The sequence below is a fragment of the Ruegeria sp. BB6 genome (genome assembly GCF_056539385.1).
On sequence record NZ_JBQFUW010000002.1, the window covers coordinates 1 to 115,343 of the forward strand.

The window sequence follows — 115,343 nt, forward strand, 5'->3', positions numbered from 1 at the left end:
CAGTCATCCCCAAATGATCACGCAAAAAACCAGACAATAACGTCCGACCCTCAACCTCACCGCTCACAGCAACGCCGTTCACAGTCATCGAGACCTGTGTCATGAAATCCTCCCATTTCGTGTTTTCCCTTAGCCAGAGTTAAACACGGGGATTTTCATTTGAGAACAAAAAACTGCGATTGTTCCACCGCTTGGCGAATTGCTGGAAAGTTCCTTATCGTTTTCGCGAGGATCTAGGTTGTGGCCGCGTCGGAATTTCCTTGAGCAAGCCGCCCACGCCCATCCCGGCGATATCAATACCCGTTGTCTCGACCCCACAGGCCACGCGTGACAGAACCCAGTCGGCCCCGTTCAAAGCAGGAGAGCGCGCACATCCCGGCAACCCGATCACTGGCCGGGAGTGCAACGACCCCAAAAACAACAGGTTTCCGGGATCAACAGGCATGCCAAAACGATCAACCTGCCCTCCGGCTGCGCGAACTGCTTGGGGGGCCACATCATAAGCGTCAGATGTTGCAGAGCCGGTCAGAATCATCACCAAATCACCGGACATTGCCGCAATCGCTTTGGCCAAAGGCTCGGGCCTATGCGGGACAATGCGTACGTCGGTCATCTCCATACCCAAGGCTTCGACCCGGTTGCGGATCGCCGCTATGCCCTTTTCGTTGGACGGTCCGCCAGGAATATCGGTCACCACAAGCCCCGCGGTTTTCAGCGTCGGCGGGACCAACTGAATTGAAGCAGTGGCAAGACGGGAGGCGTGCAGCACATCGTCCCCCGGAACGGCATAGGAGATGACCTTAATCGTCGCGACCATCCCGCCTTCGGTCATCTGCTGATACTGCGGAACAGTCGCCACGGTGATCATCGGATTGACCCGATTGAATTCCTCAAGCGCGTCGACATCAAGAACGACGACGCCCGGCCCATCGGCAAGCAGGTTCACTCGGCCGGTGAAGGGCGGCGTCACGCGCAGCCCGGCGGCCTTGGGGTCCGGTGCAAGCGCGTCCGCCAGCATCCGCGCGGCGTCGTCTTCATGGCAGTCGCCGGGTTCCAACCGCGCAACCGTTACCGAAGTGTGACCCGAGGCCGCCAACTGATCGAGATGTTCAGGCGCAAGCACAATCCCCTTGCGCAGCTTGCTTTCACCCACCTTGACCGAGTGGGCCAGAATCGCACCGTTTGCATCGGCTACGGGAACGGATCCGAACTTCACGCTTTGCCTCTTAGAACAGCGGTCATCTGAGCCAGAATTGCCACGGCAATCTCTGACGGGTCCGCCGCGCCGATGTCCAGACCGATCGGGCCGTGAATTCGGCCGATCTGGGTTTCAGAAAAGCCTGTCTCGATCAGTCGGGCGACACGTTTGGCGTGTGTCCGGGTGGACCCCAAAGCACCAATGTAGAACACCCCGGCCCTAAGCGCCGACTCAAGCGCAGGATCGTCCAACTTGGGGTCATGGGTCAGCAAAACGACGGCGGTGCGCGAATCCAATCCGAGTTTGGCAACGGCTTCATCCGGCCAGTCGGTTAGAATGGTTTCTCCGGGGAAGCGCGCATTTGAGGCGAAAGCGTCCCGTGGGTCGATGATTGCCGGATCATATCCCGCGATCCGAGCCATCGGCACCAGCGCCTGAGCGATATGCACCGCCCCAACAATGATTAGCCGCAGCGGGGGATTGTGAACCGCTACAAATGTCTTTCCGTCTTCTTCAAAGCCTGATCGATCCATACGCAGGCGCTGAGGATAGGCGTCGCGACGCAAGGCCCGGTGCCCGGTTTCCACGTTGACCTCGTAGACCAACGGCTCGCGGGCAGCGCGAGATTCTACCAACTCCTGCAACATGGAATCTGAAAGCACGCTGCCGATTGGTTCAACCAGAACCCGGATCGTACCCCCACAGGCGAGTCCCACAGCAAATGCGTCTTCGTCACTGACACCAAATTCCAGAAGTCGCGCCTCTTTTTCTTCAATGGCTTCTAATGCTTCGACAATTACCGCGCCTTCGACACACCCGCCCGAGACTGATCCTTCGATCTGACCGTCACTGCCTATCACAAGTTGCGCTCCAACCCGGCGCGGAGCACTGCCCCAGGTTTCGACGACAGTGGCAAGAGCAGCGGACTTACCTTCCTTGTACCAGCGCAATGCCGTCTCTGGGCTGTTGTCGAATCTGTCCATTGCACCCTCCCGGCGAGTTCACAATCAACATAGGCAGGTTTGGCGCAATGAAAAGTAAGCCTAAAGGCCAATATCTTCACAGCCCCGCCGCACCTTCCGAACAGAAATGAACTTCGGCACAAAAAGGCTCAGTTCAAGGCAACTCATTCAAATCGTTGATTGTCACGGGATCACGTTCTAGCGTGTGCCTACCGTTGGATTGCTCTGACGGGCACCGAACCATTTTTTCACAACGGAGACAAAGAGTTGAAACGCATTTTTACACTGGGAATTGCCGTTGGTCTTCTCACTTCAACCATAGCGTCTGCGGACACGTTCCTGCGTTATGGCGAGGTCGAGGGATGGAAAGTATTCATCGACCAAGACAAAAAGACCTGCCTGATCGAAGCCGTTGATGATGCCGAAAACGTCGTACAGATGGGACTGACCGAAGATCGCGCCGTTGGGTACGTGGGTGTCTTCACCAAGGAGGAAACGGACATCAAGCGCGGCGATACTGAGGCCGTTGCGATTCTGCTGGGTGAGAACCTCTATGTTGGCGAAGCGACTGGCATGAAGGGTAACATTACCAAGGGCTATTCGGGTGGATATGTCCTTTCTGACGATCCTCAATTTGCTGATGACATTGCCAAGCAAAAGGTCATGGTCGTCTTTCCTGAGAAAGAGTTTGCGTTCACCGTTGATCTGACGGGCACCTACAAGGCAATGGAAATGGCGCGTAAGTGCAACGAAGAACAGCTAAGCTGATTTTCAATCCGAAAGCGCGGTCAACAACCGCGCTTTCTCACCCACGTCATCGGGTTTTGAGATGACAGAGGCCAAGTCCTCTAGCGATGCAATCGAATGGCCTGCCCTAAAGCTGTCAACATGCGGCAACATCGCAGCAACACCCTGCGCTTTCGGCGCGAATCCATCCCAGCGCAGCAATGGGTTGAGCCAGATCAGGCGCCTGGCCGAAAGGTGCAGACGTTCCATTTCCTTCGCCAGTGCTTCGGGTTCTCCACGATCCAACCCGTCGGAAATCAAAAGCACGACCGCGCCCTGCCCCATAACTCGGCGAGACCAATCGCGGTTGAAGGCGTGAAGGCAATCGCCGATGCGCGTTCCCCCTTCCCAATCCTGTGCTTCGGCCCCGGCGGCGGCCAGAGCCGCATCCACATCGCGTTGTTGCAAGTGTCGTGTGATGTTGGTCAGTCGAGTTCCAAAGGTAAACGCGTGAACCTTGGCCCAACCTGCCCCTTTTGCGTTTGAAACCGTATGAAGGAAATGCAGAATAATCCTGCTGTATTGGCTCATAGACCCCGAAATATCGCAAAGCACAACAAGATTGGGCCAGCGCGGTTTCGGTTTGAGATGCGCAATATCCCGCAACTCACCGCCTTGCCGCATTGCTGCGCGCAATGTTCGTGCGCGGTCGATGCGTTGCCCCAGATGGTTTGACTGACCCCGGCGCGATTCAATGGGCTTCACCGGAAGCGTCAGGCGCGACAGAATCCGTTTGGCCTGAGCGATCTCGGCTGTGCTCATCTGCTCAAAGTCCAGACTGCGCAACCGCTCTTCGGAAGACGCGGTTTGCGAGGCATCAATTTCAAGTTCCGTTTCTTCTTCTGAATCCGACGCCTCGGGCAGGTCGCGCTCAACTCCATCCAGCAACGCTTCGGCCGCACGTTTTTCACCCGCGTCGGCTTTACGTTCTTCTTGAACGCCGCGCACAGCAGGAAGCATCATGGCCATCATGTGCTCCATGTAACGCGGATCGCGCCAGTACATGCGAAAGACCTGAGCGAAGACGGTGCGGTGTTCTGGGCGGTTCACGAAACAGGCGTGCAGGGTCCAGTAGAAATCCTGTTTCTCGGAAAATCCGGCGGCCTGAACAGCCCGGATCGCATCAACAACGCGTCCTGTGCCGATGGGCAAGCCCGCCTTTCGCAACGCCCGCGCAAAATGCGTAATGTTCTGCGCCAGCTTGGGGTTTTCAGGGATATCAAGCGGGAGTTGCTCGACCATCAGACGTCATGGGGGCTCTGCCCCCATACCCCCGAAGTATTTTTGAACAGAAGAAGCATCAGGCCGGTTCAAGCGTGGCTTTGGCTTCGTCCAGAATACGTTTTGCTTCGGAGCCTTGCAACTTCTGGATGTCGTCCTGGTATTTCAGGATCGCGCCCAATGTGTCGCCGATCACTTCGGGGCTGAGGTTGATCACGTCAAGCGCCAGCAGGCATTTGGCCCAGTCGATTGTCTCGGCTACGCCGGGCTTCTTGAACAGGTCTTCGGTGCGCAAGTGCTGGACGAAGGCTACGACCTCGCGGCTAAGCGCTTCGGCTGCTTCGGGCGCACGGGCGTGGAGGATTTCGATTTCGCGGTCGAAGTCAGGGTAGTCGACCCAATGGTAGAGGCAGCGGCGTTTCAGTGCGTCGTGCACTTCGCGCGTTCGGTTGGATGTGACGATAACGATGGGCGGTTCGGACGCTTTGACGGTGCCAAGTTCGGGAATCGTGACCTGAAAATCGCTGAGAGCTTCGAGCAGGAAGGCCTCGAACGGCTCATCCGTGCGATCGAGTTCGTCTATCAACAGGACCGGTGCACCGTGTTCATCCGGGCGCATGGCCTGCAATAAAGGTCGTTCAATCAGGTAGTCGTCCGAGAAAAGCTCGGTCTGCAGCGCGCCTCGGTCTGCGCCGCCCGACGCCTCGGCCGTTCGGATCGCTACCATCTGCGCGGGGAAGTTCCACTCGTAAACGGCAGAAGACGCATCCAGCCCTTCGTAGCATTGCAAGCGGATCAGGCGGCGGTTCAGACCTGCGGCCAGTGCCTTGGCAATCTCGGTTTTGCCGACACCGGCCTCGCCCTCCAGAAACAGAGGCCGCCCCAGTTTCAGTGACAGGAAGACGACCGTGGCCAAGGCCCGTCCGCAGACGTAACCCTGTTCGCCCAGCATGGTCTGAACGGCGTCGATGGTATTTGGCTGCGTCATGACATTCTCCCCTTCGGCACAAGAGGTCACGACGGCGCGTGCGCGTCAAGACCGAGAGGTTTCCGGCGGCTTACGACGTTCCGACAAGTTGACACGGTGCCGCGCGCCATTCGGGGCTTTTCACCTTGGTGCGCGCTGTGATAGCCGGGGGCCATGACCGATACCCTGACGATCCGCCGCCCCGACGACTGGCATCTGCACCTGCGCGATGGCGCAATGCTGGAGGCCGTCCTGCCCGAAACTGCGCGCCACTTTGCGCGTGCGATTATCATGCCGAACCTTGTGCCGCCCGTCGTTCGTGGCGAGCAGGCAGCCGCTTATCGCGACCGTATTCTGGCCGCCCTGCCCGATGGGATGACGTTCGAGCCGTTGATGACCCTGTATCTGACCGAAGATACAGACCCCAAGGATGTCGCCGCAGCACATGCCAGCGGGCTGATCAAGGCGGTCAAGCTTTACCCAGCGGGGGCCACGACCAATTCGGCCTCGGGCGTGCGGGATTTCGACAAGGTGCGCCCGGTGCTGGAGAAGATGGCCGAGATTGGCCTGCCCATGTGTGTGCATGGCGAGGTCACGGATGCGGATATCGACATTTTCGACCGCGAGGCGGTGTTCATCGAACGCGTACTGGACCCGATCCGCAAGGCAACCCCCGGCTTGCGCGTGGTGATGGAGCATATCACTACCGCGAATGGTGTGGACTATGTCAAAGCCAATGACACTGATCTGGGCGCGACGATCACTGCGCACCATCTGATCATCAACCGCAACCATATTCTGGTCGGCGGGATCAAACCGCATTACTACTGCCTGCCCGTCGCCAAGCGCGAGGAACACCGGCTTGCGCTGCTGGCCGCTGCGACCTCGGGCGATGCGCGGTTCTTCCTTGGAACTGACAGCGCGCCGCATACGGATGCGAACAAGGAAATGGCCTGTGGCTGCGCAGGGTGTTTCACCGCGACGAACACCATGTCTCTGGTGGCCGAGATGTTCGACCGTGAAGGCGCGCTGGACAAGCTGGAAGGGTTTACCTCGCTCAACGGTCCGGGCTTTTATGGCCTGCCGGTGAATGAGGGGACGATCACTCTGACCAAGGGCGAACCGGTCGTGTATCCCGACAAGATTGAATCCGGTGACGGCCCCGTCACGGTGTTCGATCCCGGATTCCCCCTGCACTGGCGCGTGGCCTAACCAGCCAGCAGAGCAGCCAAATCGCGGGCGCGGCCTCCGGTGCGCAGCATCGACCAGATCGCGTCCGCCTCATCGCCTCCGATCAACTTGGCGGCCTTGCCGCGCACCCGGTCCTCACGCTCGGCCAAGGGCAGCAGGGCCAAAAGGTCATGGCTTGCCTCTTTGCTTATCCCGTCGCGGCGCAGCAGGGTCAGGTGGGCTTGAGTCTCAGATAGCGTCTCATCTGCCTCTACCGTCACGCGGTCACGCAACGAAAGCAAACGCGGATCGGAGCATGTTTTTTCGGAATAGCTGGCAGGCAACGCAGTGTCGTATCCCAGCGCCTGCATCGCAATCACGGTCCGATAGGAAAACTTAACCCCCAACCCCGTCGTAGGCGACATCTGATTGCACACACTCATCCAGCGGGGATGAGTCCTGATCTTGATCTCGGCCACTTCTGGTTCCGCTATGTCCAGTTCCAAGGCGGCCTCAAGCGCCGCATGTAGGCCGTGGCAACAGGCATGAAACTTGTGGCTGACCGTATCGAACAGCCATTCCTCGCCCAATCCCCCCAAGGCCGCGCCGACGTCGGACTGACCTTTGTGCGTTGCGCCAAAGCCAAACGGCCCTTCCAGAGCATCTAAACTGGGTTCAAACCCCTTGGCGACCAGCAACGCGGCCTCGACGCCTGCCGAGGCCGCAAGCCCGGCATTGTAGGGTTTGCCCATCGTTCCAAACTGGGCTTTCAGACCTGCTGCCCGGGTGGATGTCAGACCCAGAACTTTGCGCATCTGTTCAACGTCGAAGCCAAGCACCCGGCCCGCTGCAACCGCCGCCCCGAACGCGCCGGAGGTTGCGGTTTGGTGGAACCCGGCTTGATAATGGTCCCGCCCCAGCCAAAGCCCCATCCGAATGGACAGCTCCATCCCGACCAAAGCGGATTCGAGAAAGTCTACAAGAATCCGGTCATCCCATTCGCACAGTGCCAACGCCGCAGGCAGCACCGCGACCGACGGATGCCCGATATGAGCGAAATGAGTGTCGTCGTAGTCCAGAGCATGGGAAACGGTCCCGTTGACCAGGGCCGCCCCTCGCAGGGGTGCGTGGCCACCACCAAACAGATGCGCCTGCCCCGTGCCGCCTTCGTCCAGAACCAGATCGCGTAGTGTTATGGACACGGGTTCGCTGGCACCCGCACGACCGACGGCCATCCAATCAAGTACCGAAAGGGACGTCACGATGCGCGTCTGAGACGAAGTCGAAATAGGGCCGGATGCAAACTCGGCCAGAGCTGAGGTGAAATCGGTCATGAGGCGCAGTCTAGCGTGCGCCCATCGCGGGTAAAGACTTAGGCGTATAAATCGGCGGCCCGGCTCTCGAACGCCTGAACGATCCTGTGCATCGCCTCGTTGAAGACAACACCAATGATGCCCTGAAGAATGGCGTTCTTGAACTCAAAATCGACGTGGAACGAAATATCGCACCCACCGTCGGGTGCCTCCTGAAAATGCCAGTCGGACTTCATGTATTTGAACGGTCCGTCCAGATATTCGGTGTCGATTTTTCGCTGTTCCGCATGCAGCGTCACACGGCTGCCAAAGCGTTCGCGGAAGACCTTGAATGAGATCACAAGATCGGCCTCAAGCACCTGCGCCTCACCCGCAGCATAGGTACGACGGATTCGGGCCGCAGCGCACCACGGCAGGAACTGAGGATACTTGGCCACATCCGCGACAAGGTCATACATCTGCTGAGCCGTATATGGCAGGTGACGTGTCTCGGAATGTGTAGGCATGGCGTTCCGGTATTTACAGGTGACAATGGCGCGTCATGTCGTATGTTGCGCGCCAAAGATCAAGGGGGCAACGATGACCGACCGCGCATATGTGATAGATGAGATGATCTCGGCAAAGGCGATCGCTGCTCGGATCGAAGAACTTTGCCGCGAAATCACGCAGGAATTTGACAAGACCGACAAACTCGTCGTGGTTGGACTGCTTCGCGGTAGCTTCGTTTTCATTGCCGATCTTGTTCGGGAACTGGATCTTCCGATCGAAGTGGATTTCCTCGAGGCGTCATCCTACGGCGATTCGATGGAAAGCAGTCGCGAAGTGCGTATTCTCAAGGACTTGCGGGGCGCTATTGAGGGGCGCGATGTGCTGGTCGTCGAAGACATCGTTGATACCGGCCACACGTTGAACCATGTCACCAAACTCTTGAGCAGCCGCAAACCCAGCCGGTTGAAATCCATCGCATTGCTGGACAAACCCAGTCGGCGTGAAGTCGATTTTCGTTCAGACTGGATCGGGTTTGAAATTCCCGACGAATTCGTCGTGGGCTATGGCATCGACTACGCTCAGCGCAACCGCAACCTGCCCTTCATCGGCAAGGTGCGGTTCGTCGAAGATGGATAACGCACCATGAACCCTCGGCATCTGCTGCGCATGTCTCAATGGGCGCGAAACCCGCCGTCCGAGCGGCGGGTCAAATTGGTGTTTGGCGCAATCCTCATAGCTCTGGCAATCGGCGGAATTGAATACATGGGGTGGCGGCCAGAATGGGGACGACTGGAACCCGCACGGGCCCCAGTGCGCTAGCGCACCAAATTCAGCAAATGGAATATCAATAGACAAACGATATTCGATCAGACTACCTTCCAATGAATTGGGAGGAGTTCGTTCATGAAGTTTTTTTCAACCAGCGTTCTAATTGCATTTGCTGTTGCGGCCTCGGCAGGAATAGCAGACGCAAAAGACAACAAGGCCAAAGGCAAAGGTGCTGACAAGGTCAAGGTGGAAAAGCCGCTAAAATCGAATAAGGGCGTTGGTGTCCCGCCAGGTCAGGTCAAGCGCTATACACGCGGAAATAAACTGCCCGATGATCTTGATTTTGACTACCTGGACGATCTCGATGGCTGGAACCTCAAGCCTCTGCCACCCGGTCAACGCTATGTCCGGATAGACGATGAGATCGTTTCGATTTCAGACGACACTCGCACGGTTATCGAAGCCGTGGGTATTGTCGGGGATCTGGTGAAGTAGGACTTTACCCTAGCAACGTACGGATTGAATCTACGAAGATGCCCGTTCCAACGGGAATAATGGCATCCGGGAAGTCGTAATCCGGGTTGTGTAGTTGCGGGTGATCCTGACCTGCACCCAGCCAGAACATTGCAGTTTTCGCACCTTTTGAAAACTGCCCGAAGTCTTCGGAAAACTTCTGCGGGTTTTCCGTCATTTCATGCTCGACGCGACCTGCATTACACGCAGAGGCCAAAATTTCGACTGCGTCCGCGTGGTTCACGCAGGAATCGAACACATCATCATAGAGAATCTGGCATTGAAGCCCGTCCGCCTCGGCGTGCTGCGCGGCCAGTGCCTCGGCTTCGGCCATCAACTGCTGCATCCTGATGTCAGTCACCGTGCGCAAGGTAACCCAAAGCTCGGCCTTGCCCGGAGAGACCCCGAACGTAGGCTCGCCCAAACTGGCATGGGTCACAGTGGTCAGCGCGAAGGCATCGTCTAACGCGCCTCCTGCCCCTAACTCGGCCATCTTCGGCATCAAAGCAGACAGCGCACCAGCCGGAGAAACGCCATCCAAGGGCGCCGCCGCATGAGACGTTTTCCCTGTCAGGGCAATCTTCATTCCGCGCGACGCACAGTTGGCCGCACCCGTACAAATCTGGACCTTGCCGAGGCCCAAGCCGGGCAAATTATGAAGCGAAAACACATAGTCCGGTGCAATTTTGGCAAACTGGCGATCCGCGCGAAAGGCCAACGCACCTTTTCCAGTTTCTTCAGCCGGTTGAAAAATCAAAACCACGCGGCCCTTCTTAGGGCGCGCGCGGCCGATTTCTTGGGCAACCCCAAGCACCATAACCATGTGGCCATCATGTCCGCACAGATGTCCCCGGTCAGGGACACGGGACACATAGTCCACGTCACTTTGTTCCTGAATTGGCAACCCGTCCAATTCACAGCGAACCGCAACCGTCGGTCCAGCGATCCCGCTGTCGAAAATCGCAGCGACCCCGTGCCCACCTATCCCGGTAACAACGCGGTCCGCTCCAAGCTCAGCTAGTTCCTTGGCGACCCGAGCGGCAGTTTTTTGCTCTTCCCCGGACAGTTCGGGATACTGATGAAGTTCACGACGCAGACGGACCAGCCGCGATATCGTATCTGGGGTCACCACCGCTCCAACATTTTTTGCCGAGCGTCCCGCAAGCGCGCAAAATCGTCACCAGCGTGGTATGACGACCGGGTCAACGGGGTTGCGGAAACCATCAGGAACCCCTTGCCATACGCCGCTTTTTCATAAGAGGCGAACTCCTCGGGTGTGACGAACCGATCCACACCATGGTGTTTGGTCGTCGGCTGGAGGTATTGGCCGATAGTCAGAAAGTCGATGTCTGCGGCGCGCATGTCGTCCATGACCTGACGAACCTGCTGTTCATCCTCGCCCAGCCCGACCATGATGCCGGACTTGGTAAAGACCGACGGATCAAGCTCTTTCACACGCTGCAACAAGCGCAAAGAGTGGAAGTATCGCGCGCCGGGGCGAACCTCGGGGTAAAGGCCCGGCACAGTTTCAAGATTGTGATTGAACACATCCGGCTTGGCCTCGACCACGGTTTCAAGAACCGACGGATCGCATTTCAGAAAGTCGGGTGTCAGAATTTCGATCGTGGTCTTGGGCGAACGATGTCGAACTGCCCGGATTGTCTGCGCAAAGTGGTCCGCGCCGCCATCTTCAAGGTCATCCCGATCAACAGAAGTTATGACCACATGATTTAGGCCCAGCTTCTCAACCGCGTGGGCAACACGTCCGGGCTCAAACACGTCCAAAGCGTCGGGGCGTCCTGTGGCGATGTTGCAGAATGTGCAACCTCGGGTACAGATTTCGCCCATGATCATCATGGTCGCGTGACCTTGGCTCCAGCATTCGCCCACATTCGGACAGCCGGCTTCTTCGCACACGGTAACAAGGTTGTTGTCACGCATGATCTTGCGCGTGTCCGCATAGCCCTTGCCACCCGGCGCCTTGACGCGAATCCAGCTTGGCTTTTTGGGCTGCGCATTGTCCGGCTTATGCGCCTTTTCAGGGTGACGTTGTTCGGGGATCTTGAGATCACGCACGGCTGGCTTTCCTGACTTTGGGTCAATTTGCTGTGCTCTAACATAGTACGTCTGCATGTACTATGCCACAGGGACATATCAGCCATGCAGCGCCCATATTGCGATGCAGCATTTGCTGCTTCCTTTCGCTTTTGCGCCCGGTATATGAGCATTATTTCAGTGACCTACCGTCATTTGCCGTCGCAGCAATTCGAGCGTTGAAGCCAGTTTAGAACTGTTTTAAACAGCGCTAAAACCCACCTTGAACCACAGGAGCTTGTTTATGAAAACCGGCGCGACACTACCTGCTGTCACCTTTCACACCCGCGTGCGCGATGAGGCCATCGAAGGCCCAAACCCGTTCCGCTGGGAAGACAAAACCACCGCCGACTACTTTGCGGGTAAGCGGGTTATCCTATTTTCACTGCCGGGCGCATTTACGCCGACATGCTCTACCTATCAATTGCCGGGCTTTGAGAACGGTCACGCGGATTTCGCCGCAAAGGGTATCGACGAGATTTACTGCATGTCGGTCAACGACAGCTTTGTCATGAACAAATGGGCTCAGGATCAGGGTCTGACGAATGTCAAAGTTATCCCCGATGGTTCCGGTGAATTCACCCGGAAAATGGGTATGCTGGTTGACAAGGACAACCTTGGATTCGGAATGCGGTCCTGGCGCTACGCTGCCATCGTAAATGACGGCGTCGTCGAAGCGTGGTTTGAAGAACCCGGTCTGATGGACAACTGCCCCGAAGACCCCTACGGCGTTTCGTCGCCGGAGAACCTGATGAAGCATCTGGACGAAGCCAAAGAGCCTGAGCTGGCTTAAACTGCTCTGGATGAGTGACACTAAGACCCGCCCCTGGCGGGTCTTTTCATGTTCTGGTCGCGGTGACGATATCCTCACCCACAAGTCGAATGACTTCGGCCAAGCTGTCAAACCAAGCCTCCTGCCCCGTCGATTCGCGGCGTACCAACCCAATCGTGCGGTAAGGTTGCGGAGAGCCGAAACGCTGCAGCTTCAAACCCGGCACAGCTTCGGCTTCTGCACGAGCTGCAAGTTCCGGCATCAATGTCAGGCCGAACCCTTCGGCCACCAAACGGGACAAGGTTGCCAGTGAAGACGCGCCCATGTTGATAAGCCCACTGCTTCTATCCTGACCGCACACCTCCAACGCTTGATCCGTCAGGCAGTGACCGTCATCTAGCAGCATGAGCTGTGTGGCCCTTAGGTCTATGGGGCGCAGCGCTTCTGGATCGCTCGGCATCGTCTGCAACCGTCCTGCGCTGCCTGCCAGCAGAAAACGATCCTTGAACAAGGCCACCTCGTGAAGCTCGCTGCCGCCAGACGGCAACGCCACAACGCCTGCGTCAATCTCGCCAGCTCGCAGCATAGATAGCAAACGCTCTGTCCGGGCCTCGCGGATTTGCACCTTTAGCGACACATCCGCCGTCCGCAGACCGGCCAGAACCCCTGGCAAAATGTAAGGTGCGATAGTCGGAATAATTCCAATGGACAAAGAGCGATGACCGCCTGACTGATCTCTGGCGAACTGATCCAAGCGATCCGCGGCGCCAAGAACCTGCCGTGCGTGATCCAGAACGTCGCGCCCCAGCGGGGTCAGCAGGATGTCGCGCGCCTGACGCTCGAACAAGGAACCGCCCAGCGTTTCCTCCAGCGCTTTGATCTGAACCGAAAGCGCAGGCTGAGACACATGGCAAACCTGCGCCGCCCGGCCAAAATTACGCTGCTCGGCTACGGCACAAAAATACTGCAGTTGTCTAAGGGTAAAATTCATAACCCATGACTATCACCGCGACGCGGATCTGCAACCTTTGCTTATTGAGTGACCCTCAACCGATCAGCCTGTTTTTCTCGGTCTGCTTCTCATAGTGCCTTTTGAGTCGCTGCAATGCGATCCGCAGAACTATCTTGCCCGAGCGCGCAGACCATCCCATGCGCTTTTCGGCCATCTCTAGCCCCTCCAAATAGCAACAGCACCGCAGCGCGACGTCACTTAAACCGGGTCCGAGGTCTGAAAGCGCGCGCTCGACCCGGTCGCGGGCGTCAGACGATCCCCGATCAGCAGACGCGTTTTGCCCAAAGCTCCCTCTCCCACCGGCTGTTAGAAAGTGGTCCCAGTTCTGAGCAACTTGCGGTCCGATTTGCGCCAGTTCAAAGTCTTCTCTCAAACGCTCTCCGGCACCGACCAACGTTTCATCCAAAAAGGGTTTGCCGTCCTTGTCCCGCCTGCGAGCCAGCCCAATCAGTGGACTTTCCGCAGCACTGTACCGGATACGTCTTTGTCGGTTCGTACCTGAGCTGCCCTTATTTATACCCCCCTCTGGCTGAAACGGAGTCTGCGCCTCGGCCATTCCAAATTCGCTTCTCGCCCGTGCCCGATTTTCTGCTTCGGCAACAAGCTGGCTAAACGCCGTTCGCCCTGAAGTCGAAATTCTATATCTGGAAATCCGCCCGGGATTGTCGCAGGAAATCCAGTCTTTCAAAGCCAGAGCCTGCGCGATCTCGCAATCCACAACAGCAGTTCGGGTTGCAGCTTGTTCACCCGTATCCCGCACGACCACTGCCTTGTCCATATCCTCGGCAACGGCCAGTACGGACCCTGTTTCACAAAGACGCCGCAATACCCGCAGGGCTTCACGGTTGAACTCGTCCTCGGCGGCGGTCTCGTCCTCCTGTGCCCCCGGAAAAAGACCGTCCTGATCCAGCGGATCGGAGAAATGCCTATCCGCCAACGACTGAAGCGCCGCATCCACCAGGGGATCATCCCGACGTGACTCGATGCGCCGAATTTGTCTGAGAATGGTTGAAGCATGGCACCCTGCTGACCGCGCGATGTCGCGGATCGACTGACCGGTTTCGGTATGCGCCAGATATCTCTGCGCCCCTTCGGGTACCCAAGCCGGAATGGTGAAAGCCATGTTGTTTTCCATAGTTACTTGCCCTCGTCGACAAAAAATCTGTTCCCAATCGCCCCCAATGAAATGGTTAACCAAATCTAACTAGAGTCGCTTTCGTTACTCGTTCGTTAACGGATGGAGACAAGAACTAGATTTGTTTCAAAATCATAAACACTCATGAAGTCAGAGTTCGGCGAGAGGGTGATTGAAGCAACACCCGCTTAGGTTGTGTGACAAACAAAGGGACTGCCACACAGACTAGGAATTTCTGAATGCAAGACCTGATGACCATGATCGCAACCCTCCGCCGCCCACGCCTATTGGCCCGCGCGGCAAAACATGGCGCACAGGACTATGATCGTGAACGTCACCTACAACGCATACTAGGGTATGGATCACTGCCCGGGACAGGTGCGGCGCTGATGCGGCTGATAGAAATGGAAAAGGAGGTGAACGCGCAACGGACTGCCGAAGATGCCGCTTATTCTCTGGTTCGGCACCTGGATATTCTGATTGCGTTGCTGGGCGAGGCGCAACTGTTCAAAGCCAGCCGCGCCTCACAATATCAATGACTTAGCTGAAGGCGTCCGGCATGGATGCCTTTTTCTTTTCAATGTACTCATTCAGAGCAGCATTGATCGCAGGGTCGAGTTGGGGCTGTTGGTAATTGGCCAGCAAATGCTCGACCCGCGACGTCGCCAGTTGACGCGTGTCGCGGCCGCCTTCGTCTTCCCATGTCTCGAACGGCTTATAGTCCAGAACTTCGCTTTTCCAGAAGGCTTCCTTGAAGTTGGCCTGCGTGTGAGCGCATCCCAGATAGTGACCACCCGGACCAACCTCGCGGATCGCGTCCATCGCCTGTGCGTTTTCGTCATAGGCTACGCCCTTGGCCAGACCGTGCAGTACGCCAAGCTGATCGGCATCCATGACGAACTTTTCAAAGTCAGCCACCAGACCGCCTTCCAGCCAGCCGCAGGAATGCAGCATGAAGTTCACACCGGCCATCAGACCCATGTTCAGCGAGTTCGCGGTTTCATACGCGGCCTGCGCATCAGGTAGTTTCGAGCCGCAGAACGACCCCGCCGAACGGAACGGCAAGTTCAGACGGCGCGCCAACTGGCCCGCGCCATAGGTGACCATCGACGCCTCGGGCGTCCCGAAGGTCGGCGCGCCAGAGTTCATGTCGATCGACGACACAAACGCACCAAAGATCGCAGGTGCACCCGGACGGATGATCTGGCTATAGGCAACACCAGCCAGAACTTCGGCCAGAACCTGCGTCAGTGTCCCCGCAACAGAAACCGGAGCCATCGCGCCACCCACGATAAACGGCGAGATGATGCAGGCTTGGTTGTTGGCCGCATAGACCTCGAGCGAGCCCATCATTACGTCGTCGAAGGTCATCGGCGAGTTGATGTTGGTCAGCGAGGTCATGACCGTATTTTCCTGCACGAACTCTTTGCCGAACAGAATCTCACACATCTCAACGGAATCCTGCGCACGGCTGGGATCGGTGACCGAGCCCATGAACGGTTTGTCCGACAGGGTCATGTGCGCCATCAGCATGTCCAGGTGACGCTTGTTCACTGGAATGTCCGTCGGTTCGCACACCGTACCGCCCGAATGGTGCAGCCATTTGGACATATAGGCCAGTTTCACGAACTTGTTGAAATCGTCCATTGTGGCATAGCGTCGGCCACCCTGCGCATCGCGAACGAACGGAGGTCCATAGACCGGGGCCAAAACCAGATTACGGCCACCGATGACCACCGATTTCTCGGGGTTGCGGGCGTGCTGAGTAAACTCGCTGGGGGCGGTCTTGATCAGCTCACGCGCCAGACCACGAGGGATGCGAACACGTTCGCCATCCACATCGGCACCAGCGTCTTTCCAACGCTCCAGCGCAGCGGGGTTATCGACAAAGTTGACTCCGACCTCGGCCAGAATGGTTTCAGCGTTGGCTTCGATGATCTGCAACGCTTCTTCGTTGAGAACCTCGAAGTTCGGAATATTACGTTCGATATACTTTGCAGTTTCGATACGAACCGCGGTGCGTTCGGCTCGGCGGGCGGCGCCACCGCCACCTCTCGCCCTGCGCCGGGTATTTGCCTCTGCCATGAGAAGATCCCGTCTATTGGTTGGTTTGATGGATTTGTTACAGGAGGCAATGGGTGCAAAGCATATGGTTTACGGCGCTATAGGGGTAAAAGCGACATTTGGGCCGACGCTTTGAACAGGCCCGGCGCATCCGTTACCGAACCGGCTTTTCCATGACCAAGCTGTTTCCTTTGGAGCTTGCGATGCCCCACCCCAAATATTGATACATGGCAACCGTTGTTTGCATCAAACGATGGGTCCGCAACCTAAGTCGTTCCACTCCCTGCGTGCGCGCTGTGTCTTCTACATGTTCCAGCAGCCTTTTTGCGACTCCCTTCCCCTGTGCGGCCGGCGAAACGGCAAGATTGAAAACCATCATCGCGTCTTCAACAACGTCATAGACAACATACCCAATAATTCCTGTGCCATCTTCGGCCACGACCGCCTCATGAGTGGCTATGTCCTTAGCAACGCCACCAGTTACGTCTGGCAGATCCGGTATTTCGCGCAACGCAGGCGCATAGGCCGCCGAAATGCACACGGTTGCCTCATCAACATCGGCAAGGGTAGCGCGCCGCAGCTTAATCTTTGACATGACATCCCCTTTCCTCACTAACCTGAGGCACAATTGCACAAATGATGTCATTGCGCTTGCACATGCAAGGCTTGCGACCTAATAGCCAACCATGACCCAGGACACTCATGACCGCCTTCTGATCATCGACTTCGGCAGCCAGGTAACGCAGCTTATCGCGCGACGCCTGCGTGAGCTGAACGTCTATTGCGAAATCCACCCCTATCAGAAAGTCACGATGGAATTTGTGCGCGAGATGGCGCCAAAGGCCGTGATCTTCTCGGGCGGGCCGGACAGTGTGACGCGCGAAGGTTCACCGCGCGCTCCGCAAGAGATTTTCGATTATGGCGTCCCGATCCTTGGGATATGTTATGGCCAGCAGGTGATGATGCACCAGTTGGGCGGCAAAGTCGAAAGCGGCCACGGCACCGCCGAGTTCGGCCGCGCCTTTGTCACGCCCAAGGGTCAGTTGGATATCCTTGACGGTTGGTTCGCCGATGGCGACGAACAGGTCTGGATGAGCCACGGTGACCACGTCAGTGAAATCGCACCTGGGTTCGAGGTGTTCGGCACCTCGCCCAACGCGCCTTTTGCAGTTACCGCCGATGCCAGCCGTCACTTCTATGCGGTTCAGTTCCACCCCGAGGTACACCACACTCCCAAGGGCGCGAAACTGTACGAGAATTTCGTAAAACTGGCCGGGTTCAAGGGCGACTGGACCATGGGCGCCTATCGCGACGAGATGATCCGCAAAATCCGCGAACAGGTGGGCGACAAAAAGGTCATCTGTGGTCTGTCCGGCGGCGTCGACAGCTCGGTCGCAGCGATCCTGATCCACGAGGCGATCGGCGATCAGCTCACCTGTGTCTTTGTTGATCACGGCCTGCTGCGCAAGAACGAGGCCGAAGAAGTCGTCGGCATGTTCCGCGACAACTACAACATTCAACTGATCCACGCGGATGAAAGCGACCTGTTCCTTGGTGAGTTGGAAGGCCAGTCCGACCCCGAGACCAAGCGCAAGATCATCGGCAAGCTGTTCATCGACGTATTCCAGAAACACGCCGACACCATCGACGGGGCCGAGTTCCTGGCGCAGGGCACTTTGTACCCCGATGTCATTGAATCGGTGTCCTTTTCCGGCGGCCCCTCGGTCACGATCAAATCGCACCACAATGTTGGCGGTCTGCCCGAAAAGATGGGCCTGAAGCTGGTCGAACCCCTGCGCGAGTTGTTCAAGGACGAGGTCCGCGCGTTGGGCCGCGAACTTGGACTGCCGCAGAGCTTTATCGGCCGCCACCCCTTCCCCGGTCCCGGTCTGGCGATTCGCTGTCCGGGTGAGATTACGCGTGAGAAACTGGAAATCTTGCGCGAAGCCGATGCTGTCTACATCGATCAAATCCGCAAACACGGCCTTTACGATGAAATTTGGCAGGCTTTTGTCGCCATTCTGCCTGTCCGCACCGTCGGCGTCATGGGAGATGGTCGCACCTATGACTACGCCTGCGCCTTGCGGGCCGTGACGTCAGTTGATGGAATGACGGCCGACTATTATCCGTTTAGCCACGAATTCCTGGGTGAGACCGCGACACGGATTATTAATGAGGTCAAAGGGATCAACCGATGCACCTATGACATCACATCAAAACCACCGGGAACGATCGAGTGGGAATAACAAAAAGCCGGGGACTTCCCCGGCTTTATTATTTCGGATCAGGCAAACTTCTGTTTTCCTTAAATCCTCACCTTGGGCCTCAACAGATTTCTTATGGAAGCCAGCAGACCTCAGATCGGCAAAGCCGCACTTTGGATGACCGGGGCCATCGCCTCGTTTTCGTCGATGGCAGTCGCGGGCCGAGAACTCAGCGTATCTCATGACACGTTTGAGATCATGTTCTACCGAAGTCTTGTCGGCATACTCATCGTTTCACTTGCCCTGACAGTCACTGGCAAGTGGCACCATGTGACGACCAATCGTATCGGCCTGCACGGAGTCCGAAACGTTCTACACTTCACCGGCCAGAACCTTTGGTTCTATGCGGTATCGGTTGTTCCTTTGGCGCAGGTCTTCGCGCTTGAATTCACTCAGCCTTTTTGGGTCATTCTTCTTTCCCCGCTCTTGTTGGGTGAAAGATTGACCACAATACGCGTCTTGTCCGCTTTGATCGGGTTTGTCGGCATTCTCATTGTCGCCCGCCCCGGCGCGGTGCCACTGACCGGAGGCGTCATAGCCGCCGCCCTGTCTGCGGTTTTCTTCGCTCTGACGACGATTTCGACGAAAAAACTGACCCAACATGCCAGCATCGGCTGCATCATGTTCTGGCTGACGGTTATTCAAGCGATTCTGGGATTGGCGGCATCTGGAATTGACGGACAGATTGCGCTGCCCTCAGCCAAAACCGCTCCTTTTCTGTTGTTGATCGGACTGGCCGGGCTTCTTGCACACTTTTGCATCACCAACGCCTTGGCTATTGCCCCGGCAACAGTGGTGGTGCCTTTCGACTTTGCCAGGCTGCCGACAATCGCGATCGTCGGCATGATTCTTTACCAAGAACCGTTGGACCAATGGACGCTTCTTGGGGCTGCCGTGATCTTCTCAGGTATCTTTTTGAATGTTAGCGCCGAGAATCGTAACACAAACGCAACAGTCTCCCGACACGCTCCAAACAAGTAACGCACCGTCACCAGTTGACGATAAAGTAAACCTTAACAGAATAACGAGCACCACACACCGGGTCAGCAGCCCCTTACGGAGACGGGCACCGACCTTACAGGAGATATTTAGGGAGGGACTAAATGAGGAAAGCGCTTCTACAGGCGTGCGCTATGTGCGTTGGCGCGACGGGTGCCTATGCAGGCGGCCTTGATCGCAGTGGCCAAGGCGTGAACATTCTGTTCGAGGAAGGATCGGCCGTTCAGTTGCGTCTGGGGTATGCTTCCCCAAGCGTCAGCGGAGAGCAGTTCGGCGTCGACTCGGGCAACGTGACCAACAGCTTTTTTTCGCCGGGACTTGCATACAAGCATGCGTTCAATGACAGGCTGGATTTCGCGCTGATTTATGATCAGCCGTTTGGCGCGGACGTAGAGTACGCGGCCGACTACCCGCTTTCGTTGAACCCGGTGACGCCGTTCGGCGGCCGGACCGATGTCCTGCGCGCCAAGGCTGACACGGACGCAATCTCGGCCGTGCTGCGTTACAAATTCGACGGCGGCTTTAGCGCTATTGCAGGTGTCCGGGGACAGCGTGCAAGTCTGGATGTTGCCGTGCCCGCAGCCCTTGGCTACCGAACCACATCGGATGATGAAATCGACTTTGGCTACCTTGTCGGTGTCGCTTGGGAACGTCCCGAGATCGCCGCGCGCGTTTCGCTGGTCTACAACTCCAAGATCACTCACAATTTTGGACTGGTAGAATCCTTCAACACTCAGCCGCCGCCGGTACCGGTACCTGTCGTTTCCCTGAACACAGAAGATGAGGTTATCACGCCCCAGTCGGTTAACCTTGACTTCCAGACCGGTGTCGCACCGAAAACTCTTGTGTTTGGTTCGATCCGCTGGGTTGACTGGCCTCAGGCAGTACTTGCACCACCAGCCTATGTCGGAATTACCGGTAACAACCTGGTCGACTATGACGACGACACCTTCACCTATACTTTGGGCGTCGGCTATCAGTTCTCCGAGGAGTTCTCGGGTGCTGTATCCGCTGGCTATGAAGCCTCGTCCGGCACACCGGTTTCCAACCTCGGCCCAACCGACGGTTTCTGGAGCATCGGCGTAGGTGGCACCTACTCGTTTGAGCAGGCTCAGCTTTCGGGCGCGATCCGCTACACCGATATCGGCGATGCCACCACCACCACGGGTGGCGAGTTCACTGGAAACTCGGCCTGGAGTGTTGGTCTGCAGCTCACATACGCACTGAACTAAGAAGTTTTCAGGTAGTTTGAACAGAGGCCTCGCCATTTGGCGGGGCCTTTTCGCATGTTTCGGGTCGCGTTTGCCGCGTTTGAGTGAAAGACATTGGCATGGCTACTCAAAAACAACTTTCCACACAGGCATGGGCCGAGCTTTTGTTGCTGGGCCTGATCTGGGGCGCATCATTCGTTTCCATCAGGATCGCGCTGGACACTGTACCTGTCATGACCTCGGTCCTGCATCGCGTCTTCTGGGCGATGCTGGCGCTTTGGGTTGTGGTTTGGGTTAAGGGGTTAAAGGTACCTTCTACCCCACGCATTTGGATTGCATTTGTTGTAATGGGAGTACTGAACAACGCCATTCCGTTTTCTCTTATGGCATGGGGACAGTTGTATATCGAAACGGGGCTCACCTCGATCCTGAACGCAACAACGGCAATTTTTGGCGTTCTGGTCGCGGCGATATTTTTCAAAGACGAACAATTGACCCGTTCTCGCGCCCTTGGCGTCAGTCTGGGGTTCGTCGGAGTTGCGATCGCCATCGGAGTTCAGAGTTTCGCCAGTTTTGACCTGCAAAGCGCGGCGCAACTGGCCATCATCGCAGGCGCGATCTCATACGCCCTGGCCGGAGCTTGGGCGCGTGTCGCGTTGTCCGGCCTGCACCCGGCAGTTGCCGCAGCCGGGATGCTGACAGGATCAACGCTGTTCATCTTACCGATAACTCTGGTCGTTGACGGTGTTCCAACGTTCGACCTGCCAGCCATTACTTGGGCAGCCATCGCCTACTATGCGCTGATTGCAACCGCCGGAGCATACCTTTTGTACTACCGTGTTTTGGCAATGGCGGGCGCGGGCAATCTTTTGCTTGTAACGCTGGTTATCCCACCTGTGGCAATTGTTCTTGGCGCAATCCTGCGCGACGAAGCGCTACAACCACAGGCATTTCTAGGCTTTGCTGTGCTCGCCGTGGGGCTATTGATCCTAAACCGAAACCGCGCACCTGATTGACGCCGCCCGCCGCCCCAATTAGCAAGGTGCTAAAAGGGGATAGCAGACGATGATCTACAGCTCGGCAAAAGATTGGCGCGAGGCAGCGCGAAAGAAAGTGCTGTTTTTCGGCATGTCGGGCCTTGGGAAAACGTATGTGTCCAACATCTTGCGGGACTCGGGTGACTGGTTTCACTACTCGATCGACTACCGCATCGGTACACGCTACATGGGCGAGTACATCACCGACAATGCCAAGGCAGAGGCGATGAAAGTCCACTTTCTGCGGGATCTTCTTCTGTCAGACTCGATCTATATCGGCTCTAACATCTCATTTGAGAATCTCACGCCGGTCGCGGCCTATCTGGGCAAGCCGGGCAACCCGGCGCTAGGAGGGCTTGAGCTAACCGAATACCGCCGCAGACAGGAACAGTTCAGACTGGCAGAAATTCATGCTCTGCTGGACACAGAGTATTTCATCGACCGCGCCCAACGCCTGTATCAATACCCCAACTTCATCTGTGACACCGGCGGGTCAATCTGCGAATGGGTCGACCCCGACGACCCGCGCGATCAAGTCCTGTCCGAGCTTTCGCGGCAAACTTTGATGATATGGCTAAAGGGCGACGACGAGCACACCGCAGAGCTGGTCCGGCGCTTTGACAAGGCTCCCAAGCCGATGTCTTATCAGCCACAATTCCTGACTCAGGTTTGGGAGGAATATCTGGCCGAGCACGGTTGCTCGGGCTCTCAGGTGGACCCCGACGCATTTGTACGCTGGACTTACGCCCGCGCTCTTGCTCATCGTCAGCCCCGCTATCAGGCGATGGCCGACAATTGGGGAATAGCGGTCACAGCGGATGACATGCACAACGTCCGTGACGCCTCAGATTTCGACGAGTTGATCGAACGCACCCTTGAGGCCCGCCCAAACCACGCTTAATTACGGCTCTTACACTTAGTTTCCGAAGGCTTGCACCTGATGCCAATCAAGATCCCCTCCGACCTGCCTGCATTTGACGTTCTCACCAACGAGGGCGTCATGGTCATGGATGAGGATCAGGCGATGCGTCAGGACATTCGCCCCTTGCGGATTGGGTTGCTGAACCTGATGCCCAAGAAGATTCAGACGGAAAACCAGTTCGCCCGTCTGATCGGTGCGACCCCGCTGCAGATCGACCTGTCGCTGATCCGCATGACCGAGCATCGGACCAAAAACACCGCAGCCGAACACATGGCCGAGTTTTACCGTCCGTTTCAGGAGATCAAGGATCAAAAGTTCGACGGCCTGATCATCACTGGCGCACCCATCGAACACCTTGAGTTTGAAGACGTGACCTATTGGGACGAGATCAGCGAGGTCTTTGACTGGACCCAGACGAACGTGCATTCGACCTTTGGCGTTTGCTGGGGCGGAATGGCAATGATCAACCACTTTCACGGCGTTCAGAAACACATACTGGATGCCAAGGCTTTTGGATGTTTCAGGCATCGCAATCTTGCGCCCGCATCGCCATTCCTGCGGGGGTTTTCGGATGATTGCGTGATCCCTGTCAGCCGCTGGACTGAGATGAAACAGGATGAGATCGACAGCGCTCCGGGTCTGACAACACTGTTGGGCAGCGAAGACGTCGGCCCCTGCCTTATCGAAGACCCTTCGCATCGCGCGATTTATATCTTCAATCACTTTGAATATGACAGCGACACGCTCAAGCAAGAGTACGACCGCGACATCGCGAACGGCACGCCGATCAACGTGCCCATGAATTACTATCCTGACGACGATCCGAGCCGAGATCCGCAAAACCGCTGGCGCAGTCATGCTCATTTGCTCTACGGGAACTGGATCAACGAGATTTATCAATCGACCCCGTTCGATCTGGACGAAATTGGTCGTTAAATCTGTCATAACCCTCGGCCTGTTTCTCTCTGGCCTGACCTTGCTGACCGCATGGCGCGTGTCGCAAAACGAGGCGAGCGCCGAGGCATCCTTCCCACCCGAAGGCGAAATCATTGATGTTGACGGCGTTCCGATCCATGCGGTGGTGATGGGCGAAGGCCCAGACGTGGTTCTGATCCATGGTTCAAGCGGCAACACGCGCGACATGACGTTCGCTCTTGCACCAATCTTGGCAAAGAACTTCCGCGTGATCGTCTTTGACCGACCGGGCCTTGGCTATAGCGGCAGCTTTAACCCCGACGGTGAAAGCATTGAAGAACAAGCCATAATTCTACAGAAGGCCGCTGCCATACTTGGCGCAGACAAGCCCATTGTCGCCGGGCAAAGCTATGGCGGATCCGTATCGCTTGCTTGGGCCGTCGCCCGACCCGAGAACATCTCTGGACTGGTTCTGATCGCCCCGGCTGCCATCCCTTGGGAAACACCGCTGGATGGCTTCAACAGGCTTGCGTCTACATCGGCGGGTAACGCTCTGGCTTTGCCTTTGATCAGCGCGTTTGTGCCGGAATGGTATGTAGAAAAGACGCTTGATCAGGTGTTTGCTCCGCAATCCGCGCCCGAAGGGTATGCCCGTCACTTTGGCCCCGGCCTGACTATCCGTCGCTCGTCCATGCACGCAAATGCCAAACAACGGGCCAATCTTCTGGAAGAAATCCGTGCCCTTCAACCGCAGTACAAAGACATCTCGGTGCCAACTGAAATCGTACACGGAACAGCGGACGAAACTGTTGGTCTGGACTGGCATTCCCAGCGCCTGATTGAGCAGATACCGGATGCGGAATTGATTGAATTGGCAGGGATCGGACATATGCCGCAGGTCGTTGCCGCACCCGAAGTGGCCACCGCCATTGAGAGGGCGGCACAAAGGGCAGGTTTGCGTTAATCACTCGGCTAATCCATAGTAGAAATTGGATTTTATCGAGAGGTGACTTATGGCCCGATCCGCAAAAGGCTCCATCGAAAAGTATTTCCGAAAAGAAGCCCCGAAAGAGGTCAGATCCTCAATCGAAAAGGCAAACAAGGATGACATCCTGAACCCCAGCTTTCCTTACGACGAACGAATGAAGCGTAAGGATTATGAAAAGCAGATGGAGGCGTTGCAGATCGAGCTGGTCAAGATGCAATCGTGGGTGAAAGAGACCGGTGGAAGGGTCGCAATCATCTTTGAAGGCCGGGATGCTGCTGGAAAAGGCGGTACAATCAAGCGCTTTCGCGAAAATCTTAACCCACGCGGAGCCCGCAACGTCGCACTTGGCAAGCCATCGGATCAAGAGCGCAGCCAGTGGTATTTTCAAAGGTACATCCCTCACCTACCCGCCGCTGGCGAAATCGTGTTCTTTGACCGAAGCTGGTACAACCGCGGCGTTGTTGAGAATGTATTTGGTTTTTGCACGTCAGATGAACGCGAAAGGTTCTTTCGTCAGGTCTTGCCGCTGGAAACTGGTTTCGTCAGCGACGGCATCAGGCTTTTCAAGTTTTGGCTGAACGTTGGGCGCGCCGAGCAGCTCAACCGGTTCTTGGCCCGTGAGACCGATCCGTTGAAGCAATGGAAACTCAGCCCGATAGATATTCAAGGACTCAGTAAATGGGATGAGTACTCGACCTCTATCGCTGAAACCCTGACACGCAGCCATTCGGCGCATTGCCCGTGGACAATTGTGCGCTCGGACGACAAGAAACGAGCGCGGCTTGCGGCCATTCAAACCGTCCTGCATGCCCTGGACTATGACGAGAAAAATCATGAAGCCATTGGCGAAATCGATACGAAAATCTGCGGCGGGCCCGAAATCTGGGAGTCCTGATGAATTTCACTCGTTTTCCGCGCCATAGATGTTGGACGAAACGCGCCGCTCGGATTATGTCAGAAGTCCAAGTATATGAACAACAAGGGCACGTGATACAGGGATGACAAAACGCGGGTATCACCACGGCAACCTGAAGCAAGCCTTGATCGAGGCCGCGCTGTCCCTGATTGAAGAAAAAGGTCCGACCGGCTTTACCCTGTCCGAAGCGGCCAAGACAGCCGGCGTAACGCCAGCGGCCGTTTACCGGCATTTTCAGGGTCGCGAAGACCTGATCGCCGAGGCCGCGCGCCAAGGGTTCGAGATGTTCGCGGACTTGATGCAATACGCCTACGACAAGGGTCAGCCATCCGCTCTGGCCGCGTTCGAGGCAACAGGGCGCGCCTATCTTGCCTTTGCGCGCAAGCACCCTGGCCACTACATCGCAATGTTTGAAAGTGGTGTTTCCATCAACCGCACGCCGGAACTTTCATTGGCGGCCAACCGAGCGAAAAGTGTACTCGAGAAGGCCGCTGCGGATCTGTCCCAGCACATTCCCCCTGAGAAACGTCCGCCCGCGTCGATGTTCAGCGCGCATATCTGGGCCATGAGCCACGGCGTGGTCGAACTGTACGCCAGAAACACCGGCGCAACTTCGCCCTTTCCTCCCGAAGACCTTTTGGAATCCGGTATCGGAATCTATCTCAGGGGTCTTGGCCTGGTGCCGCAGGACGACTAGTCAGAATACGGTTCTGGGTTTTGGCATGCTAAGGCCCGAAGTCACGTTGATGAGGTCCATTTCACCCATTCCCTTGATATCGACGCGGCCCAGATCGGAAACCTGAAACTCGTCGATCAGAGCGAATTTCATCTCCTCGGGCGCAACGATATTCATTGGATTTGCAAAGACTTGCAGCCGTGAGGCAATGTTAACAGCAGGTCCGAAAACGTCGTAAACGTATTTCTGAATTCCCACGACCGAGCCAACTGCCGGGCCCATTCCCAGCCCAATGCGGGCCTCCCATTTATGCGGGTGGCTCTCATTTCGCCGCTCAAGATAACGAAGGAACCTAACCGCGCAATGAGCGACAGCCGTCGCATGATCCGGGGTCGCATCGGGCATCCCGGAGACTGCCAGGTATGCGTCCCCAATTGTCTTGATCCGTTCGCATCCAAACTGTTCGACGATCCGGTCAAAGGCGGTGAAAATGTCGTTCAACTCGCTAAGAGTAACAGTCGGGTCCGTCTTTGCCGCGAAATCCGTGAAACCGACAAAGTCTAGCATGACCACCGAGACCTGATCGTAAAGCTGCGGCGTCACAACGCCGAATGTCTTGAATTCCTCATATACCGCGCGTGGCATCAGGTTCAGCAGCAACCTTTCAACACGCTCTTTCTCGCGTTCCAGTTCGCGCGTGTTGCGCTCGACCATTGTCGAGTAGCTGTCGATCATGCTCTCAAGTTCGCGAATGCGGGTAATGTTTTGACACTCAACGACCAATAGCTGCTCGTCCATGCCATTTGCCAAGGAAACCGCAGTCGCAAAAATCAATGTTCTACGCTTTGGCTTGATCTGCATTTCGACGGAATAGCGAAGGCCAGATTGCTTTACATCCTCCAGCTCGCGCTGATCCAGACCGGGAAACACATCCAGCAGAGATTGCCCTTCGGACGGAGCGCCAAACCATTCGGCAAACGGGCCATTGTAGAACACAAACCCAAGATCCGAAGCCCGCACAACGGCCACGCCCACTCCGATCGCGCGGAGCAGTTGCTCATTTATGGCCAGAATACTCATGCTGCGTTGCGCGTCACGATGATGGAACGCTTGGATTCAATTGCGCTGAGGGCAATCTTGATATGACCGTCCTCCATCCCGTGCATCTCCAGTGCCTGGCCGAACAGATCGGCCATCTCATCAAAGTCAGCATGAGATATGTTTAGATGCCGATGAACGGCCTCGATCCGCTCATCACTGAAGGACGCAGGCCCACCGACCAATGACGAAACAAACTTGGTTTGGTGATCAATTAGTCGAGGCATGTCGATGTCCTCGAAATGTCCTCCGATCTGGTCAGAATCCAAGGCCATCTCATAGAACGTCATTACGATCCTGCTGATCGTTTTGAAGCCACCATATCGTTCGTAGATCGTCTGACTCATACCGAAAACCCAAGCGCCAACTGGAAATAACACTCAAACGTTATATCAAATTGACAGTTTTGTTAACGGTTATAGGGCGGGAACCCGTATTCCCCTAAATTTTGTGGGAAACGGCGCACGCCTAGACGCTAAGATCATCCGCGCATGGAATAAATCCGATATAGCCGCCCTGCTCTCGCAAACGCTTTTCGCCGCCCATTCGCCAGAACAGCTTGCGCCGCGCGGCCCTCAGTTCTCGACGCACGCGAAACCACGTTGGCCCTTTGTCCAGGCCGGTGTTGGTTTTCGTGTCTTGAGATCGCTCGCTAACCTTTACATCTTCGTCAGTCTGGCCTTGCTGTTGCGACCAGATCATCTGGACGCCCACAGCCGGAAAACACTGAAACATGCGCCAATCCTCGCGCGGCAGCGAGATGAAGTCGTCCAAATGATCCGAATACGGCTCGGACCAGCTTAGCAGCCTGCGGCAAGCCGCCTGTGTGACAACATACGCAGCAGAGCTTGGGGCCATTTCAAGCATCGGCCGAACCGGCACATCTGCGATTGTGCGATGGGGTCCGAAACGCATTGATCTTGGGGAATAGTCGAGTTTCACCAGATCGTATTCCGACGCGTTCACTAACACTTTGGACACCACGTTCCCTGCATTGACCGACAGCTCTACATCATCCTCAAAAATAGCGACCGACTGGAGGTTTTGCTGCACGACGGCGCGCCATACTGCGCGATGGCTTTCAAAACAGGCAACCTCGCTTTGTTTCAAACCCCAGCGGCTGCCTGTGCCCGGTACATAGCCATTGTCGTCCAATGCGCCGGGAACCTGGCCGTCAACCGCACTGAACCGTACTGCCCCAGGCAGACCGGCATGGGCGAACTGTTCTTCCATGAATTCCCGCCGCGCTGGGACGCGGTCCAAATTTATGTAGAAGACACCTGTCTCCGGCGGCAATTCGTGATGCACCACGGCAATTCCTTTCCAGTCGCCTTGTCAAATAGACACCGCCGAAGGGGACATTCAACCATCAACTGCGCTCGGATGATCTATCCAGCCTTGGGCAACCGGTCTAAGCTGTGGGCAAACGGCAAAAAACAGGGCTTTGGAAATGTCATCACATGGGTACTCCAGCGGACGCTTAAACCTGCCTTTCGTAGGCATTTCGACCTTTGGCAAATCACCCTACATCGAAAACTGGGACCAGATCGAGGCGGATGTGGCGATCCTTGGCGCTCCGTTCGACTTTGGCACCCAGTGGCGGTCCGGCGCGCGGTTTGGGCCGCGTGCAGTGCGCGAGGCATCGACCCTGTTCAGCTTTGGCCACGCCGGAGCATATGATCACGAGGATGACGCGACCTATCTGGATAGTTCCGTGCGGATGGTCGATATCGGCGATGCGGACATCATCCACACCAAGACTGAGGAAAGCCATGCCAATATCCAGTTCGGGGTCCAGAAGATTCTGAACGCAGGTGCCCTGCCCGTCACCATTGGCGGTGATCACTCGGTCAACATCCCCTGCATCAACGCCTTTGCCGATGAGTGTGCAGAGAATGGTCCGATCCATGTGGTTCAGATCGACGCGCATCTGGATTTCGTGGACGAACGGCACGGCGTCACCGCCGGGCACGGCAACCCGATGCGGCGCGCGATTGAGAAAGACTATGTCTCGGGCATGACCCAGTTGGGTATCCGCAACGTGTCCTCGACCGCGAAGGAAGGCTATGAGGATGCCCGCGCCCGAGGGTCTGACATTTTGTCGGTGCGGCAGGTTCGCAAACTGGGGACCGAGGGCGTTTTGGCGCGCATCCCCGAGGGCGCGCGATATTACGTGACGATCGATATCGACGCCTTTTGCCCCTCGATTGCGTCAGGTACCGGCACGCCCAGCCATGGCGGTTTTCTGTACTATGATGTGCTGGAAATCCTGCAAGGGCTGGCACAGCGCGGCGACGTTGTGGGCATTGATCTGGTCGAGGTCGCGCCGAACTATGATCCGACCGAAAGCACCCAGATTCTGGCGGCACAGGTGCTGCTGAACTTTATCGGGTTCATCTTCCACGAACGTGGCAAGAGGGGCTAAGCGCCCCTCCTGCCTGTCCGGTTAGGTAATCGTGTTATGTTCCGGCCCATAGGGGAAGCCGGTGATGTTCTCGGCACCGTCCTCCTCGACGACCAGAATGTCATGTTCGCGATATCCGCCCGCGCCGGGCTGACCTTCGGGTATCCACAGCATCGGCTCGATTGAAACGACCATGCCCGGCTCTAGCACCGTGTCGATATCCTCGCGCAGCTCCAGCCCCGCCTCACGCCCGTAGTAGTGGCTGAGAATGCCGAACGAGTGGCCATATCCGAATGACCGGTATTGCAGCAGACCCTCATCCGCGAAGAAGCGGTTTATCTCAGCCGTGATGCCCGAGCAGGTCGCGCCGGGTTTGATTAGGCTCAGCCCCAGTTCGTGCGCGGCGACGTTGGCCTTCCAGATGCGCAGGCTGTCGGCGTCGGGTTCGCCCAGAAACAGGGTGCGTTCCAACGCAGTGTAATAGCCCGAGATCATCGGGAACGTGTTTAGCGACAGGATATCGCCCTTTTGCAGCGCCCTCTTGGTCACGGGGTTATGCGCTCCGTCGGTGTTCAGGCCCGACTGAAACCAAACCCAGGTGTCGCGGTATTCAGCGTCGGGATAGGCACGCGCAATCTCGGCCTCCATCGCGTCACGACCGGCCATGGCAATCTCAATCTCGGTCGCGCCCTCGCGGATCGCGGCGTGGATGGCAGCGCCGCCCACATCTGCGGTGTGTGCGCCGCCCTTGATCAGCGCGATTTCTTCTGCCGATTTCACCATCCGGGCGGCCATCGTATCGGCGGCCACATCCACCAATTCCGGCTGACCCAGCATCGCCAGCACCGTATCACGTGCCGCAAGCGTCATGTGATCGCCCTCGATCCCGATCCGTTTCGCGCCACCGATCAGGCTGGCCACCGCGCGCCAGTAGTTGTCACGCTTCCAGTCGGTGTAGATCACGTTTTCCTCGACCGAGCGTCGCCACGGTTGCCCCGCGTCGATATTCGCCGACACCGTGGTGCAAGCGTCCTGCGTCACCACGCAGCCGTAAGGACGGCCAAAGGAGCAATACAGAAAGCCCGAGTAATAGGCGATATTGTGCATCGAGGTCAGCAGCACAGCCGGAATATCCCGCGCAGCCATCATCGCACGCAATCCCGTCAAGCGACGTTCGTATTCTGCCTTGCTGAATGGCAAAGGCGCCTTTTCACCATTGTGGCTGGTGAAGAACTCGGGGCGGTTTGTCAGGTCTGTCATCATGCTCTCTCCTGCAATGCCGGACGAAGGGTGCCCGGCCACAAGTCCCGGCGTTCAGGACAAGCGGCCTCGGGAACCGAGAGCCATGCGCCCGTTTGGATGTCACGACGCCATCGTGACCGGGCTACACAAGGGTACGGCTAAATCACGCCGCGATTCACGTCAAGCGGGGCTGAGACCCCGCAGACGCTCGGACCGGCGGCGCAGCAATTCAACCGTGGTCAGCAGCGCGATTGAGATCACCACAAGGATCGTCGCCACCGCAAGAATGGTCGGGCTGATCTGCTCGCGCAGGCCAGTGAACATCTGCCACGGAAGCGTTTTCTGGCTGGCCGAGCCGACGAACAGTACCACAACCACCTCGTCAAACGAGGTGATGAAGGCGAACAACCCGCCCGAGATCACGCCCGGCAGGATTAGTGGCATCTGGATCTTGAAGAAGGTCCGCACCGGCCCTGCCCCCATATTCGCCGCAGCGCGGGTCAGCGATTGGTCAAAGCCCACCAGCGTCGCCGTCACGGTGATGATCACAAACGGAATACCCAGAACCGCGTGGGCGAGGATGACCTTCACATACCCCACAAAGTTCTTGTCCATGCCCAGCGTGCCTTCGAGGAACCGGCCAATATCGCTGTAGAAAAAGAACATGCCGGTTGCCGAGATGATCAGCGGCACGATCATGGGTGAAATCAGGATACCCATAATCGCCCGTTTTCCTGGAACGTGGCTTTGACTTAGCCCGATGGCCGCCAGCGTACCTAGTGATACCGAGATAAACGTCGCAATCGGCGCGATGATCAGCGAGTTTTTGAAGCTGCGTTGCCATTCATTGTTGGTGAAGAAATCGCGGTAATGCTTGAGCGAATAGCCCTCGGGGTCCAGCCGCAGCATCTCGGGCGTAAAGGTGAAAAAGTCCTGCGCGTTAAACGACAGCGGAAGCACCACAAGGATCGGCGTGATCAGGAACACGAAGATCGCACCGCAGATCACCCGGAAGGTGTAATGCCAAAACACCTGTTGACCGGTCATATACGGCAGCAGTTTCCGCCGATAGCGGCCCTCATAAAGCCAGAAGATGAAGAAGGCGAAGAACCATCCAGCCAGCAGCCCAACAATCAGCCCGGTCAATCCTGCGAACAGCAGGCCAAGCCCACCTAGCCCAAGGATCGTGATCCAGCGGGCGGCGCGCTCGTTGTCCAGGACATTCATGTAGACCCAGGCCAGCCCCGCCATCAGCACGGCTCCGATCAGGATACCCAGCAGGACACTGCCCTGCCCGGCCCCGACGAACATGCCAAGGAACCCTCCGGCAATGGCCACTGCGGGCAGAACGACCGACATGGGTTTGCGGGATATTGGTGTAAGTGCTGCCATCGTCTTTATCCCAGCTTCACGTTGTCGATGCCCACGATCTTGTCATAGCACCAGTAGAGTAACAGAACGACCGCCAGCAGGATCGTGCCCAAGGCCGCCGCCAGCCCCCAGTTCAACGAGGACGAGATGTGGTACGCAATCCGGTTCGAGATGAACACACCCTTGGTGCCGCCTACGATTTCCGGCGTGATGTAGTAGCCGATGGCGAGGATGAACACGAGGATCGACCCCGCGCCAATGCCCGGTATGGATTGCGGAAAGTAGATGCGCCAGAAGGTTGTCCAGTTCGTCGCGCCCATGGACTTGGCAGCGCGCGTATAGGAGTCCGGGATCGTCTGCATCACCGAATACATCGGCAGGATCATGAACGGCAGCAGGATATGTGTCATCGCGATAATCGTGCCAAATTGGTTATTGATGATCACAAGTCGCGCATCATCGGCCACCAACCCAAGCCAGACCAGCGTTTCATTGATCACACCTTGCTGTTGCAACATCACTTTCCACGCCGAGGTTCGCACCAGAAGTGACGTCCAGAAAGGTAACAAAACAAGGATCATCAACAGGTTCGACACGCGCATCGGCAGCGTCGCAAGCAGGTAGGACACCGGGTAAGCCAGCAGGATACAAGACGCCGTAATGATCAGCGACATCATCAGCGTGCGCCCAAACAGTTTGATCAGGATTTGCTTGTCTTCGGGCTGCGCCTGCGCGCCCTCAGGGGTGCGGCGCATGTCGATCGCATTCAGGAAATATCCGTTGGTGATGGGAACCGCATGCGTCTTGATCGTGCGCCAAGTCTCAACATCGCCCCAGCCATCGTGAATATCGATCAGCTTGTCTTTGAACGGGCCGTCCGTTTCCGGGTCCAGCTTTTTGATCTGACGACCAGAGCGGCGGAACATCGAGGACATACCGGTTTGTTCATAGTTCAGACGCGACCCCAGACGGGTGTGCGTTTTTTGGTCGATCGCAGTGATCATGTCCTTGGTAAACGCAGCGTAAAGCGCCTCATCCGGAAGTTCACCGCTGTCGGCATCCCAATTGCGCAGCTCGACCACAGTCAATGGCAGCGTGTCGGCCACGATGCTGTTTTCGACCGAGCGGAACAGCATCGACATAATCGGGATCACAAAGGAAAGCAGGACAAACAGCAGCAGCGGCGCAATCAAGGCCAGCGCCCTCAGCTTGCGACGGCGCAAAGACCGCGCCAGAGATTTCTTCAGCGGGGTGCCATCTGCGGCCAGCATCGGACCGGATTGAGTTGCGTCAGTCATCTGCGTCCCTTGGTCTTTTTATGGTGGGTCAGGGCCAATGGCGGCCCCAACCGTTGACTTAAAGCAGGCTTATTGCGCCAGCCACGCCTGGAACTTGGCGTCGATATCGTCGCGGTAGTCAGCCCAGAACTCGTAGTTATACAGGAACGTGTTCTTTGCGTTCTCTGGGTCGGTCGGCATGTGCGGTGCCATGTCGATGCCCAGATCGGCGTGCTGACCTACCAACGGAGCCGACGAAGCACGGGCCGGACCGTACGAGATGTACTTGGCCTGATCCGCCAGACGCTGCGTGTCGGTGGCGAACATGATGTAGTCCAGCGCGCGCTGTTGACGCTCTTCGCTCAGACCCGCGGGAATGATCCAGCCGTCCAGATCGAACACCTGTGCGTCCCACAGCATGGCGACAGGCTGTTTCTGTTCTTCGATCACGCTGAACAGACGACCGTTGTAGGTCGAGCCCATGATGACCTCGCCATCGGCCAGCAACTGCGGCGTGTCAGCACCGGCCGACCACCAGACAACGCTGTCCTTGATGGTGCCCAGCTTGGCCAGCGCCTGATCCTGACCTTCCGGTGTTGCCAGAACATCATAGACGTCTTCTTTGGCAACGCCGTCACACAGCAGCGCCCATTCCATGTTGTTGATCGGACGCTTCTCAAGCGAGCGTTTGCCCGGATAGTTTTCCAGATCGAAAACCGCGCAAATCTCGGTCGGAGGGTTATCGCCTACCAGATCGGTGCGGTAACCGAATGTGGTCGAATACACGATCTGCGGAATAAAGCAGTCGCTGACCAGAAGGTCGCCGAAGTCTTCGGACGCCGGTGTGCCGTCCGGTGCAGCGGCAAGCTGGCTGTCAAAGTCGATTTCAAGCGCCAGACCTTCGTCGCACAGACGGATCGCGTCCGCAGCAACAACGTCCACCACATCCCAAGTGATGTTGCCCGCTTCATTCATCGCGCGCAGCTTTGCGACCGCCTCGGCCGAGCTGTCATCATTCAGGATGGTGACTCCGGTCTTTTCCGAATAGGGCTCGTGATACGCTTTGAGCTGCGACTTGGAATACGCGCCGCCCCAGGAGACGATGGTCATCTCTTCGGCCATCGCGCCACCGGCAACGGCAGCAACCGCGCTTGCCATCAGAGTGGTTTTAACTTTCATGTTTAACTCCCTGTTATACCCGCTAAATTTAGGTTTCGAGACCGGATCACGGGGCAACCCGGCCAACTCTTGCCCCGCAACGGCGGGGTATTCATGCCTCAGGCGTCAAGCGCCCGGCAATCATGCGCCAACCAGCCGATCTCGACCTCTTGGCCGGGGGACAACCTGACGGCATCCGGTGCGTTCCGGGTCTTGATGATGAAATCATCATTGCCCGCCACAGACAGACGGAACCGGAACACATCACCCATGTAGATGAACTCTTTCACCGTCGCCTTCAGAGTATGGGCATCGGCGTGCAGGCGATCTTTATTGAACTCAACCCGTTCGGGCCGGATCGACACCTTTGTTCGTTCGCCCGCAGCGCTCACGTTCACTGGCTTGGCGTCGATTTCAGAGCCATCGTCCAGCGTGACCACGCACGAGTCCCCGTCTATCGATTTAACAACACCTTCCAATGTATTGTTTTCACCGATAAATTGAGCAACAAAGCTGTTCTCGGGTTCTTCGTACAGTAGATCCGGCGGCGCAAGTTGCTGAATGCGTCCGTCATCAAAAACGGCGACACGATCCGACATGGTCAGCGCCTCGGTCTGGTCGTGCGTCACGTAAACCGTCGTAATCCCCAGCTCATGGGCCAGACGCGTGATTTCAAACTGCATGTGTTCGCGCAGTTGCTTGTCCAAAGCCCCCAGCGGTTCGTCCATCAAAACCAGCTCAGGCTCGAACACCAAGGCACGCGCTAGGGCGATACGCTGCTGTTGACCACCGGACAATTGCGCAGGGCGGCGACTTCCGAACGCGCCCATCTGAACCATATCCAAGGCGCGCTTAACCTTTTCTTCGCGCTCATCCTTGCCAATCTTCCGTACCTCCAGCGGGAACGAAAGGTTCTCGGCAACGGTCATGTGCGGGAACAACGCATAGTTCTGAAAAACCATGCCAATACCACGCTTGTGAGGCGGGATGTTGTTGATCGGTCGCCCATCCAACATGATCTCGCCATGTGTCGCGGTTTCAAAACCGGCGAGCATCATCAAACACGTCGTTTTACCGGAACCCGACGGGCCCAGCATCGTGAGGAACTCCCCTTTTGGCATTGAAAGGTTTAAATCTTTTACGACGAGTATCTCGCCATCATAAGATTTCTGGACACGCTGAAATTCGACGAACGCTGCGTCATTAGTCATTACCAACTTGGCTCCCCTGTGCCGTCCTTGGTCGCCCGGTTTATCCGGATCTCAAAGACCTGTCCGGCCCATTTAAGGACATGCGGCACGCGTCGCGCAACCAAAATATGACGACCTGATAACAATGGCACAGTCACAAGCCTGATAATCAGGCGGAATTCAGGTGCCGCATGTGCCATGCAAGACTTTGATTGCTGGAGAGAACGGGCTTTTGCAACCATTTCTGAATTTCGGGTATCGCATCAAAAGTTCTTATATTCGTGCAGCTTATGAAAACAGCCTCAACTTGCGAATCAGACCCTAGCTTTAACGCGGCATCGACAATGGATTGCCGCGAAATCCGAACGACCCTGGATTCCTGCGCCTCTCCGAATGAGCCAAAAACTTCCATCGACACCCCGTTTTCAGCGAACGCACGGCGTAGGGGCTCATTCACTTCCTCGATATATGGCGACAGCAGAGCAAACTTGGAAACCCCCAATTCGGCCGCGCACGCAGAACCCGCACGAAGCGGATTCGTGACAACTGCCGCATCACAGCTTTTCTGCACCAGCCTCTCTACTTGTTTCGACCCGATCACAGAGCTCGCCGATGTGCACCCATAGCCCACTACTCGGTACGGACGGACCTTTGGCAATAGATCCGCTGCAGCGGGAAGGGCCTGCTCCATCTCTGAAAGAGTATCGGTCGTGACTTTGCTTCCGCTCGGAATCCGGGAAACATAGATGGGATAGCTGCGATCCGAGAAATACGCGCTGAACTCGGGCTCGATCGTCTCATCTGTCTGCAAGACGATCAAACCAAGCGGCGTGGATTGCGGGTCATCCGCATCAAGTTCGTATGGTAAGTAACTCATATCACATGCAACTCCGGCCCGGCGCGCGGACTGATAAATCGTGGTCCGTCCTCGTTGATCACGATATTTTCCTCGTGCACCAATATCTTGTCGCCAATTGCGATACCGGGTTCAAGCGTCAACACCATGCCGGACTCCAGCACCGTATCGTCACCAGGGATCAGGGACGGCCATTCCGTTAGGGACATTCCCACCCCATGCCCCAGTCGCCCTGCTCCGGTATCTTCACTTTTGCGTGAAAGAACCGAATTCATCGCGTGGTACAGGTCGCACGCGCGCGCGCCAGGGCGTGCGATCTCGAATGCGCTGTCAGACGCCTCGATCAATGTGGCAAAGGCTGATTTTACCTCGTTGCTGGCCGGGCCGATTGACCAGTTTCGGTCATAGTCACAAAAGTACCCGTCCCATACCAACCCGGTGTCCAGCATTAGGACGTCTCCGTCTGTCATTGCGGTATCACGCGCCGGAGAGATCACGTCAGTATACCCTCCTTTTTCAGCCCCTCCTGCCAAATAAGGAACCCAATCCGCGCCTTCCTCAAGGCAAAGCATCTGAAACCGGCGAAAAACCGTGTCCAAAGCCACGCCCGAGCCTGCAATCTCGGGTACACGCTGAAAGGCTCGTGCGGCAATCTGGCAAGCGGTTTCGATCTTTGCAATTTCGGCTGTGGATTTCACCATCCGCAGTGACCGCAGAATTCCACTGTCGCCCGCAAGACGCCGATTTTCCAATGCATTTTGCAATCGGATAAAGTCAGCTATCGGCATGCGCATATGCGTTTCATGACCATCCGGCTGACCGATATTTGCATCTGTTGGCGTAACCTCTCTCAATGTCTCGGCCAACAAGGTGATGCCATCATCCACAAGGTCCGGCGAACTCCAGGTGCGGATGTCGTCTATCCACGTCTGTCCCATCAGCGCAGCGCCAATCGAAGGAATGACGGCGATGGGTTTGCCAGATGCAGGCACGATCAGGAACCAAGGGCGCGTCGGGCTTTCCCAGAACCGGGTCAAATACCCGGTGAAGTAACGTACTTCGGGCTCGGTCGTGATTAGGAGCGCTGAAAGCCCCTGCTCGCTCATCAAGCGCTGGGCGCGTTCCGTGCGCGCCGCGAATTCCGAAACCTCAAACCCCCTCATTCTGCAATCTCGGACAAAAAGCACAAAACGCGCGCCTCGGGCCCAATAGACAGTTCATTGCACACGTCGGAATTCATGACCGCTGCGATCCCTGCCCCACCAGACGCTGTTGTCGCGATCCCTGCCTTGGCCATTGCTGGGAGATGGCGCAGAACTTCTTCATCCGAAAGCGTCAGAAACTTATCCGCGTCTCGTGCCAGACCATTCAGCGCGATCAGCGACGGCTCTTTGCAGTCAAGGCGACCCATCACGCTGTCCGGCCCATCGGCAAACACACATGCGCCCGCCTCGATACTGGCTTGCAAAGCGGGTGCGGCCTCGGGCTCGACCACAATAATCTGAGGTGCATCTTTCCAAACATCACGGACATAGGCGGCGACGGCCCCCGCCAGCCCGCCAACACCGGCCTGCAAGAAGATGTGCGTGGGTATCTGCGGGCATTGACGCACCGCCTCGGCCGCCATTTGCAGGTAGCCTTCCATCAGGATGTGAGGCAGCTCGTAATAGCCGGGCCAAGAACTGTCAGACAGCAACGTCCAGCCATTGTCCCGAGAGGCCTGCGCCGCAGCCTCCATACTGGCAGCATAGTCAGAACCCTGACGCACGACCCGAGCGTTTTGCGACCGTAGGCGATCCGCAAAACTCTCGGGCACAGTTTCGGCGATATACACGACTGCACCAGCGCCAAAAATACGGGCACCGGCTGCAACACTCATGCCGTGGTTACCCGCGCTGGCGGTCACATAGGTCCTACCGGTCAGGGTCGTGTTGTCGGGCGTCTCGGACATATCCGCAGCATGGCGCGCAATCACATAGGCCGCGCCCAATGCCTTGAACGACCCCAGATTCATCCGCTCACGCTCATCCTTCACCCAGAGATTTGCGACATCGGCAAGGCCGCCAACCTCCCTCAGCGGCGTTTCGGCGGCAGCGGGGCATTGGTCCAGCAACGCGGCAACGCGCGCGGCATCGGTAGAGGGGAACGGAGCCTCTGGGATCAGCTTCTGACCACCGCGATAAGGGTTGGATGAAATCTTCAATGGCCCGCCTTTCCTGTGTTGCCCATTGACGTGACCGAATTCGTCAAGTTCTGTCAACAAGACTTCACACGAGACAGGAGCAGCCCATGGCCCACGCTGATCCGGCATTTACTCGGGCAGAGTATGATCGCCGCCTGACCAAGACGCGCAAGGCGATGGCAAAGGCTGGCCTGGACGCTTTGTTTGTCGAAGACCCCTCGAACATGGCGTGGCTGACAGGGTACGAGGGTTGGTCGTTCTACGTGCATCAAGGTGTCGTGGTTTTTCACGACGCTGATCCGATCTGGTGGGGTCGCAGTCAGGATGCGAACGGTGCGCGCCGCACAGTCTGGATGACGAACGACCGTATTCACGGCTACGCGGACGAATATGTTCAGTCGACTGTTCGTCACCCGATGCAGGACCTTGCCGCGCTGATGGCGGATTGCGGTCTTGCAAGCGGGCGTATCGGAGTCGAACTGGACAACTACTATTATTCAGCCAAGGCCCACCTGACCCTTCAGGCAGAGCTTCCCAACGCAGACCTGATTGATGCAAACGCGCTGGTCAACTGGCAGCGCGCGGTTAAATCCGACGAAGAGATTATATTGATGCGCAAGGCCGCACGCATCTCAGAGCATATCATCGACGGCGTTCTGGAACGCGTGGAACCGGGGCTTAGGAAAAACGAGCTGGTGGCCCAGATTTACAGCGACGCCATTAAAGGTGCCGACGGGAATTGGGGTGACTATGCGGCCATCGTGCCCTTGCTTCCCTCGGGGCCAGACGCGGCGGCACCGCATCTCACGTGGGATGGCGCTCCGTTCAAGTCGGGAGAGTGCACGTTCTTTGAACTCTCGGGCTGCTATCGCCGGTATCACACACCGTTCTGCCGGTCGGTTTTCCTTGGCCAACCACCCGATCACCTGCTACGGGCCGAAGCTGCGCTGGTTGAAGGGCTCGAGGCAGGATTGAACGCAGCCCGCGCAGGCAATCAAGCCCGCGATATCGCCCTTGCGTTGGCCGCGCCGTTGGAACGCGCCGGGATCGAGCGCGGCGCGCGGTGCGGTTATCCTGTTGGTCTCAGCTATCCGCCAGATTGGGGCGAGCGCACCATTTCCCTGCGACCCGAAGATGAAACCGTTCTTGAACCCGGCATGACCTTCCATTTCATGCCCGGCCTTTGGATGGACGACTGGGGGCTTGAGATCACCGAGTCCATCCTGATCACCGATTCCGGGCCAGCAGAGTGCTTCTGCGACCGCCCCCGCAAACTGTTCGTAAAACCATGACCTTGCAAAGAACCAAAGAAATCCTGTCCGACCTGATCGCGTTTGAAACGGTTTCAGCGGACAGCAATCTTGTGATCATCCACTATTTGACCGACTTTCTTGAGGCACTGGGCGCGCGGTGTATTCAGACACAGGACGCGACCGGCGCAAAGGCCAATATCTTTGCCACGCTTGGGCCAGAGATGGATGGCGGCATTGTCTTGTCCGGTCATACGGATGTTGTTCCGGTGGCCGATCAGGACTGGACCAGCGATCCGTTCCAGATGGTCGAGCGTGACGGCAAACTGTTTGGGCGCGGCACCTGCGACATGAAGGGGTTCATCGCGGCAGCCTTGGCTTTTGCGGAAACTCTTGACGCGACACAGTTGACCCAACCGCTGCATTTCTCGTTCACCTATGACGAGGAAACCGGGTGTCTAGGCGCGCGCAATCTGGTGGATGACCTGTCTGAACGCGGCATCGTCCCGGACATCGCCATCATAGGTGAGCCAACAGAGATGCGCGTGATCGAGGGCCACAAGGGGTGCTATGAATACACCACGTCCTTTGTCGGGCTGGAAGGGCACAGTTCGGCCCCGGACGATGGGGTGAACGCGGCTGAGTATGCGGCCCGCTACATCGGGAAACTGCTGGAATTACGCCAAGTCCTGAAGTCCCGTGCACCAACCGGCAGCCCGTTTGAACCGCCTTGGACGACCGTGAATATCGGGCGGATTTCCGGTGGGGTCGCGCACAATGTGATCGCCAGCAAAGCCGAGGTTGCCTGGGAAATGCGGCCGGTTCAGTCCAGCGATGCGGATCTGGTCAAGCGCGCTCTGTCCGACTACGTGGAACACGCGTTATTGCCTGAAATGCAGGCCGTGCACAGCGCCGCCACTATTACCCAACAGGCCGTCGCCGAAGTTGCCGGCCTTGAGCCGATGGACAAAAACGCAGCCCGAGACCTTGTGGCCGAGCTGACCGGAGCGAACGGCACGGGCGTCGTCTCATTCGCGACCGAGGCGGGGCTGTTTCAACAGCTTGGGGTTCAGGCGATCGTCTGCGGGCCGGGATCAATCACTCAGGCTCATAAAGCAGACGAATATGTCGAGATTGAACAGCTTGAGCTTTGCTGCCGGATGCTCGACCGCTTGGGGCGTCGAATGACCGCCTAGCCTTCGCCATGAGAACGATCATACGCTGATCGCGCAGGTTGGACATGCGCATTGCGCGCGTCTTGCCCCGGGTCATACACCTCGATCAGCAACGGATAGCAGGCCGCGGCATCCGAGGAATGCTCGGATGAGCAGTCGCCTCCCGGACAGGCCGAAAGCCCGACGATCAGATCAATCGCGGCGTAGAATTCCAGATAGTCGCCGGGGCGCACCGGGCTGGCCTTCATGAAATACTGCCCGGTGTCCCGCGTGAATCCCGTGCACATGAACACATTCAGAACGTCGTGCACATGCATTTCCGCCTCATGAAGCGGCAGGTCGCTATGGCTGGCCAGAGCCCGCGTCAGGTTCGAGTGGCAGCAATAGTGATAGTCGTCACCAGACAAAAGGCGGCCGGTATAGGGGTCACAGCGCGTTCCGATCACGTCATGAACGGACCCTCCGAATTCGTCGAACCCGTACCAGTCCAAAGTGTCGCCCACGATGGTGGCCATCGGGCGCATGTTGGGAAAGCTGGACCACATGCGATCTCCGGTCGATAGATGCGTCCCATGCAAGGCGCGGGTTTTGCCGGAATAGAAGCGTTCGGACAGGTCGTGTTTGTTCCACATATTCAGGTCGCCGACCTGTGGACCGTCGACCGAAACAACCCGAACGAAAGCACCGGCGGGCACATCAATGCAGGCAGCATCCCGAGGGGCGGCGGTCACCTCAGCCGTCTTGGACGCCTGTTGCCTGAGCGCACTCAACGCTTCCAGATCGGGTTGCGGCAACGTGTCTGGCGAATAGCAGATGACCGGAGGGATAGATTTGCGCTGGTTCGCGTCGGATGGCGCCCTGAAATGCGGGTTCTTCAACTTCACGGGCACACTCCCTTCCCTGTATCAGCCCAGATTTAGCGCATTACAAACGGGTTCGCCATCGGCTCTTGCGCGGTGCTGATCCAGGTTGTTTTGGTCCGCGTGTAATCCAAAACTGCCTCGACCCCGGCCTCGCGCCCATAGCCGGATTGGTTGAACCCGCCAAATGGCGCGATGGGAGAGATTGCGCGATACGTATTCACCCAGCAAATCCCAGCCCTGATCCGCTTGGAAACCCTGTGCGCCCGCGCAAGGTTCTGGGTGAACACACCCGACCCAAGCCCGTAGGGGGTGGCATTGGCCAGTGCAATCGCCTCATCCTCGGTATCAAACGGCAACAGAGACATCACAGGGCCAAACATCTCGACCTTCAGGGTTTCCGTTTCGGGCGAGCTGCACTGAACCAGCGTCGGATTCATGTAGTTCCCCGGCCTGTCTGCGGTTTCCCCACCGAACCGGATCACCGCACCCTGCCCGCGTGCCTTGGCCAGCGTCTCTTGGATTTTAAGAACCTGAGCGCCTGTGCAGAGCGGGCCAACATGCGTGTCACCATGCAAAGGATCACCCACCCGAATGGCGCGGGATTTTTCCTCGATCCGCTCTATCAGCGTCTCCAATATGGGCCGGTGCACCAACCCTCGCGTTCCCGCAACGCAGCTTTGGCCGGACGCGCCGAAATTACCGGCAATCAAGCCGTTCGCCGCCCCATCCAAATCCGCATCCTCAAACACCAGAATCGGGGATTTCCCACCCAGCTCCAAAGAGGTAACCGCGAAATTCTCGGCCGAGTTTCGCACAACGTGGCGCGCGGTTTCCGGCCCACCTGTGAAAGCGATGCGATCCACATCGGGGTGGCGCGTCAGGGGAATGGCGCAATTCTCGGCATCCCCGGTAATAACCGACACAACACCCGGCGGGAAACCGGCCTCGTCGATCAGTCGAGCGAATTCCAGCATCGGGGCCGGCGCGATTTCCGAGGCTTTGAGAACAACGGCGCACCCAGCCGCAAGAGCGGGGCCAAGTTTTGTCGCTGTCAGGAACATCTGCGCGTTCCACGGCACGATCGCCGCAACCACACCTATTGGTTCACGGGTCGTAAAAACGTGCATGTCCGGTTTGTCGATTGGTAAAACAGTCCCTTCGACCTTATCCGCCAACCCAGCGAAATACCGGTAATAATCCGCGACATACCCTGTTTGGGCCGCAGTTTCTGCCAGCAACTTACCGCTGTCCGTTGTCTCAAGCTTGGCCAGACGCGATGCGTTTTCTGCGACCAGATCAGCCAGCCGATACAGCAGCTTCCCCCGAGCGGTAGCTGACAGATCGCGCCACATCGGATCGTCCAAGGCGCGTTTAGCAGCCGCGACAGCGCGATCAACATCCTCGGGCGCGGCGCAGGCAAAGGTCGCCCAACCCTGACCGGTGGCGGGATTTTCAGACGTCATGACCTGTGAAGACGCGCCTTCGGTCCGGCTGCCATCAATGAAAAGCTGAAAGTGCGGCAAGTTACCCATCGTGATCCTCACTGAAAAACAGGCATGACTTCATCAATGAACCGAGCCAACGACGCGCGTTTGCGATCGTTAGTCATTCCACTGTCGATCCAGAACGAAAACTCATCATAGCCCAAATCCTCGTACCGTTTGATCCGGTCGATGACCTGTTGCGGGGTGCCGACAGTCAGATCGGCCGCCAGCTTCTCGGTCGTGTACATCGGGTTCGCGTCCATCTCGTCCGATGAGATCGGTTTGATCAGGCCCTGAGTGATCGGGCGTTTGTTCAGGAACCAAGCACCAAAATAGTTGTAATACCGACGCAAATCCTGAACGCCACGGGCGACATCATCTTCGTCCGCGCCGACATATGTGTGATGCAGCAGCATAATCTTAGGACGTGGCCCAGAATAGCTGTTGCAGGCGTCGTTGAACCGCCCCATCAGCGTTTCGATCTCTTCCATGCCTTGCCACAAGGGGGTGACCTGAATGTTAAACCCATTGTGGACGCCGAATTCGTGGCTGTTGGGATCGCGCGCCGCGATCCAGATCGGGGGTCCATCCTCTTGCAATGGCTTCGGCGCGGACGTGGTAGCGGGAAAGGAGTAGAACTCTCCGTCATGCGCACAATCGCCCCGCCAGATTTCTTTCAACAGCGGGGTCGACTCACGCATCCTTTGACCCGCTTCCCATGCGTCCATTCCCGGCATAAGGCGCTCGTATTCAAAAGAATACGCCCCACGCGCGATCCCCAGCTCTATACGACCTTTGGTGATCTGATCCGCAGCCGCCGCCTCACCCGCCAGTTTGATCGGGTGCCAGAATGGGGCGACGACCGTCCCGGTCCCCAAATGAACATTGCGGGTGTGATGCGCCAGATCGACCAGAGACAGGAACGGATTCGGCGCGATGGTGAATTCCATCCCGTGATGTTCGCCCGTCCAGACCGCACGCATCCCGCCCTCGTCCGCCATTTTCACAAGCCCCACGAATTCATCGTACAAAACGTCATGAGGCTGATCCGGCGTCAGGCGTTCCATATGGGCAAACAGGGAAAACTCCATCAACGGGCTCCTTCATTCAAACTGTGGATGTCACCTTGTTTCGCGTCACCAAGGTAGAGAGAGAAGTTCCCCTCCTGCGCCTCGACCGCAAAGCGGGTCATCATGTCGTGGATGGCTTGGGTGGTGTAGGTGAGCTTTGGCAGGGCATCGACGGGCACCCATTTGGCGCTTTCTACGGTGGGGTTTCCGTGGCAGGAGGCCAAGAAAAACGTATAGTGCAGACCGCTTCCCGCGTCGCTGAAAGAGGAATACACCTGATCGACCCGCGCCGGCACACCTCGGTCTGCCAGCCCTTGCGCCAGCCTGTTGCGCTGGCCTCCGGGTTCGACGCCTGCGATCTGAAGCGGCCGGTACCGACCGTTGTGAACCTCAAGCAAAACATGGCCCTCTGACCGCACCAAAGCGCCGCAGATCGTCGGCTCTGTCGCGTCAATCTCGCGTTCCAGACCCAGGCTGAAATACGAACCACCGACATAGCCAAGACCATTGCCCCTGGCGTGCGAAAACTCCTCAACCCGGCCAATCAGAACCGTATGATCCCCGGCAGGGACAGCGGTATGTGTTTCACAACAAAACTGTGCCAGTGCCCCTTGGATCAATGGCAGGTCACTCAACCCTCTGGAGTGGTCGACCTTGGCGAAGCGATCGCCTTTGTAGCTGGCGAAGGTGTTGGACACCTCCCGCTGTCCCTCAGACAGGATGTTGACTGCAAAATGCGAGCATTTGGCAAAGACTTCATGGCTGGACAGAAACTTGCCCGGACAGACCAACAAGAACGGCGGGTCTAGCGATACGGACGAAAACGAGTTTGCCGTGAATCCGACCGGATTGCCTTTGTGATCAAGTGTGGTCACAACGGTCACACCGGTCATGAAACTGCCGAAAGCGTCGCGCAGCGCCCTTGGGTCGATTGATGTCATGTCAGGCACTCCTGTACGAACCCCAACAGAATAGAATTAACCTCAACCGGGTGTGTCATTGGCATCATATGGGCCGCGCCGGACACGATCTCGGCACGTCCCTGTGCCGCTAGAGCTGCCATTTTGCGGGACATTGCCGGAGTCGAATTCGGCTCGTCCGCGCCTGTCATGAACAACGCGGGACACGCGATTTTCGCGAGGTCTTGATCCGACAACCCATCGCTTTCGGCAAAGACCTTGTAGGCGGCTTTGTAGGCCGCGGGGTCAACCTCAGTCAGCCATTGCGCACAGGCTTCGCGTTCTTTGGTTTCGTGATCTCCGAACCAACGGGTTAGCGTGCCTGACGGGTCATTCGGTCCATCGGCACTCAAAGACGTAGCGCGTGCCATAACCGCCTGACGCGCCTTGGGATCGCGCCGATAGACCGCGTTCAGGGCGGCAACACCCCTGATTTGCTCATGACCAGACGCGGCCAATGACAAGGCCACCAACGCGCCCATCGAATGTCCGACCAGAACGGCTGGCTCAGACAGCAGCGCCCCAACAGGTTTGACGTAGCTGAGCAACCCATCAGGGCTACGGAACGCCGAGCGGCCATGCCCAGACATGTCCGGGCACAACACGCGAAAACCTGCCGCGACAAACGCATCAATCTGCGGATTCCACGCCTCAGCACGCAGGCCCACCCCGTGCAGCAGGATGACCAGCGGCCCCTCGCCTGCGTCTATAGCGGCGAGGTTGCCAAATTCAGACCGAGGCCGGGTTGTCCACGTCATGGCCCAGATCCTTCAAATCCTGATAGCGGTCTCCGATACGATGATGTGGCCGCCCCGAGGTCGCACCGCCCAGAACCACAACGACCTCATCGGCGCGCGGCGCATCGGGGATCGCAAATTGCAGCGTCAGGTAATGCGACCGACGGCCCGCGTCGTTCTTATCCATCATCGGCACCATGATCGGCGTGTTTGCGGGGCCGCGTGTATTGGTGAAGGACAGATAGGATTTCGCACCAACCGCCTGCCGGAAAATGTTCCCGAAATGCAGAGTGTGGATCAGGCCCGAGGCGTGCTCGACCTCTCCGTCCAGCCCGACGACGGCCGCCTTTCCATAGGCTTCGATCGCGTCGCCCCCTCCGGCCAGCGCTATCATTCGGCTGGTCAGCAGCTCACCTAAGATCGGACCATAGGCAAGAATTTCAGCGCGCAGATCGTCGACATACCGCCCGGCCCAAGGGTTCGACACAACGGCAGCGACGGCAAACATGCGCCAGGGACGGTCGGCCTTGCGAAACCCTTCGACCAGAACTTCCTCATCATAGGTTACGATTTTTCGGATGTTTGGCTTCACGATGGGCCCCTTTTTTTAGTCAGGGAAAATATCACCGCCGGAATCATCTTTTGACAAACGAAAGAACTTTGGCCTTAGGTATTACTGTCACTAATAGGTCAGTTACCGATGGCAAAAACACTGCCCCCGCTTACATGGTTCAGATCCTTTGAGGCCGCCGCGCGCAGGCTAAGTTCCACCGCCGCCGCCGACGAGATCGGCCTGACACAATCCGCCGTCAGCCAGCAAATCCGCGCGCTTGAGACGCGGCTGGGTGTGGTCCTGTTTCACCGCCACGCCCGTGGTCTTTCCCTGACGGATGAAGGCCGCAAGCTGTTGCCGCAGGTCGAAGCCGCGCTTGAGATGCTGGAGGCCGCCGCTTCGCCATACCTGACCGAGCAAAAAGCGCGGCATATTACCGTGGCGGCCTCGATCAGTATCATTGAATGGGTCATAGCGCCCGCCCTGCCCGAGTTCCGGTCGCAACATCCCGAAACATCAGTGCGATTTGTCAGCACGATCTGGCCCGACGAATACGCAGCCTCTCGCGCGGATATCGAAATCAGGTTCGGGTCAGAAAAGCAGGTCGGCAAGAACGCGGTTCCGTTGCAGCCCAACCGCCTTGTTCCAGTCAAGGCTCCTGGTTTGGATGGTGATCTGCTAGCGTTGCCCCTAATTGAATCTGTGGGAACCTCCGACAGTTGGGCTTCGTGGTCAGAGGCAACTGGTCAACAGGTCGGACACCCGACCTACTATGTGGATTCCTATGGATTGGCGTTGCAACTCGCGGCTACTGGAAACGGTGTGGCCTTGGTGAATTCGATAGTCGCGGCCCACGCCCTGAAAACCGGCGCAATTCAACCCGCCTTTGATCAGTTTGCTTCGGCTACTGAGGGGTATTTCCTGTCGGTCCAACGCGACTCTCCGGAAGTGTCCGAATTTGCGGACTGGTTCTCAGGCTTGGTGCGTTCTCAGGCCGGGGTCTGATTCAGACATGTCGATGTCGCATCTGAGGATATCCAACCGCGCCAAAATAGTGAATTCTGGCAAAAAAGGTCCGATTCATGCGATATTCCGGCTTTCGAGTCATCAAAGAGGCGCTTACCGGTCACAAAGGCTGGAAACCGGTCTGGCGCGAGCCTGAGCCCAAGCCGCATTATGACGTCATCATTATCGGTGGCGGCGGTCATGGACTGGCCACGGCGCATTACCTGTCCAAGGTCTATGGCCAACGCAACGTGGCCGTGGTCGAGAAAGGCTGGATCGGGGGCGGCAATGTGGGGCGGAACACGACGATTGTGCGCTCGAACTATTTGCTGGACGGGAATGAGCCCTTCTACGAATTCTCGCTGAAACTGTGGGAGGGGCTAGAACAAGACCTCAACTATAACGCCATGATGAGCCAGCGCGGGATCATCAACCTGTTCCATACAGACGGTCAGCGCGACGCCTATATACGGCGTGGCAATGCGATGATCCTGAACGGTGCGGATGCCGAACTGCTGGACGCCGATCAGGTCCGGGCCGAGCATCCCTATCTGAATTTCGACGACGCCCGCTTTCCTATCAAGGGCGGTCTGGTCCAGCGCCGTGCAGGGACAGCCCGCCATGACGCGGTGGCTTGGGGTTATGCGCGGTCTGCGGACCTGCACGGGGTCGACATCATCCAGAATTGCGAAGTTACGGGCCTGCGGATCGAGAATGGCACCTGCTTGGGCGTCGAAACCTCAAAAGGTTTTATCGGGGCCAGCAAAGTTGGCTGCGCGGTCGCAGGCAATTCCAGCCGCGCTATGGGCATGGCCGGGATGCGGCTGCCCATTGAAAGCCACGTCCTGCAAGCGTTTGTGTCCGAGGGGCTGAAACCGGTCCTGCCCAGCGTCATCACCTTTGGCGCGGGACATTTCTATGTCAGCCAATCCGACAAGGGCGGGCTGGTCTTTGGCGGCGATATCGACGGCTACAACACCTACGCCCAACGCGGCAACCTGCCCGTGGTCGAGGATGTTTGCGAAGGCGGAATGGCCCTGATGCCCATGATCGGTCGCGCGCGGTTGCTGCGGATGTGGGGCGGTGTGATGGATATGTCGATGGATGGTTCTCCGATCATCGACCACACCCCGGTTCAGGGGCTCTATTTCAACGGCGGCTGGTGTTACGGCGGGTTCAAGGCCACGCCTGCCTCCGGCTATTGCTTTGCGCATCTGCTGGCAAAAGATGAACCGCACCCCGTAGCCACCGCCTATCGTCTGGACCGGTTCCGCACCGGCCGGACGATCGACGAAAAAGGCGCGGGCAACCAGCCCAACCTGCATTAAGGGGGACACCAGACATGATCATAAACCACCCCCTTCTTGGGCCACGCGATGCCTCAGAGTTCACCTATCTGGGCGACGCGTCCCTAATCGACCGGCCCGACGGGATGGACGAGAGTGCCGCCGATGCGTTCTATGACTACGCCTATCTGCGCGACAACCCCGCCGGTGAGCACCGTGAGCTTTGGTATCACGAGGCCGGGGATCGCTCGTGGCTGGTCGTCACCCGCAACACGCTGACCCACGAGATTTCCAAGGTGGAACTGGCCCGCGATGTGGCCCGCGCGCGGGGACGTTCAAAATGACGCAAGCAAACCGACTGAACGGCGGGCAGATCGACCAAAATACAACTCTGAACTTCTATTTTGACGGTCGCCGCTATACCGCCCACCCCGGAGATACTCTGGCTTCGGCGCTGCTGGCCAACAATGTGCGACTGATCGGGCGGTCGTTCAAATACCATCGCCCGCGCGGGCTGCTGACTGCAGGGTCCGAGGAACCCAACGGCATGGTGGAGCTGCGCACCGGAGCCCACAAGGAACCCAACACCCGCGCCACGACGATTGAGATGTTCGACGGTCTGCTGGCAAACTCGCAAAACCGTTGGCCCAGCCTGCGGTTCGATGCGCTGGCGGTAAATGACCTATTTTCCAACTTCCTGTCGGCGGGGTTCTACTACAAAACCTTCATGTGGCCCGCCGCGTTTTGGGAGAAGTTGTACGAACCCATCATCCGCCGCGCCGCTGGCCTTGGGTCGCTTTCGATGCAGGCCGACCCGGATGAGTACGACAAAGGCTTCCGTCACTGCGATCTGCTGATCATCGGTGCCGGGCCTGCGGGTCTGATGGCGGCGCTGACCGCCGGGCGTGCGGGTGCTGATGTCATTCTGGCGGATGAAGATTTCACCCTCGGCGGACGTCTGAACAGTGAGACATACCCGGTTGGCGACCAAAGCGCCCCCGATTGGGCAGCGCAGGCGGTGGCCGAGCTGTCCGCAATGCCCAACGTCCGGTTGATGCCGCGCACTACGGTGATCGGCGCGTTCGACCACGGCATCTATGGGGCCGTCGAGCGAACCGGAGATCACCTGCCCTCGCTGCCCGCAGGCAAACCGCGCCAAATCCTGTGGCGGATCTACAGCCAAAAGGCGCTGCTGTGCGCCGGGGCAACCGAGCGGCCGATTGCGTTTGAAAACAACGACCGTCCCGGCATCATGACCGCCAGCGCGTTGCGGACCTATGCCAATCGTTTTGCGGTGACGGCCGCGCCTCGGGTTGCGATCTTTACCAACAATGATGACGGCCACCGCACCGCCGCTGATCTGCACGCCAAGGGTGTCAAGATTGCCGCTGTGGTGGATGTGCGCGAAGATGCTCCGCTCAGTTATGACTATGAGGTGCTCAAGGGCGCGCAGGTTGTGAACACTAAGGGCCGTCTGGGTCTGAGCTTTGTCGAAGTTGCCCTGCCCGACGGCTCGACCCGCACTGTGGATTGCGGCGCGTTGGGCGTGTCCGGCGGCTGGAACCCGAATGTGCACCTGACCTGCCACCAGCGCGGCCGGCCTGCATGGGACGACGCGCTGGCCGCCTTCAAACCGGGTGAAAACCTGCCGGTTGGTATGTCCGTCGCAGGCGCGGCCAACGGCGTCATGTCTACGTATGGAGCGTTGCAGTCAGGGGCCGAGGCCGCCGCAACTGCACTGGACCTGACCACACTGCCGGACATGCCCGAAGCCGAGGACGCACCCGTCGCGCAAAAGCCGTTCTGGTATGTACAGGGCTGCAAACGGGCTTGGGTCGATCAGCAAAACGACGTTACCGTCAAAGATGTGAAGCTCAGCTATCAAGAGGGCTTCCGCTCGGTCGAGCATCTGAAACGCTATACCACGCTGGGCATGGCGACCGATCAGGGAAAGACCTCGAACATCACGGGCCTTGCAATCATGGCCGAGGTCGCAGGCAAGACGATCCCCGAAACCGGCACCACCATCTTCCGCCCGCCCTACACGCCCGTGCCCATCGGTGCCTTCGCGGGCCGGATGACCGGCAAAGAGTTCCACCCGACCCGCCTTACCCCGTCGCACCATTGGGCCACGGAACGCGGCGCAGTGTTTGTCGAGGCCGGGAACTGGCTGCGCGCGCAGTGGTTCCCCCTACCGGGTGAGACGCATTGGCGCGAATCCGTCGACCGTGAGGTGCGCCAGACCCGTGCATCGGTCGGGGTGTGCGACTGTACAACGCTGGGCAAGATCGACGTGCAGGGCACGGATGCCGCCGCGTTCCTCAACCGCGTTTACGCCAACGGCTTTGCCAAGCTGGCGGTTGGTAAAACCCGCTATGGTCTGATGCTGCGCGAGGATGGGATGGTCATGGATGACGGCACCGCCGCGCGCCTGGCCGAGGATCATTTCGTCGTCACCACCACAACTGCAAACGCCGTAAGTGTCTATCGCCATATGGAATTCGTGCGCCAATGCCTGTTCCCGGACATGGATGTGCAACTGATCTCGACCACCGATGGCTGGGCACAATACGCGGTGGCAGGGCCGAATTCGCGCAAGCTGCTGCAAAAGATCGTGGACCCGGACTTCGATATCTCGAACGAGGCGTTTCCCTTCATGGCTTGCGGCAAGATCACCGTGTGCGGTGGGTTGCGGGCGCGGCTGTTCCGCATTTCCTTCTCGGGCGAGCTGGCATTCGAGATCGCGGTGCCCTCTCGATACGGCGACGCGCTGATGCGCCGGTTGATGACTGAGGGTGAGGAGTTCGACGTCACACCCTATGGCACCGAAGCGCTGAGCGTGATGCGGATCGAAAAGGGCCATCCGGTCGGCAATGAGCTGAACGGAACCACCACAGCGTTGAACCTTGGCATGGGCAAGATGGTGTCGAAGAAGAAAGACAGCATCGGCTCGGTCTTGTCCGAACGCGAGGCCTTGACCGCGCCGGATGTGTTGAAACTGGTCGGGTTAAAGCCAGTTGCCCCCGAAGACAAAGTCACCGCCGGAGGGCACTTGATGAACGCCGATGGCCCCGTCGATGCTGCGCATGATCAGGGGTATGTGACCTCGGTGGCCTATTCCCCCAGTCTGAGCAGCAATATCGGTCTGGGCCTGCTGAAACGGGGCGATGAAAGGCTGGGCGAAAAGATGCGCCTTGTCTCGCCGCTGACCGATCTGACGGTCGAGGTTGAGATCGTCTCGGCCCATTTCGTTGACCCGGAAGGAGAACGTCTGCGTGCATAATCTTGTCGCGATAACCGCCCTTGGCGGGTCTGAGCCGCGTGTGGACACGGTTGGTCCGGTGACCTGCACCGAAATCCCCGGCGTGGCCTTGGCCTCGGTCGCTGCTCGTTTAGGGAAAGAGACAACGGCGCAAAAGGCTTTGGCCAAGATGATCGGAGCACCAGCGCCCGAGGTTCAGCGATTTACCGGAGATCAAGTAATCGCCTTTTGGTCCGGGCCAGATCAGTGGATGGTCGAAGCGCCTTTTGACAGCCACGAAGACCTTGCGGATCAGGTGAAGGCGACCCTTGGCATTGCAGCCTCGGTCACGGAACAAACGGACGCCTGGGCGCGGTTCGATTTGCGTGGCGATGGGATCAATGCGGTTCTGGAACTGCTGTGCCAATTGGACCTGCGCCAGTTTCAGGCCGGCCACACTGCGCGCAGTTCAATCCACCATATCGGGTGTTTCGTCCTGTGCCGCAGCGCCGACCATGTCAGCCTTTATGGTCCCAGATCCTCGGCCGGGTCACTGCATCATGCGATCATCGCGGCTATGAGATCAGCCCACTAAGCCAGTCAGACCGAAGGCAGCGGCGCGTTGTCCTCGACCCTGAAACGGTTGATCCTGCGCCGGTCCTCGCTGGGGCTGAGGCCGAAGGCTGATCGGTAATGACTGACCAAGGGTGCAACGGACCCATAGCCTATGGCGGCCGCAATTTCCGAGATCGGATCCTTGGTGTAGACAACCATCTGGCGCGCGGCCTTCATGCGCATAGAGCGGTAGTAGTGGCTGGGGCTCTGGCCCGTCGCCTGCTTGAATGCACGTTCGATCTGCCGAGGGGTAACACCCGTGTGCTCAGCGACTTTCGCGATCGAAATCGGCTGGCTCATATGTCCCTCGAACAACTCAATACACCGCGCAACCAACGCCGGAAACCTATCGCCAGTTTCCGGCGCAGTGGCATAGGGTACTTGCTGGCGCACCCCTGCCCCACGCATCATCGGGTGCTGGAACCAGCACGCCACCTCATGCGCCGTATCCGCACCCAGTCGATCCTGGATCAGGTGAAGCGCCAAATCAAAGCCCGCAGCGGCACCAGCCGCAGTGCAGCGTGTCTGCGTTCGGACTATGACTTCGCTACGACTGTCAACCTCTGGAAACTCCGCTTCAAACGCAGCTTCATAGCACCAGTGCACCGAGACAGGCTGCCCGGCCATAGCTCCTGACCGGACCAAAGGGAAAACTCCGCCACTGATCCCACCCAAAACAGTTCCGTGACGCCCAAGATTGCGCAGCGCACCGTTTCCAAGGCGGATGTCATCGAAACGCGATGTCGGGCTGCTGAGCAAAAAGAGGATGTCGATGTCCTTGCAATCCGTCAGGGCGCGTTCGACCTCGAAGCCGACCCCGGCGCTTGACTGCACCTTTTCGCCCCGCTCGGACAGCAAAACCCAACAGAAAGCCTCTTGCCCGGCGATTTCATTGGCTGCACGCAGCGGCTCAATCACCGAGGTGAGGCACGCCATTGGGAAGCCGTCAAACAGAAGAAATCCGATCTGGGTCTTATCTTTGGTATGCATGCCGCTGACTTAACAGGAAAACGATCAGAAAGTCGAAAACGCGCCCCTATAGTCTGTCTTGGATCAGACCAGTGTGGGCGAGGTCAAACACCAAACCCCCGGCCCAAACGGTCGCGACGACGCTTAATTGACAAGCGGAAGGCCCAGTCGCTGACCAAGGCCAGCGGGAACAACACACGTTCACCCACCCCATCAATAACGACCAACTTACCGCCCCGTTCCTGCGCACGCACGACGTTTTCAAGGCCCATGTCGCCGACGATGATCCGGCCTTTTTCCAGATCGTCAAACAGCTCCATAAGTTCAGCGTGTAGATGTTTTAAACCCTCGGGATTCCCCTTCAACGCCACCTTTTCGGATTGAACGGTCGGCGCGAGGTCGCCGTTCGGACCTGTTAGTTTTTCAACCACAATCGCTGGTCCATGCGAGGTCGAAGTATAGCCCATGAACCGCGCAAGACGCTCTATCTCTGGGCAGCCGCGATGCAGCGCGGCGAGGTATTCATTGGCTTCGCGGTTCCACTGTCGCAGGTTTCCATAACGTCTCTCGGCATACCGGGGGATGATGTGGTTGCGCACTGGTATGTCAACTCTGACCTTCAGCAACGCGTCTTGATGCTTGGGGTGCTGAAATATGAGATAGTTGCGGCTTTTACGCAAAGGTTCCAATTTACTCAGATCAATCATGATGCCTGCTGCCTTTGGTCATTTGCGGAACGTCCCGCAGGTGCTTTTAATGCCCAACTGAACCTCGTTCATAAAACCATCTTTTAGTTGTTACAAATTTCTTTTTCTCGACCCAGCTTTGACCAACGCGAACACTTCACCACGGCCTTCGCTGGGGTCTACAGCGCCTTGAAAATGCGATACTAGGGTCCCATTGGCGCGGGCGGAAGCAGAATAAAGGCTTGTTTACCAATAGTTTCGACAATCGGGACGTGAGTCCACGTGCGCGGCTGGAACGGGGGATCGACATCCTCACACGACTCGGGCGTTTCCTGGCAGGCGAAAACCTCTGCGCCGGTGAGGTAAGTCAAGCGCAGGCGCAATCCCCTGAAATGTTGAATGCCGGCCCGGTAAGCACCATTCAATCCCGAGTAGTGACCATAGATATGAATGGTCTCGGTGCCCTCGGGTATCTCTGCCGCTATTCCGCGCGTGGTCTGTTGCCAAGGCGGTATCACAATATATGTCAATTTGACGAAATGGGATAGCTTCAACATCATAATACACAAAATGGCGATGCGCGCGATACTTGCCATCCTGCCTGGCGTCTTGGACAAGTTGAGTGTCGCGAGAGTGAATGTAAGCCCGAACAAAAGCCAGATCCAACCAAAGGCTCGAACCGGAACGAGAACGCCGGACATCACTGATTTGGCGAGCAAGGGCGCAAGCCCTGCCAGCACAGCGGCCAGAATGGAAACAGCGACAAACGGTTGCTGGCTAAACAGGATTCCCCACGCAATCGCGACAAGTACAAGAAGTATGCCGCCGTTACGCTCGACACCTGCGCCAAATTGTTTGACCGTGTCATGAAGGTATAGTTTCAGCTTGCCCAGATTGGCGATCAAATCCTCAATGGTTTTGACCTCAGTAGGCGTTCGCCATTCGGCAATCGGAATGCCAAAAACCCCGTGATAGAAATAATTCAGGCTATAGACGGACAATAAGGCGACCGCGAGGCTTGCAAAGAACACAGCCAGTGTAATCGCAAGGCTCTTGTAGGTTTGCGGCGCCTTGTGAGACATCACCACCAAGGTCATCAAAAGGAACGGATATGTGGTGTACGCCATAAAGGACAGCGGCACCCCTACGAACAACAGCGCAAGCGAAGCCCTGTGCGGAAGGAAAACGACCAACAGAGCGAAGATCGTAATAACCCAAACACCCAGCAAAAGCGTATTGAACCACAACATGATCTTGAACGCAGGGATCGACAACACGACAAACAAGGCAAAAAAGCCCTTGAACCAAACCGGCGCATCTCGTCCCAGCACAATAACGGATGACGAGGCGGAAAAAATCGACCACGCGAGTATGTACAACACAAAATTGACCTGAGAGGGCCAGAAAATCGGTCGGAACTGCCACCAGTAGTTCAGCCACCGCCCCTCGTCCAACGCTTTAAAATAAGCTATGCGCTTATGGCCCAAAAGTGCCGGAAAATCATCATGCCGGACCAAAGGATCGAAAAGCAACGGGGCGTAAATCACCAGCGAGACCGCGAAACAAATCACCCACAGGCGGAACACATCCTGCCACAAAGTTTTTGCGTTCATCATTGGCTCCGGTGTGAGCGCGCAATAACGGATGCGCGCGCCTGGGCGATTTTCGTGACAGTTGCCTGAGGCAGTCTTCGGACGATGAATTTGCGTATATTCCAGCCGAGCGTGCCCACTTCCTTTAATCCACCAGGTTCAACCTTGGTTTCCAGAACATCTGCGGGAAGTGTCGCGGCACCTGCTTCATTCGCATACAAAACGCTGTTGTAACGGTACCACGGTTCGATTGACGCATCACTGAACAGAATGGGGCGAATACAGTCGTATGCCGTGAAACCTTGTTCCGCAAAAAGACCCTGCCAGAAAGACAGGGGTTGTTCGTTAATGTGAAACTCGCCGCCCTGCCCCGGAACCGCCGCTGAAAACAGAACCAGATCACTGTGGGCCGTCAGGCTTTGAACCAAGCTGGCGGACGCTTCGTTTGGAAGATGCTCGCCAACTTCAAGGGATTGGGCCAATCCGAACTTCCGCCCAAGATCGACCGGGTGGCTTAGGTCTCTGCCAAAAAAGCAATCTTTTGGAATAGCCAGAGTTTCTCGGTCGACATAGTCTCCGTCCACGCCTGCCACGTCCCGGCAACCGGCTGCCGCCCATTCCGACAGCCACACACCTCGGCCGCAGCCAAAATCCACAACACTGCTAGGCTTGATCCAGGATTGCAGGCAGTCGATTAACTGAATGGCAGACCGCCTTGCGCCGCGATCAATGTAATCAAAGAACTCGTTTGAATAGATATGCGACATGGTCACTCTCTAAATTGAGGTTTCTTCGCGATAGACCCACAACCGCAGGATCACGAAGTTTATGACGGGAAGAATGACAACAACCAGACCGGCGGCGACCGGTTCGGCAAGGGCCAGTCTGGGGGCAAGGACGCCTGTTATCATTGATGAGACGACAAGGCCGATGGCGATCATGCACAGAAAGCGCCCAAACTGACCCGGCGCCACCACGGGTTTGTCAAACGTCCAAGCGGTTTGACCAACATACTGAATGAGGATAGCGGACCCGAATGCCAGCAGGTTTGCGATCCAAGGGGAACTGAACACCTGGAGCAGCCCCAGATACGCGACAAAGTAATATGCGGCGACACCGGTTCCGACCACAGCAAACCGAAATATGCGTTTGCGTTCACTCATGACGTCTTCTGAGCTTTTTCGGAAAGAGTTTCGACACCATTGCCAACTTGTTCGTCCACAAAGAAAAGAGGCCGCCCCTTTGCCTCGACGTAAAGCCGTCCAAGGTATTCTCCGATAATGCCCAGCGTCAGCAACTGAATGCCAGAAAAGAAGCTGATGACCAGAACGGTCGAAGCCCAACCAGCCACAGTACTATAAAGGATAAGGGACCAGAAGACGTAGACCGCCATCAGCGCCGCGACAAGCAGCGTCAGGAATGCCAAACGTGTGGCCATCTGCAGCGGCTTGATCGAAAAACTGGACAACGCGTCGAAAGCCAGCCGGATCATCTTTGACAAAGGGTACTTCGTCTCACCCGCAACTCGCGGATCTCTTACGTATTCTATGCCGATCTGCTTGAAACCCGCCCAAGCAAACATGCCGCGTATGAAACGCGATCGCTCGGGCATGTCCAGAACTGCATCCAAGGCACGGCGGCTGACAAGGCGGAAATCGCCGGTATCATTTGGAATCGGCACGTCGGACAAACGGTTCAACACCCTGTAGAACCCATGAGCGGTCATCTTCTTGAACCAGCTCTCGCCCTTTCGCTCGCTTCTGCGGCCGTACACCACGTCATAACCGCGGTCCATCATGGCCATCATATCCGACACCAGTTCGGGCGGATCCTGCAAGTCAGCATCCAGCATGAAAATCCGCTGACCCTGAGCCGCCATCAGACCCGCCGTCAAAGCGACCTGATGCCCTCGGTTCGTGGACAGTTTAATGCCTTTGACGCATGTGTGCTTTTCGCTCTGTTTGCAGATTTCGTCCCACGTCGCATCCGAGGAGCCGTCATCCACCAGCACTATTTCGCAGTCGGCCGACCAAGGATCAGTTGCCGAGACCAGACGCTCGACCAGCATCGGAACAGAGTCCTCTTCGTTCATGCAGGGAACGACAACAGACAATAACATTTAACCTCCGAACGCGAACTGTCCTGCTCGATTTTCTGCGATGGGATCGCTTTTTATAGAACACGTCGCTTTGGTTTTTTCTCTTTGGGTCGCTGCCCTTGATACCCTATCTACAGCACTTCGCTAATCGGCAAGTACCAGTTTTCAGCCCGTAGTCACCCTTGTGACACATCGGAAAAATCTGTCCGCACGAGACCGGCTAGCCCTGATTGGGATCAGGTATTGGCCACCCGATGTGGCAGCAATGCGCCATTCTTGCGACAAAGCTCGGATTGCATCCGGATTTATGAAAAATTTGCACGCTCGGGGCTGCCAAGTCAGAAAATTCAGCCACAAAAACAATATAGTTCCCCCCAAGGTGGGAAATTTGGAACATTCTTCCCCGCTGGGTGGTGGTCAATCCTGATCAAATCTCATATTCAATGCCGCGAGTGTAAACCAGGCAGATATGCAGACCCGTGTTCGACCTACCCGCGCAGCGTGCGCATCTTTCCGATAAATACGACCTCAGCCCTTCGCCGGAACTGGCCGCCAGCATGGAGGACATCTACGCACGCATGTCGCGTGTTGTCTCACCAGTGGACTGGGCTATCTACGCGCCCTACGTCAAGGCGATCAATGACCTGAAGGCCGAGCGTAATGCCGTCATTCTGGGCCACAACTACATGACGCCCGAAATATACCACGGTATTTCCGACTTTGGCGGCGACAGCCTGCAACTGGCGATCAAGGCCACAGAGGTCGAAGCGGATGTGATCGTGCAATGCGGCGTGCATTTCATGGCTGAGACATCCAAAATCCTCAGCCCTCAAAAGACCGTTCTCATGCCAGATATGGACGCGGGATGCTCGTTGGCTGAATCCATAACGGCAGAAGGCATTGCGGAAATGCGCCGCCGCTATCCCGGAGCCCCCGTGGTGTCATATGTGAACACAACGGCCGAGGTCAAAGCCGCTTCGGACATTTGCTGTACCTCGTCAAACGCGGCTCAGATCGTCGCTGCACTGGACAGCGACACGATCATCATGACCCCGGATCAGTACCTTGCGCAAAACGTGGCAAGGGACGTTCCGCAAAAGAACGTGGTCTGGTGGGAAGGCTCGTGCATCGTTCACGAACAATACAGCGCCAGCGACCTGCGCGACTTCCGCGAGTGGAACCCCGGCACGCGCCTGATCGCGCATCCCGAATGTCCGCCGGACGTTGTGGCCGAGGCGGATTTTTCTGGCTCGACCAGCGGTATCATCAAGTATGTGACCGACGAAAAGCCCGAAAAAGCGTTGCTGATCACCGAATGTTCGATGGCGTCGAACATTGCGGACGAGTTGCCCGAGGTCGAATTCGTCGGTCCCTGCAACATGTGCCCCTACATGAAAAAGATCACGCTGGAAAAAGTTCTGTACGCGCTGGATACCATGACTGGTCAGGTTGAGGTTGATGCGGACGTAGCAGACAAGGCCCGACTGGCGGTTCAACGGATGATTGATCTGTCGCGCAAGCTGGGTATTTGACCGGACGGATGCAACACGTCACCACCAAGCGCGTGGTTATTATCGGCGCGGGGCTGGCTGCGGTGTACGCCGCGCTCAAACTGGCTCCGCGCCCGGTTGTCTTGATCTCGCCCGAACCTCTTGGTTCCGGTGCAAGCTCGGCTTGGGCACAGGGCGGGGTCGCCGCGGCGATGGCCGCATCCGATAGCCCCGAAGCGCATGCAGAGGACACTATGCGCGCTGGTGCAGGGTCTGTAATGCGCGAGGTCGCGGATTTCGTTACACGCGCAGCCCCGGACCATATCCTTGACCTCTCTGATCTTGGAACGGGGTTCGACCGGACCGCGGACGGAGGATTCATCCAATCCCGCGAGGCGGCCCACTCCGCCGCCCGGGTCGTGCGGGTCAAAGGTGATCAGGCAGGTACGGAAATCATGCGCGCCCTGATTGCAGAGCTACGTCAGACGCCATCCATACAGGTGATCGAAGGTGTACAGGCGGTTGGTCTGGACAGCGACGGAACACAAGTTCGCGGCGTGTTTCTGACCCCGGCAGAAGAACCGAACGTGCAGCCTTTGGTGCTACGTGGGTCAGCCTATATTCTAGCAACAGGCGGGTCTGCCGGGCTTTATGCCCAGACAACCAACCCTGCTCGCATCCGGGGTCAAGGGATCGGCATGGCCGCACGCGCCGGTGCGCGTATCGCGGATGCTGAGTTCGTACAGTTCCACCCCACGGCTATCAATGTAGGCGAAGACCCGACCCCTTTGGCCACCGAAGCCTTGCGCGGGGAAGGTGCAACGTTGGTCAATTCCAACGGGCAGCGTTTCATGCAGAACCTACACCCGGACGCAGAGCTTGCCCCCCGAGACGTCGTTGCCCGCGCTGTTTATCTGCAAATGAAGTCGGGTCTTCGCCCCACTCTGGATACTCGCCAGGCCATTGGCGCGGCTATTGCCGATCAATTCCCTTCTGTGACCGAAGCATGCCTCAGAAACGGCGTCGACCCGTCCAAGTCTCCCATCCCGGTTACGGCAGCGGCCCACTATCACATGGGCGGCGTCGCGGTGGACTTGTCTGGACGCAGTTCTCTGAACGGTTTGTGGGTCTGCGGCGAGGCCGCCTCAACCGGACTGCATGGGGCAAATCGGCTGGCATCCAACGGGCTGTTAGAGGCGCTGGTGTTCGCGCGCGCCTGCTCACATGACATTGCGCGTGTTGTGCCTGTCGACTCTGCGCAGAACATCGAACTGACCTTTTCAACCGGGCCGAGCCAGACCGTAGACGCACAAGACGTTCAGACCCTGCGAAATGTCATGACGAATCTTGTTGGCGTTGTGCGCACAGAAACTGGTCTGGCTCAGGCTTTGAGCGACATCGCGGCACTTGAGGCGCGGAATTCTCATTCGCCTGCATTTTTGAATATGACGGCAACCGCGACCGTCACCACCGCCGCGGCACTGATGCGTGAAGAAAGCCGCGGCGCACACTACCGTTCTGACTTTCCGCAGGCTTCCACTGCACCCGGACAGCGATCATTTTTGACGCTAGGCCAGGCGATCGCGCTGCGAGACAAATACACAAAGGAATCCGCATGACTGTTCCCGCCCTGCCCGACCTGATTCTCGAACCGCTCATCCGCTCTGCGTTGATGGAGGATCTCGGGTCGAATGGCGATTTAACTTCGCTGACCGTAATTCCGCCCGAGACGACATATTCCGCGCGTTTGAACACGCGCGAGGACGCCGTTGTATCGGGTATGCAGGTCGCAGAACTCGCCTTTCGCTTGGTCGATCCGACGCTGCAGATCGTTAGACACGCGCAGGACGGCCAACGCTGCGCGAAAGGAGAAACCCTGATGGAGATTCGCGGCCGCGCTGCCTCGATCCTGTCAGGTGAACGTGTGGCATTGAACTTCGCAGGCCGCCTGACAGGTGTTGCGACAGCTACTGCGGATTTGGTTGCCGAAACCAAAGGCACCAATGCGCGTGTTACCTGCACACGCAAAACAACGCCCGGCCTGCGCATCGTCGAGAAACAGGCCGTACTGCATGGCGGCGGGTATAATCACAGGTTCTCATTGTCTGACGCCATTTTGATCAAGGACAACCACATCGCAGCCGCAGGCGGAGTTCGGGCCGTCCTCGAAGCGACCAAGGCACGTGCCTCGCACATGATGAAGGTTGAGATCGAAGTTGACCGTCTGGACCAACTGGCCGAAGTACTTGAAGTCGGCGGCGCGGATGTTGTCTTGCTGGACAATATGGCCCCAGACACCCTTGCCGAGGCCGTTGCAATGGTCGGGGGGCGGAAGACGACCGAAGCCTCGGGCAACGTCACGCGCAAAACCGTTGCGGCCATTGCAGCGACGGGCGTTGATTACATCTCGTCCGGGGCGCTGACGCATTCCTACCGGACAATCGACCTGGGTCTGGATTTCTGAGCAGGGTGGCGGAGAGACAGGGATTCGAACCCTGGAGACGGTTTCCCGCCTACACACTTTCCAGGCGTGCGCCTTCGACCACTCGGCCACCTCTCCGTGGGCGCGATATTTGGACTATCGCTTAGGGATTTGCAAGGCCCGATTACGGCGAAAATTCAACCTTTTCAGATAAGGGAAGAAACGGCCCTACACCTCATCCCCGTCGCCGTCGGACATGTCGGCCTCAGTCATCTCAATCGCCGTAGATGCAGGAGAATCTGAGAGGTTTGCCTCAGTCTTTTTGTCCGATTCTGCTTGGCGGGTGCCGGTTGGCGTCCGCAGCGTTTCAGGATTACGCAACCAGACGTCACGTTGGGCGAATGGAATCTCGATCCCTTCTTCGGCAAAGCGGCGGTTGATCTCGTGATTCATGTCCGATTTTACGGACAATACCCAGTTTACATCGCGCAAGATGGCTCGAATTTCAAAATCCAGCGAGTCTGCGCCAAATCCTTGGAACACGACGCTGGGCGCGGGATTGGCCAGAACCATCGGGTGTTCGTTCGCAACTTCGCCCAAAATCTTCTCGACCCGCTTTGTATCAGTCCCGTAGGCCACGCCCACGGGTACGATAACCCGACCGATGGTGTTCCCGCGCGTGTAATTCGTTACCACTCCGCTGATCAGGTCCGAGTTGGGAACGATGACGTCCGTTCTGTCAAAAGTCTCAATCCGCGTTGACCGAACCGAGATATCGCGGACGTAACCCATCATTCCGTTCACATCTATCCAGTCGCCCTTCGAGATGGGGCGTTCGATCAGCAGGATGATGCCTGAGACGAAATTGGACACGATTGTCTGCAGGCCAAAACCGATACCGACAGACAAAGCACCCGCAACGATTGCCAGCGAGGACAGGTCGAACCCTGCGACCATGATGGCCACAAGTGCTGCCAGAAAAATCCCGACATATCCCGTCCCGGATACGATCGCGTTCTGCCCACCGGGGTCAATGCTGGTTTTGGGAAGCAACGAGTTCCGCAGCCCCCCTTGCAACATCCGCGTCAGCCCATATCCAATGAGGAAAACGATAACGAAAACAAAGAAGTTGCTGGGCGAGATTGTCACGCCGCCGATATCGAACCCCATCAGCAGACGGGACCAAGCCTCGAGCAAATCTGTTTGGCGCGCGCCCCAATAGAGGGCAAGGATTGGCAAGGCCAAGATTGCCAGTACAAACCCAACCAAAACCGAGAACAGCGAGTCCCACACAGCTTCGCCCTGCCCGGTGATCCAACCGTAGACCTGCGTGATAAAGCGCTGAAAAATGACAAGCGCCGCAATAAGGACAAGCGTCTTGACCGCCGGGAAAACTACAGCCTCAGCCGCGTTCGTGAAGCCGAAGACTGCAAGTACAGGCGTTGCGATACCCAACAGGAACAGCGCGCGGCGTAAGAACTCGACCATCTGGCTAAAGCCTGCCACGCGGGTCGTTCCGGTTGGGTCTGGTTCATCCTGCTGGGCGTCAGTTGTCCGAATATGCCGAACACGAAGCAGCAGCAAAGCAGTGGCAACAATGACCGGAAAGCTGACAACGGCTCTGGTAGAGTCCGAAATGTTCTCGATCTGCTCGAACAATATTGCCAATTCATGCAGGATCAACATCACCGCCAGCAAGTCAATGTAGACGCGCAACTCTTTGATTTTGATCGCAGACAGGCGTTTGAAACCCTGAGCTTGCCCAATGAGGTAAATTTGACGCCCAATCCAGTCGTAGAAAAAGATGATTGCGGCCCAGTACGGCACTTCCTCAAGCAGTAATGACCCGCGCAGCCCCAGCACCCCTGTCAGGTTAATGGCAACAACTGCGGCCAGAACCCCCAGCCACGGCAAGAGGATCCGCAGCAGCGAAATCACAAACGTCCAAACCCCTGTACCGGACCCACCCAAGAGCCGCAGGTAATCCCCGCCTCTCTCGGACCAGTTTCTTCCGAAGACCAGAAGCACGACCGAGATTACCGACAGGACAAAAATCCCAAGCCCGCGTTCCCGTATTTGCTCGCGCGCGACGTCGGTTCGCAAATTCTCGGCTATTTCGTTGATCAGGCTACGGGCGGCTTCTTTCACGTCCACCCATGCTGGCCCCCAGTAAGCCGGGTTAATGGGTGACGGACCTCTTTCCATCAGCTCTTTGGTCTGACGGTGACGGATGATCTGGTCAATCTCACTGATGAGACCGTTGGCCCTGCTATACGCCTCCTCTGAAATGATACGAGGCACACGCAGGCCGTTTAGCTGCTCATCAAGGTGTTGACGGATAGCTGCGATGTCTTCCGGCTCGGTCTGGTCGCCTTCGGGCTTGGGGCCAAGAGCCTCAAGCTGGCTTTCCAGAGTTTGAATCCGGTCTGTATTGGCGCTGCGGGCCTTGTTGAAGTCTTCGCGGTAAACATTTATTTCCGAACGCAAATTCTCGAGCGCAGCATTCGAGGCGCGGTTCGCTTCGATAACACCCTCGGCCCGATCCGCTGTTTTAATCCAACCCTGATAGTATTCACTTTGCCGATCTGTCAGTTGGGCGGCGACAGGGCCGCCCAAAACGGCAAAACAAACCGAAATCAGGGCCAGGAACAGGCGGACCTGCCGCAGCATCATACGTCCTCGAACACGCCGGGGATGCTGCGGGGCGCTTCGGTCATCCAATCCGGGACTGGCAGCTCTTTCTCACGCAGGAATTCCGGGTTGAACAGCTTGGACTGATAGCGCGTGCCATAGTCACACAGGATGGTGACAATGGTATGCCCCGGCCCCAAATCCTTGGCCAATCGCACGGCACCGGCCATGTTGATCGCAGTCGAACCGCCCATGACCAGACCTTCTTCACGCAGCAGATTAAAGATGTAGGGCAGCGCTTCGTTGTCTGTCATCTGATAGGCATAGTCCGGCTTGAACCCCTCAAGGTTCTTGGTGATGCGCACCTGACCGATACCTTCGGCGATCGAGCTTCCCTCCATCGCGATCTCACCGGTGGTGTAGTAGGAATAAAGCCCTGCCCCCATAGGATCGACCAGACCGATCTTGACGCCCTTGGGCTGCAACGCGTCGGCAACACCGGCCAGCGTACCGCCCGATCCAACGGCGCACACAAACCCATCGACCTTACCATCGGTTTGTTCCCAAATCTCGGGGCCAGTGGTTTCCACATGCGCCTGACGGTTTGCCACATTGTCAAACTGGTTGGCCCAGATCGCACCGTTCGGTTCGGACTGCGCCAACTCCTCGGCTAGACGACGCGAGTAGTGCACGAAGTTATTGGGGTTGCGATAAGGGGCGGCCGGAACCTGCACCAGTTGCGCCCCGGCAAGCCGCAGCATGTCCTTCTTTTCTTCGGACTGGGTTTCCGGGATTACGATAACCGTCTTGAACCCCATCGAGGCCCCAACCAGCGCAAGGCCGATTCCGGTATTACCTGCGGTGCCCTCGACGATCGTTCCGCCGGGCTTCAGCTCACCGCGCGCGATGGCGTCCTTGATGATATACAGCGCCGCGCGGTCCTTGACCGATTGGCCGGGGTTCATGAACTCGGCCTTACCAAGGATTTCACACCCGGTTTCTTCGCTGATGCGTTTCAGCCGGATCAACGGCGTTTTTCCTACTGCGTCAGCAAGGTCTCGTGCAATGCGCATGGCGCCCTCATTTCATTACATAACAACGAAGATTTACAATCGACGCGCGGCAACCACAAGCCGCGATAGCTATGCGCGCAGTCGGTTCCGGTGACGGGCAAGCCAATGGGCCAGAGACAACAGCGGCAAATCCTTGAACCCGTTGCCGTCAACACGGTCCATAAACTCGACAAACGGCAGGATTTGCGTTCGGATGTCTTCACCCTCCGAGGCAACCCCGCCATTGTCTATTGTTCGGTCAAGATCGGCGAGTCCGACATAGAGATGAATGAATTCAGTCGATGACCCACTGGAAGAATATGCGCCTCCTGCGTATTCCAGAGCATTAAGTTGCGTCTGGGCCTCCTCCACGGCCTCGCGGCGGGCTGCCTGCTCGGGCGTTTCCCCAGGGTCGATCATACCGGCCACAGGTTCCCACATCCAAGGTTCCGGGTCGCCTATCAGAAAGACCGGAGCCCGGAATTGCTCGACCAGCAAAACCGTGTCTCGGACCGGGTCATACGGCAGAACGACAACCGCACTACCCTGCATCAAGCCACTACGGTTCAGGACTTTGCCCATCGAACCGTCATGTTGGCGGTGCTGCACCCTAAGCTCGTCCATCCCAAAATAGCGGAGGTAGGTCCTTTGATGCTGATGCACCACGACATCTTTGCCAACACTGCGCGGGTCACCCGTGAGGCGTTGTCGGGCGGCAAGCCGCGCCCACGCTCTGGTTCGGATCGCCGGGAAACTTTGTGCAATCGTGGCCGCGTCCACACGACCGTAGAAATCCATGACTTCTTCGGCGGCCAGCATGGTGACGTCTCCCCACGTGTCCACCCAATCCTGCAAGGACCAAATTTGACCGGGAATCCAATGTTCTGACTCAGGATAGAAGACGCTGGCTTCGGTCATCGACCCATCTTGCAGCTCTATGTTTTGAGTTCTGAGGTCATAGTCGAACCCACCCTCATAGAACCTCAGCCGATTGAGTTCCTCATCGCCAAGCCCTCGCACCAGAAGCCCGTCAGCCAAGCCATCTTTATCCTTCAAAATCATCGGGAAAGCTTGCCCTTGCACCCCGTAAACAGCGTGACCGTTCAAAGATGCTTTGCAGATGTCGAGTTGCGATGCAGTACGCCCCAACACCAGTTCCAAAAGAGGCAAGTGTCGGAGTGTGCCGTAGAAAAATAGATCAGACAAGGAATGAAGTCTCGTGTTTCAGACGAAGAATTACCGCCAGCGGCGGCTGGCCTCCTCTGTGGCGAGACCCGCCACAAGAGCACCGATCGCCAAGGTCAAAAGGATTTCGGGGGTCAGCAACAGCCGACCATACTCAATGCCAATCTGGAAAATCGCCAGCAGAGCCTCAAACGGGCCGTCGTATCTGTGACGCATGGCCAGACGGAACATTTCGTAGCATCCCTGCACGAACAGCCCCCAAAACACCAACGAAGCTATTCCAGTCAAGCCATTGTTGATTGCAGCGGTCCATCCTTTGCCAGCGCGCCGCCCCATGATCATCCATCCGCAGGCAACGCCCAAAAACATGTTTATATAGGTGAACGCGCCGTAGTCCTTACCTTCTTCCCCGTTCGTGATGATCATGCTCGACACGAGGAAAGCCACCACCAAAAGACAGACGGCGGCAATTAGACGTGAGGCGGTGGGCATTAGAGGGGTCCGTTCACTACACTGGTTTCGCTACAGTAATCTGTGTCACATCGCAATTACCGGTGTCAAAGGCTGCGCCGCAGGCAGTTAAATAATAATTCCACATGCGGCGAAAACGCTCATCAAACCCCATGTCGGCGATTACATCCCATTTGTCGTTGAACGTTTCGTACCACCGCCGCAGAGTCAGATCATAGCTTTTGCCGAACTCTTTCGACGTCACGACGTTCAACCCCGCCTGCGAAACCTGTTCCTTCAACACAGAAGGCGCCGGTAGCATTCCGCCGGGGAATATGTATTTCTGAATGAAATCAACGCCGTTTCGATAAACATCCCACCTGTGATCGGCTACGGTTATGATCTGCAGCGTTGCCTGCGCACCGGGCTTGAGGCGTTCTCGGACTGTTTCAAAATAGACAGGCCAGTATTTTTGCCCGACCGCTTCAAACATCTCAATCGAAGCGATACCATCATATTGGCCACGCTCGTCCCGATAGTCTTGCAGCTTGAACTCGACCATCTCTGATAGTCCAGCTTTTTCAATCCTCTGCCGGGCGAACTTCAACTGTTCTTCACTGATCGTAAGCCCTGTGACCCGCAAACCACGCTCCTTCGCGGCGTATTCTGCAAATCCGCCCCAACCGCATCCGATCTCAAGGATATGATCGCCGGGTTTCGCACCCATTTCATCGACCAAACTGGCATATTTCGCCGTTTGCGCGTTTTCGAGACTTTCCTGCCCCGTCTCAAATAACGCGCTGGAATACGTCATCGTATCATCCAGCCACAACGCATAGAAATCATTACCTAAATCATAATGATACGAGATGTTCTTTTTCGCCTGTTTCCGGCTGTTGCCGTGCAACCAGAACCGCAGACGCTCATATGCTTGAACAAGGAACTTACCGGTGAAATCGTCATAGACCGTTTCGGTGCCCAAATGCACAAGGTCCATGAAAGACCGCAGGTCCGGGGTGCTCCAGTCTCCTTCCAGATAGGCGTCGGAAAAGCCCAGCTCACCTTCGCGGATCAGGCGTGCGAAAACGTCGGGGTTGTGAATATCCACCCGCGCGACCGGTCCGGGCCTGGTGCCTTCTGACCGAAAGATGCGACCGTCCGGCAGAGCGATGTCCAATCGCCCGGATTCCATCTTGTTCAGCATTTTCAGAACTTGACCGAAATACCTCGGCAGGCCCTTTTGCCCTTCTGTCGTCGTATGGATCATCCGCTTTCCCCTGTGCGGTTGCTGTTTCAGGCTAGGACGAGTTTGTGTTTCTGGCAAGTTTTCAGTTCCTTACTGGCTTTTTCGGCCTTCATAAGCCGCGAACGCTTGCGCGCGGCCGACAGGCAATTCAACAATCGGGTTTGGATACAAGTCCGTCTCAGAGATGCCCCATGAGCATGGAACGGCGTCAAAATACGCAAGCGCTGTCGCGGGCGGGTTTGATTGCCCTTCGGCAATCCATTTGCGCACATAGCTCCCGTTCGGATCGAATTTTTCCTGCTGGGTCAGCGGGTTAAATATCCGAAAGAACGGAGAGGCATCCGGGCCCGAGCCTGCAACCCACTGCCAACCCATCGCGTTGCAGGCTGGATCCCAGTCGATCAGGCAGGCATCAAACCACCGCATCCCAATTTTCCAATGCGTCATCAGATGCTTGGTCAAGTAACTGGCTGTGATCATGCGCGCCCGATTGTGCATTCGGCCGATCACGTACATCTGGCGCATCGCGGCGTCCACGACCGGAATTCCGGTTCTGGCCGTTTGCCATGCGACCACCTCGGGGCGGGTAACGTCCGTATTCCACGGAAACGCTTCCCACTCTGGTTTCCAATTCTCGGTCAACAGGTGGGGCGTATGAAACATCAGGTGATATGCGAACTCTCGCCACACAAGCTGGCGCAAGAATGCATCGGTCCCTGACACTCCGGTCATCGCCGCGTTTTGAACCGTGTGCCAAACAGTGCGTGGACTGATTTCCCCCAAAGACAGGTATTCGGACAGATTTGACGTTGCATCGCGATCCAGCCGGTCCCTGTTTTCGGAGTAATACGAAATCCGATCCAAGAAACCGTGCAGCGCTTTGATCGCGGCGGTTTCGCCTGCTCGCACGTGTGGTGCCACAATTGCCGCCCCCCGGTTCATGCCCGAGGCCAGGTTCCACTCTGACAGATCGTCCGAAATCGGCCAGTTCTGCGGCCCCCTTAGCGTTGCAGGAGCAGGTTCGGGTGACGCAACATCCCGGCTCTGTACTGCCCGCCACATCGGTGTGAAAACGCGGAACGGCTGGCCGGATTTGGTTGCAACAGTCCAAGGCTCAAACAGCAGATGACCTGCGAAGGATTTTGCCTCAACACCCTGCGCAGACAACCGCGACTTTACATCGGTATCGCGCGCAATTGCGTCGGGATCATAGGCACGGGACCAGTAGACAGCCGTTGCGCCTGTCTGCGCGACGAGGTCTTCAAGAACCGCAAGAGCACGCCCGCGACGCAGAACCAAACGACTGCCCAGATTGTTCAGCGACTGCGCCAGCGCATCCACGCCCAAACCCAAACGCCATTTGGGTGCAGCCCCAAGCGCCTCGGCCTGATCATCCAGAATAAATAAGGGAATAACTGGCCGTCCTGAGGCGACCGCAGCCGCCAGCGCAGGATGGTCCGACAGACGCAAGTCCCGTCGGAACCAAACAATAATCGGTGGCTGCTCGTTTTCCATTTTCGCCCTGTTTTCTTCGGTCTACGAAACAGAGCGGAAACTGGATCACAAAACGGCGTCAAGTGCATTCAATAATTGATCAATTTCCTGCTGAGAGGTGTAGTGCGTGAAGCTGACCCGCAGCACGCCTTGGGCCAAATCGACCCCCATAGCCTGCAGCGGGCGCACGGCATAGAAGTCGCCTCCGCCAGCCATGATACCGTAGTCCACGAGATCAGCCGCGACCTGCTCGGCGTTGCGCGTGAGGGCCATCGCGACAGTCGGCGCACGTCTGCTTGCATCCGACGTTCCAATCAACCGAACGGCGTTGCGATCTTTGACCGCGTCCAGAACCGGCTGAAGCAAGGCCACTTCTTGCGCACGCATCAGGTCGTGGACAAAGGCGCCGCGTTCCGTGGCACCGCCGTCCGGTCCGTTGTGATGGTCACACAGAAGGTCAACGTAGTCCGCCATACCTGCGCTCGCCGCGATTTGAGCATGGTCGGGACCGGCGGGTGTAAAGCGTTTATACAGCACATCCGCGTTGAAATAATGCGCCTGATTTGGCAGCAGATCACCCAGAGATTTCCGGACCACCATGCAGCCCTGATGCGGCCCATAGGTCTTGTAGGCGGAAAACAGGTAGATATCCGGCCCAAGGTCCCCGACATTCGGAAACCCGTGGGGCGCATACGAAACACCGTCGACGCAGACGAAAGCGCCAGCCGCATGCGCGATGGCCGTAATTTCGGTAACCGGGTTGATCTCTCCGATCACGTTCGAGCAGTGCGGGAAACAGACCAAACGCACCTTTTCATCCAGCAGGTGTTCAAGATCATGCGGGTTCAGGGATCCGGTCTCGGGGTCGATCTGCCACTCACGGATTTCAATGCCGTCATCCGCAAGCCGACGCCACGGACCCGAGTTCGCCTCATGATCCTGATTGGTGACAACAATCGCCTCGCCGGGCTTCATCCATTGGCGGAATGCCTGCGCCATAACATAGGTGTTCTGAGTGGTTGATGGGCCAAAGCTCAGCTCATCCGTCTCAACGCCCAGAATAGCGGCCATCCGGCTGCGGGCCTCGTCCATTTCGTCACCCGCCAAACGGCTGGCCTCATAAGGACCGTAGGGCTGAACCTTGCGCTTGGTGTAGTAACGGGTCAGCCGGTCAAGAACCGGTTTGCAGGTGTAAGACCCGCCTGCATTCTCAAAAAACGCCTGCCCTTGCAGACTGGGTTCGGAAAACGCCGGAAACTGTGACCGAACAAAATTGATATCCAGAGTGCTCATGGCACGGGACTCCTTGATCATGCGCGTCAATCCATAAGGAGCACGAGCATGATTTCGGTCCCCTCGGAAATCATGGCAGGTCTTCCAGCCCAACCCGCGCCAATAAAGCACCGGCAGCCCTTGCGGTTCACAAGGACGGGGCCAAATTGCCCAGAACACCATTTGTCGTCAAGCGGGCCTGCAAACGCGACAAAAAAAGCCGGACGTTTCAGCCCGGCTTTGTTACGTGATTTGGGTAATTTACCCCTGAACCTTGGTGTAAGTCCCCTCACCCGCGAGAATACCACGGAAGCCGCCCGGCTCATCCAGGCCAAAAACGATGAGCGGCAGGTTGTTGTCCCGTGCAAGCGCAATCGCCGATGCATCCATGACCCGCAGTCGCTTGGCCAGCACGTCGTCATAGGTCACGGTATCATAGCGCACGGCGTCCGCATGTTCTTTGGGGTCTTTGTCATACACGCCATCGACACCGTTTTTGCCCATGAAGATCGCCTCGCACGCCATTTCGTTGGCGCGCAGCGTCGCGGCAGTGTCAGTGGTGAAGTAAGGGTTTCCGGTCCCGGCGGCGAAAATGCAAACCCGCTTTTTCTCAAGGTGACGAACGGCGCGGCGGCGGATGTAGGGTTCACACACCTCGTCCATCCGAATGGCCGAAATAACACGGGTAAATACGCCGATTTCTTCCAAGGCGGACTGCATCCCAAGCGCGTTCATCACTGTTGCCAGCATTCCCATATAGTCAGCGGTCGTGCGCTCCATCCCCTGTGCCGAACCGCTCAGGCCGCGGAAAATGTTGCCGCCGCCAATGACCATGCAGATTTCAACGCCCAGATCGTGAACGGATTTCACCTCTTGCGCGATACGCTGAACGGTTGGCGGGTGCAGGCCAAAGCCCTGATCCCCCATGAGCGCTTCGCCGGATATTTTCAGCATCACGCGCTTGTACGTTGTTTTCGGGGGTTCAACTGTGTCGGTTGTTGGGGAAAGGCTCATGTTGCGCTCCGGGCTGGCACGGGTTTAATTCCGGCGCAAAATGAAGCAAAACCTCGGCAGGTTCAATGCGGATGGTAAGGAATGAGGCGTGCCGGGATGACCAAGCCTGAAACACAGCAGATTCTGGATCGCCTGCCCAAGATTCCCGAGGGTGCTCCGGTGCTGATCGCCGGGCCAACGGCATCTGGAAAATCCGCCCTTGCCTTGGAGATCGCTGAACGGTTCGGGGGCGTCATCGTGAATGCGGATGCCAGTCAGGTTTACGATTGCTGGCGCGTGATATCGGCCAGGCCGTCAATCGAAGATGAGGCGCGCGCGCCGCACTTGCTCTATGGTCACATCGCGTATGATCAGGAGTACTCGACCGGTCATTGGCTGCGCGAGGTCAAGCCGCTGCTGGCTGGTGATCAGAGGCCAATTATAGTTGGCGGCACCGGACTTTATTTCTCTGCCCTTACCGAAGGTATGGCGGACATTCCTCCGACACCCGCCAAAATTCGGTCAGAGGCGGACAAGTTGGACCTGCCGTCCCTTTTGAAAGGCGTCGACGCTGGAACGCTGGCGCGCATTGACACGCAAAATCGCGCTCGCGTTCAACGCGCGTGGGAAGTGCAGCACGCTACGGGCCGAAGCCTAAGCGACTGGCAGGCAGATACACCTCCTCCGGCGCTAAATTTGCAAGACGCGGTCCCCATTGTGTTTGATGTGGACAAACAATGGCTTCTGGACAGGATCACACGCCGATTTGACATGATGTTGGACTCGGGTGCCCTGCAAGAAGTCGATGCCATGCAGGACAGGTACGATCCGTCGCTTCCTTCCTTTAAGGCGATCGGGGTTCCCGAGTTGATGGCATACCTCAAGGGACAAATGACGCTGCAAGACGCACGCGAACGAGCGACGATCTCGACGCGCCAGTTTGCCAAACGTCAACGAACATGGTTCCGGGCGCGTATGAAAAATTGGAATCGGGTAAATTTCTCAAAGTGATACCTCAGGTGACAGGCGGTCTGGTTTCGCCTAATTCACTGCCTTTCCCAAATCCCCGATTCCGCGCGACTGATCCCGTCAAAGGGTCAGTCAGGCATCCAGCCCCAAAGAGGCCATTGCCGACAAACTGAGGCCGCCGATGTCGTTTTTGTATCTTGAATGACGATTTCGAGCGTTGACCTGATCCAAATTCTGGTGCGGAATGTGGTTATGGGGATGTTCATATTCCAAAAAACAAGAACCAGAGAACCTGCTACCCGATCAAATCGGGTCTGAGCGGTTCAAGAACTCAGCAATAAAAAACTATGTCACAGGGAGAGACATAAATGAAAAATCAAACCTTGACCGGAGCACCGATGCACTGGGCGGCGGAAATGCACGCGCAGGAATATCGCAACGGTAAGCTTAGCCGGCGCGAATTCATGGCACGCGCGACTGCCCTAGGCGTCGCTGTACCTGCCGCCTATGGACTGATCGGTCTGCATTCGCCTGCAGCCGCCCAAGAACCGCAGCGTGGTGGCACAATCCGCTACCAGATGGAAGTCCGCGCCCTGAAGGATCCGCGCACCTATGACTGGACGCAGATCGCCACCTACACCGCAGGTTGGCTGGAATATCTGGTCGAATACAACAACGACGGCTCGTTCCAGCCCATGCTGCTGGAAAGCTGGGAAGCCAACGATGATGCGACGGAATACACTCTGAACGTTCGCCAGGGCGTCAAGTGGAACAACGGCGACGATTTCACCGCGGAAGACGTGGCACGCAACATCGAAGGCTGGTGCGACGCCGGGCTCGAGGGCAACTCGATGGCGTCCCGCATGGCGTCCCTGATAGATGAGGGCACCCAGAAAGCGGCAGATGGCGCCATCACCGTTGTCGACTCCCACACTGTTAAGTTGAAGTGCAACGCGCCGGACATCACCATCATTCCGGGCATGGCCGACTATCCCGCTGCCATCGTGCACAGCAGCTTTGACGCGAATAACATGCTGGCCAATCCGGTCGGAACAGGCTTCATGATCCCCGAAACCCACGAAGTCGGCGTCAAAGGCGTTCTCGTGCGTAACGAAGAATTCGACTGGTGGGGATACGAGGCCGGCAAGGGCGGCTACATCGACCGGATCGAGTTCATCGACTACGGCACTGACCCCGCAGCGTTCCTGGCGGCGTATGAAGCCGAAGAAATCGACATGAACTGGGAGTCGGTCGGCGAGTTTGTCGACATCTTTGACGGCATCGGCTTGGTTCGCTCGGAAATCCCGTCGGGCTTTACCATCGTCATCCGTCCGAACCAGTTGGCCGAAGACGAGAACGGCAACAAAATCTACGGCGACAAGCGTGTCCGTCAGGCTCTGGCCATGGCGGTCGATAACGAAGTCTGTCTTGAGCTTGGCATGTCAGGCTACGGCATTCCCGCCGACAACTGCCACGTCGGTCCGATGCACCCTGAACATGACTCGGCCGTAACCCGTATCCCGTATGATCCAGCCGCGGCGAAGGCCCTGATGGACGAGGCGGGCATGGGCGATTTCGAACATGAAGTTCAGTCCATCGACGATGATTGGCGCCGCAACACCACGGCGGCTGTCGTCGCACAGCTTAACGACGCGGGCATCAAGGCCAAGCACACGATCCTGCCCGGCTCGACCTTCTGGAACGACTGGACCAAGTACCCCTACTCGTCGACCAACTGGAACCACCGTCCGCTGGGCACTCAGGTTCTGGCGCTGGCCTACAAGTCCGGGGTGGCCTGGAACGAGTCCGGCTTTGCCAATGACGAGTTCGATGCGCTGCTGGCCGAAGCGAACTCGATCGCGGACGTCGACAAGCGCCGCGAGGTGATGGCCAAGCTGCAGGCGATCATGATCGACGAAGGCGTCGTCATCCAGCCGTATTGGAGGACCGCAATGCGCCACCACCGTGACAACATGGTGGGCGTTGAAAAGCACATCGCGGACCTGCCACAGCTGTATAAGTTCGGCATCGTCTCGTAAGCCAAAAAACATAGGGCCGCGCCTGTTGGGTGCGGCCTTTTCGTCCTGACTACGGCGACCAAAATAACAGCGACGCGTGCGGCGAAACGACTGTCACGCTAGCCTACCAACAGGGGCTACCATGGGACTTTTCATATTAAGGCGCGTCGGCATTATGCTGTTGACCGCACTGTGCCTTACCTTCCTGGTCTTCTTTCTGACCAACCTCTACCCGAACCTTGAAAAGCTTGCGAAAACGCAGGGCAATTTCAGGATGTCGGACGAGCAAGTCGAAAGCTTTCTGGAAAAAGGCGGATACCTTCAGCCAACGCCCATAAAATACGGCGAATGGCTGGGAGTGCTTCCTTCTTACAGGCACACGAATGAAGACGGCACGGTGCAAGGCAGATGTATCCTGCCCGGCAAGACCGCCGAAGAATCCCCCAACTTCTGTGGCATCCTACAGGGGTATTGGGGCTATTCGACCGTGTTCAAAGAAGAAGTCTCGACTGTTGTAGGTAACCGACTTGCCCTGACAGGCCGTTTGATGTTCTGGGTGATGCTGCTGATGGTCCCGTCGGCTTTGATCCTTGGGATTCTGGCTGGCATGAAAGAAGGGTCGGCCACCGACCGGACACTTTCGACCTTTGCGATAACCACCACAGCGACGCCCGAATACGTGTCTGGTGTTATCTTCATTGCGATTTTCACTTCGTCCGCTGTCGGGTTGAAATGGTTCAAGGGAACGGCCACGCAAGCGATGGAAAATCCGACTTTTGAGAACTTCTTCCTGCCTGTGCTGACCATTTCACTATACGGCATGGGGTATATCGCCCGCATGACCCGTGCCTCAATGACCGAGGTAATGACCGCGCAGTACATCCGAACCGCCCGACTAAAGGGCGTCTCGTTCCCGAACATCGTCATGAAACACGCGCTGCGCAATGCGCTGATCGCGCCGTTCACCGTCATCATGCTGCAGTTCCCATGGCTGCTGAATGGTGTGGTGATCGTCGAGACCCTGTTTAACTACAAGGGCTTTGGCTGGGCGCTGGTTCAGGCCGCCGGCAACAACGACATCCAACTGTTGCTGGCCATCTCGGTCGTGTCCGTCTTTGTGGTGCTGGTAACGCAGCTGATCTCGGATATCGGCTATGTCTACCTCAACCCACGCATCCGCATTTCGTAAGGAGGGATAGATCATGGAACCACTTTCCTGGACCGGCTCTATCGCCTTCCTGAACCCGTTACTGGCCATTGCTTTGGCACTGATGGTCGTTTCGATCCTGGCCTGGATACTGGCCAGCATCATCCTGCCGGAACCCCAGATGACCGTGAACCCGGATGGGACACTGACATCAGGGTCGGGCGTGCGGAACCTTATCCAAACCGTGCTGCGCTTTAGTTTTCTTGCAAGCGTCGGTCTGGGCGTTGCCTACATTGTTTTAGGCATCCTGATGGGCACAAGCGCCGGAATCATCGGGGCCATGGCCCAACAATTCCTGCCCGTCTGGTTGTCGCTGGTCCTTCTCTACGCCATGTCGATCGCGTTCAAGCGCAAGCTGGGTTTGTACGGCAAACTGTTTGACAGTCCGATTGGTATGATCGGCTTTGGCCTTGTGATGTTCTGGGTGTTTACTGGTATCTTTGGCGCGCTTGACCTGATCGTGACGCATGAACCGCTTTCGCAGGTGTCGGGTATGAAAAACAAAGTGCCCGGAACGCCATTGCCTAGCGTCGAAGAAGGAGAATACGCCTGGTATCTGCTGGGAGGCGACAATCTTGCTCGGGACGTGTTCAGCCGCATGGTCAAAGGGGCGTGGATCGTCGTTCAGATTGCGCCGCTGGCGACGATGTTTGCCTTTATGGTCGGGATCACGCTGGGCCTGCCTGCCGGCTACTACGGCGGTCGTCTGGATACGCTGCTGTCCTTCCTGGCGAACCTGATCCTGGCCTTCCCTGTCATCTTGCTGTTCTATCTGCTGGTCACGCCCGAGATCGTGGCGACAGGTGTGCCGAACTATATGGCGGCCGTTCTGTTCGTCTTTCCGATCATTTTCCTGGGTGTTTTGTTGAACTCGCGCTTTTACACGAGGCCCAAGTTCCGAACACCGCTATTGATCGGCGTTCTGGGTGTCGCGCTGTGGCTGTATCTGTCGCTGATCTCAACGAATGGATACATCGTAAACACAGACAACTACAGCATTTGGGGACTGCCGACCTATCTGGACCTTTTTGACGTGCCCGGAGGGATTCTGGTGGTCTTTGTCTCGGTGGTTTTTGTGAACTCACCAACTGTGTTCCGCATCGTGCGCGGGTTGGCGATGGACATCAAGACACGCGACTATGTCGCCGCTGCACAAACGCGCGGCGAAGGGCCTTGGTACATTATGCTGTGGGAAATCCTGCCAAATGCGCGGGGTCCGCTGATCGTCGATTTCTGTCTGCGGATTGGGTACACCACCATCCTTTTGGGGACTTTGGGTTTCTTTGGACTGGGACTGCCGCCGGAAAGCCCGGACTGGGGGTCAACGATCAACGAGGGGCGTAAGCTGCTGTCGATCTATCTCCATCCTGCCCTGCCGCCTGCGCTGGCTCTGTTGACGCTTGTTCTTGGGTTGAACCTGCTGGCCGACGGTCTGCGTGAGGAAAGCCTGAAGGATTGATGTGAAAGCGGCCGGGGGGCCAGCCCCCCGGACCCCCCGGGATATTTTTAGCCAGATGAAGCAGGGGATCCCCCAAAATTTGGCGAGGAGCAAACAAGATGAACAAACTGGCGGATTATGATGGCCCCATCCTCGAGATCGACAAGCTATCGATTTCGTTCTTTACCCGTTTGCGCGAGATCCCGGCTGTGATGGACTTCTCGGTCAGTGTGCAACCCGGAGAGGCCGTCGGACTGGTTGGTGAATCCGGATGCGGCAAATCCACCGTTGCGCTGGGGGTCATGCAGGATCTTGGCAAGAATGGGCGCATTGTCGGCGGTACCATCAAGTTCAAAGGGCGCGATCTGGCCGAGATGACATCGGACGAGCTGCGCGACATTCGCGGCAACGAGATCGCGATGATCTATCAAGAACCGATGGCTTCGTTGAACCCGGCAATGAAAATCGGCAAACAGCTGATGGAAGTGCCCATGATCCACGAAGGCGTCGGTGCGGAAGAAGCCTATGCTCGTGCGCTTGAAGTCGTCACCGATGTGCGCCTGCCTGATCCTGAGCGGATGTTGAACTCATTCCCGCATCAGTTGTCGGGGGGGCAGCAACAGCGGATCGTGATCGCAATGGCGCTGATGTCGAAGCCCGCGCTACTGATATTGGACGAACCGACAACGGCGCTGGACGTGACGGTCGAGGCTGCCGTGGTCGAGTTGGTCAAGGACCTGGGTAAGAAATACGGCACTTCGATGCTGTTCATCTCGCACAATCTGGGGCTGGTTCTGGAGACTTGCGACCGGCTTTGCGTGATGTATTCCGGTGAGGCGGTCGAACGCGGATCAATCCATGACGTGTTTGACGAGATGCAGCATCCCTATACACAGGCGCTGTTCCGCTCGATCCCCCTGCCCGGGGCTAACAAGAACGCGCGGCCTCTGGTGGCAATTCCTGGAAACTTCCCTTTGCCGCATGAACGTCCGCCAGGGTGTAATTTCGGCCCGCGCTGCGACTATTTCGAGGAAGGCCGGTGTGACGCGCAGAACATTCTGATGGAGGCTGTGCCGGGCAATGACCGCCACCATACGCGGTGCCTGAAATTCAAGGAGATCGACTGGAACGCGCCGATCATCGTGTCGGAGCAGAAAGAAAAAGCTGAAATTGGCCGCACCGTTCTGAAGATGGACAACCTAAAGAAATATTATGAGGTGGCCGCGAATGCCCTATTCGGTGGCGGTGAGAAGAAGGTTGTGAAAGCGAATGAGACGCTGAGTTTTGAGGCTCATGAGTCTGAGACCTTGGCCATCGTAGGCGAGTCGGGTTGTGGCAAATCCACTTTTGCCAAGGTTCTGATGGGGCTGGAAACAGCGACGGACGGCCAGATTTTGCTGGATAACCGCAACATCGAAGCTGTGCCGATCGAGGAGCGTGACGCCAAGACTGTTGGCGAAGTGCAGATGGTTTTCCAGAACCCGTTCGACACATTGAACCCGTCCATGACCGTCGGTCGTCAGATCATCCGGGCGCTGGAGATTTTCGGCGTGGGGAACTCTGAGGCTGAGCGCAAGAAGCGGATGCTGGAGCTTTTGGACCTGGTGAAGCTTCCCCGCGCCTTTGCCGATCGGATGCCACGGCAGTTGTCAGGTGGGCAGAAACAGCGTGTCGGTATTGCCCGCGCCTTTGCCGGGGACGCGCGGATCGTGGTTGCGGACGAACCAGTTTCGGCTTTGGATGTGTCGGTGCAAGCTGCGGTCACAGACCTGCTGATGGAGATTCAGCGCGAACACAAAACCACGCTTTTGTTCATCAGCCATGACCTGTCCATTGTACGATACCTCAGCGACAGGGTGATGGTGATGTATCTGGGCCATGTGGTCGAACTGGGGACTACGGATCAGGTATTTTCACCACCGTATCATCCATATACCGAAGCCCTGCTGAGTGCTGTCCCGATTGCCGATACGTCGATCGAAAAACAGCATATCGTTCTTGAAGGCGACATTCCGTCGGCGATGAGCCCTCCACCCGGATGCCCCTTCCAAACACGCTGCCGCTGGAAGTCAGAGGTTCCAGATGGGCGCTGTGAACAAGACGTGCCGCCCGTTAAAACGCTTGCGGATGGGCATCAGGTAAAATGTCATCTGGCCGAGGATATTCTTGCCCGGATGGAACCTGTCATCAAAATCGCGGCAGAATAAGAGAGATAGCGGAAAGAACCGGTCATTGTGCCGGTTCTGTATTCTTAGGTCCGTTCGGTTACCCGCCCCAGATGACTTTAACGTAGTTCTGGGTTTCTTTGTATGGCGGAACTCCGCCGTGCTTTTCGACCGCCTGCGGACCCGCGTTATAGGCCGCCAAAGCCAAACGCCAGGATTTGAACTTGCGGTATTGCCACGACAGGTAACGCGCACCACCTTCAAGGTTTTGCTTGGGATCGTGGGGATTGACGCCCAAAAGCTGCGCAGTGCCGGGCATCAACTGCGCCAGACCCAGCGCGCCCTTGTGCGATACCGCATGGGGGTTCCATCCGCTTTCCTGCTGAACAAGCCGCAGAAACAGCTCTTCGGGCACGTTGTGCTTGCGGGCCGCTTGACGCGCCAGAGAAAGGTATTGTCCGCGGTACTTACCGTTGTAGCGTTTGTTGAAATTGCCCGTGGCTGTTTTTCGTTTCGGCTTCAGGCGTTCGGAATCGCGATACTGGGTCGCGGCGCGGGTGTCCAATATCTTGGCCTGCTTGAGAAAAATGTCCTTGCGGCTTTTGGTAGACAACGTCTGAGCCGCAGCCGGAACAGAAACCAGCGCAAGGCAAAACCCTAAAAACCAACCAACCAGAAAACGCATTAATGCCAATCCCGCTCGTCCACGAACCCGACCGAGTATAGATATTTCAACAAAAAATGAAAGCTTGGTAAAAATTTCCGGGTGTTTTTCCATCCGGCGCATGTTCATCAACTGTGTTTTAACCACGCCGCAGGCCGTATAGGGTCGCAGAGATACTCGGCGTCAGATTCGGGCGCATCAAATTCAGTCTAGAACGGGGAAATACATGGCAGGCTCAGTCAACAAGGTCATTCTGGTAGGAAATCTTGGCCGAGATCCCGAAGTTAGAACGTTCCAGAACGGCGGCAAAGTCTGCAACCTGCGCATCGCCACTTCTGAAACATGGAAGGACCGCAATACGGGCGAACGTCGTGAGCGGACCGAGTGGCACTCGGTTGCGATTTTCAACGAAGGGCTTGTTCGCGTGGCCGAGCAATACCTGCGGAAAGGCTCCAAAGTTTACCTTGAGGGGCAGTTGCAGACGCGCAAGTGGCAAGATCAATCCGGTCAGGATCGCTATTCGACCGAGGTCGTTCTGCAGGGCTTTGGCTCGACGTTGGTTATGCTGGACGGACGTGGCGAAGGTGGTGGCGGCGGCGGATACGGCGGTGGTCAATCAGGTAGCTATGGCGGCGGTCAGGCTGGCGGCGGTTATGGCGACCCTTACGGCGCGCCCTCGGGCTCCCCTGCCCCGGCATCTGGCGGAATCGACGACGACGAGATTCCGTTCTAAAAAAAACGGAGATTGGTGATGACGTGGTCCTTCTCACTCGGCCGATTATTTGGGTCGGAACTGAAGGTCCACGTCACCTTTTTCCTGCTGCTGGCCTGGGTCGGGTTCGCGGCCTATTCCAGCGGCGGCATGTCAGAGGCCGTCGAGAACCTGATCTTCGTACTCGCGCTGTTTGCCTGTGTTGTGGCCCATGAATTCGGCCATGCGCTTATGGCCCGGCGTTTCGGGATTAAGACACCTGACATAACCCTGCTGCCCATTGGCGGGCTGGCCCGGCTAGAGAGAATGCCGGAAAACCCGATACAGGAAGTCTGGGTCGCCCTTGCTGGCCCCGCTGTAAACATCGTCATCTGGATCATTCTGATCGCTTTCGGGGCCGGGATGCCTTTCGAGACGATGGCGCAGATCGACAGCACAGCCCCCGGTCTTCTGAACCGGCTGGCCTATGTCAATCTCCTGTTGGCTGCCTTTAACATGATACCCGCCTTTCCGATGGACGGCGGACGGGTATTCCGCGCCTTGCTTTGCCTTAAAATGGATCGCGTCAAGGCAACTCGGGTCGCGGCGCTTGCCGGGCAAGCGGTCGCTGTGGGTTTCGGCTTTCTTGGTCTCAGCATGGGCAATCCGCTGCTGGTCCTGATCGCCGTATTTGTCTTCGTTGCAGCCAATGCGGAAAGTCAGGACGTGGCCATGCGATCTGTCGCGCGGCAGGTTATGACGCGCGATGCGATGATCACCGAATACCAGTCGCTGTCGCCTTCGGACACCTTGGCGACGGCGGCCCAAGCCGTCATACACACCACGCAGCATGAGTTTCCGGTGTTGGACACAGACGGAACGCTCAGGGGTTTCGTTACCCGCAATCGTCTGTTTGCGGCCCTGGCCGCGGAAACTCCGCGATCAGACCCCGCCACATCCATAATGGAGGCCGATATTCCACAGGTTGAACTCACCAGCGGGTTGGAGACTGTTCTGGAAGGTCTGCACAAGGGCGCGCCCGCCATAGCGGTTTGTACCAAGGCCGGTCACATGGTGGGCTACATTACGCGCGAAAACATCGGTGAGTTGATGGTCATCCGAGGGCGCTAATCAAGCGACGGCCAGAGCGTCCTCGAGCACCGACAAGACGGCTTCACGCGGGACATCCGAAGTTACGAATGCCTGCCCGATTCCTCGTGCCAAAATGAAACGCAACTGACCGTCTATGACCTTTTTGTCTTGCGCCATCAGATCGACCAACGCCTCTGCCCCCGGAAGATCACCCGGAATGTCGGCAAGATCGGTCTTCATGCCCATCTGACGCAGGTGCGCGCGAACGCGGCTGGGGTCTTCCTGCGCGCACAAGCCAAGGCGCGACGACAGCTCAAACGCAAGCGCGCAACCAATGGCTACACCCTCGCCGTGCAGCAAGCGATCCGAATAGCCGGTTGCAGCCTCCAACGCATGACAGAAGGTGTGGCCAAGGTTCAGCAAGGCGCGATCGCCCTGTTCGGTTTCGTCTCGCGCCACGATATCGGCTTTCATCTGGACCGATCGCGTCACGGCCCGGACGCGCGCGGCCATGTCGCCACCCGACACTTCGGTCCCGTTGGCCTCAAGCCACTCAAAGAACTCGGCATCGCCCAGAAGACCGTATTTAACGACCTCGCCATAGCCTGACAGGAAATCCCTCTGAGTCATTGTGCCCAAGACCGAGGTGTCGGCCAGAACCAGCGACGGTTGATGAAACGCCCCGATCAGGTTTTTCCCCTGCGGCGCGTTGATCCCCGTTTTCCCTCCGACTGAACTGTCCACCTGTGCCAGCAACGAGGTCGGGATCTGCACGAACCGCACACCGCGCCGCAACACAGCGGCGGCAAAGCCTGCCAGATCACCGATGACGCCACCCCCAAGGGCCACGACAACATCGCGGCGTTCGACTTTTTCGGCCAGCAACCATTCGACCGCGCGCTCAAAATGCGGCCAGCTTTTGGTGGCTTCTCCGGCGGGCAGAGCCAGCGCCGACATCTCGATCCCCGCAGCAGCCAGACCTTCGCGCAGCGCGTCCAGATGCAACGCTGCCACGTTTTCGTCCGTCAAGACCGCAACCTTGGGACGGCTGAGCAATGGCGCGATCATCACTCCTGACTGGCTCAGTAAATCAGGCCCGATCTCTACATCGTAGGATCGCTCACCCAGCTCAACATGTACGGTTTGGTGCATTATTTCCGTTCCAAAACATCCGGGCGCGTCGTCAAAGCATCGACGACCCTGTCCACCATATTTTCAATCGACGTCTCACCATCAGAAGTCACGGCGAGGTCGGCCTGCGAATAGACCGGCACACGTTCCTCGTACAAGGCGCGCAACGTCGCATGAGGGTCATCCGTGCGCAGCAAAGGCCGCGTGTCCTTGTGCTTGACCCGGTTCCACAGCACGTTCAGGTCGGCCTTTAACCAGACCGAAACCCCACGCTCGGTAATAATCTGGCGATTCTGACCGGCTAGAAACGCGCCCCCTCCGGTGGACAAGATACCCTTTTCCTCGTCCAAAAGCCGCCCGATGACCTGACTTTCCTTCGCGCGGAAGAAAGGCTCACCGTCACGTTCAAAGATTTCCGGTATGGTCATATTCGCCGCCGATTCGATCTCGGCATCGCTATCGAGGAATGGAACGCCAAGCTTTGCGGCCAGGGCACGACCCACAGCAGTCTTTCCAGCCCCCATCATGCCGACCAAAACCACCGTTTTGTGCAGTTTGAAGCTCTGAATGGGTTCGGACGTCGCGGTGTTATGCTTAATTTCGCTCATTTCACCGTGAATGACGTGATCTTAAGAAAAATGCCAGTTATAACTTGGTCAAAACACAAAATTGAGGCAGCGTTGAGCAATGGGTCGTCTGATCAAGTTCCTGATATATCTGGTTTGCCTGTGTTTCATCGGGCTGGTGGGCTATGCCTATCTGGGTCCGATCTTTGGCGCGGACTTTTCTGCCCCACAGCAAGAGATACGAGAGCCGGTAATCCTGAATGTCGAATAAGGCCGCAGTTGCTGCGCTGTTTCTTGCTACTTCGGTACAGGCGCAGCAGGAACCTCTTTCCGTTATTGAGTGGTTAAGCGAGCCGCCCGAAAACCTGCCCGGTACAGTTTTGCTTGAGCCGCCTGTTACCCAGACAGGTCTTGGGCCAGAAGTTGAGGTCACGCGGCTAGAGACGCTGTCGCAACCCTTGGGCCTTGTATCGTCGAACGTAACCGGTCTGCCTATCGGCCTTTGGCAGAACAGCGATACGGACCGTCTGGCGGAATTGATTGCCCGAGTCCCGGTCAAGTACAACCCGGCCATGCAGCGCCTTCTGTTTACCTTGCTGTTGTCCGAGGCGCGCGCGCCGTCCGGGCCTGAGGCCGAAGAAACGCTTTTGCTGGCACGATTGGACAGGCTGATGCAGCTTGGGGCGGCTGATCCGGCTCAGTCTCTGGTACAGCTTGCAGGCCCGACAGACAGCCGCGAGCGGTTCAAACGCTGGTTCGACGCCACCCTGCTGACCGGTGACGAAGACCGAAGCTGCACCGCATTGATTGCCCAGCCTCACTTGTCACAGGACTACGCCGCGCAGATTTTCTGTAAAGCGCGCCGGGGGGATTGGCCCTCTGCCGCGCTCACCCTGGAAGCTGCGCACGCGCTAGAAGTCCTGCCGCCCGAGGATCTTGATGTCCTTGATCGGTTTCTCAGCCCTGAACTGTTTGAAGACGCCGAATACCTGCCGCAGCCGGAAAACCCTGACCCGCTGAATTTTCGCCTGTTCGAGGCCATTGGCGAGCGTTTGCCCTCGACCCCGCTGCCTCGGGTCTTTGCAAACGCTGACCTGCGCGATGTGGCGGGCTGGAAAGCCCAGATCGAAGCGGCCGAGCGTCTGACACGTGTGGGTGCTCTGACACCGAACCAGTTGCTGGGCCTTTATACAGAACGGTCCCCGGCTGCCTCGGGTGCCGTTTGGGACAGGGTTACAGCCGTTCAACGATTTGAAACCGCGCTGAACTCGGGCGACCCGAGTGCCATTGCAACAGCATTGCCCATCGTGTGGGACCAAATGCGCAGCGTCGGGCTTGAGGTGCCTTTTGCCGAATTGTTCGCAGGGCAGTTGTCGCAGGTGACATTGGATGACCCAGCGGTCGAGCAACTGCGGTGGCGGGTATTGCTGTTGTCAGACCTATACGAAACTGCGGCCCTGTCCGCCCCCGATCAGTCAGAGGAAAGTCAGTTTCTGGCAGCGCTGGCGCAAGGTGACCCCGGCCGTGCCCCGTCCCCCTCTCCGTTAGCGGATGCGGTGGCTGAAGGGTTTGCTTGGGCTGCGCCAGTGCCTTCGGATATCAACGCCCTGCTGTCTAATGACCAGTTGGGCGAAGCGATCCTTGAGACGATGGAGCTTTTTGCACACGGCTCACGCGGGAACCTTGTCGATCTGACAGCGGCCATTGCAACGTTGCGCCGTGTCGGGCTTGAGGACACCGCGCGCCGCGCTGCGTTGAACCTGCTGATCCTGCAGGGCACCTGATCATGACCGCCCCCGCCACTCAGGAGCTTTGGATTTCCACGTTTCTGCAAGCACAAGCGGCCGAGTTGGGTGCAGCCACGAATACGCTGCTGGCATATGGCAGGGACCTAAAGGACTTTTCCGATTGGCTGGATCGACGAAAAACCGGCTTTGCAGATGTAAGTCGCGACCAGATCGAGAGCTACTTGATCGACTGTGACGCGCAGGGGCTTTCCCAGTCCACCCGTGCGCGCAGGCTTTCAGCGATCAAGCAGATTTACCGATTTGCGTTCGAGGAAGGCTGGTGTGAGGCCAACCCAGCAATCCAGATCAAAGGTCCGGGGCGCCAGAAACGCCTGCCAAAGACTTTGGATGTGCCCGAGGTCGACCGGCTGCTGCAAGCAGCGCGTGAAACCGGGCGGACCAAGGCAGATCGTGTGCGCAACACGTGCTTGATGGAGCTGTTATACGCCACCGGGATGCGCGTGACCGAGCTGGTTTCTCTGCCGGTTTCCTCAACGCGAGGAGATCCGCGTATGTTGCTGGTGCTGGGAAAAGGCGGCAAGGAACGGATGGTTCCGCTGTCTCCGCCAGCGCGCGAGGCGCTTGCTGTGTGGTTGGGTATTCGGGACGAAGTCGAAGACCGGCAAGTCGCGGATGGTGGTCAGCGCTCTAAGTTCCTGTTTCCCTCACGCGGCAAGTCTGGGCACCTGACGCGGCATATGTTCTTCCAATTGGTCAAAGACCTTGCCGTTCAGGGTGGAGTCTCGCCCGAAAAAGTCACGCCGCACACATTGCGCCATGCCTTTGCGACGCATTTGCTGGCCAATGGCGCAGATTTGCGCTCAATCCAGACCTTGCTTGGCCACGCAGATGTTGCGACGACGGAAATCTATACTCATGTGCTGGACGAACGGCTGGCCGAACTGGTGTTAGAGCATCACCCGCTTGCCAAAGACCCCGGCGACAAGGGCTAACCCCTTGATCCGCAGGGGCCGCGCCCCCATAACCATTGCAGCAACACGAACAACCAAGGACCGATGGAACCCTCTTCTTCTCTGATCGACGGCGCATTCTGGTTTACGACCGGCGCCATTCTGCTTTTGCTCGTCCTATCGGGCTTTTTCTCGGGTTCCGAAACGGCATTGACCGCCTCATCGCGCGGCAAGCTGCGGGCGCAGGCCGACAAGGGGTCACGCGGAGCGCAAAAAGCGCTGGATATCACCGATGACAACGAACGTCTGATCGGCTCGGTCCTGCTGGGCAATAATTTGGTGAACATCCTTGCGGCGTCTTTGGCCACCGCGTTGTTTACCCGTCTCTTTGGCGAAAGCGGCGTCGCCTTGGCGACGCTGGTCATGACCCTTCTGGTTCTGATCTTTGCCGAAGTTCTGCCCAAGACCTACGCCATCACCAACGCGGAAAAAGCGGCCTCTGCCGTGGCCCCGTTGATCAGCGTTGTCGTGACCGTGTTTTCGCCGGTGGTTGCAGCGGTGCGTTTGCTGGTGCGCGGAGTTCTGCGCCTGTTTGGGGTGCAGATCGACCCCGACAGCAACATTCTTGCAGTACGAGAGGAAATTGCTGGCGCGCTACAGTTGGGCCATTCCGAAGGCGTTGTCGAAAAAGAAGACCGCGACCGCATTTTGGGCGCGTTGGACCTTGGTGATCGGACGGTGGAAGAAATCATGTTGCACCGCTCGAATATCGAGATGATCGACGCGGACGACGCGCCCGAGGCCATCCTGCAGCAATGCCTGAAAAGCCCACATACCCGCCTGCCCGTTTTCCGGGATGAGCCCGAAAACATCGTGGGCGTCGTACATGCCAAGGACTTGTTCCGCGCCATGTATGCGCATGCCGGCAGCAGCGAAGGTGATCCAAACCGCCTGAAAGCGTTCGATATCTCAAAGGTCGCCAACGACCCCTATTTCGTTCCCGAAACAACGACTCTGGACGACCAGATGCGGGAATTCCTGCGCATGCACAGCCATTTTGCGCTGGTCGTGGATGAATATGGCTCACTACGTGGTCTGATCACGCTGGAAGATATCCTTGAAGAAATCGTGGGTGAAATCGCCGACGAATTCGATCTTGATGAGGATGTCCCAGTTACACGAACCGAGGACGGTCAGTTTTTGGTCGAGGGCGCGATGACAATCCGCGACGTGAACCGCGCGATGGAATGGTCCCTGCCCGACGAAGAAGCCAATACCGTCGCAGGTCTGGTCATACACGAGGCGCAGATGATCCCGGTCACGGGTCAGGTTTTCTCGTTCCACGGCTTCCGCTTTGAAGTCACCGCGCGCGAGGGGAACCGGATCACCGAGTTGAAGATCCGCCCTCTCTGACACGCGACCTGCGACACACCATGTCGGGAACGGAACAGTAAACCCCAGCCTGCGCTTGCAGGCTCGGGCCGAAACCGGATGGAGGCAGCAACGTGAAAACGACAACACAAGTGGCAGTCATTGGGGGTGGTGTTGTCGGATGCTCGGTCCTGTATCACCTGACCAAGCTGGGATGGTCGGATGTCATGTTGCTCGAGCGGTCCGAGCTGACCAGCGGGTCCACGTGGCATGCGGCAGGCGGTTTTCACACGCTCAACGGCGACACTAATATGGCCGCCCTGCAAGGCTATACGATCCGACTGTACAAGGAACTGGAAGAGATCACCGGCATGTCCTGCGGCCTGCACCATGTGGGCGGCGTGACGTTGGCCGACAATCAGGACCGGTTCGACATGCTGCTGGCCGAGCGTGCCAAGCATCGTTTCATGGGTCTTGAGACCGAGATCGTCGGCCCGGAGGAGATCAGGAAAATTGCCCCGATCACCAACACGGATGGGATAATCGGCGCGCTCTATGACCCGCTGGACGGCCACTTGGACCCGTCCGGTACAACACATGCCTATGCCAAGGCTGCCCGCATGGGCGGGGCGACGATCGAAACCCATTGCATGGTGCACGAAACGCTTCAACGGCGGGACGGTACTTGGGACGTGGTCACTGAAAAAGGCACCATTCATGCCGAGCATGTGGTCAACGCCGGTGGTCTTTGGGCGCGCGAAGTCGGCGCCATGGCAGGCGTATATTTCCCGCTGCACCCGATGGAGCATCAGTACCTGGTAACCGACTCGATCCCTCAGATCGAAGCCATCATTGATGCGGGCGGCGAGCATCCGCATGTGATGGACCCCGCCGGGGAAAGCTATCTGAGGCAGGAAGGCCGCGGCCTGTGCATCGGGTTTTATGAACAACCCTGCAAACCTTGGGCCGTGGACGGAACGCCATGGGAATTCGGGCACGAGCTGTTGCCCGACGACTATGACAAGATCACCGACAGTATCGAATTCGCCTATCGCCGCTTTCCTGTTCTGGCCGAGGCCGGAGTGAAATCGGTGATCCACGGGCCGTTCACCTTTGCGCCGGACGGGAACCCTCTGGTCGGGCCTGTGCCGGGGCTGCGCAACTACTGGTCGGCCTGCGGCGTGATGGCCGGGTTCAGTCAGGGCGGCGGCGTTGGCCTGACGCTGGCCCAGTGGATGATCGAAGGCGAACCCGAACGCGATGTCTTTGCCATGGACGTGGCCCGGTTCGGCGACTGGATCAGCCCCGGCTACACTCGCCCCAAGGTAATCGAGAACTACCAGAAACGCTTTAGCGTCGCCTACCCGAACGAAGAGCTACCCGCCGCGCGCCCGAACCGAACCACGCCGATGTACGACATCTTCAGCGATCTTGGCGCGGTCTGGGGTCAGCAATACGGGCTGGAGGTGCCGAACTATTTCGCCCAGGGTGATGAACCGGGATATGAAACGCCTTCCTTCCGACGCTCGGATGCGTTTTCAGCGACGGGTCGCGAGGTCAACGCTGTCCGCAATGGCGTAGGTATCAACGAGGTGCACAACTTCGGAAAATACCGCATCACCGGCACCGGCGCTCGGGCGTGGCTGGACAAAGTCATGGCGGGTCGAATTCCACAACCTGGACGATTATCGCTGAGTCCCATGCTGTCGCCCAAGGGCAAACTGATTGGTGACTTTACCATTTCATGCCTTGGCGAGACTGAGTTCCAGCTCACCGCCTCCTACGGCAGCCAAGCCTTCCACATGAGGTGGTTCCTGCAAAACAAAACCGACGGCGTGAACATCGAAAATGTCAGTGACCGTCTGAACGGGTTTCAGATCGCGGGCCCCAAGGCTGCTGAGGTGTTGACGGCTTGCACGCGCGACGACATCGCGACCCTTGGTTTTTTGGATGTCCGACGCATGACAATCGGCATGACCGACTGCATCGTTCAACGGGTCAGCTATACCGGAGACTTGGGGTTTGAAATCTATTGCGATCCGATGGCGCAAAGACAACTCTGGTGGACTTTATGGCAGGCCGGGCTGCCTCACGGCATGGTGCCTTTTGGAATGCGCGCCATGATGAGCCTGCGGCTGGACAAGTTCTTTGGGTCCTGGATGCGTGAATTCTCACCAGATTATACGGCTGCCGAGACGGGGCTGCATCGCTTTATTTCCTTCTCAAAGAATGTTGATTTCATCGGTCGCGCGGCTGCCGAGCTGGAACGCAGCGAAGGTCCAACCCGTAAACTGGTCGCGTTTGAAGTTGACGCTGACGACGCGGATGTAAACGCATATGAACCAATCTGGCTGGAAGGCAAAGTCGTCGGCTTTTGCACCTCGGGCGGGTACTCTCATTTCGCGAAGAAATCCGTGGCACTGGGCTTTCTACCCGTCTCCAGAGCGGAAGCAGGGTTGGAAGTTGAGATCGAAATCCTCGGCCAGCTTCGCAAGGCTCGGGTGATCTCGCAACCGCTGTTCGACGCAGACAGTTCGCGCATGCGGGGATGACTTGGGGCCAATCCACCGGCATTGTAGCGCCATGATTCCGTTACCCATTATCCTTCTGGCCGCAGGGCAATCCAGTCGCATGGAAGGCAAGGACAAATTGTTGCAGGACGTCGACGGGATACCGTTGTTGCGGCGTTCGGCTCGGATCGCGATGAAGGCCGGGCCTGTTATCGTCGCGCTGCCGCCCAAACCGCATGCCAGATACGACGCGCTGGACGGGCTGGACCTGCAAAGGATCGAAATTGTAGACACGGCCGAAGGAATGAACGCCAGCTTGCGCGGCGCGTTGGCTCATGTCCCGACCGAGGCCAACGGCGTGATGATCCTATTGGCCGATTTGCCGGACATTACATCGGATGACCTAAGCACCGTTATCAACGCTGTCCGTCGCCATCCCGGTCACCTGATTTGGCGTGGAGCGACCGATCAGGGCAAACCCGGCCACCCCGTTATTTTTGACAGGCAGCTTTTTAATGAACTAGGCCGCCTGAAAGGTGACGAAGGCGCGCAATCCGTTGTGCGTGCCCATGCCGACAAAGTTCACATGGAAGCTTTGCCGAAACAGAACGCGCTTCTCGATCTGGACACGCCTCAAGACTGGGATGCGTGGCGGCAAAAACGGGACACCTGAAACGAACGCGGCCCGGTCTTTTCAGACCGGGCCGGTGCCCAAAACAGGACTACCACTTTTCATCAATCCTGAAAGCGCGGCCATTTGTGCAATGAAGCACGCTGGCTATTCCGCCGCCGAACCTAAACAAGACCCCCTCGTTAACATGCCGCTCAGCGCTTCCAGTGACTGTGACAAGCCATCGGCACCCCCTAGTGCCTTTGGCTCCCCTCGCTTGGGCAAATTCATCGTCACCGATCCGTCCGACCCAAACAACGCAAAACTAGGGCATACGGTTAATTTTCGACGTATCAGAATGGTTTTTACGCAACATGCCACAACGCGAAAAACAATCCTAGATAGAGCGCCGTGCGAGTGTTTTTTGAGTATTTTAGGCTATTTGATCATGCTTATACGCTGTTTCATTTATTTGCCGCAGGGTTGTTCGCGGGATTGAGAGAATTGCTGCCACGCGATCCACAACCCAAAAGAGAGAGAAAACCAACTGCCCCAAATGGCCGTTCTTTTGTTAACAAAACTGTTTCAATCCGGCCCTTTTCGCAATTTGGCATTTGGATCGGCAACAATTTGCCGATTCGCATCGTTGATTCGGCGATTCAAAACACATCGCTCTGTCCGACCGGCACATTGGAAGAACGCTTTGTGGCTAAATTAAGTTTTCTTAACTTTTCTCACAGGAAAGACAAAGACTGATGCTGCATCTGCTGTTTTAACGCGCGGCCGCAATCGCGTGAGACAAACAGGAGACAAAAATGAGCATCCGTAAATCCTCTCTTCTTATCCCGCGCACGACCAGTTGGGTCGGCGTCAGCGCGCTGAGCGCTGCGTTGCTGGCAAGCACCGCCATTCCCTCACAGGCGGACGAAGCGCTGGCTGATCTAGTCGAGAGCGTGTCACCGTCAGTCGTGACCATCATAGCGGAACAAGACGCGCGTCCGATGCCAGCGCAAGGGCAGGACTTTGACTTTGAAAGCCATCCGTTCGGTGAATTCTTCAAACGCTTCGGCACCCCCGAAGGCTTTAACGCCCCGCAGCGTGGCCCGGCACAGGGGCTGGGATCAGGGTTCGTCCTGGATGAGGCCGGCTATATCGTCACGAACCACCACGTTGTCGACAATGCCTCCAGCGTGACCGTTCGTCTGAACGATGACCGCACCTATGATGCAGAAGTTATCGGCACCGACCCGCTGACCGATATCGCCGTTCTGAAAATCGATACAGGAGACGTTCTGCAGGCCGTTGAACTGGGCGATAGCGACGTAATCAGAGTTGGCGAAGATGTCGTAGCCATCGGCAACCCATTCGGCCTTAGCTCGACCGTGACAACCGGGATTGTATCGGCCAAGGGCCGCAACATTTCGCAAGGACCGTATGCTGAATTCATCCAGACCGATGCGGCAATCAACAAGGGCAATTCTGGCGGCCCTCTGTTCAACATGCAGGGCGAGGTTGTTGGCGTGAATTCGGCGATCTACTCTCCCAGCGGCGGCTCGGTTGGTCTGGGCTTTGCCGTTACCTCGAACATCGTAGAGCACATCGCGGCCGACCTGCGTGATGACGGTCAGGTCAGCCGTGGTTGGCTGGGTGTTTCGATCCAGAATGTCAGCCCGGAAATTGCGGCAGCAATGGGTATTGACGCTTCGACTGGCGCGCTGATTTCGGATGTCGTCGATGGCAGCCCTGCGCAAGGCGTTCTGGAACAGGGCGACATCATCCTGACCTTCAACGATGAGCCCGTCGATTCAAGCAGCGACCTGCCCCTGTTGGTCGGCACCACCAAAGTGGGCACCGACAGCACTCTGACAGTTCTGCGCGACGGGAAGGAACAGCAGGTTGAGCTGACCATTGGACAGCACGAAAGCGCCTCGGCCGAGATTGATAAGTCCGTAGACGAAACTGTATCGGGTACCGCCCTGGGCGCTACCGTTGCGCCGCTCACCGACACGACCCGTGCCGAGATGGGAGTTGGTAAAAACGTTAACGGCGTGGTCGTGACCGATCTTGCGCCCGAAAGCCCGGCGGCCAAGGCAGGTCTCCAGCGTGGCGACGTGATCGTGAAGCTCGGCGGGCAGGAAACCATCACGCCGGACGCGCTGAAGGCCGCGCTGGACAGCGAAAAGACCGATCCCGCGCTGGTTCTGATCAATCGGGGCGGCAACCAGATCTTCGTTGCGGTGGAAATCGCCTGATCTGACACCCGCGCGCGCCACGTGATGGGGAGAATCTGGCGTGCGCCTCCCCGGTGGATTGAATTGTCCGCTATCCGCCGGGACTGCCGGGTGCGCAACGACGCACCCGGCACGTTCTTTCCCTAAAACCAGTGCTTTACCCGAAATTTTGTGTATAAATACCAGTAGAAAGGAATCCGGATCATGAGCCGTCGCCTGCTGATCGTTGAAGACGATGAAGACACCCGCGAGTTCATCGCCAAAGGGTTTGGCGAAGAAGGCTATGTGGTCGAACAGGCCGCGGATGGCCGTGAAGGTCTGTATCATGCCACCGACGGCGGCTTTGACGCCATTGTGCTGGACCGGATGCTGCCGGGGCTGGACGGGTTGTCCCTGATCCGTTCCCTTCGGGCTGCGGGCCTGAAGACCCCCGTCCTGATGCTCACAGCAATGAGCGCGGTCGATGAGCGGGTCAAGGGGCTGCGCTCGGGCGCTGATGACTACCTTGTAAAACCGTTTTCTTTCCAAGAGTTACACGCACGTATTGAAGCCTTGTTGCGGCGCCCTCAGGAATCCGAAGAAAACGCGACCTTGACCTGCCGCGACCTTGAGATGGACCTGCTGACCCGCAAAGTCACACGCGACGGACACGAAGTTTCGTTGACCCCTCGTGAGTTCCAGATCCTTGAGTATTTTCTGCGCAGAAAGAACCGCGTGGTATCGCGCACGATGCTGCTCGAAGGTGTTTGGGATTACCATTTCGACCCGAATACGAACGTGGTTGACGTCCATATCTCAAAATTGCGGCGTCAACTGGATGAAGGTGGCGGACCGCCTTTGATTGAAACCGTCCGGGGTGCCGGCTACATGATCTCTGATGGATAACCTTCAACTCTCCTTCAATAATTCCCGAACGAGATTGGTTTTCGCCAGCATGGTCCTCAGCACTTTGCTGACCGCGACGGTGCTGGCTTTGGTCTATGTCACGGCGAACCGCAGTATCGAAGGTGAAACACGATCGGTCGTATCGGCCGAACTAACCGGGTTGGCCGACGAATACGAAAGGCGCGGCCTTATCGGTTTGTTGACGGCCATCGAACGACGCCTGCCCTCTGCGTCCGAGCGGGACGCGCTGTACCTATTAACCGATCGCTTCGGCGCGAAACTTGCAGGCAACCTCAAACAATGGCCTGCTGACGTCACCGCCGGCAGCGGATGGGTCGATCTGGAGCTTCGCCGAGCCGACAATGACGAATTGGTTCCCATTTCCGCCGCCTCCATCCGCTTACCGGGTGGCGAACGTCTGCTGGTCGGTCGGGACGCCCTAGCGCGGCAACAATTTGACCGGGTTCTCTTGCGTTCGGTGGGCATCGCGTTGGCGATTGCCCTTGCGCTTAGTGTTTTGACAGGCTGGTTGTTCACAAGGCTCGTGTTTTCTCGCCTGTCGGACATAGCCAGCACTGCCGAGAATATTGTGTCCGGCGACTTGTCCCGACGAATGCCCTTGCGCGGAACAGGTGATGAGTTTGATCAGGTGGCCCGAACGCTCAACACCATGTTGGACCGGATCGAGGAACTGATCAGCAACCTGCGCACAACTTCAAATTCGATCGCGCATGACCTCAGATCCCCTCTGTCGCGTCTGCGCCAGAGAGTGGAGACCCTGTCAGACCCAAGCAAAACGGATCTGGATCGAGAGATTGATGTGGCACGGGCCACAGCGGAAATTGATCATGTTCTCAGGGTGTTGGGCCAGCTTACTGACATCTCACGTGCCGAGGCCGGAGTGGGGCGCGAACAATTTGAAACCGTTGATCTGCAACAACTGGTTGGTGATGTTGTTGAACTGTATGAACCCGTGGCCTCGGATCAAGGTGTTCAGATCACTGTCAACGGAGAGGCAAAGCCGATACAGGGTCACCGCCCCTTGTTGTCGCAAGCGTTGTCAAACCTGTTGGAAAATGCCTTGCGCTATGCGCCCGAAGACACGTCCATAGACATCACGATTTCCGAGGATGGTCCGTTTGCCTGTATGAGTGTCCGCGATCACGGCCCCGGCGTTCCAGACGAAGACCTGCCCCGCCTTCAAGTACCCTTTGTCACGCTTGATCCTGCGCGAACCGAACGAAACGCGGGGCTTGGACTGGCGCTGGTTGCTGCGATCTCACATATGCATGGTGGCGCTTTCATGGCCAGAAACTGCAATCCCGGCCTGCAAGCGACCATCAAGCTGGGACGCCACTAGTCGCCATTGTCCTGTTCTTGTACCGGTGGTCCGACGTCACATCCGCGCCGAACCAATCCGGGGGTGTAAAGGCAAGCGCCTCGGCCTCGGTCGAAAACTCGACCTCGACCAGTTGCAGCGGGGCAAGATCCCCCTGAAACACGTCCAGCTCAAACACACGTCCGTCGGAAAGCACGCCGGTAAAACGCTCTTTCTCGACCCGGCGTCCTTCGGTTTCAGGCCAGAAGGTTTCAAACTGCTCTGCCGAAATTTCCGCCTCACGCTCGACCCGAACCATTGCGCCACCGCCCTTGAGGGTCAGGTAATACCGATCGTTCTTTTGCCTCAGACGCAACTCGGCCGAGTCGTCGGGCGATGTCAGATAGCCCTGCCGAACGACGGCTTTGTCCGCGCGACTTAGATCCGGCAGGTCAGCCACAAGGAACTTGCGTTCGATTTCGGTACTCATTTGTCTGAAACCACTCCGTTTTCCAACTCATCATAGAGCGCGATATACGCGGCACTGGCCGCGCTCTGACCGGCAAAGATGCTGACGGGCGCCCTGTTCTGCCCCATCCGTTCGATATCAGCCGCAAACGGGACCGACGCCTGCAGGAACCGCTTTCGATACAGTTTTCGCATCACTATCATCGTTTCCACATGCAATGTCTTTCGGCGTTGCACCATCGAGAAAAAGGAGCGCAGCTTTTTCTTTGGCAGACCTTTCTGATCAAAGAAACTCACCAGTTGGTCGAAGGTCCGTTCGGACAGTGTCGTCGGAATAACAGGTACGACGATCTGGTCTGCGGCCTTGAATATGTTCTCGGACAGAGTCGAAAAATTCGGCGGGCAGTCCAAAATGATCACGTCATAGTCGCTGCCTGCCGCGACCAGAGCTTTCTTCAACCGCGATCTCTTATTGCGCATGCGAGACAGAAACACATCAAAGTCGCGAAAGGTCATGTTCGCCGGTAAAACATCCAGCCCCTCAAAATCACTTGCCCGGATGGATTTAACAAAGCGCTCTACATCCTCGAAGAAACGAGAATCCGTCAACTTTTTCGAGGGTTTAATCCGCAGGTAGAACCCTGACGCCCCCTGAGGATCCAGATCACACAGAAGAACAGTTTTCCCAGCCATCGCGTAGGCATAGGCCAGATTGACCGCAGTCGCTGTTTTGCCAACGCCGCCCTTGTTGCTGTAACAGGCTATGATCTTCAATCCCTAGTCCTCCTTGTGGTGAAACAGGTTGCGAAACAGGTGTCTGATGTTCGGGCTGTCGAAATGCCGGAATTTTGCGATGATGCGGTCTCGTTCTGATTTCTGCCGTTGATCCAACACGGCAACCAACCCGCCGACGGACATGGCAAGCTGTGCGTTTGCACGTTTCTGAGAGTTGCTTTGCCGCGCAACAAACTCCAAAAGCGCCTCTTGCTGGACCGAGCAGTCATTGAATACTCCAAGACTATCTTGCAGCTTTTTCAACGGCTTGATGATTGTCTTGAAATCCCGCGCGTCGAAAAGAGGGCCAAAGAACTCCATCAGATACCGCAGCTTCTTGCAGTCTATCCGCAAGTCATGCACCAATCCGTCCGGGGTATCCGACGTGATTTGCCGCGCCAATTTGCAAACTTTCCGGTAGCGTTTCCAAATCAGGGCGCAGGCGTACCCATAGGCTTCTCGGGTTGCGTTCGGACCGGGTTCAAGATTTCCAACGTTCGCAAAAAGGGCGGTCAGCTCTTTCATCTGACGGTCATAAGCAACGGACTTGAAACGCCGTGACAGAGCGTTGAAGGCTTGCGAACGCTCTTGCTCAAACTGGTGGAACATCGCCTCTGCACCTAAATGAATTTTGGGCGGTATTAGGTTGAAATATATACCTTTATCTAGCAAGTATACGTCAAGATCGCGAACCCGGCCCGTGGGGGCCATAAGGTCTGAAAAGGTGTGTTTCAGTGCAATCGTTTGTTCGCTTGAAAACACACCCTTGAAAAGGCTCAACACCGAGCGGACGCGCCGCAAGGATACGCGATAGTCGTGCAGATACTCGGTATCGATGTCAGCAATCACGCCAGCCTCGTTCTGGCGCGCAACAGCTAAGAAAGTCCGAATGATATCCGTTGCCACTTCTATTGACGGCTCAGTCTTGCCCAGCGAAATCTCTGGCTTAGCCTTATATGGAACCATGCCGGGGTACAGCGCGCCGAACAGAGTCTCCGCCTCGCTTGCCTCCGATGTCAGCGTGCCCAAAGTCTTGCAAACTGCCTTGAAAGCGCGATCGTAGCCTTTCATCTTATGGACGATCACGACATTCGCGCGGTGGTCGCCTGCCCCAAAAGACAGCACAGCGCCGCGTACCTGCGTCTTGAGCTGGTCATCCAAAACCACAAACCTTTGGGTCTGGAGTGTTCCCTTCCCCACGCTGGTCAGCGCACGCAACCTTGGGAACGTCTTCAAGGCGGCTTTGACTGAACCATCTGGGAAATCCTGTACAAATTTCTCTTTTCCGGTTGTTCTCTGCAAAGCAGTGCCGCCGCGCCCTTGGAAAATGCGCAGCGCCCCGCCTGACTGGATCAAGAAGTCTCCAGACGCTCTGATCGACTGATCGTGACAATCAAGCACATCAAAGGTCTGTTCCGCTGCGGCTGGCTCAACCTTGAGTGTGAGATTTTTGAGAGACTTCGATAACCGGTTCGGTTCAAACCGCTCCGGCAGGAAAAAAACGGTGTCCTTTCCTTTCATCGTGATCTTTCCATCGGCACCGCCGAGGACAAGCCGATCACAAAGCTATCAACGGTAGCCGGGCTTCGTATCGCGCACTTCCCGCAAAACAAATGCGTCTTACTGCCCCGTCGCAAGGGCAGGTTTTTCACGTGCTTTGCGCTTTGTTCCCGGGCTTCCCAGGTTTTGGGTATTAATGACAGCATAAGGTCATCAGATCGCCGCCTTCCGACAAAATCAAGTAAATCAATCCACCGTATGGCCATGATAAAGAGAGTGATAAACGACACCTGAACTATCTGATGACAGCATTGGCTAGCATCGCTAAGACACAAGCATGACTGACCCGGTTTCTTCTATCCGAAATCTTGGACCCGCTTACGAGCAAGCCTGCGCTCGCGCGGGTATTCACTCGGCGCAGGAATTGCGTGAGATCGGCGCAGATGCGGCTTATGCTAAGTTGCTTAGGTCTGGGTCACGCCCACATTTCATCGGCTACTACGTGTTGGTCATGGGCCTGCAAGGACGTCCTTGGAACGATTGCAAGGGCGACGAGAAAAAAGCGCTGCGTCAACGATTTGATGCAATCAAGGCCAGCATTGAGACTGCGCCTGAAACCCAGATGATCCTGGACCTTGATGCGATCGGAGTCCGCGTCTCAGCGGACGACCTGAAGTCCGAATAGAAAAAGCCGCCCCCGAGAACCGAAGGCGGCCTTTCAATCTTACTAGGCGACGTATTAGCCGACCAGTTCGATGCCCGAGAAGAAGTACGCGATCTCGACCGCTGCGGTCTCAGGTGCGTCCGAACCGTGGACCGAGTTCTCACCAACGGATTCAGCGAACTCGGCGCGGATGGTACCTGCGGCTGCGTCGGCGGGGTTGGTTGCGCCCATGACTTCACGGTTCTTGGCAATGGCGCCTTCGCCTTCCAGAACCTGAACAACGACCGGAGCCGACGACATGAATTCACACAGCTCGTCATAGAACGGACGCTCGGCGTGGACTTCGTAGAACTTGCCGGCTTGTTCTTTGGTCATGTGGATGCGTTTTTGCGCAACGATGCGCAGGCCAGCTTCTTCAAACTTGGCGTTGATCTTGCCAGTCAGGTTGCGGCGGGTTGCGTCAGGCTTGATGATTGAGAAAGTGCGTTCCAGTGCCATGTCGGGCTCTCCTTAATGCTCGGCGCGAGGCTCGCGCCCAAATCCATCGCGCGCCGCCTAGCACGGTATGCGCGTCAAGAAAAGCACTATGATGGCCAAGCGATCAGATCGCGCCCGGCAACGGGTCCAACCGGTCAACGCGACGCACATAGAGCACAGCCAACAACCCCGCGAAGCTGCTGCCGCACATCATCGACAACACAACGAATGGGCCATTTTCCGCACTGACGAGGGCACCAGTCGCCGAGGTCAGCACCGCGCCAAGCGCCACGATCATTGCCCCAGCCAGACCAGCCGCACTGCCTGCCAGTTTTGGCCGCACCGACATCACCCCGGCCGATGCGTTGGCATTGGTCAATCCATTGCCAAATCCTACGCAGATGGCCGAACCGAAGAACACCCAGACCGAACCCGCGTTGCCCAGAAACAGAAGCAATCCACAGAACGGTCCGGCCGAAGCAACGATCCGTCCGATCAGGATCATCGTCGTTAATCTCGTGCGCGCGGCGATGCGTCCCGTGATGAAATTACCAACCATAAAGCCGCCGGTAATGATCCCGATACCAAGCCCCAGCATCGCGGGGCTCAGATCGAACCACGCGGCCGCCACTAGGGGGGCGCCTGTAATAAAGCTGAAAAAGCCGCCAATCGAAAACGCTGCGCATAAGGCGTAGCCCCAGAATCTGCGGGCGCGGAACAGATGTGGATACTCGCGCAACTGTGCTGCGAATGTAGACGACCGGTTCGTGTTGGTTTCCCCCATATCGAACCACAGCAAGACCAAAAGCCCCGCGCCCAGCAGCGAATACAAAACGAACCCAGCGCGCCAGCCGAATAGCATATCCAACGCGCCGCCCAGCATCGGACCCAACATCGGCGCCAAAGCCATCGCCATCGTCACATAGCCCAGTTTGCTGGCCGCTTCGTTCGGCGGATAGCGATCGCGGATCGAAGCGCTGGACAGAACCGACCCCGCCACCACTGCGGCCTGCATCAGGCGAAACCCGAGGAACAACCAGATCGTTTCGGCCAAAACACAACCTACCGAGGCGCAGACGAAGATGGACATGCAGATTAACAACACTGGCCTTCGCCCATAACGATCCGACAGTGGCCCCATGATCAACTGAAGCACCGCTGAAACTGCGAGGTAGCCAGCCACCGAAAGGTTCACGAGGCCGTACTCTGCCTCAAAATCAGCGCTCATGTTCGCCAGTGACGGCAGGAACATGTTCAACGACAACACAGATAGGGCCGTGGCAAATATCAGCGTGATCAGGGATGGGGGCGTTTGGGCCGCTCGCATGCCAAAAAACCGTTTCGTTACAACAAATGAGACAGCGCTAGCACATCGCGTAGATATTGAACATGGCAAGCCGCTGGCGGCGGCATCACGGCTCTGCTAAGAGCGGCCCATGTTAAGGATCGAAGACATCAACTATGCCGTCGAAGGCCGCCCGCTTTTTGACGGGGCAAGCGCGACCATTCCAGATGGTCACAAGGTTGGGCTTGTGGGTCGCAATGGCACAGGCAAAACCACCCTTTTCCGCCTTATCCGCGGAGAGCTTGCTCTGGAATCCGGCAATATCGTGCTGCCGAAACGCGCTCGCATTGGTGGCGTGGCGCAAGAGGTCCCCTCGTCCGATGTCTCGCTGATCGACACCGTACTGGCCGCCGATACCGAACGCAGCGCGCTGATGGCCGAGGCCGACAATGCCACAGACCCCGCCCGCATTGCCGAGATTCAAACCCGTCTCACCGATATCGACGCATGGTCAGCCGAGGCGCGAGCAGCCTCGATCCTCAAGGGGCTGGGGTTTGACGACGCGGACCAACAACGCCCCTGTTCGGATTTCTCGGGCGGATGGCGGATGCGTGTAGCGCTGGCGGCCGTACTGTTCTCGCAACCCGACCTGTTGCTTCTGGACGAACCGACCAACTATTTGGACCTCGAAGGCGCCTTGTGGCTGGAAAGCTACCTGTCCAAATACCCGCACACCGTGATCATCATCAGCCACGATCGTGGGCTGCTGAACCGCGCTGTCGGCTCGATCCTGCATCTGGAGGACCGCAAACTGACGTACTACGCGGTGCCTTACGACAAATTCGCCGAACGCCGCGCCGAGCGTCTGGCGCAGGCCGAGTCCGAAAACACCAAGGCCAAGGCGCGCATCGCTCATCTGCAAAGTTTCGCGGATCGCTTCCGGTATAAGGCGTCAAAGGCCGTACAGGCGCAGTCGCGCTTGAAAATGATCGAGCGCATCCAACTCGTCTCGACCCCGCAAGAGGCCGCCCTGCGCGCATTTTCCTTCCCCGAACCCGAGGAGCTTTCGCCGCCGATCATCCAGATCGAAGGTGGCGTGACGGGATACGGCGAGACCGAGGTTCTGCGCCGCCTGAACCTGCGCATCGATCAGGACGACCGGATCGCGCTGCTGGGCAAGAACGGTCAGGGAAAATCGACGCTGTCCAAGCTGTTATCTGACCGCCTGCCCCTGATGGCCGGAAAAATGACCCGCAGCAACAAGCTGCGTATCGGATATTTCGCGCAGCATCAGGTCGATGAGTTGTATGTTGACGAAACCCCCTTGGACCACTTGCGCCGCCTGCGGCCGGACGAAGCTCCGGATAAATGGCGGTCAAGATTGGCTGGGTTCGGACTGAATGCGGATCAGGCCGAAACTCGGGTTGGTCGTCTTTCGGGGGGTCAAAAGGCCCGGCTGTCGCTGTTGATCGCAACGATTGACGCCCCGCATATGTTGATCCTCGACGAGCCGACCAACCATCTGGATATTGAAAGCCGGGAAGCACTGGTCGAAGCCCTGACCGCTTATTCAGGCGCGGTGGTTCTGGTCAGCCACGACATGCACCTGCTGTCGCTGGTGGCGGACCGGCTTTGGCTGGTATCTGACGGCACAGTCAAACCCTTTGACGGCGACCTTGAGGCATACCGCGCCTTGCTGCTGGCCCGCGAAAAGCCCGTAAAGACCAAGCCCCAGATCGCAAAACCCAAACGCCCTTCCCGCGAGGCGATGCTGGCCCTGCGTGCTGATCTGCGAAAGTGCGAGGACAGGATCGAGAAACTGACGGATATGCACGAAAAGCTCTCGGCCAAGCTTGCGGACCCGTTGCTGTACGAAGACGACAGGATCAACGATCTGGAAACATGGAACCGCAAATTCGCCGAGGTGGTCGAGGCGATGCAAAAGGCCGAAGCCCTCTGGGTCGCTGCGGCGGAACGTCTTGAAGAAGCCGAAGCGCCATGAAGAAACCTGTTGTCGAGACACAGGCCATGATTGCGGGTATGCGCCCGCAGCTTCTGGCCGGAGAATACGCTTTTGTCACCTGGCCTGATGAGAAGGACTGGCCCAAAGGCACGAGGGCAAGCTGCGCCGAAGCCGAAGGGCTGTCCCTTATCGTACCGCGCCACGCAGCGCCCAAACACGCGGTTGCAATGCGGTGTATCACGTTGCAGGTCCATTCATCGCTGGAAGGCGTCGGGCTGACGGCGGCTGTGTCGGGCGCATTGGCTCGGCACAATATCCCGGCGAACATGGTTGCGGGTTACCATCACGATCACGTTTACGTTCCAAGCGCTCTGGCCGACAAAGCTGTGGCCATATTGATGGATCTGCAACAAGGTAGTGGGGAATGATCGACCTCGCCTTTTTCATAACTGCTTTCACCACCATGTTCGTTGTGATCGACCCGTTCGGCACGACGCCCATTTTCGTCGCTCTGACACAAGACATGGAGACTGCAGCACGGCGCAAAACCGCGATCCGCAGTTGCCTGACAGCGGTGTGCATCCTGATCGCATTTGCAGCCTTTGGAGAGGCGGTGCTTGGGTTTGTGGGCATTTCGATGGCCGCGTTCCGGGTGGCCGGAGGCGCATTGCTGTTCCTGACCGCACTGGACATGCTGTTTGAACGGCGCACGAAACGGCGCGAAGACCGGGCCGAAGAAGAAGAACACCCTGACCCGTCCGTCTTTCCTTTGGCCATCCCGCTGATTGCCGGGCCGGGTTCGATAGCAACGATCATCCTGCTTGCAGGTCAGAACCCCGGCATTCAGGGGATCGCCGCCGCCTGCGCGGTGATGCTGGCGGTTATGGCCGTGGTGTTCATATTTTTCCTGTCAGGGGGAATGATTGCGCGTCTGCTTGGCAAAACGGGTTTGAACGTGCTGACCCGCCTGCTTGGGATGCTGTTGGCGGCGCTATCGGTTCAATTCATTTTGGACGGCCTCAAGGACTTTGGATTCGCGTCATAAATCCCCATATACGTGCAAGAGTTTAGTGTTGAGGTTTCGGTATGGATGGCGACAACATTGCGCGTCTTGCTTATTTGGGGCTGCTTGGGGCGGCTGTCGTTGCCTGGTTTTTGTCTCAGAACCGGCAAACCCTGAATAAAACGCTGCAACAGGCGATGGCCTGGGTGTTCATCTTTATCGGCGTGATTGCCGTGGTTGGCCTGTGGGAAGACATTCGCACAACCACTGGCCCTGCCCCTCAGATGACCGTGACGGGCGAGACGATCGAGGTTCCGCGCGCCTATGATGGTCACTACTACCTGCCCGTCTTGGTGAACGGAGAGCCGATCACCTTCCTTGTCGATACCGGTGCCAGTCAGATTGTCCTGAGTGCTCAGGACGCCACCCGCGTAGGCATTGATCCCGATCAGCTGAACTATTTCGGTCGCGCGGCCACCGCGAACGGAGAAGTCCGGACGGCACCCGTTCGGCTTGAGACCTTCACGGTGGGTCCAATCACCGATCAGAATGTCTCGGCCTGGATCAATGAGGGCGAGCTGCACAAATCCCTTCTGGGGATGGATTACCTGCATAGGTTCTCGAACATCCAGTTTGCAGACGGTCGGATGATTTTGTCCCGCTGAGGGCATTTCCAAATTGAGAACAAAGTAAGAACATGCTAGATTGAAAGCATGTCTACCCATCTTCTTGGCCGCAAACCCGCACGTGAAGCGCCGGGCATAAACCTTGATCCGCAGATCGCCCTGCAACTGGGTCGCGTGCACGAAGCCTGCGGCCCCGCCCGGCGCAGCTTTGCCATGTGGCTGGCGGGTCAGGCGCAGGGACCGGTGCTGTGGATTTCCCCTGCGTGGGAGCCGGGCCAGTTGAATCCCGACGGGATGATGCCCTTTGCGGATCCGGCCCGGTTCATCTTTGTCCACCCCACCCGTGCCGAAGACGTGCTGTGGTGCCTTGAAGAAGCACTGCGCAGTGGGGCCATTCCGCTGGTGATCGGAGATTTGCCCGGTGCCCCCGGCCTGACACCCGTGCGCCGGATGCATCTGGCCGCCGAACAGGGCGGCGCGATGGGGCGGGCTCCGCTGGGGTTGCTGCTAACCCCCGGCGATGGCGGTGCACAGGGGGTCGAGACGCGCTGGCACATGGCGGCCGATCATCAGGGCGAGGCCCGCCGCTGGACCCTGACCCGCCGCCGCGCCCGCGCCCTGCCCCCGGTCAGTTGGCAGGCCACTCAGACCAAACCGCGTGCGGGGCTGAACCTGCGCCGGGTGAAAACCGAAGACGCCCGCGTGTGACACTGGCAGAAGATCACGCAAGATGTGACTAGCCAAAACTAAACCCGCGCCCTAGCGTGCCGGAATGAGCCATCCGATCCACGACAGCCGCTATTCCTGGCTTCGCCTTTTGATCACACTCGCCATTGCGATGGTGGCGAATGTGGGCATGTGGGCCGTGATCGTGGTGATGCCCGCAATCGAGGCGCAGTTCGACGCAGGCCGCGCCGAAGCATCGTTTCCGTATGTCCTGTCCATGATCGGCTTTGCGCTTGGCAACATGTGGCTGGGCCAACTGGTGGATCGACTGGGCGTGACCAAGGCGCTGATCGGGGCCGCGGTACTGAGCGCAATCAGCTACCTGCTTGCAACATGGGCGCCAAACATGGTGCTGCTGTCCGCCGCTCATCTGCTTCTGGGGCTGGGAACTTCGATCGGGTTTGGGCCGCTGATCGCCGATATCTCGCACTGGTTCATGAAGCGGCGCGGTATCGCTGTGGCGCTGGTGGCCAGCGGGAACTACTTGTCGGGCGCAATCTGGCCGACCCTGCTGTCCGGTATTCTGGCGCGTGAGGGATGGCAGCAGGTTTATCTGACGTTGGCGATCATCACGTTGGTCGTCGTGATCCCCTTGTCCCTGCTGCTGCGCCGTCAAGTCCCGGTCGAGGCCCACCAGACCGCCGCCGCAAACGCGCAGATCAACGCGCACAGTGTCGGCATATCCCCCCGAGCACTGCAATACATTCTGGGTCTGGCCGGGATCGGCTGTTGCGTGGCGATGTCGATGCCGCAGGTTCATATCGTCTCGTACTGCGTCGGGCTGGGATATGGCCCGGCGGTTGGGGCCGAGATGCTATCGCTGATGCTGCTTGGCGGTGTGGTCAGCCGGGTTATCTCGGGGATGGTCGCGGATAAGCTGGGCGGTTTGTACACGTTGCTGATCGGGTCGGTCCTGCAGTGCATCGCCCTGTTCTTGTTCCTTCCGTATGACGGGATGGTTTCCCTGTATGTCATCAGCCTCATGTTCGGGCTGGCGCAGGGCGGGATCGTGCCCAGCTATGCTTTGGTCGTGCGCGAATATATGCCTCCGCAAGAGGCAGGTGCGCGGGTTGGCTTTGTCATGATGATGACAATCATGGGTATGGCTCTGGGCGGGTGGATGTCCGGGTGGATTTACGATGTCACCGGAAATTACCAACTGGCCTTTATCAATGGCATCCTCTGGAACGGCCTGAACATCGCCATCCTGCTGATGCTGCTGAAACGGTCGCGTCCGCGCAGACAAGAGCTGCCTGCATGACCTTTCTGTCGCGGCGTACAGTATTGGCCGGGCTTGCCACTTTACCGATAGTCCGCCCCGCCTTGGCCGCGTTGCAACCTTACGAACTGGTGCAAGACGGGACATCCGTCGAATTTACCTTCGCGCTTTCGGGCATCACCCAATCCGGTAGGATGCCGATCCAAAGCGCTGATATTCAGATCGACCTTGGCAACCTGCCAAACAGCCGCGTTGCTGTTGTGCTGAGTGTTGCCGACGCCCGCACAAATATCCCCTTCGCCCGCAAACCGATGCTGAGCGAAAGCGTTCTGGATGCCGCGACTTTCCCGACCATTCAATTCAAGTCGACAAGTATCATACTGGGTGAAGGAGGTCGCATTTCTCGCGGAGCCAAGATAGTCGGAGACCTGACCGTTCGGGACATCACCCGCCCCATCGCGCTGCAGGCGAACCTGTTTCGGGAACGCGGCAGCGCCACCGACAGCCTTGATGACCTCTCGATCCGCCTGACCGGAGCATTAAACAGGCACGACTTCGGCGCGTCCGGCTATGCTGATCTTGTGCAGGACACTGTCGGGCTGGACATCCAAGCCCGTATTAAACGCACCGGATAGACGAAAAACGACGCCACAAAGTCGATAAGCTGCGCGCGTCCCGCTCTGGATGCGCCAATCTGAGGCCATTATGCGCACCGTCATTTCTTTTGCCGCCCTGTTCCTCTCGGTCATACTGCTGCAGCTTTCGACCGGCGGCGTCGGCCCTTTGGATGCCATCTCGGGACTCACGCTTGAGTTCACGACCGAGCAGATCGGTCTTTTAGGCTCGGCACATTTTATCGGGTTCTTTGTCGGCTGCTGGTGGGCGCCGCGCCTTATGGGAAGCGTCGGTCACTCGCGGGCTTTTGCTGTCTGCACCGCTTTGGGTGCAATGGGCCTTCTGGGACATACTTTGACCGAAAACCCATATGTCTGGGCCGTGCTTCGTATCGCGTCAGGCACTTGCGTTGCCGGGTGCTATACCGTGATCGAGGCTTGGCTGAACGCCAAGGTGACCAACGAGACGCGCGGGCGTGCGATGGGCACGTACCGGATCGCGGATATGGGCGCGTCCCTATGCGCGCAGTTGATCATCGCCGTTCTGCCGCCTGCGTCCTATGTCTCGTACAATCTGCTGGCTATTTTGTGCTGCGCGTCCCTGTTGCCTTTGGCCCTGACCCGGGCAAGCCAGCCGAAAACCCCCGACGCGCCGCGGTTGCGACCCAAGCTTGCGTGGCACAGCTCCCCCTTGGCCGTGGCAGGCGTTATTGTGGCCGCGCTAAGCTCGGCATCGTTTCGGATGGTTGGTCCGGTTTACGGGCAAGAGGTTGGTTTGGACGTAGACCAGATCGCTTTCTTCCTGGCGTCATTTGTCTTGGGTGGGGCGCTGGCGCAGTACCCTCTGGGCTGGCTGGCCGACAAATATGACCGCCGCTGGGTGTTGATCTGGCTATCGGTCGCCGCCGTTCTAAGCTGCGGCGTGACCATGGCCGCAAGTGGTGCCGGGACGTTGGGCGTGATGCTGGCCGCGGGACTGTTTGGCCTGACGACCTTTCCCATCTTTTCGGTCTCGTCCGCCCACGCAAATGACTTTGCCACAACGGAACAGAGGGTCGAGCTATCTGCCGCGTTGATGTTCTGGTACGCGCTCGGGGCGATTGCCTCTCCATACATCTCGTCCACCCTGATTCAGCAGTTCGGGCCGGGTGCCCTGTTCGCATTTGTGGCGGTTGGTCACGTCGGGTTGATTGTTTTCGGCCTTGCCCGAATGCAGTCGCGTCCAACACCCGAGGAGCGCACGAATTACGTCTATGCGCCGCGCACTTCTTTCACAATCGGGCGGCTGCTGAAGAAGTCGCGGGAAGAACACAAACCCTAGCCCCGATCGCCGGATTTTCGCATCCAAACCGGCAAGTAAGCAAAAGCCGGGGTTTTGCTGGCCGGTCACATCATGTAGACGGGCGCGCAGTTAGATACGTGGAAGCACAAAATGGCTCGGATTCTCATCACCTCGGCGATCCCTTACATCAATGGGATCAAGCACCTCGGCAACCTGATCGGCTCGCAACTGCCTGCTGATCTGTACGCGCGCTATCAGCGTGGCCGGGGGAACGAGGTCATGTTCCTGTGCGCCACGGATGAACACGGCACCCCGGCAGAGCTGGCCGCGGCCAAAGCAGGCCAGCCCGTGGCCGAGTATTGCGCCCAGATGCACGGTGTTCAGGCCGACATTGCGCAGCGCTTTGGGCTGAGCTTTGATCACTTTGGCCGCTCGTCCAGCGATCAGAACAAGCACCTGACCCAACATTTTGCCGGTAAGCTGGACGACGCGGGTTTGATCCGTGAGGTCAGCGAAAAACAGGTCTATTCAAACGCCGATGGCCGCTTCCTGCCCGACCGTTATATCGAGGGCACCTGCCCCAATTGCGGCTACGACCGCGCGCGCGGAGATCAGTGCGAGAACTGCACCAAGCAGTTGGACCCGACTGATCTGATCGAGCCGCGCAGCGCCATCAGCGGCTCGACCGATCTTGAGGTGCGTGAGACCAAGCACCTGTATCTGCGCCAATCCGCGATGAAGGATCAGTTGGATGCGTGGATCGACAGCAAGACCGACTGGCCGATCCTGACCACCTCGATTGCGAAGAAATGGCTGCATGACGGCGACGGCCTGCAGGATCGCGGCATCACCCGCGATCTGGACTGGGGTGTTCCGGTCAAGAAAGGCGATCAGGACTGGCCGGGGATGGAAGGCAAGGTCTTCTATGTCTGGTTCGACGCGCCAATCGAATATATCGCCTGCGCCAAGGAATGGGCCGATGCCAGCGGCAAACCGGATGCCGAGTGGGAACGCTGGTGGCGCACCGACAAGGGCGCGGACGATGTGCGTTATGTGCAGTTCATGGGCAAGGATAACGTGCCCTTCCACACCCTGTCCTTCCCGGCGACCATTCTGGGCTCGGGTGAGCCGTGGAAGATGGTCGATCATCTGAAATCCTTCAACTACCTGAACTATGACGGCGGCCAGTTCTCGACCAGCCAAGGGCGTGGCGTGTTCATGGATCAGGCGCTGGAAATCCTGCCCGCCGATTTCTGGCGCTGGTGGCTGCTGAGCCATGCGCCCGAAAGCAGCGACAGCGAATTCACCTGGGAGAATTTCCAGCAATCAGTGAACAAGGACTTGGCCGACGTGCTGGGCAACTTTGTCAGCCGGATCACCAAGTTCTGCCGCTCGAAATTCGGTGAGGCTGTGCCCGAAGGCGGCACTTTTGGAGAGCGAGAACAAGAGCTTATCGCGGAACTCACCCGCCGCGTTCGCGCCTATGAAGGGTTCATGGAGGCGATGGAGGTCCGCAAATCCGCGCAGGAACTCCGCGCGATCTGGGTCGCGGGCAATGAATATCTGCAATCGGCGGCCCCTTGGTCCACCTTCAAGGAAGACCCCGAACAGGCCGCCGCGCAGGTGCGTCTGGGTCTGAACCTGATCCGGCTTTATGCGGTGCTGAGCGCGCCGTTCATCCCCGAAACCTCGGCCAAGATGCTCAGCGCGATGAACACGCTGGATACAAGCTGGCCGGATGACGTGGCCGCAGCGCTGGATGCACTGCCAGCGGGTCACGAGTTCTCGGTTCCGGATGTGCTGTTCGCCAAAATCACGGATGAGCAACGCGAAGACTGGCAAACACGTTTCGCCGGAACGCGCGACTAAGCCTATTGCTCCAACCGATCAAACACTCAAAGGAGGCGTTTTCGCCTCCTTTTTGATTCCACCCTCTACACCGAATCCGCAAACGGCCCTCACGTTGGCTGATGTCAGCCCGTGTCTGCTCGTAAACCTGCGCTTTGTCGTAAGAAATTCCGATGACAATCCCGATCAAGGCACGTCAACACGCTTGAGAAATGAACTCAAACCCGCCATCCTGATCGAAAGTTCACACGACTCGAATGGCCGCTGCAGTCCGAGTTGCGTTCAGTTTTAATTCATGAGGCAATTGCCATGTCCCTTGCATCGACGTTTTTGAAGTTTCGTCAATTCGGTTCGACACCCAAGTTCTTTCGACACGCCGCCGTTTTGACTGTTATCGGACTGGCAAACCCTGCGTATGCTCAGGACCAAAGCGATGCCCCGCCGCCCAAGGTGTCGATCGCAGCAGCCTACACTCAGGAAATCACAGCCGAATCTGTTTTCATCGGACGGGCCGAAGCACTTGATCGGGCGGACATTGTGGCCCGTGTCAGTGGATTTCTGGACAGTCAAACCGTCGAGGATGGCGCGTTGGTGAACCGGGGTGACCTGCTATTCACGATCGAACCCGACCTGTATCAAGCCACGCTTGAGGCACGCAACGCCGACCTCGACCGCGCCGAGGCCAATCTGGAACTGGCCAAGGTCGAACTCGCCCGGAAAGAAGAGCTGTACAAGCGCGATGCCACCCCGGAATCGGAACGGGACATCGCCCGCGCGAACGAGCTGGTAGCTCAAGCCGAGGTAAAAGCTGCCCAAGCAGCGATCCAGCAAGCTCAACTGGATTTGAGCTATACAGAAATTCACGCACCTTTCACGGGTCGCATAGGACGGGTGGCGACCAGCGTCGGCGATGTTGTCGGGCCGAATAATCCCCCCTTGGTCAACATCGTCAGCGAGGCTCCGATCTACGTCAATTTCTCTTTGAACGAAAAGCAGTTCACAACGGTTCTGGAAGCTGTCGGAGAAAGTGCCGCATCGCTGGCTGAAAGCAACAAAAGCCCCGTCGTGAAGGTAATACTACCGAACGGGTCAGAGCTGGCCGAAACCGGGGAAATCGTTTTCGTCGATAACCGGATTGACCCCCTAACCGGGGCAATCACCGTGCGCGCAGAGTTCCCGAACACCGACCGGCTGATCGTTGACGGCGCATTCCTGAGCGTTCAGATCGAAGCCTTTGAACCCACTCTCGAAGTTCTGATACCGCAGGCAGCCTTGCAGCGCGATCAGCGTGGTGAGTTTGTTTTGGTGGTCAATGATCAGCAGATGGTTGAACAACGCTATATTACCACGGGCCAGTCCGAGGGATCTGCGATCATCGTCAAGGATGGTCTGCGCGAGGGCGAAAGCGTCATTGTCGAGGGTCTACAGCGGGTCAGGCCGGGCGTGGCGGTGGACGCGGTCGTCGCGTCCGAGCAGCCGGGAGAATAACGGATGTTCTCAGCCCTGTTCATTAGCCGGCCAAAGCTGGCACTTGTTATTTCGCTTGTCCTGACCATCATGGGGACTATCGGCTATATGGTTCTACCTGTGGCGCAGTTCCCCGACATCACGCCACCTGTGGTGAGTGTGACAACCACCTACACTGGTGCAAACGCCGAGACGGTGGAAAATACCGTTGCCGCACCGATCGAAGCGCAGGTGAACGGTGTGGACGACATGATTTACATGACGTCTACGTCCTCGGACAACGGATCTTATTCTCTTAACATTACCTTTGAGGTCGGCACCGACCCGGATATCGCCTCGGTCAACGTGCAAAACCGTGTCGCGCAGGCGATGTCGTCACTGCCGTCCGAAGTGACTTCGTCTGGCGTTGTCACGCAAAAGGCGTCGACCAACATGCTGTTGCTGGTGACACTGACCTCGCCCAACGGAACCTATGACAGCGTTTTCCTGTCAAACTATGCCTCGATCAACCTGAAAGACGCGCTGGCGCGTGTGCAGGGCGTGGGCAAAGCCGATGTTCTAACCAATCTGGAATACGCCATGCGGATCTGGATGGACCCGGACAAGATGGCCGCTCTGTCCATCACCCCCGGCGATGTGATCACTGCCATTCGGGAACAGAACGTCGAGGTGTCCGCAGGTTCAATCGGCGCGCCTCCGGTACCTGAAGGCCAGACCTTCCAATACACCATCAAGACCAAGGGGCGTCTGACCTCGGCTGATGAGTTTGGCGACATCGTCATCCGAACAGGCGAAGCGGGCTCGATCGTTCGGGTAAAGGACATCGCGCGCGTTGAATTGGGGGCTCAGTACTATGCGGCCTCTGGTTATTTTGAAAGCGTTCCAGCGACTGTCATCGGTATTTATCAGGCACCCGGTGCCAACGCTCTGGCAGTATCGGAACGGGTACAGACCGAGCTTGATCGCCTGTCGCGCGCGTTCCCGACCGATGTGGAATACCAAGTGCCGTTCAACACGACGGATTTTGTCCAACAATCGCTGAACGATGTGGTCTCGACCCTGATCTTGACCTTTATCCTCGTGATCTCGGTCGTGTTCGTTTTTCTTGGCAGTTGGCGGGCGACCATCATTCCGGCCGTCGCGATTCCGGTATCACTTATCGGGACATTTGCGTTTCTGCTGGCCTTTGGAATGTCACTGAACACGATCTCGCTGTTCGCGTTGGTGTTGGCAATCGGGATCGTGGTGGATGACGCCATCGTGGTCGTGGAAAACGTCGAGAGGATCATCGCGGAGGAAGGCTTACCCCCCGCCGAGGCTACTCGTAAGGCAATGGGGCAAATCACAGGTCCGGTCATTGCAACCACGCTTGTTCTGCTGGCCGTGTTCGTCCCGGTCACCTTCATGCCCGGAATTTCAGGGCGTCTTTATTCGCAGTTTGCTGTGACCATCTCGACCGCCGTGGTGATCTCGTCGATCAACGCCCTGACACTGTCGCCTGCTTTGTGCGGACTGGTTCTTCGGGAACGCTCTGGCCCACCCAAGGGGGTGCTGGCCGTGTTTGAAAAGTTCATCGGGTCGGTTCGTAACGGCTATGTCGCGATTGTCCGAAAACTGTTGATTTTGCCAATCGTCGCGCTTGGGATCGTCGTGGCTTTGGCCATGGGAACCGGAACGATTATGACCAACACCTCAAGCGGGTTCATTCCCCTTGAGGACAACGGTTATCTGTTTGTCGACATTCAGTTGCCCGACGCCGCGACGTTGGAGCGCACAGAAACGGTTTCCAGCCGCGTAGACGAGCAAATTCAACAAATCCCCGGCGTTGCAAGCACGGTTCTGATCAACGGCTTTTCGCTGTTGAACGGCACAATCACCAACGGAGCCGCGATCTTTGTCAACCTCGACAACTGGGATGAACGTCAGGAAGACGATCTGAGCGCTGATGCAATTCTGGCCAAGGTTCTGGCGATTGCAAACGGGGAATCCGCAGCCTCGATCGTGGCCTTCAACCCGCCTCCGATTCAAGGCTTGGGTATGTCGGCAGGTGTCGAGATGGAAGTTCAGCAGACTGGCGGCGGCTCACCGCAAGATCTTGCCTCGGCAGTGGGGTCTTTCGTGTACTCGGCTAACCAGAGGCCCGAGATCGGGCAATCCTACACGACGTTCCGCGCAAACGTACCGCAACTTTTCGTCGATCTGGACCGCGAAAAAGCCAAGACCCTTCAAGTGTCCGTGGCCGAAGTATTCCAGACCATGCAAGCTCAGCTCGGGTCGTACTACGTGAACGACTTTAACCTGTTTGGCCGTGTTTATCGGGTGATGATCCAAGCCGAGGGAAGCTATCGCGACAATGTCGAGGACATTTCAAACCTCTATGTTCGCTCGACAAAAGGCGAAATGGTGCCCCTTGGAACACTGGTCGATGTCGAAAACGTGTTGGGCCCGGTCCTTCTCAAACGTCACAACCTTTTCAGGTCAGCGACAGTCACGGCGGTTCCCGCTGCGGGGCTATCGACGGGCGACGCGATCACCGTAATGACGGAAGAATCGGCAAACGCCCTGCCCCCAGGTTATTCGTTTGAGTGGACAGGGACTGCGCAACAGCAGCTTGCGTCCGGCGGACTGGTCATCGTGATCCTCGGACTGGCAATTCTGTTCGGCTATCTGTTCCTCGTTGGTCAGTATGAAAGCTGGACCCTGCCCGTTTCCATCCTGCTATCCGTCATCGTCGCCTTGTTCGGCGCGGTTGCGGCTGTGGCCATCGTTGGTAGTGACATCAACTTGTACACTCAGATCGGGATGATCATGCTCGTGGGGCTTGCATCGAAAAACGGCATCCTGATTGTCGAATTTGCGATGGAGCAAAGGGCAA

The 115,343-nt window shown here is 57.4% G+C and carries 107 protein-coding genes, 1 tRNA gene and 1 pseudogene (1 of these 109 running past the window's edge); 56 read left to right on the forward strand and 53 right to left on the reverse strand.

Annotated elements, in window-relative coordinates; translation table 11 throughout:
• The 3 genes and pseudogenes from ACR0B7_RS04515 to ACR0B7_RS04525 form a co-directional block, all read right to left on the reverse strand.
• Positions 1–103, reverse strand: a pseudogene (locus tag ACR0B7_RS04515) ((2Fe-2S)-binding protein); the annotation flags it as partial.
• Between the two features lie 111 nt (positions 104–214).
• A complete protein-coding gene (locus ACR0B7_RS04520; RefSeq protein ID WP_170482086.1) occupies positions 215–1,216 on the reverse strand; it encodes a molybdopterin-binding protein in 1,002 nt (333 codons plus the stop codon).
• Positions 1,213–2,181: an XdhC family protein gene (locus tag ACR0B7_RS04525; RefSeq protein WP_170482089.1), complete on the reverse strand. Its 969-nt coding sequence runs from the start codon at positions 2,179–2,181 to the stop codon at positions 1,213–1,215. The genes ACR0B7_RS04520 and ACR0B7_RS04525 overlap by 4 nt, the downstream gene beginning before the upstream one ends.
• A 246-nt stretch (positions 2,182–2,427) precedes the next feature.
• Here ACR0B7_RS04525 and ACR0B7_RS04530 point away from each other — a divergent pair, with 246 nt between their 5' ends.
• Complete coding sequence (locus ACR0B7_RS04530) at positions 2,428–2,928, forward strand: hypothetical protein (protein ID WP_170384151.1); 501 nt, start codon at positions 2,428–2,430, stop codon at positions 2,926–2,928.
• Positions 2,929–2,931: 3 nt separating this feature from the next.
• Here ACR0B7_RS04530 and ACR0B7_RS04535 read toward each other — a convergent pair whose 3' ends face one another.
• Positions 2,932–4,188, reverse strand: a complete 1,257-nt coding sequence (locus ACR0B7_RS04535) for a vWA domain-containing protein (RefSeq protein ID WP_170482092.1) — start codon at positions 4,186–4,188, stop codon at positions 2,932–2,934.
• Between the two features lie 58 nt (positions 4,189–4,246).
• Positions 4,247–5,155, reverse strand: a complete 909-nt coding sequence (locus tag ACR0B7_RS04540) for an AAA family ATPase (RefSeq protein ID WP_170482095.1) — start codon at positions 5,153–5,155, stop codon at positions 4,247–4,249.
• A 153-nt stretch (positions 5,156–5,308) separates the two neighbouring features.
• Here ACR0B7_RS04540 and pyrC point away from each other — a divergent pair, with 153 nt between their 5' ends.
• Complete coding sequence (gene pyrC, locus ACR0B7_RS04545) at positions 5,309–6,346, forward strand: dihydroorotase (protein WP_170568947.1); 1,038 nt, start codon at positions 5,309–5,311, stop codon at positions 6,344–6,346.
• Here the strand turns inward: pyrC and ACR0B7_RS04550 are convergent.
• On the reverse strand, positions 6,343–7,638 hold the full coding sequence (locus ACR0B7_RS04550; RefSeq protein ID WP_170576505.1) for an MmgE/PrpD family protein: 1,296 nt from the start codon (positions 7,636–7,638) through the stop codon (positions 6,343–6,345). The genes pyrC and ACR0B7_RS04550 overlap by 4 nt on opposite strands.
• 38 nt (positions 7,639–7,676) lie before the next feature.
• Positions 7,677–8,123, reverse strand: coding sequence for a type II toxin-antitoxin system RatA family toxin (locus ACR0B7_RS04555; protein WP_170482106.1), 447 nt, complete (start codon positions 8,121–8,123; stop codon positions 7,677–7,679).
• A gap of 73 nt (positions 8,124–8,196) precedes the next feature.
• Between ACR0B7_RS04555 and hpt the strand changes: the two genes are divergently transcribed.
• The 3 genes from hpt (at position 8,197) to ACR0B7_RS04570 (ending at position 9,369) form a co-directional block, all read left to right on the forward strand.
• A complete protein-coding gene (gene hpt, locus ACR0B7_RS04560) occupies positions 8,197–8,742 on the forward strand; it encodes a hypoxanthine phosphoribosyltransferase (RefSeq protein ID WP_170482109.1) in 546 nt (181 codons plus the stop codon).
• Between the two features lie 6 nt (positions 8,743–8,748).
• On the forward strand, positions 8,749–8,925 hold the full coding sequence (locus tag ACR0B7_RS04565; protein WP_170482112.1) for a hypothetical protein: 177 nt from the start codon (positions 8,749–8,751) through the stop codon (positions 8,923–8,925).
• 84 nt (positions 8,926–9,009) lie between these two features.
• Positions 9,010–9,369, forward strand: coding sequence for a hypothetical protein (locus tag ACR0B7_RS04570; RefSeq protein ID WP_170384135.1), 360 nt, complete (start codon positions 9,010–9,012; stop codon positions 9,367–9,369).
• Positions 9,370–9,373: 4 nt separating this feature from the next.
• Here ACR0B7_RS04570 and ACR0B7_RS04575 read toward each other — a convergent pair whose 3' ends face one another.
• Positions 9,374–10,516 (reverse strand): amidohydrolase, encoded by a 1,143-nt coding sequence (locus ACR0B7_RS04575; protein WP_170482117.1) that lies wholly within the window; start codon positions 10,514–10,516, stop codon positions 9,374–9,376.
• A complete protein-coding gene (gene lipA / locus ACR0B7_RS04580; protein ID WP_170576506.1) occupies positions 10,513–11,463 on the reverse strand; it encodes a lipoyl synthase in 951 nt (316 codons plus the stop codon). Before lipA ends, ACR0B7_RS04575 begins: the two co-directional genes overlap by 4 nt.
• 262 nt (positions 11,464–11,725) lie before the next feature.
• Between lipA and ACR0B7_RS04585 the strand changes: the two genes are divergently transcribed.
• The gene (locus tag ACR0B7_RS04585) at positions 11,726–12,274 is read left to right on the forward strand and encodes a peroxiredoxin (protein ID WP_170482122.1); all 549 of its coding nucleotides are present in this window, start codon (positions 11,726–11,728) and stop codon (positions 12,272–12,274) included.
• A 46-nt stretch (positions 12,275–12,320) separates the two neighbouring features.
• Here ACR0B7_RS04585 and ACR0B7_RS04590 read toward each other — a convergent pair whose 3' ends face one another.
• Both ACR0B7_RS04590 and ACR0B7_RS04595 read right to left on the reverse strand, forming a co-directional pair.
• The gene (locus ACR0B7_RS04590; RefSeq protein ID WP_170482127.1) at positions 12,321–13,244 is read right to left on the reverse strand and encodes a hydrogen peroxide-inducible genes activator; all 924 of its coding nucleotides are present in this window, start codon (positions 13,242–13,244) and stop codon (positions 12,321–12,323) included.
• 55 nt (positions 13,245–13,299) lie between these two features.
• Positions 13,300–14,400: a DUF6456 domain-containing protein gene (locus ACR0B7_RS04595; protein ID WP_170568949.1), complete on the reverse strand. Its 1,101-nt coding sequence runs from the start codon at positions 14,398–14,400 to the stop codon at positions 13,300–13,302.
• Positions 14,401–14,639: 239 nt separating this feature from the next.
• On the opposite strand from ACR0B7_RS04595, the gene ACR0B7_RS04600 reads away from it, so the two are divergent.
• The gene (locus ACR0B7_RS04600; protein ID WP_170417467.1) at positions 14,640–14,939 is read left to right on the forward strand and encodes a DUF6477 family protein; all 300 of its coding nucleotides are present in this window, start codon (positions 14,640–14,642) and stop codon (positions 14,937–14,939) included.
• 1 nt (position 14,940) lies between these two features.
• On the opposite strand, the gene ACR0B7_RS04605 is transcribed toward ACR0B7_RS04600, so the two are convergent.
• Positions 14,941–16,485 carry a trimethylamine methyltransferase family protein gene (locus tag ACR0B7_RS04605; protein WP_170482130.1) on the reverse strand — a complete coding sequence of 515 codons (1,545 nt, stop codon included), beginning with the start codon at positions 16,483–16,485 and terminating at the stop codon, positions 14,941–14,943.
• 133 nt (positions 16,486–16,618) lie between these two features.
• Positions 16,619–17,059: a GNAT family N-acetyltransferase gene (locus ACR0B7_RS04610; RefSeq protein ID WP_170482134.1), complete on the reverse strand. Its 441-nt coding sequence runs from the start codon at positions 17,057–17,059 to the stop codon at positions 16,619–16,621.
• Positions 17,060–17,150: 91 nt separating this feature from the next.
• Here ACR0B7_RS04610 and guaA point away from each other — a divergent pair, with 91 nt between their 5' ends.
• The 9 genes from guaA (at position 17,151) to ACR0B7_RS04655 (ending at position 26,413) form a co-directional block, all read left to right on the forward strand.
• A complete protein-coding gene (guaA, locus tag ACR0B7_RS04615; RefSeq protein WP_170417461.1) occupies positions 17,151–18,710 on the forward strand; it encodes a glutamine-hydrolyzing GMP synthase in 1,560 nt (519 codons plus the stop codon).
• Between the two features lie 93 nt (positions 18,711–18,803).
• Positions 18,804–19,709 (forward strand): DMT family transporter, encoded by a 906-nt coding sequence (locus ACR0B7_RS04620; protein ID WP_170482137.1) that lies wholly within the window; start codon positions 18,804–18,806, stop codon positions 19,707–19,709.
• A 122-nt stretch (positions 19,710–19,831) separates the two neighbouring features.
• Positions 19,832–20,959 carry a porin family protein gene (locus tag ACR0B7_RS04625; protein WP_170482140.1) on the forward strand — a complete coding sequence of 376 codons (1,128 nt, stop codon included), beginning with the start codon at positions 19,832–19,834 and terminating at the stop codon, positions 20,957–20,959.
• Between the two features lie 98 nt (positions 20,960–21,057).
• Complete coding sequence (locus ACR0B7_RS04630; protein ID WP_170482143.1) at positions 21,058–21,954, forward strand: DMT family transporter; 897 nt, start codon at positions 21,058–21,060, stop codon at positions 21,952–21,954.
• A gap of 49 nt (positions 21,955–22,003) precedes the next feature.
• Entirely contained in the window at positions 22,004–22,876 is an 873-nt protein-coding gene (locus ACR0B7_RS04635; protein ID WP_170482147.1) for an ATPase, read from the forward strand.
• Positions 22,877–22,915: 39 nt separating this feature from the next.
• The gene (gene metA / locus ACR0B7_RS04640; protein WP_170576507.1) at positions 22,916–23,833 is read left to right on the forward strand and encodes a homoserine O-acetyltransferase MetA; all 918 of its coding nucleotides are present in this window, start codon (positions 22,916–22,918) and stop codon (positions 23,831–23,833) included.
• Complete coding sequence (locus ACR0B7_RS04645) at positions 23,823–24,776, forward strand: alpha/beta fold hydrolase (RefSeq protein WP_480681002.1); 954 nt, start codon at positions 23,823–23,825, stop codon at positions 24,774–24,776. Before metA ends, ACR0B7_RS04645 begins: the two co-directional genes overlap by 11 nt.
• Before the next feature lie 49 nt (positions 24,777–24,825).
• Complete coding sequence (gene ppk2 / locus ACR0B7_RS04650; RefSeq protein ID WP_170482157.1) at positions 24,826–25,695, forward strand: polyphosphate kinase 2; 870 nt, start codon at positions 24,826–24,828, stop codon at positions 25,693–25,695.
• 103 nt (positions 25,696–25,798) lie between these two features.
• Positions 25,799–26,413 carry a TetR/AcrR family transcriptional regulator gene (locus ACR0B7_RS04655; RefSeq protein ID WP_170384099.1) on the forward strand — a complete coding sequence of 205 codons (615 nt, stop codon included), beginning with the start codon at positions 25,799–25,801 and terminating at the stop codon, positions 26,411–26,413.
• On the opposite strand, the gene ACR0B7_RS04660 is transcribed toward ACR0B7_RS04655, so the two are convergent.
• From ACR0B7_RS04660 to ACR0B7_RS04670, 3 genes are all read right to left on the reverse strand, one after another.
• Positions 26,414–27,472: an adenylate/guanylate cyclase domain-containing protein gene (locus tag ACR0B7_RS04660; RefSeq protein ID WP_170384096.1), complete on the reverse strand. Its 1,059-nt coding sequence runs from the start codon at positions 27,470–27,472 to the stop codon at positions 26,414–26,416. It abuts the gene before it with no gap.
• A complete protein-coding gene (locus tag ACR0B7_RS04665) occupies positions 27,469–27,837 on the reverse strand; it encodes a group I truncated hemoglobin (RefSeq protein WP_170482160.1) in 369 nt (122 codons plus the stop codon). The genes ACR0B7_RS04660 and ACR0B7_RS04665 overlap by 4 nt, the downstream gene beginning before the upstream one ends.
• A gap of 121 nt (positions 27,838–27,958) precedes the next feature.
• Complete coding sequence (locus ACR0B7_RS04670) at positions 27,959–28,801, reverse strand: glycosyltransferase family 25 protein (RefSeq protein ID WP_480681005.1); 843 nt, start codon at positions 28,799–28,801, stop codon at positions 27,959–27,961.
• A gap of 139 nt (positions 28,802–28,940) precedes the next feature.
• Between ACR0B7_RS04670 and speB the strand changes: the two genes are divergently transcribed.
• Entirely contained in the window at positions 28,941–29,915 is a 975-nt protein-coding gene (gene speB / locus ACR0B7_RS04675) for an agmatinase (RefSeq protein WP_170482166.1), read from the forward strand.
• A 21-nt stretch (positions 29,916–29,936) separates the two neighbouring features.
• Here the strand turns inward: speB and ACR0B7_RS04680 are convergent, their stop codons facing one another.
• From ACR0B7_RS04680 to ACR0B7_RS04715, 8 genes are all read right to left on the reverse strand, one after another.
• Entirely contained in the window at positions 29,937–31,154 is a 1,218-nt protein-coding gene (locus ACR0B7_RS04680; RefSeq protein WP_170482168.1) for an aminopeptidase P family protein, read from the reverse strand.
• Between the two features lie 162 nt (positions 31,155–31,316).
• Positions 31,317–32,528 (reverse strand): ABC transporter permease, encoded by a 1,212-nt coding sequence (locus ACR0B7_RS04685; protein WP_170384086.1) that lies wholly within the window; start codon positions 32,526–32,528, stop codon positions 31,317–31,319.
• Between the two features lie 5 nt (positions 32,529–32,533).
• Positions 32,534–33,805, reverse strand: coding sequence for an ABC transporter permease (locus ACR0B7_RS04690; RefSeq protein WP_170384083.1), 1,272 nt, complete (start codon positions 33,803–33,805; stop codon positions 32,534–32,536).
• Positions 33,806–33,874: 69 nt separating this feature from the next.
• Entirely contained in the window at positions 33,875–34,963 is a 1,089-nt protein-coding gene (locus ACR0B7_RS04695) for an extracellular solute-binding protein (RefSeq protein ID WP_170384081.1), read from the reverse strand.
• Between the two features lie 98 nt (positions 34,964–35,061).
• Complete coding sequence (locus ACR0B7_RS04700; RefSeq protein ID WP_170417434.1) at positions 35,062–36,153, reverse strand: ABC transporter ATP-binding protein; 1,092 nt, start codon at positions 36,151–36,153, stop codon at positions 35,062–35,064.
• A gap of 148 nt (positions 36,154–36,301) precedes the next feature.
• Positions 36,302–37,009: an aspartate racemase/maleate isomerase family protein gene (locus tag ACR0B7_RS04705; RefSeq protein WP_170482176.1), complete on the reverse strand. Its 708-nt coding sequence runs from the start codon at positions 37,007–37,009 to the stop codon at positions 36,302–36,304.
• A complete protein-coding gene (locus ACR0B7_RS04710) occupies positions 37,006–38,151 on the reverse strand; it encodes a M24 family metallopeptidase (protein ID WP_170576508.1) in 1,146 nt (381 codons plus the stop codon). Before ACR0B7_RS04710 ends, ACR0B7_RS04705 begins: the two co-directional genes overlap by 4 nt.
• The gene (locus ACR0B7_RS04715) at positions 38,148–39,191 is read right to left on the reverse strand and encodes a pyridoxal-phosphate dependent enzyme (RefSeq protein ID WP_170483043.1); all 1,044 of its coding nucleotides are present in this window, start codon (positions 39,189–39,191) and stop codon (positions 38,148–38,150) included. Before ACR0B7_RS04715 ends, ACR0B7_RS04710 begins: the two co-directional genes overlap by 4 nt.
• An 86-nt stretch (positions 39,192–39,277) precedes the next feature.
• Between ACR0B7_RS04715 and doeA the strand changes: the two genes are divergently transcribed.
• A complete protein-coding gene (gene doeA / locus ACR0B7_RS04720) occupies positions 39,278–40,462 on the forward strand; it encodes an ectoine hydrolase DoeA (protein WP_170482182.1) in 1,185 nt (394 codons plus the stop codon).
• Complete coding sequence (gene argE, locus ACR0B7_RS04725) at positions 40,459–41,616, forward strand: acetylornithine deacetylase (RefSeq protein WP_170482185.1); 1,158 nt, start codon at positions 40,459–40,461, stop codon at positions 41,614–41,616. Before doeA ends, argE begins: the two co-directional genes overlap by 4 nt.
• Here the strand turns inward: argE and ACR0B7_RS04730 are convergent.
• Genes ACR0B7_RS04730 through ACR0B7_RS04755 form a run of 6 tightly spaced genes read right to left on the reverse strand, consistent with a single transcriptional unit; the run spans position 41,613 to position 47,300 of the window.
• Positions 41,613–42,473: an urea carboxylase-associated family protein gene (locus ACR0B7_RS04730; protein WP_480681261.1), complete on the reverse strand. Its 861-nt coding sequence runs from the start codon at positions 42,471–42,473 to the stop codon at positions 41,613–41,615. The genes argE and ACR0B7_RS04730 overlap by 4 nt on opposite strands.
• A 38-nt stretch (positions 42,474–42,511) precedes the next feature.
• Positions 42,512–43,990, reverse strand: coding sequence for an aldehyde dehydrogenase (locus ACR0B7_RS04735; protein ID WP_170482191.1), 1,479 nt, complete (start codon positions 43,988–43,990; stop codon positions 42,512–42,514).
• A gap of 8 nt (positions 43,991–43,998) precedes the next feature.
• Complete coding sequence (locus ACR0B7_RS04740) at positions 43,999–45,033, reverse strand: LLM class flavin-dependent oxidoreductase (protein WP_170482193.1); 1,035 nt, start codon at positions 45,031–45,033, stop codon at positions 43,999–44,001.
• Positions 45,033–45,953 carry a flavin reductase family protein gene (locus ACR0B7_RS04745; protein WP_170568964.1) on the reverse strand — a complete coding sequence of 307 codons (921 nt, stop codon included), beginning with the start codon at positions 45,951–45,953 and terminating at the stop codon, positions 45,033–45,035. Before ACR0B7_RS04745 ends, ACR0B7_RS04740 begins: the two co-directional genes overlap by 1 nt.
• Complete coding sequence (locus ACR0B7_RS04750) at positions 45,950–46,729, reverse strand: alpha/beta fold hydrolase (protein WP_170482199.1); 780 nt, start codon at positions 46,727–46,729, stop codon at positions 45,950–45,952. The genes ACR0B7_RS04745 and ACR0B7_RS04750 overlap by 4 nt, the downstream gene beginning before the upstream one ends.
• Entirely contained in the window at positions 46,701–47,300 is a 600-nt protein-coding gene (locus ACR0B7_RS04755) for an amino acid synthesis family protein (RefSeq protein WP_170482203.1), read from the reverse strand. Before ACR0B7_RS04755 ends, ACR0B7_RS04750 begins: the two co-directional genes overlap by 29 nt.
• 108 nt (positions 47,301–47,408) lie before the next feature.
• On the opposite strand from ACR0B7_RS04755, the gene ACR0B7_RS04760 reads away from it, so the two are divergent.
• From ACR0B7_RS04760 to ACR0B7_RS04780, 5 genes are all read left to right on the forward strand, one after another.
• A complete protein-coding gene (locus ACR0B7_RS04760; RefSeq protein WP_480681011.1) occupies positions 47,409–48,266 on the forward strand; it encodes a LysR family transcriptional regulator in 858 nt (285 codons plus the stop codon).
• 77 nt (positions 48,267–48,343) lie between these two features.
• Positions 48,344–49,594 carry a sarcosine oxidase subunit beta family protein gene (locus ACR0B7_RS04765; protein ID WP_170576509.1) on the forward strand — a complete coding sequence of 417 codons (1,251 nt, stop codon included), beginning with the start codon at positions 48,344–48,346 and terminating at the stop codon, positions 49,592–49,594.
• A 14-nt stretch (positions 49,595–49,608) separates the two neighbouring features.
• Positions 49,609–49,896, forward strand: a complete 288-nt coding sequence (locus ACR0B7_RS04770) for a sarcosine oxidase subunit delta (RefSeq protein WP_170482209.1) — start codon at positions 49,609–49,611, stop codon at positions 49,894–49,896.
• On the forward strand, positions 49,893–52,835 hold the full coding sequence (locus ACR0B7_RS04775; protein WP_170482212.1) for a sarcosine oxidase subunit alpha family protein: 2,943 nt from the start codon (positions 49,893–49,895) through the stop codon (positions 52,833–52,835). Before ACR0B7_RS04770 ends, ACR0B7_RS04775 begins: the two co-directional genes overlap by 4 nt.
• Positions 52,828–53,388, forward strand: coding sequence for an aminomethyltransferase family protein (locus ACR0B7_RS04780; protein ID WP_170568972.1), 561 nt, complete (start codon positions 52,828–52,830; stop codon positions 53,386–53,388). The genes ACR0B7_RS04775 and ACR0B7_RS04780 overlap by 8 nt, the downstream gene beginning before the upstream one ends.
• A gap of 5 nt (positions 53,389–53,393) precedes the next feature.
• Here the strand turns inward: ACR0B7_RS04780 and ACR0B7_RS04785 are convergent, their stop codons facing one another.
• From ACR0B7_RS04785 to ACR0B7_RS04810, 6 genes are all read right to left on the reverse strand, one after another.
• Positions 53,394–54,398: a GlxA family transcriptional regulator gene (locus ACR0B7_RS04785; protein WP_170482218.1), complete on the reverse strand. Its 1,005-nt coding sequence runs from the start codon at positions 54,396–54,398 to the stop codon at positions 53,394–53,396.
• 83 nt (positions 54,399–54,481) lie between these two features.
• The gene (locus ACR0B7_RS04790; RefSeq protein ID WP_170482222.1) at positions 54,482–55,084 is read right to left on the reverse strand and encodes a YrbL family protein; all 603 of its coding nucleotides are present in this window, start codon (positions 55,082–55,084) and stop codon (positions 54,482–54,484) included.
• Positions 55,085–55,266: 182 nt separating this feature from the next.
• The gene (locus ACR0B7_RS04795; RefSeq protein WP_170482225.1) at positions 55,267–56,676 is read right to left on the reverse strand and encodes an SLC5/6 family protein; all 1,410 of its coding nucleotides are present in this window, start codon (positions 56,674–56,676) and stop codon (positions 55,267–55,269) included.
• The gene (locus ACR0B7_RS04800) at positions 56,676–57,422 is read right to left on the reverse strand and encodes a methyltransferase domain-containing protein (RefSeq protein WP_170482229.1); all 747 of its coding nucleotides are present in this window, start codon (positions 57,420–57,422) and stop codon (positions 56,676–56,678) included. Before ACR0B7_RS04800 ends, ACR0B7_RS04795 begins: the two co-directional genes overlap by 1 nt.
• A 9-nt stretch (positions 57,423–57,431) precedes the next feature.
• Entirely contained in the window at positions 57,432–57,818 is a 387-nt protein-coding gene (locus tag ACR0B7_RS04805) for a GtrA family protein (RefSeq protein WP_170482232.1), read from the reverse strand.
• Complete coding sequence (locus ACR0B7_RS04810) at positions 57,815–58,774, reverse strand: glycosyltransferase family 2 protein (protein WP_170482235.1); 960 nt, start codon at positions 58,772–58,774, stop codon at positions 57,815–57,817. The genes ACR0B7_RS04805 and ACR0B7_RS04810 overlap by 4 nt, the downstream gene beginning before the upstream one ends.
• A gap of 458 nt (positions 58,775–59,232) precedes the next feature.
• Here ACR0B7_RS04810 and nadA point away from each other — a divergent pair, with 458 nt between their 5' ends.
• Genes nadA through nadC form a run of 3 tightly spaced genes read left to right on the forward strand, consistent with a single transcriptional unit; the run spans position 59,233 to position 62,707 of the window.
• Positions 59,233–60,285: a quinolinate synthase NadA gene (gene nadA / locus ACR0B7_RS04815; protein ID WP_170384031.1), complete on the forward strand. Its 1,053-nt coding sequence runs from the start codon at positions 59,233–59,235 to the stop codon at positions 60,283–60,285.
• Positions 60,286–60,293: 8 nt separating this feature from the next.
• Entirely contained in the window at positions 60,294–61,862 is a 1,569-nt protein-coding gene (locus ACR0B7_RS04820; protein WP_170568984.1) for an L-aspartate oxidase, read from the forward strand.
• On the forward strand, positions 61,859–62,707 hold the full coding sequence (nadC, locus tag ACR0B7_RS04825; RefSeq protein WP_170576511.1) for a carboxylating nicotinate-nucleotide diphosphorylase: 849 nt from the start codon (positions 61,859–61,861) through the stop codon (positions 62,705–62,707). The genes ACR0B7_RS04820 and nadC overlap by 4 nt, the downstream gene beginning before the upstream one ends.
• A 6-nt stretch (positions 62,708–62,713) precedes the next feature.
• On the opposite strand, the gene ACR0B7_RS04830 is transcribed toward nadC, so the two are convergent.
• The 9 genes from ACR0B7_RS04830 to pyrH all read right to left on the reverse strand — a co-directional run bounded on the left by ACR0B7_RS04830 (position 62,714) and on the right by pyrH (position 73,009).
• Positions 62,714–62,803: transfer RNA gene (locus tag ACR0B7_RS04830), tRNA-Ser, on the reverse strand.
• Between the two features lie 90 nt (positions 62,804–62,893).
• Positions 62,894–65,335 carry a DUF3772 domain-containing protein gene (locus ACR0B7_RS04835; protein WP_170482244.1) on the reverse strand — a complete coding sequence of 814 codons (2,442 nt, stop codon included), beginning with the start codon at positions 65,333–65,335 and terminating at the stop codon, positions 62,894–62,896.
• Positions 65,335–66,369 (reverse strand): cysteine synthase A, encoded by a 1,035-nt coding sequence (locus ACR0B7_RS04840; RefSeq protein ID WP_170384023.1) that lies wholly within the window; start codon positions 66,367–66,369, stop codon positions 65,335–65,337. Before ACR0B7_RS04840 ends, ACR0B7_RS04835 begins: the two co-directional genes overlap by 1 nt.
• 69 nt (positions 66,370–66,438) lie before the next feature.
• Positions 66,439–67,554, reverse strand: a complete 1,116-nt coding sequence (locus ACR0B7_RS04845) for an NUDIX domain-containing protein (protein WP_170482247.1) — start codon at positions 67,552–67,554, stop codon at positions 66,439–66,441.
• Between the two features lie 30 nt (positions 67,555–67,584).
• Complete coding sequence (locus ACR0B7_RS04850; RefSeq protein WP_170482250.1) at positions 67,585–68,025, reverse strand: TrgA family protein; 441 nt, start codon at positions 68,023–68,025, stop codon at positions 67,585–67,587.
• A 16-nt stretch (positions 68,026–68,041) separates the two neighbouring features.
• On the reverse strand, positions 68,042–69,250 hold the full coding sequence (locus ACR0B7_RS04855; RefSeq protein ID WP_170482254.1) for an SAM-dependent methyltransferase: 1,209 nt from the start codon (positions 69,248–69,250) through the stop codon (positions 68,042–68,044).
• Positions 69,251–69,319: 69 nt separating this feature from the next.
• Complete coding sequence (locus tag ACR0B7_RS04860; RefSeq protein WP_170576512.1) at positions 69,320–70,744, reverse strand: cryptochrome/photolyase family protein; 1,425 nt, start codon at positions 70,742–70,744, stop codon at positions 69,320–69,322.
• 45 nt (positions 70,745–70,789) lie between these two features.
• Positions 70,790–72,016, reverse strand: a complete 1,227-nt coding sequence (locus tag ACR0B7_RS04865; protein WP_170482260.1) for an aminotransferase class V-fold PLP-dependent enzyme — start codon at positions 72,014–72,016, stop codon at positions 70,790–70,792.
• 240 nt (positions 72,017–72,256) lie between these two features.
• The gene (gene pyrH / locus ACR0B7_RS04870; RefSeq protein WP_170384010.1) at positions 72,257–73,009 is read right to left on the reverse strand and encodes a UMP kinase; all 753 of its coding nucleotides are present in this window, start codon (positions 73,007–73,009) and stop codon (positions 72,257–72,259) included.
• Between the two features lie 96 nt (positions 73,010–73,105).
• On the opposite strand from pyrH, the gene miaA reads away from it, so the two are divergent.
• The 5 genes from miaA to ACR0B7_RS04895 all read left to right on the forward strand — a co-directional run bounded on the left by miaA (position 73,106) and on the right by ACR0B7_RS04895 (position 80,827).
• On the forward strand, positions 73,106–73,999 hold the full coding sequence (gene miaA, locus ACR0B7_RS04875; RefSeq protein ID WP_170482264.1) for a tRNA (adenosine(37)-N6)-dimethylallyltransferase MiaA: 894 nt from the start codon (positions 73,106–73,108) through the stop codon (positions 73,997–73,999).
• A gap of 326 nt (positions 74,000–74,325) precedes the next feature.
• Positions 74,326–75,996 (forward strand): ABC transporter substrate-binding protein, encoded by a 1,671-nt coding sequence (locus ACR0B7_RS04880; protein ID WP_170482266.1) that lies wholly within the window; start codon positions 74,326–74,328, stop codon positions 75,994–75,996.
• A gap of 121 nt (positions 75,997–76,117) precedes the next feature.
• The gene (locus tag ACR0B7_RS04885) at positions 76,118–77,164 is read left to right on the forward strand and encodes an ABC transporter permease (protein ID WP_170384004.1); all 1,047 of its coding nucleotides are present in this window, start codon (positions 76,118–76,120) and stop codon (positions 77,162–77,164) included.
• A gap of 13 nt (positions 77,165–77,177) precedes the next feature.
• On the forward strand, positions 77,178–78,641 hold the full coding sequence (locus ACR0B7_RS04890; RefSeq protein ID WP_170482274.1) for an ABC transporter permease: 1,464 nt from the start codon (positions 77,178–77,180) through the stop codon (positions 78,639–78,641).
• A 98-nt stretch (positions 78,642–78,739) separates the two neighbouring features.
• On the forward strand, positions 78,740–80,827 hold the full coding sequence (locus ACR0B7_RS04895) for an ABC transporter ATP-binding protein (RefSeq protein WP_170482277.1): 2,088 nt from the start codon (positions 78,740–78,742) through the stop codon (positions 80,825–80,827).
• Positions 80,828–80,885: 58 nt separating this feature from the next.
• On the opposite strand, the gene ACR0B7_RS04900 is transcribed toward ACR0B7_RS04895, so the two are convergent.
• Complete coding sequence (locus ACR0B7_RS04900; RefSeq protein WP_170482280.1) at positions 80,886–81,470, reverse strand: lytic transglycosylase domain-containing protein; 585 nt, start codon at positions 81,468–81,470, stop codon at positions 80,886–80,888.
• A gap of 205 nt (positions 81,471–81,675) precedes the next feature.
• Between ACR0B7_RS04900 and ssb the strand changes: the two genes are divergently transcribed.
• Positions 81,676–82,182 carry a single-stranded DNA-binding protein gene (gene ssb, locus ACR0B7_RS04905; protein WP_170482283.1) on the forward strand — a complete coding sequence of 169 codons (507 nt, stop codon included), beginning with the start codon at positions 81,676–81,678 and terminating at the stop codon, positions 82,180–82,182.
• 18 nt (positions 82,183–82,200) lie between these two features.
• Positions 82,201–83,271, forward strand: coding sequence for a site-2 protease family protein (locus tag ACR0B7_RS04910; protein ID WP_170576513.1), 1,071 nt, complete (start codon positions 82,201–82,203; stop codon positions 83,269–83,271).
• Here the strand turns inward: ACR0B7_RS04910 and aroB are convergent, their stop codons facing one another.
• Together aroB and ACR0B7_RS04920 are read right to left on the reverse strand one after the other, a co-directional pair.
• Positions 83,272–84,384, reverse strand: a complete 1,113-nt coding sequence (gene aroB, locus ACR0B7_RS04915; protein WP_170482290.1) for a 3-dehydroquinate synthase — start codon at positions 84,382–84,384, stop codon at positions 83,272–83,274.
• Entirely contained in the window at positions 84,384–84,971 is a 588-nt protein-coding gene (locus ACR0B7_RS04920; RefSeq protein ID WP_170383989.1) for a shikimate kinase, read from the reverse strand. Before ACR0B7_RS04920 ends, aroB begins: the two co-directional genes overlap by 1 nt.
• A gap of 79 nt (positions 84,972–85,050) precedes the next feature.
• On the opposite strand from ACR0B7_RS04920, the gene ACR0B7_RS04925 reads away from it, so the two are divergent.
• From ACR0B7_RS04925 to ACR0B7_RS04970, 10 genes are all read left to right on the forward strand, one after another.
• The gene (locus tag ACR0B7_RS04925) at positions 85,051–85,200 is read left to right on the forward strand and encodes a hypothetical protein (protein ID WP_170383987.1); all 150 of its coding nucleotides are present in this window, start codon (positions 85,051–85,053) and stop codon (positions 85,198–85,200) included.
• Positions 85,190–86,713 carry a hypothetical protein gene (locus tag ACR0B7_RS04930; protein WP_170482294.1) on the forward strand — a complete coding sequence of 508 codons (1,524 nt, stop codon included), beginning with the start codon at positions 85,190–85,192 and terminating at the stop codon, positions 86,711–86,713. The genes ACR0B7_RS04925 and ACR0B7_RS04930 overlap by 11 nt, the downstream gene beginning before the upstream one ends.
• A gap of 2 nt (positions 86,714–86,715) precedes the next feature.
• Positions 86,716–87,669, forward strand: a complete 954-nt coding sequence (locus ACR0B7_RS04935) for a site-specific tyrosine recombinase XerD (protein WP_170482297.1) — start codon at positions 86,716–86,718, stop codon at positions 87,667–87,669.
• A 63-nt stretch (positions 87,670–87,732) separates the two neighbouring features.
• Positions 87,733–89,040, forward strand: a complete 1,308-nt coding sequence (locus ACR0B7_RS04940; RefSeq protein WP_170482300.1) for an HlyC/CorC family transporter — start codon at positions 87,733–87,735, stop codon at positions 89,038–89,040.
• 92 nt (positions 89,041–89,132) lie between these two features.
• On the forward strand, positions 89,133–91,550 hold the full coding sequence (locus ACR0B7_RS04945) for a GcvT family protein (RefSeq protein WP_170576514.1): 2,418 nt from the start codon (positions 89,133–89,135) through the stop codon (positions 91,548–91,550).
• 31 nt (positions 91,551–91,581) lie between these two features.
• Positions 91,582–92,181: a nucleotidyltransferase family protein gene (locus ACR0B7_RS04950; protein WP_170482306.1), complete on the forward strand. Its 600-nt coding sequence runs from the start codon at positions 91,582–91,584 to the stop codon at positions 92,179–92,181.
• Positions 92,182–92,529: 348 nt separating this feature from the next.
• Complete coding sequence (locus tag ACR0B7_RS04955; RefSeq protein ID WP_170569003.1) at positions 92,530–92,874, forward strand: hypothetical protein; 345 nt, start codon at positions 92,530–92,532, stop codon at positions 92,872–92,874.
• Positions 92,875–92,933: 59 nt separating this feature from the next.
• On the forward strand, positions 92,934–94,370 hold the full coding sequence (locus ACR0B7_RS04960) for a Do family serine endopeptidase (RefSeq protein WP_170482312.1): 1,437 nt from the start codon (positions 92,934–92,936) through the stop codon (positions 94,368–94,370).
• A 183-nt stretch (positions 94,371–94,553) separates the two neighbouring features.
• Positions 94,554–95,234 carry a response regulator transcription factor gene (locus ACR0B7_RS04965; protein ID WP_170383970.1) on the forward strand — a complete coding sequence of 227 codons (681 nt, stop codon included), beginning with the start codon at positions 94,554–94,556 and terminating at the stop codon, positions 95,232–95,234.
• A gap of 49 nt (positions 95,235–95,283) precedes the next feature.
• Positions 95,284–96,594, forward strand: coding sequence for an ATP-binding protein (locus ACR0B7_RS04970; RefSeq protein WP_480681023.1), 1,311 nt, complete (start codon positions 95,284–95,286; stop codon positions 96,592–96,594).
• Here the strand turns inward: ACR0B7_RS04970 and ACR0B7_RS04975 are convergent.
• The 3 genes from ACR0B7_RS04975 to ACR0B7_RS04985 are packed head-to-tail and all read right to left on the reverse strand — an operon-like array spanning position 96,575 to position 99,315.
• Entirely contained in the window at positions 96,575–97,042 is a 468-nt protein-coding gene (locus ACR0B7_RS04975; RefSeq protein WP_170482318.1) for a CYTH domain-containing protein, read from the reverse strand. The two genes, ACR0B7_RS04970 and ACR0B7_RS04975, sit on opposite strands and share 20 nt — an antisense overlap.
• Positions 97,039–97,794, reverse strand: a complete 756-nt coding sequence (locus tag ACR0B7_RS04980; protein WP_170482321.1) for an AAA family ATPase — start codon at positions 97,792–97,794, stop codon at positions 97,039–97,041. The genes ACR0B7_RS04975 and ACR0B7_RS04980 overlap by 4 nt, the downstream gene beginning before the upstream one ends.
• Before the next feature lie 3 nt (positions 97,795–97,797).
• Complete coding sequence (locus ACR0B7_RS04985; protein ID WP_170576515.1) at positions 97,798–99,315, reverse strand: CHAD domain-containing protein; 1,518 nt, start codon at positions 99,313–99,315, stop codon at positions 97,798–97,800.
• A 316-nt stretch (positions 99,316–99,631) separates the two neighbouring features.
• Between ACR0B7_RS04985 and ACR0B7_RS04990 the strand changes: the two genes are divergently transcribed.
• The gene (locus ACR0B7_RS04990) at positions 99,632–99,979 is read left to right on the forward strand and encodes a TfoX/Sxy family protein (protein WP_170482327.1); all 348 of its coding nucleotides are present in this window, start codon (positions 99,632–99,634) and stop codon (positions 99,977–99,979) included.
• 54 nt (positions 99,980–100,033) lie between these two features.
• Here the strand turns inward: ACR0B7_RS04990 and ndk are convergent, their stop codons facing one another.
• Positions 100,034–100,456 (reverse strand): nucleoside-diphosphate kinase, encoded by a 423-nt coding sequence (gene ndk, locus ACR0B7_RS04995; protein ID WP_155143779.1) that lies wholly within the window; start codon positions 100,454–100,456, stop codon positions 100,034–100,036.
• 103 nt (positions 100,457–100,559) lie between these two features.
• Positions 100,560–101,762 carry a multidrug effflux MFS transporter gene (locus ACR0B7_RS05000; RefSeq protein WP_170482330.1) on the reverse strand — a complete coding sequence of 401 codons (1,203 nt, stop codon included), beginning with the start codon at positions 101,760–101,762 and terminating at the stop codon, positions 100,560–100,562.
• A 109-nt stretch (positions 101,763–101,871) separates the two neighbouring features.
• Between ACR0B7_RS05000 and ACR0B7_RS05005 the strand changes: the two genes are divergently transcribed.
• The 11 genes from ACR0B7_RS05005 to ACR0B7_RS05055 all read left to right on the forward strand — a co-directional run.
• Entirely contained in the window at positions 101,872–103,722 is a 1,851-nt protein-coding gene (locus tag ACR0B7_RS05005; RefSeq protein WP_480681027.1) for an ABC-F family ATP-binding cassette domain-containing protein, read from the forward strand.
• On the forward strand, positions 103,719–104,111 hold the full coding sequence (locus ACR0B7_RS05010; RefSeq protein ID WP_170482336.1) for an ACT domain-containing protein: 393 nt from the start codon (positions 103,719–103,721) through the stop codon (positions 104,109–104,111). The genes ACR0B7_RS05005 and ACR0B7_RS05010 overlap by 4 nt, the downstream gene beginning before the upstream one ends.
• Positions 104,108–104,728 carry a MarC family protein gene (locus ACR0B7_RS05015; protein ID WP_170416984.1) on the forward strand — a complete coding sequence of 207 codons (621 nt, stop codon included), beginning with the start codon at positions 104,108–104,110 and terminating at the stop codon, positions 104,726–104,728. The genes ACR0B7_RS05010 and ACR0B7_RS05015 overlap by 4 nt, the downstream gene beginning before the upstream one ends.
• Before the next feature lie 41 nt (positions 104,729–104,769).
• Entirely contained in the window at positions 104,770–105,351 is a 582-nt protein-coding gene (locus ACR0B7_RS05020) for a TIGR02281 family clan AA aspartic protease (protein ID WP_170383947.1), read from the forward strand.
• 48 nt (positions 105,352–105,399) lie between these two features.
• On the forward strand, positions 105,400–106,020 hold the full coding sequence (locus ACR0B7_RS05025) for a hypothetical protein (RefSeq protein WP_170482339.1): 621 nt from the start codon (positions 105,400–105,402) through the stop codon (positions 106,018–106,020).
• A gap of 64 nt (positions 106,021–106,084) precedes the next feature.
• Complete coding sequence (locus tag ACR0B7_RS05030; protein WP_170482342.1) at positions 106,085–107,299, forward strand: MFS transporter; 1,215 nt, start codon at positions 106,085–106,087, stop codon at positions 107,297–107,299.
• Positions 107,296–107,892 (forward strand): YceI family protein, encoded by a 597-nt coding sequence (locus ACR0B7_RS05035; protein WP_170482346.1) that lies wholly within the window; start codon positions 107,296–107,298, stop codon positions 107,890–107,892. Before ACR0B7_RS05030 ends, ACR0B7_RS05035 begins: the two co-directional genes overlap by 4 nt.
• 70 nt (positions 107,893–107,962) lie before the next feature.
• Positions 107,963–109,192, forward strand: a complete 1,230-nt coding sequence (locus ACR0B7_RS05040) for an MFS transporter (protein WP_170482349.1) — start codon at positions 107,963–107,965, stop codon at positions 109,190–109,192.
• A 111-nt stretch (positions 109,193–109,303) separates the two neighbouring features.
• Positions 109,304–111,022: a methionine--tRNA ligase gene (metG, locus tag ACR0B7_RS05045; protein ID WP_170482352.1), complete on the forward strand. Its 1,719-nt coding sequence runs from the start codon at positions 109,304–109,306 to the stop codon at positions 111,020–111,022.
• Positions 111,023–111,310: 288 nt separating this feature from the next.
• The gene (locus ACR0B7_RS05050; RefSeq protein ID WP_170482355.1) at positions 111,311–112,489 is read left to right on the forward strand and encodes an efflux RND transporter periplasmic adaptor subunit; all 1,179 of its coding nucleotides are present in this window, start codon (positions 111,311–111,313) and stop codon (positions 112,487–112,489) included.
• 3 nt (positions 112,490–112,492) lie between these two features.
• Positions 112,493–115,343, forward strand: the 5' portion of a protein-coding gene (locus tag ACR0B7_RS05055) for an efflux RND transporter permease subunit (RefSeq protein WP_170416970.1). It continues 287 nt past the right edge of the window; 2,851 of the gene's 3,138 nt are visible here — the first part of the coding sequence; its start codon is at positions 112,493–112,495; its stop codon lies off the right edge, out of view.

What these genes read in the sequence shown, in the direction of transcription:
- ACR0B7_RS04525 (WP_170482089.1), bottom strand. Translation starts at nt 2,181, where the DNA reads ATGGACAGATTCGACAACAGCCCAGAGACGGCATTGCGCTGGTACAAG.
- ACR0B7_RS04535 (WP_170482092.1), bottom strand. Translation starts at nt 4,188, where the DNA reads ATGGTCGAGCAACTCCCGCTTGATATCCCTGAAAACCCCAAGCTGGCG.
- ACR0B7_RS04540 (WP_170482095.1), bottom strand. Translation starts at nt 5,155, where the DNA reads ATGACGCAGCCAAATACCATCGACGCCGTTCAGACCATGCTGGGCGAA.
- pyrC (WP_170568947.1), top strand. Translation starts at nt 5,309, where the DNA reads ATGACCGATACCCTGACGATCCGCCGCCCCGACGACTGGCATCTGCAC.
- ACR0B7_RS04550 (WP_170576505.1), bottom strand. Translation starts at nt 7,638, where the DNA reads ATGACCGATTTCACCTCAGCTCTGGCCGAGTTTGCATCCGGCCCTATT.
- ACR0B7_RS04555 (WP_170482106.1), bottom strand. Translation starts at nt 8,123, where the DNA reads ATGCCTACACATTCCGAGACACGTCACCTGCCATATACGGCTCAGCAG.
- hpt (WP_170482109.1), top strand. Translation starts at nt 8,197, where the DNA reads ATGACCGACCGCGCATATGTGATAGATGAGATGATCTCGGCAAAGGCG.
- ACR0B7_RS04565 (WP_170482112.1), top strand. Translation starts at nt 8,749, where the DNA reads ATGAACCCTCGGCATCTGCTGCGCATGTCTCAATGGGCGCGAAACCCG.
- ACR0B7_RS04570 (WP_170384135.1), top strand. Translation starts at nt 9,010, where the DNA reads ATGAAGTTTTTTTCAACCAGCGTTCTAATTGCATTTGCTGTTGCGGCC.
- ACR0B7_RS04585 (WP_170482122.1), top strand. Translation starts at nt 11,726, where the DNA reads ATGAAAACCGGCGCGACACTACCTGCTGTCACCTTTCACACCCGCGTG.
- ACR0B7_RS04590 (WP_170482127.1), bottom strand. Translation starts at nt 13,244, where the DNA reads ATGAATTTTACCCTTAGACAACTGCAGTATTTTTGTGCCGTAGCCGAG.
- ACR0B7_RS04595 (WP_170568949.1), bottom strand. Translation starts at nt 14,400, where the DNA reads ATGGAAAACAACATGGCTTTCACCATTCCGGCTTGGGTACCCGAAGGG.
- ACR0B7_RS04600 (WP_170417467.1), top strand. Translation starts at nt 14,640, where the DNA reads ATGCAAGACCTGATGACCATGATCGCAACCCTCCGCCGCCCACGCCTA.
- ACR0B7_RS04605 (WP_170482130.1), bottom strand. Translation starts at nt 16,485, where the DNA reads ATGGCAGAGGCAAATACCCGGCGCAGGGCGAGAGGTGGCGGTGGCGCC.
- ACR0B7_RS04610 (WP_170482134.1), bottom strand. Translation starts at nt 17,059, where the DNA reads ATGTCAAAGATTAAGCTGCGGCGCGCTACCCTTGCCGATGTTGATGAG.
- guaA (WP_170417461.1), top strand. Translation starts at nt 17,151, where the DNA reads ATGACCCAGGACACTCATGACCGCCTTCTGATCATCGACTTCGGCAGC.
- ACR0B7_RS04620 (WP_170482137.1), top strand. Translation starts at nt 18,804, where the DNA reads ATGGAAGCCAGCAGACCTCAGATCGGCAAAGCCGCACTTTGGATGACC.
- ACR0B7_RS04625 (WP_170482140.1), top strand. Translation starts at nt 19,832, where the DNA reads ATGAGGAAAGCGCTTCTACAGGCGTGCGCTATGTGCGTTGGCGCGACG.
- ACR0B7_RS04630 (WP_170482143.1), top strand. Translation starts at nt 21,058, where the DNA reads ATGGCTACTCAAAAACAACTTTCCACACAGGCATGGGCCGAGCTTTTG.
- ACR0B7_RS04635 (WP_170482147.1), top strand. Translation starts at nt 22,004, where the DNA reads ATGATCTACAGCTCGGCAAAAGATTGGCGCGAGGCAGCGCGAAAGAAA.
- metA (WP_170576507.1), top strand. Translation starts at nt 22,916, where the DNA reads ATGCCAATCAAGATCCCCTCCGACCTGCCTGCATTTGACGTTCTCACC.
- ppk2 (WP_170482157.1), top strand. Translation starts at nt 24,826, where the DNA reads ATGGCCCGATCCGCAAAAGGCTCCATCGAAAAGTATTTCCGAAAAGAA.
- ACR0B7_RS04655 (WP_170384099.1), top strand. Translation starts at nt 25,799, where the DNA reads ATGACAAAACGCGGGTATCACCACGGCAACCTGAAGCAAGCCTTGATC.
- ACR0B7_RS04660 (WP_170384096.1), bottom strand. Translation starts at nt 27,472, where the DNA reads ATGAGTATTCTGGCCATAAATGAGCAACTGCTCCGCGCGATCGGAGTG.
- ACR0B7_RS04665 (WP_170482160.1), bottom strand. Translation starts at nt 27,837, where the DNA reads ATGAGTCAGACGATCTACGAACGATATGGTGGCTTCAAAACGATCAGC.
- speB (WP_170482166.1), top strand. Translation starts at nt 28,941, where the DNA reads ATGTCATCACATGGGTACTCCAGCGGACGCTTAAACCTGCCTTTCGTA.
- ACR0B7_RS04680 (WP_170482168.1), bottom strand. Translation starts at nt 31,154, where the DNA reads ATGACAGACCTGACAAACCGCCCCGAGTTCTTCACCAGCCACAATGGT.
- ACR0B7_RS04685 (WP_170384086.1), bottom strand. Translation starts at nt 32,528, where the DNA reads ATGGCAGCACTTACACCAATATCCCGCAAACCCATGTCGGTCGTTCTG.
- ACR0B7_RS04690 (WP_170384083.1), bottom strand. Translation starts at nt 33,805, where the DNA reads ATGACTGACGCAACTCAATCCGGTCCGATGCTGGCCGCAGATGGCACC.
- ACR0B7_RS04695 (WP_170384081.1), bottom strand. Translation starts at nt 34,963, where the DNA reads ATGAAAGTTAAAACCACTCTGATGGCAAGCGCGGTTGCTGCCGTTGCC.
- ACR0B7_RS04700 (WP_170417434.1), bottom strand. Translation starts at nt 36,153, where the DNA reads ATGACTAATGACGCAGCGTTCGTCGAATTTCAGCGTGTCCAGAAATCT.
- ACR0B7_RS04705 (WP_170482176.1), bottom strand. Translation starts at nt 37,009, where the DNA reads ATGAGTTACTTACCATACGAACTTGATGCGGATGACCCGCAATCCACG.
- ACR0B7_RS04710 (WP_170576508.1), bottom strand. Translation starts at nt 38,151, where the DNA reads ATGAGGGGGTTTGAGGTTTCGGAATTCGCGGCGCGCACGGAACGCGCC.
- doeA (WP_170482182.1), top strand. Translation starts at nt 39,278, where the DNA reads ATGGCCCACGCTGATCCGGCATTTACTCGGGCAGAGTATGATCGCCGC.
- argE (WP_170482185.1), top strand. Translation starts at nt 40,459, where the DNA reads ATGACCTTGCAAAGAACCAAAGAAATCCTGTCCGACCTGATCGCGTTT.
- ACR0B7_RS04735 (WP_170482191.1), bottom strand. Translation starts at nt 43,990, where the DNA reads ATGGGTAACTTGCCGCACTTTCAGCTTTTCATTGATGGCAGCCGGACC.
- ACR0B7_RS04740 (WP_170482193.1), bottom strand. Translation starts at nt 45,033, where the DNA reads ATGGAGTTTTCCCTGTTTGCCCATATGGAACGCCTGACGCCGGATCAG.
- ACR0B7_RS04745 (WP_170568964.1), bottom strand. Translation starts at nt 45,953, where the DNA reads ATGACATCAATCGACCCAAGGGCGCTGCGCGACGCTTTCGGCAGTTTC.
- ACR0B7_RS04750 (WP_170482199.1), bottom strand. Translation starts at nt 46,729, where the DNA reads ATGACGTGGACAACCCGGCCTCGGTCTGAATTTGGCAACCTCGCCGCT.
- ACR0B7_RS04760 (WP_480681011.1), top strand. Translation starts at nt 47,409, where the DNA reads ATGGCAAAAACACTGCCCCCGCTTACATGGTTCAGATCCTTTGAGGCC.
- ACR0B7_RS04765 (WP_170576509.1), top strand. Translation starts at nt 48,344, where the DNA reads ATGCGATATTCCGGCTTTCGAGTCATCAAAGAGGCGCTTACCGGTCAC.
- ACR0B7_RS04770 (WP_170482209.1), top strand. Translation starts at nt 49,609, where the DNA reads ATGATCATAAACCACCCCCTTCTTGGGCCACGCGATGCCTCAGAGTTC.
- ACR0B7_RS04775 (WP_170482212.1), top strand. Translation starts at nt 49,893, where the DNA reads ATGACGCAAGCAAACCGACTGAACGGCGGGCAGATCGACCAAAATACA.
- ACR0B7_RS04785 (WP_170482218.1), bottom strand. Translation starts at nt 54,398, where the DNA reads ATGCATACCAAAGATAAGACCCAGATCGGATTTCTTCTGTTTGACGGC.
- ACR0B7_RS04790 (WP_170482222.1), bottom strand. Translation starts at nt 55,084, where the DNA reads ATGATTGATCTGAGTAAATTGGAACCTTTGCGTAAAAGCCGCAACTAT.
- ACR0B7_RS04795 (WP_170482225.1), bottom strand. Translation starts at nt 56,676, where the DNA reads ATGAACGCAAAAACTTTGTGGCAGGATGTGTTCCGCCTGTGGGTGATT.
- ACR0B7_RS04800 (WP_170482229.1), bottom strand. Translation starts at nt 57,422, where the DNA reads ATGTCGCATATCTATTCAAACGAGTTCTTTGATTACATTGATCGCGGC.
- ACR0B7_RS04805 (WP_170482232.1), bottom strand. Translation starts at nt 57,818, where the DNA reads ATGAGTGAACGCAAACGCATATTTCGGTTTGCTGTGGTCGGAACCGGT.
- ACR0B7_RS04810 (WP_170482235.1), bottom strand. Translation starts at nt 58,774, where the DNA reads ATGTTATTGTCTGTTGTCGTTCCCTGCATGAACGAAGAGGACTCTGTT.
- ACR0B7_RS04820 (WP_170568984.1), top strand. Translation starts at nt 60,294, where the DNA reads ATGCAACACGTCACCACCAAGCGCGTGGTTATTATCGGCGCGGGGCTG.
- nadC (WP_170576511.1), top strand. Translation starts at nt 61,859, where the DNA reads ATGACTGTTCCCGCCCTGCCCGACCTGATTCTCGAACCGCTCATCCGC.
- ACR0B7_RS04835 (WP_170482244.1), bottom strand. Translation starts at nt 65,335, where the DNA reads ATGCTGCGGCAGGTCCGCCTGTTCCTGGCCCTGATTTCGGTTTGTTTT.
- ACR0B7_RS04840 (WP_170384023.1), bottom strand. Translation starts at nt 66,369, where the DNA reads ATGCGCATTGCACGAGACCTTGCTGACGCAGTAGGAAAAACGCCGTTG.
- ACR0B7_RS04850 (WP_170482250.1), bottom strand. Translation starts at nt 68,025, where the DNA reads ATGCCCACCGCCTCACGTCTAATTGCCGCCGTCTGTCTTTTGGTGGTG.
- ACR0B7_RS04855 (WP_170482254.1), bottom strand. Translation starts at nt 69,250, where the DNA reads ATGATCCATACGACGACAGAAGGGCAAAAGGGCCTGCCGAGGTATTTC.
- ACR0B7_RS04860 (WP_170576512.1), bottom strand. Translation starts at nt 70,744, where the DNA reads ATGGAAAACGAGCAGCCACCGATTATTGTTTGGTTCCGACGGGACTTG.
- ACR0B7_RS04865 (WP_170482260.1), bottom strand. Translation starts at nt 72,016, where the DNA reads ATGAGCACTCTGGATATCAATTTTGTTCGGTCACAGTTTCCGGCGTTT.
- pyrH (WP_170384010.1), bottom strand. Translation starts at nt 73,009, where the DNA reads ATGAGCCTTTCCCCAACAACCGACACAGTTGAACCCCCGAAAACAACG.
- miaA (WP_170482264.1), top strand. Translation starts at nt 73,106, where the DNA reads ATGACCAAGCCTGAAACACAGCAGATTCTGGATCGCCTGCCCAAGATT.
- ACR0B7_RS04880 (WP_170482266.1), top strand. Translation starts at nt 74,326, where the DNA reads ATGAAAAATCAAACCTTGACCGGAGCACCGATGCACTGGGCGGCGGAA.
- ACR0B7_RS04885 (WP_170384004.1), top strand. Translation starts at nt 76,118, where the DNA reads ATGGGACTTTTCATATTAAGGCGCGTCGGCATTATGCTGTTGACCGCA.
- ACR0B7_RS04890 (WP_170482274.1), top strand. Translation starts at nt 77,178, where the DNA reads ATGGAACCACTTTCCTGGACCGGCTCTATCGCCTTCCTGAACCCGTTA.
- ACR0B7_RS04895 (WP_170482277.1), top strand. Translation starts at nt 78,740, where the DNA reads ATGAACAAACTGGCGGATTATGATGGCCCCATCCTCGAGATCGACAAG.
- ACR0B7_RS04900 (WP_170482280.1), bottom strand. Translation starts at nt 81,470, where the DNA reads ATGCGTTTTCTGGTTGGTTGGTTTTTAGGGTTTTGCCTTGCGCTGGTT.
- ssb (WP_170482283.1), top strand. Translation starts at nt 81,676, where the DNA reads ATGGCAGGCTCAGTCAACAAGGTCATTCTGGTAGGAAATCTTGGCCGA.
- ACR0B7_RS04910 (WP_170576513.1), top strand. Translation starts at nt 82,201, where the DNA reads ATGACGTGGTCCTTCTCACTCGGCCGATTATTTGGGTCGGAACTGAAG.
- aroB (WP_170482290.1), bottom strand. Translation starts at nt 84,384, where the DNA reads ATGCACCAAACCGTACATGTTGAGCTGGGTGAGCGATCCTACGATGTA.
- ACR0B7_RS04920 (WP_170383989.1), bottom strand. Translation starts at nt 84,971, where the DNA reads ATGAGCGAAATTAAGCATAACACCGCGACGTCCGAACCCATTCAGAGC.
- ACR0B7_RS04925 (WP_170383987.1), top strand. Translation starts at nt 85,051, where the DNA reads ATGGGTCGTCTGATCAAGTTCCTGATATATCTGGTTTGCCTGTGTTTC.
- ACR0B7_RS04930 (WP_170482294.1), top strand. Translation starts at nt 85,190, where the DNA reads ATGTCGAATAAGGCCGCAGTTGCTGCGCTGTTTCTTGCTACTTCGGTA.
- ACR0B7_RS04935 (WP_170482297.1), top strand. Translation starts at nt 86,716, where the DNA reads ATGACCGCCCCCGCCACTCAGGAGCTTTGGATTTCCACGTTTCTGCAA.
- ACR0B7_RS04940 (WP_170482300.1), top strand. Translation starts at nt 87,733, where the DNA reads ATGGAACCCTCTTCTTCTCTGATCGACGGCGCATTCTGGTTTACGACC.
- ACR0B7_RS04950 (WP_170482306.1), top strand. Translation starts at nt 91,582, where the DNA reads ATGATTCCGTTACCCATTATCCTTCTGGCCGCAGGGCAATCCAGTCGC.
- ACR0B7_RS04960 (WP_170482312.1), top strand. Translation starts at nt 92,934, where the DNA reads ATGAGCATCCGTAAATCCTCTCTTCTTATCCCGCGCACGACCAGTTGG.
- ACR0B7_RS04965 (WP_170383970.1), top strand. Translation starts at nt 94,554, where the DNA reads ATGAGCCGTCGCCTGCTGATCGTTGAAGACGATGAAGACACCCGCGAG.
- ACR0B7_RS04970 (WP_480681023.1), top strand. Translation starts at nt 95,284, where the DNA reads ATGGTCCTCAGCACTTTGCTGACCGCGACGGTGCTGGCTTTGGTCTAT.
- ACR0B7_RS04975 (WP_170482318.1), bottom strand. Translation starts at nt 97,042, where the DNA reads ATGAGTACCGAAATCGAACGCAAGTTCCTTGTGGCTGACCTGCCGGAT.
- ACR0B7_RS04985 (WP_170576515.1), bottom strand. Translation starts at nt 99,315, where the DNA reads ATGAAAGGAAAGGACACCGTTTTTTTCCTGCCGGAGCGGTTTGAACCG.
- ACR0B7_RS04990 (WP_170482327.1), top strand. Translation starts at nt 99,632, where the DNA reads ATGACTGACCCGGTTTCTTCTATCCGAAATCTTGGACCCGCTTACGAG.
- ndk (WP_155143779.1), bottom strand. Translation starts at nt 100,456, where the DNA reads ATGGCACTGGAACGCACTTTCTCAATCATCAAGCCTGACGCAACCCGC.
- ACR0B7_RS05000 (WP_170482330.1), bottom strand. Translation starts at nt 101,762, where the DNA reads ATGCGAGCGGCCCAAACGCCCCCATCCCTGATCACGCTGATATTTGCC.
- ACR0B7_RS05005 (WP_480681027.1), top strand. Translation starts at nt 101,872, where the DNA reads ATGTTAAGGATCGAAGACATCAACTATGCCGTCGAAGGCCGCCCGCTT.
- ACR0B7_RS05010 (WP_170482336.1), top strand. Translation starts at nt 103,719, where the DNA reads ATGAAGAAACCTGTTGTCGAGACACAGGCCATGATTGCGGGTATGCGC.
- ACR0B7_RS05015 (WP_170416984.1), top strand. Translation starts at nt 104,108, where the DNA reads ATGATCGACCTCGCCTTTTTCATAACTGCTTTCACCACCATGTTCGTT.
- ACR0B7_RS05020 (WP_170383947.1), top strand. Translation starts at nt 104,770, where the DNA reads ATGGATGGCGACAACATTGCGCGTCTTGCTTATTTGGGGCTGCTTGGG.
- ACR0B7_RS05025 (WP_170482339.1), top strand. Translation starts at nt 105,400, where the DNA reads ATGTCTACCCATCTTCTTGGCCGCAAACCCGCACGTGAAGCGCCGGGC.
- ACR0B7_RS05030 (WP_170482342.1), top strand. Translation starts at nt 106,085, where the DNA reads ATGAGCCATCCGATCCACGACAGCCGCTATTCCTGGCTTCGCCTTTTG.
- ACR0B7_RS05035 (WP_170482346.1), top strand. Translation starts at nt 107,296, where the DNA reads ATGACCTTTCTGTCGCGGCGTACAGTATTGGCCGGGCTTGCCACTTTA.
- ACR0B7_RS05040 (WP_170482349.1), top strand. Translation starts at nt 107,963, where the DNA reads ATGCGCACCGTCATTTCTTTTGCCGCCCTGTTCCTCTCGGTCATACTG.
- metG (WP_170482352.1), top strand. Translation starts at nt 109,304, where the DNA reads ATGGCTCGGATTCTCATCACCTCGGCGATCCCTTACATCAATGGGATC.
- ACR0B7_RS05050 (WP_170482355.1), top strand. Translation starts at nt 111,311, where the DNA reads ATGTCCCTTGCATCGACGTTTTTGAAGTTTCGTCAATTCGGTTCGACA.